Genomic DNA, 104718 nt, shown 5'->3' with positions numbered 1-104718 from the left:
GTGCGCCGACAAGTAGGTGGTGCCGCTCGAGTCAGCCATCGCGGACGAGGCGGTCGAGAGGGGAATCGCCACACAAGCTGCTCCGGCAGCAGCCAAAGCGAGGGACTTCTTAACAGTCGACATGCGTAAACCCTTCCGTGATGCTCGATCGATGCCGGGATGGCATCGCCCATTCGAGGCATTCACAATGAAACCGTTCAGTTTTCTGCAGAGAACGTCGAAACCTCGCAAGGAGCTTCCAACCACGGTGCGGTACGAAGACCGCTTGCTTCGATCCTCATGCTCATCCGCCGCTGGCGGTGGATGCGTACGAGGTCGAAATTCGAGAGGTCGGCTGCGCCCGGTGGCGCAGGCCGACGATGGCTGCCACCACGACGACGGTCTCGGTGATCACCGAGACGACGCCCAGCGGCTCCAGCCAGTTGCCGACGTCGTCGGCGAGCATGGGGAAGGCGATCAAGCGGGTGGCCGCGTAGCCCACCACCGCGAGGCCGCAGGTGAGCACGCCGAGCGCGTAGACCGCCGAGCTGTCCCGCGCGAGCGCAGCAGCGGCGATGACGACGCAGCCCACGGTCAGCAGCACGAATAGCCACCCCATGTACGGCGCTTCGCGCAGATGCTCGCCGGTGACCGGGATGTGCGCCACGGCGGCGACGACGGCGAAAGCAGCGACGACCCACCGTGCTCGTGAGGCATGAGGTGAGGTGAGGAAGTGCTTCATGACGTTGCTTCCTTCCGGGTCGCTGTGCAAGGTGTTCGGAGCCGTCCCCGGGAGGGATTGGTCTACGTCACATATGAAGGCTGATGAGGCTGCGGTTGTCGGCGTCGAACAGGGTGAGCGCGGCGAGTCGTTGCCGGGGAACGTCGGTGGACGAGGTGAAGACCGCGTGACCGGAGTAGTTCGAGGACCACCAGCCGGCGGTGTGCTGAGATCCGTCGTCCGTGGTGACCACGAGACGACACCGCACGTTCTGCGGCACGCCGTCGACGCTGACGCGCAGGGAGGTGCCGGACCCGGCGTCCGTCGCGGTCACATGCATGATGACGGCACCCGATGTGGCCACCGCATTCACCGAGTCGGGGTGCTGCAACCGTTGCGCGGTGACGACCGCGCCACCGGCGAGCAGGACCACGAGCGCCGCCGCTGCGGCAAGCCACCAGCGAGCACCCCGCCGCGAGCGGCGCGCCCTCGTCGAGCCTGACACCGACGTCTCGTGGTCGTCGACCTGCTGCTGTTCGGTCGAGGCATCGACAGCCGCGGCGACCCGGTCGAAGAGGGCTGCGGGCGGCTGCGGCAGCGTGAGATCGCCTTCTGCCACGGCTGCGAGCCGGGGCACGATCGCTACGAACTCGGCGAGCTCGGCACGACACTCCTCACAGGTCTCCAGGTGCGTCTGCACGGCGATGTGATCGGCCGGCTCCAAGGCGCCGAGCGCGTACGCGGCCAGGTCGGCGCGTACCGGGTCGTAGGACCATCCGGTCATTGGGTCATCCCCCGTTCCATCAATGCCAGGTGCAAGGCCTTGAGGGCGTAGAAGGCACGGGACTTCACCGTGCCGACGGGGATCTGCAGGACGCGGGCCGCCTCGGCGACGGTGTGGCCCGCGTAGTACGTCTGCATGAGGACCTCCCGGTGTTCCGCGGAGAGCGCCGCGAGTGCGTCGAGGATGACGATCCGGTTCAGGCTCTCCTCGAGGTCGGTGTCGTCGGGCGTCGACATGAGGATCTGGTCGGCCCCCACGCCCGCTACCTCGTCCGGCCGAGCCTGCGACCTGCGGTGCTGGTCGATCGCGATACGGCGGGCGACGGTGAACAACCACGGTCGGATGCCCTGCCGCCCAGGCGGTTGCTCGGGCAGGTGCTGCCACGCCCGGACCAGCGTCTCCTGGACGATGTCCTCCGCGCGGCCGCGGTCGCCGGAGCACAGCTGGACGGCGAAGCCGAACAACGCCGACGCGTGCTGGTCGTAGAGCGCGCGCAGATCCGTGCGCTCCTTCGCCTGCACCGCGGGCCTCACCACCGTCGCGTTGCCGTCCTCGTTCGTAACCGGGACACGGTGTACCCGACCAGCAGCAGCAGGACCAGCGCACCGATGCTCTCCACCCAGACCGACTCCCAGTAGTCCGGCGCCTTGGTCGACTCGGTGAATCCGAACAGACCCCGCTTCGTCGTGATGACGAGGGCGGCGATCGTGCCCACCTGCATCAGGAACCCGACCAGCGCGGCCAGCGGCAGGATGCGGCGGGGTGCCACCAGCACCAGGAGAGCGAGCACGACGGCCGCGATGGCGTCGAGGAGGAAGAGCGGGCCGATCGTCTTGATGTCCCGGTATCCCTGATCCCACAGGTGGTAGTGCACCCAGCCGTTGCCGAGCAGGCCGGCCGCACCGAGGACCCGCAGGACGACGACGGTCAGGAACGAACCCGACCTTTCGCTCGCGCGATCGTGGCCGGCCGTGTCACCGGCGCCCGCGTGCACTCCCGGGGTGGCGCCCATCTCAGGCGACCTTGATCTTGACGTCCATACCGAGCATCTTGTGGTTGGCGACGGGACAGTTCACGTCGTACGTGCCGGATTTGAGGGTCACCGTGAGCGTGGCGGATTTGCCGGCGGCGATGTCCGAGGTGCTCTTGTCGACGCCCGGTCCGACGATCTTCAGAGCGTGGGTGGCGGAGCCGCCGTTCTTCACGTCGAACGTGTAGGTGCCTGGCGTGAAGGTCATGGTGCTGAGCTGGATCTTGAACTCGACCTCGTTGGCGGTGACCGTCTTGGTCGGACCCGCGGCAGCGGGCGCGCTCGACGACGACGAACCGGCCGCAGACGACGAGCCGGCGGACGACGAGCTCGACGATGGTGCCGAGGACGACGACGATGCCGACGACGAACTGGACGGCGAGCTGGAGGACGAGCTCGAACCGCCACCGCAGGCGGCGAGCGTCAGAGCCAGACCGGCGCCGGCGATCGCGACCATCGGGAAACGGGTAAAGGACTGGGACATGGGGCACTCCTACGATCGATGCGGTCTCTTCCGGACATCGGGCGAATCGGTGCCCGCACCTTCAGGTGCCGCTGCATCGCACGTCCGCTTGGTAGTACGGAGCGGACAGCGAAGTGGTTCACTTCACAGCCTCATTCTTTTCCCACGGCACCCATCCGCGCGACCTGAGAAGACCTCGGCACGCCGTACGAGTTCGCGCCCGGGAACGTGGTGTCATCGGAAGGTGACGATTCACGGGTTGTCCCGACGGGGGCTTGTAGGGGGTGCGTTGGGGGCGTTCGGCGCGGTCACCGCGACGGCGTGCGGCGCCCCGACCGCTGTCAGTCCTGCCGCCAGGGTGGTCAGCACTTCCCGGCCCGAGACCCCCAGCCCGAGCACCGCTGCGATGATCGAGCTGCCGGGCGGGGGTCGAACGATCTTCCCGTCGCGGTTCCTCTTCGGCTGGTGCGGGTCCCCCGGTGCACCGGCGCTGGGGCAGCTCGGCATCGGCGATCTGGACGTGCAGCTGGACCGGATGATGAGCGTCTGCCCCGAGTGGACCGTCGGCGGCCGAATCCTTCCGGTCGTCGAGCTCATCGCGACCGTCGTCCAGGCCGCACCCGGCCGGGACGGTCTCTTCCGCACCCGGGTGAGCGACGAGGTGATCCAGACCTGGCTGACGGCGGCGCGCACGCGGGGGGCCCTCTTACTGCTGAACATCCAACCCGGACGTGCGAGCTTCCTCGACGAGGCCATGGCGTACGAGCGCTGGTTGACCGAGCCGGACGTCGGACTCGCTCTCGACCCGGAGTGGTCGATCCGGCCGGGCCAGAAGCCCGGGGAGGTCTTCGGTTCCACGACCGGTGAGGTCGTGAACCAGGTCGCGGCCTACCTGTCCGGGCTGGTCAGCGCGCACCGGCTGCCGGAGAAGGCGCTGATCGTGCACGTGCTGCGGCCCTCGATCCTGCGCGACCCGCTCGCGCTACGACCGCACCTCGGCGTCGCGCTGGTGAAGTCGGTCGACGGGATCGGCGCCGCGGCCGACAAGACCGACACCTACCACCTGGTCATGAAAGGCACCCCGGCGTTCTTCCGGCCCGGTTTCAAGCTGTTCTTCGACGAGGACGCGAGGGAAGGGCCACTGATGACACCCGCACAGGTGCTGGCGCTCACTCCCCGACCGGACTACGTCCTGTACGAGTGACGAGCGCGGGCCCGAAGGACCCGCGCTCGTTACCTGTCGGCTGTTCGTCGGTGCCGGCTCAGACGTTGAAGCCGAGCGCCCGCAACTGCTCGCGGCCGTCGTCGGTGATCTTGTCCGGTCCCCACGGCGGCATCCAGACCCAGTTGATCCGGAAACTGTTCGTCAGGCCCTCCAGCGCGGCGCCGGTCTGGTCCTCGATCACGTCGGTGAGCGGGCAGGCGGCGCTGGTCAGCGTCATGTCGATGACCGCGTTCGCCTCGCCGTCGACGGTGATGCCGTAGACCAGACCGAGGTCGACGACGTTGATGCCCAGCTCGGGGTCGACCACGTCGCGCATGGCCTCCTCGAGATCGGCCACATTGGTCGGGCTGGCGGTGGGGGCTGGCGTGGTGTCCGTCATGAGTTACCTCCGGATGCGGGGACGGTCTGTAGGTCGGTGGTGCCGAGAACCTCGGCCTCGGTCAGTGCGGCGGTGTAGGCGCTCCACGGCAACAGCGCGCACTTCACCCGGGCCGGGTACTTCGCGACCCCGGACAGGGCGACGCCGTCGCCGATGACGTCCTCGTCGCCGGGGTCGGTCCCGCGGCTGGTCAGCATGGCCTTCATGGCCTCGTAGGTGCGCAGTGACTCCGAGACCGTCTCGCCGGTGACCTCCTCGGCCAGGATCGACGCGGCAGCCACCGAGATCGAGCAGCCGATCGCGTCGTACGACACGTCGCGCACCCGGCCGTCCTGCACGCTGACCCGCAGGGTGACCTCATCACCGCAGGTGGTGTTGACGTGGTGCACCTGGGCATCGAACGGCTCGCGCAGACCGGCGTTCACCGGTCGCTTGGAGTGCTCGAGGATCAGTTCCTGATACAGGTCCATCAGGCGGCTCCCGTCTCGAGGCCGAAGATCTGCGGCACCCGGTCGAGCGCGGTCGCGAAGGCGGCGACGTCGTCGAGCGTGGTGTAGACCGAGAAGCTCACCCGGGTGGACGCGGTGATCCGGTGGGCCCGGTGCAGCGGCCACGCGCAGTGGTGCCCGGTGCGGACGGCAACGCCGTCGTCGTCGAGGATCTGGCCGACATCGTGCGGGTGCACGCCGTCCACACTGAAAGCCACTGCGCCGCAGCGCTTCTGCGGATCTGTGGGACCGAGCACCGTGACCCAGGGACGCGTGGCGAGCTCCTGCAGCACGGCGGTGGTGATGACCCGGTCGTGCTCCAGCACGTCGGCCATCCCGAGGGCGCTCAGGTAGTCGCACGCTGCGCCCAGCCCAACGGCCTGGGCCGCGACCGGCACCCCGGCCTCGAACCGCTGCGGCGGCGCGGCGTACGTCGAGCCCTCCATCGTCACCAGCTCGATCATCGAACCGCCGGTCAGGAACGGCGGCATCGCCGCGAGCAGCTCGGCCCGGCCCCACAGCACGCCGATGCCCAGCGGGCCCAGCATCTTGTGGCCGCTGAAGGCGAGGAAGTCGACCCCGAGCGCCGCGACGTCGACCGGCAGGTGCGGCACCGACTGGCAGGCGTCCAGCACCACCAGGGCGCCCACCTCGCGTGCTGCCGCGACGAGCGTCTCGACGGGATTGATCACGCCGGTGACGTTGGAGACGTGCGCGAACGCGAGCACCTTGGTGCGCTCGGTCACGATCGTGCCCAGGTCGCTCAGGTCGAGCTCGCCGGTGCCGGTGACGGGGATCCAGCGCAGCGTCGCGCCGGTGCGACGGCACAGCTCCTGCCACGGCACCAGGTTGGCGTGGTGCTCCATCTCGGTGACCACGATCTCGTCGCCGGGACCGATCTTCAACCGGTCGGCGACCTGCGGGTCGGCGCCGTCGAGGGCACCGGCCGCGCCGGCATTGCTGAATGCGTACGCCACCAGGTTGAGCGCCTCGGTGGCGTTCTTGGTGAAGACGACCTCGTCCGGCTGCGCGCCGATGAACGACGCGATCGTGGCGCGCGCACCTTCGTAGGCGTCGGTGGCCTCCTCGGCGAGCTGGTGGGCCCCACGGTGCACGGCGGCGTTGTGGTGCTCGTAGAAGTCCCGCTCGGCGTCCAGCACCGCCGTGGGCTTCTGCGAGGTGGCGCCGGAGTCGAGGTAGACCAGCGGCTTGCCGTCGCGCACCGTGCGGGACAGCAACGGGAAGTCCTCCCGCACCTCGGTCGCGTCGAACGGCATGTCGATCAGGCCTTCGCTGCCGCGAGGTAGCGGTCGTAGCCCTCGTTCTCGAGGCGCTCGGCGAGCTCCGGGCCGCCCTCTTCGGCGACCTTGCCGTCGACGAAGACGTGCACGTGGTCGGGCTTGATGTACCGCAGGATCCGCGTGTAGTGGGTGATCAGCAGCACGCCGATGTCCGAGCCGGCCTTGGCCCGGTTGACGCCCTCGGAGACGATCCGCAGCGCGTCCACGTCGAGGCCGGAGTCGGTCTCGTCGAGGATGGCGATCTTCGGCTGCAGCAACTCCATCTGCAGGATCTCGTGGCGCTTCTTCTCACCGCCGGAGAAACCCTCGTTGACGTTGCGCTCGGCGAACGAGGAGTCCATCCGCAGGTTGTCCATGGCGCCCTTGACGTCCTTGACCCAGGTACGCAGCTTCGGCGCCTCACCGGACACCGCGGTCTTCGCGGTGCGCAGGAAGTTGGACACGGTCACGCCAGGCACCTCCACGGGGTACTGCATGGCGAGGAAGAGGCCGGCGCGGGCCCGCTCGTCGACGGTCATCGACAGCACGTCCTCGCCGTCCAGGGTCACGGTGCCCTGGGTCACGGTGTATTTCGGGTGACCGGCGATGCTGTAGGCCAGCGTGGACTTGCCGGAGCCGTTCGGGCCCATGATCGCGTGCGTGGCACCCGACTCGATCCGCAGGTCGACGCCCTTGAGGATCTCCTTGGCGCCCTGTTCGGTCTCGACCGTCACGTGCAGGTCGCGAATCTCAAGCGTTGACATATGTGTTCGGTGTCCTTCGATAGATCAGCTGGTGGGGACGGCCACGAACACGTCGTCGCCGTCGATCTTCACGGGGTAGGTGGCGATCGGTGCGATCGCCGGGAGGCTGTCGGGGTGGCCGGTACGCAGGTCGAATCGGGAGCCGTGCAGCCAGCACTCGATGGTGCAGCCGTCGACCTCCCCTTCCGAGAGCGACACGTTGGCATGCGAGCAGGTGTCGTCGACCGCGAAGACCTCACCGGTCTCGGTGCGCACCAGGGCCACCTCGTAGCCGCCGATGTCCGCGCGGGCAGGTTCGCCCTCGGCCAGCTCCCCCAGGGAGCAGACCCGCACGAAGTCCGCGGTCACGGCGTCACCGGTCATTCGCCGGCCTGCCTCAACTCGTCCTCGATCGCGGTCATCACGGTGTCGACGACCTCGGGAACGCCGATCTTGGCGACGATGTCGGCGAAGAAGCCGCGAACGACCAGGCGGCGCGCCTGCTCCTCGGGGATGCCGCGGGCCTGCAGGTAGAAGAGCTGCTCGTCGTCGAACCGGCCCGTCGAGGAGGCGTGGCCCGCGCCCTCGATGTCACCGGTCTCGATCTCGAGGTTGGGCACCGAATCGGCGCGGGCGCCGTCGGTGAGCACCAGGTTGCGGTTCAGCTCGTAGGTCTGGGTGCCCTGCGCCTCGGCGCGGATCAGCACGTCGCCGACCCACACCGTGTGGGCCGAATCCCCCTGCAGCGCGCCCTTGTACGTCACCAGGGACGTGCACCGGGGGGCGGTGTGGTCGATGAACGAGCGGTGCTCCAGGTGCTGGCCCTTGTCAGCGAAGTAGACGCCGAGCAGGGTCGCTTCGGCGCCCGGGCCGGCGTACCGCACGCCGGCGTTCATCCGGACGATGCCGCCGCCGAGGCTGACCGCGATGTGCCGGTACGACGCGTCGCGACCGACGAGCGCGTCGTGCTGGGACAGGTGGTTGGCCTCGTCGTCCCAGCGCTGCAGGCTGACGACCGTCAGGTTCGCGCCGTCACCGACGATCACCTCCACGTTGGCGTTGACGTCGGCGGCACCGGTGTGGTCGAGGATGACCATGCCCTTGCTCTGCGCACCGGCCTCGATGACCACGTGGCCGTTGGAGCGGGCGCCCGCGGCGGTGCCGTGGATGCCCAGCCGCAGCGGCTCGGCGTACTCCTGCTCGGCGGCGAGCTTCAGGTAGAGCGCCTTCGGGCTGTGCGCGTGTGCCACGGCGGCCGAGCGGTCGCCGGGGACGAGCGCCGTACCGCGCGGCGCCTCACCGGGCGCGAGCGGCTCGGCGAGCACGGAGCGGACCCCGTCCAGGTCGAGCTGCAGCGCGCCGCGGTCGCTGTCCTTGTCGGCGAAGAGGGCGGACAGCCGGTCCACCGGGGTGAAGCGCCACTCCTCCTCGCGGCCGTTCGGCACCGGGAAGTCGGCGACGTCGAAGGACGTCGTCCGCTCGGCGCGCGAGGTGTCCGGGATGACGGCGCCGCTGGCGACGGCCGCGGGGTCGGTGTGTGTAGTGGCTTCCGGGGTGAGCAGGGATGTCATCCAACGGCCCCTTCCATCTGGAGTTCGATCAGGCGGTTGAGTTCGAGCGCGTACTCCATGGGCAGTTCGCGGGCGATCGGCTCGACGAAGCCGCGCACGATCATCGCCATGGCCTCCTGCTCGGTCATGCCGCGGGACTGCAGGTAGAACAACTGCTCCTCGCTGACCTTGGAGACCGTCGCCTCGTGGCCCATCTGCACGTCGTCCTCGCGGACGTCGACGTACGGGTAGGTGTCCGAGCGGCTGATCTGATCGACCAGCAGGGCGTCGCAGACCACGCTGGACTTGGAGTGCTCGGCGCCCTCGAGGATCTGCACGAGCCCGCGGTACGACGTGCGCCCGCCACCGCGCGCGACCGACTTGCTGACGATCGAGCTGGAGGTGTGCGGCGCGGCGTGCACCATCTTGGAGCCGGCGTCCTGGTGCTGGCCCTCACCGGCGAACGCGATCGACAGCGTCTCGCCCCGGGCGTACTCCCCCATCAGGAAGACGGCCGGGTACTTCATGGTGACCTTCGAGCCGATGTTGCCGTCGATCCACTCCATGGTGGCGCCGGCCTCGCAGGTCGCGCGCTTGGTGACGAGGTTGTAGACGTTGTTCGACCAGTTCTGGATGGTCGTGTAACGAACCCGGGCGTTCTTCTTCACCACGATCTCGACCACGGCGGAGTGCAGGGAGTCCGACTTGTAGATCGGCGCGGTGCAGCCCTCGACGTAGTGCACGGACGAACCCTCGTCGGCGATGATCAGGGTCCGCTCGAACTGGCCCATGTTCTCGGTGTTGATCCGGAAGTAGGCCTGCAGCGGGATGTCGACGTGCACGCCCTTGGGGACGTAGATGAACGAACCGCCCGACCACACGGCGGTGTTCAGCGACGCGAACTTGTTGTCGCCGGCGGGGATCACGGTGGCGAAGTACTCCCGGAAGAGCTCCTCGTGCTCACGCAGCGCCGTGTCGGTGTCGACGAAGATGACGCCCTTCTCCTCCAGGTCCTCGCGGATCTGGTGGTAGACGACCTCCGACTCGTACTGCGCGGCGACGCCGGCGACCAGGCGTTGCTTCTCCGCCTCGGGGATGCCGAGCTTGTCGTAGGTGGCCTTGATGTCCTCGGGCAGGTCCTCCCAGCTGGTGGCCTGCTTCTCGGTGGACTTCACGAAGTACTTGATGTTCTGGAAGTCGATGCCGGTGAGGTCGCTGCCCCAGGTCGGCATCGGCTTCTTGTCGAACAGACGCAGCGACTTCATCCGCAGCTTGAGCATCCACTCCGGCTCGGACTTGCGACCGGAGATGTCGGCGACGACGTCGGTGGACAGTCCGCGCTTGGCGGTGGCACCGGCGGTGTCGCTGTCGGCCCAACCGAACTGGTAGCGCCCGATGTCCGCCAGACCCGGGTTCAGCTCCTCGATGGTGCTCATGATCGATTCCTCTCGCCGGTCGTGCGGGTGGTGGTGCCGTGTGTGTCGGTGGCGCCGCTCAGCGTGAACGCGGTAGGCGGCGGCGTGCTGGTCGGTACGAAGGTGGTGCAGACGTGCTCGCCGTGCGCCAGGGACGCGAGGCGCTGCACGTGCACCCCGAGCAGGTCGGAGAACATCTCGGCCTCCGTCTCGCAGAATTGCGGGTATCGGGTGGCGACGTGCTGCACCGGGCAGTGCCCTTGGCACAACTGCATGCCGGCGCGCGATGTTCCATCGCCCACGGGTCGGGTGCTCGCGGCGTACCCCTGCGTGGTCAGCGCCGCGGCCAGCGCCTCGACGCGGGCTTCCGGATCGGACCCTGCGGCCTCGATCGCCGGGCGGGCCACGGCGGCGAGCCGGTCGGCGCGCTCGGTAGCGAAGGTGCGGACCGCCTCGGGTCCGGCGGAGCGGGCGAGGAAGTCCAGTGCGGAGACGGCGAGTTCGTCGTACGCGCCGCGCAGGTGGGCGTGGCCGCCCTCGGACAGCACGTACGCGCGTGCCGGCCGGCCCCGGCCGCGGCTGCCCCGCAGCGGGGAGACGGCCTCGTCGACCAGGCCCTGTTCGGCGAGTACGTCGAGGTGGCGGCGTACGGCGGCCGGGGTCAGACCCAGCCGCACCCCGAGGTCGGCCGCGGTCAGGGGTCCGTGCTCGGAGATCTCCCCCAGCACCCGGTCACGAGTGCGCGCGTGATCGTGCGCGGGCTCGACGGCGTCCGTCGACGGGCAACTCTCGGCACCACCGGCCGGGCCGACGGAGCCGGCCCCGCGCATGGTGTCGAGCTCGGTATCGAGCTCGCCGGAGATAATCACCACACAAGTGTGACCTAATTGTCCCCGCCCTTCCTAGCCAGGGGGACCTAACCGATCTCAGGCGGTGCAGCCGTTCGCCAGCAGCCCCCGCTGCGACTTGCCCATGAGCACGTGCCACGCCGCGCTCTCGACGCGCGACTCCCACCACGGATCGGTCTGCGCGCGCTGCAGGATCGCGTCGTACATGGTGGGCAGCACCGACGGATTCACGGTCAGCACCAGGTCGACGCCGGCGTAGAGCGAGTTCACCGCGCGATTGGCCGCCGGCCACCGCCCCGGCTGCACCGCGTTGCCCACGTCGTCGGTCATGATCGGCCCGGCGAAGCCCGTGGCGGTCACGAGGCGGACCGCCTTGGTGGAGAAGACCGCGAGCGTGCTGGGGTCGATCTTGTCGTAGATGGCCGACGACATCATCACCGCCGTGACGCCCTGCTTGATGTCGGCCTTGAACGGATTGAGGTAGGGGCTGCTGGCGGTCGTGATGCGGTCGTGCACGCCGTACGACGTGTCGGTGTTCGCGGTCACCAGACCCAGTCCGGGGAAGTGCTTGGTGGTCGAGCCGACGTTGCCGGCGGTCATCCCCCGAAGGAAAGCCGTCGATCCGTCCGTCGTCTTGTACGACGTGTAGCCGTACTCGCGCTGGTAGACGCCGATCGGCGGGTTGTTGCGGGCAGCGGCCGCACTGGGCACCGTGTCGGCGACCGGCGCCAGGTTGAGGTTGACGCCGACGCCGGCCAGTTGCCGGGCCCAGGTGGTCGCGGAACTCTGCAGAGTCGAGGGCGACCACGAACCCTGGGTCAGCGCCGCCGGGATCCTGCTGAACCCGCTGCCCTGCAGCACCTGCACCGCGCCACCCTCCTGGTCGGTGGCGATGAACAGCGGTGTCTTCGCCGTGCTGGCGGCGGTCACCCGACTGCGCAGCGCCGCCGTGGTGCGGGCGGGGGTCGCTGTGCCGGATGTGCTGCGACCGCTGAGGAAGACGTTGCCGACGTGGTAGTCGGTGATCTGGTCCAGGACCTGACTGCTCGCGCCCGTCGCGGGGGTGCCGACCATGAAGAGCTGGCCCACCCGCTGCTGGAGCGTCATCGACTTCATCAACGCGTACGGGCTGCACACGGTCGCCGCCTGGGTCGCCGCGGTGGGGGCCGCGTGCGCCCCGGGTGCCAGGACGGTACTTCCGGCTGCCAGCGACGCCACCCCAGCCAGGATCATCGTGCTCGACCTGCGCATCACACATCTCCCTCGTCGAAAGGAGACGTGAATGCCCCCCTCCGGGGTCTACCACACGACGCCCGGCGAGACCACCGTCGAAGACCCACCTAAACTCATTCGTTGTGACCGTCGACGCCCCCGTGCAGATCAGGGACGTCTCGCACCGGTACGCCGGTCGGCCGGCGCTGGACGGGATGTCCTGGGACGCCACGGCCGGTCAGATCACCTGCGTCCTCGGACCGAACGGCGCGGGGAAGACCACGGTCATCGAGATGGCCGAGGGTCTGCGCCGCCCGCAGCAGGGCGACATCAAGGTGCTCGGCGTCGACCCCTGGCGGGCGCCCGCAGCACACCGCGCCCGGGTCGGCGTGATGCTGCAGGACGGCGGCCTCCCCGGAAGCGTGCGACCGCTGCGGCTCCTGGCGCACCTCGCCTCTCTCTACACCGTGGACGACCGCGCCGATCTGGTCGACACACTCGGCATCGAGGAGTTCGGCCACACCGCCACGCGCCGGCTCTCCGGTGGTCAGCGCCAGCGACTGGCTCTGGCCGCCGCTCTGGTCGGCCGCCCCGAGGTCGTCTTCCTCGACGAGCCGAGTGCCGGACTGGATCCGCACAGCCGCCTCGACGTCTGGGATCTGGTGCGCTCAGCGCGGGACCGCGGGTGCGCCGTCGTGGTCACCACACACTCCTTCGAGGAGGCCGAGCGGCTCGCGGACCGGGTGGTCGTCGTCGCGGCCGGCAAGGTGGTCGCCGACGGCACGGTCTCCGCCGTCTGCGCCGGAAACAGCGCGGACGGCGACGGCACGCTCGAGTCGGCGTACTTCGCCCTCACCCGGACGGCGCGCACCGCATGACCGACGCCGCAGCCCCCGCCGCACGGATCCGCGCCCAGGCCGGGTTCGAGAGCCGCACCCTGCTCACCAACGGCGAGCAGCTGCTCGTCTCCCTGGTCTTGCCCGCCCTCGCCCTCATCGGCCTCGCCGTCTCCAGCGCGCCCCACCTCGGCGCCGGACGCCGGATCGACCTGGCCGTGCCGGGGGTGCTCGCGCTGGCCGTCGTCTCGACGGCATTCACCGGTCAGGCCATCGCCACCGGCTTCGACCGCCGGTACGGCGTGCTGCGGCTGCTCGGGACCACGCCGCTCGGCCGGTCCGGGCTGCTCTTCGCCAAGGCCATCGCGGTGCTCGCCATCGTCGCGGCGCAGACCGTCGTCCTGGCGATCCTGGGCGCGATCTTCGGTTGGCATCCGGACGCCGGTGGCATCGTGATCGGGGTCGTGCTCCTGCTGCTCGGCAGCTGGGTGTGGGTGTCGCTCGCGCTGGCGCTCGCCGGAGTGCTGCGGGCCGAGGCGACGCTGGCCGTCGCCAACCTCATCTGGGTGCTCCTCGCGGCATTCGGAGGTCTGCTCGTACCCACCGATCGGTTGCCCGGCGGTCTCGGGAGCGTCGTTCGGCTGCTGCCGTCCGGAGCGCTCGGCGACGGCATGCGGGCGGCCCTCACCGGCCATGACACGAGCCTGGTCGGACCGGTGCTCGTCCTTCTCGTCTGGGGTGCGATCGGCTCGGCGCTGGTCGCCCGATTCTTCCGCTGGAGCGACTGATGACCGTCACGGCACGCACTCACCACGTCCGCCGGGGGTGGGTGACGCTCACCGACCTGCTCGCCCGGGTGCTCACACCACTGGCGTGGATCAACCTCGCCGTGGAGATCCTGATCGTCGGCACCGGCGGCCTCGTGCGGTTGTCCGGCAGCGGACTCGGGTGCCCGCGCTGGCCCGAGTGCGTGAACGGCTCCCTGACCCCTGTGCGGCACCAGGCGCAGGAGTGGCACAAGTACGTCGAGTTCGGCAACCGAATGCTCACGTCCCTGGTCAGCATTGTCGCGGTCCTGCTGATCCTGGCGATCATCGGCCATCGCCGTTCGTCCGCCTCCGACCGCCGCGCTCTGCTCCCACCCGCGCTCGGCGTCCTCGGCGGGATCGCCCTGCAGGCCGTCGTCGGCGGCATCTCGGTGCTGACCGATCTCAACCCGGCGATCGTGGCGCTGCACTTCCTCATCTCGATGGTCCTGGTCGCGACATCGGCGTGGGTGGTCTGGCAGCTGCGCGAGCACCGGCTGGTGCCGGTGCGCCGCGAGGTCAGGCTGCTCGGCGCGGGAACGGCAGCGGTCGCGGGCCTCGTGCTGATGCTCGGCACCGCGGTGACCGGCGCCGGCCCGCACTCGGGCGATGCCACCCACCCGGCTCGGTTCGGGTTCAGCCCGCGGTCGGCGGCCTGGCTGCACGCCGACATGGTGATGCTCTTCAGCGGGCTGGTCGTTGCGATGCTGGTCGCCACGTCGCTGGTCGGAGCGCGGACGGCGTTGCGTCGCTGGCGCCTGGTCGCCGTGATCACCGTCCTGCAGGGCATCGTCGGCTACACCCAGTACTTCCTCGGTGTCCCGGGCGCACTGGTGCTGGTGCATATGTTGATGGCATGTCTCCTGGTCGTCGCCCTGACCTGGGGGGTGCTGGCCCTGCACGCACCGACGTCGACGGCCCGTCCGACCCCGGCACCGAAAGCGTCGCGCACCAGCGCCCACCTGCCCGGCTGACCATCTCAGCCGATGGCGAGCACGCAGAGCAGTTGCTGCTGATCAAGGCGTGAGAGCCACGATGCTCAGTCCGTTAGTGGCCTCCGCGCGGGCCAGGACCGCGTCGGGGTCCTCGAGGTCTGCGGTGGCGACGTCGAGGGCGGTGAGGTCGATCGAGCCCGCTCGGACCTGGCGCCAGACCGAATAGGCGACCTCGTTGGAGGCCATCCAGGAGCCGCGCAAGGTGATCCGGCGATGCATCAGTTCGTCATAGGGAATCGGCAGGGTCTGTCGAACGCCGCCGAGGAGGACCATCGTGCCGTCGAGGCGCAGGACGTCGAAGCCCGCCATCGTGAGGTCCACGGTCGGGGCAGCGCCGAGTGCGTCGATGGTCACATCGGCATCCCCTCCCAGCGCATCCGCGATGGCCTCGCCGTCAGCCGCGCGATCGGCGACGGAACGGACAGTGCGTACCCGCGGGTCGAGTGCCGCGAGACGTTCCAGGCTCGCGGGGTTCCGACCGACGGCGACGATCGTGCCGGCCCCGCGGGCGAGTGCGAGCAGGACCACCGCTCCACCGAGCTGCCCGCTCGCCCCGGTCACCACGAGCCGGCCCCCAGGGCGCAGAGCACTGCGTTCCACGGCTCCGGCCGCGATGGTCAGCCAGGGCAGGAACGCCAGGCTCGCCGGGTGCGGATAGTGCTCGGCACCGGGCAGAGCCACCAGCGTCGACGCCGGCATCAGCGCGCGTTCGGCGAAGGTGCCCGTGCGCCATACCCGGCGCATCGCATCCGTGGCCGCCGAGGCCGCGCCCCGGCCTGCGATCCCGGTCCAGCCGAGGAGCACCTCCTCGGGATCGGCGAGCCGGCCGGTCTCCAGGAAGCCGGTGCAGAGGGCGATATCGCCGGGCCGCACCGTCTGGACGTCGTCGCCCACGTCCAGGACGCGACCGATGCCACCGATGCCGAGCACGGTCGGGGTCGCAATCCCGCCACGTCCGCCCATCGTGAGCACCCGGGTGTACGCCGGCACCTGCACGGCGCGCATCTGCAGCACCGCACCGCCGTCGCGAACCTTCGGATCCGGCACCTCCTGCAGGCGGAGACCGGCGTCGGTCGAATCGAGGATCCATGCCTTCATGCCCCGATTCTGAACGACCACCACCCTGGTATCCAGATCTGCTTCATACTGGTACTGCACGTACCAGTGACGAGGTGGAGATGGACGACTTGACCGACTCGTCCCGACGGCGGCACGAACTGGGTTCGTTCCTGCGCGCACGACGAGAGCGCACCTCACCGTCGGACGTGGGTCTTCCGCACTCACCACGGCGACGCACACCGGGACTGCGCCGTGAGGAACTAGCGAACCTCGCCGGGATCAGCACCACCTGGTACACGTTCTTGGAACAGGGCAGAGACGTGCGCCCCTCCACCCAGGTGGTGACATCGATCGCGAACGCCCTGAATCTGGGAGAGGCCGAACGGGCACACCTCCTCGCCATCGCCACCGACGAGAGTCGCCCGGCCGAGGATCTGGAGTATCTGGCGCCCGAGGTGGCCGACATACCGATGATGGTCGACCCGAACCCTGCCTACGTCACCGGGAGCAGCTACGACCTGCTGGCCTGGAACGACGCCGCGGCCCGGCTGTTCCCGGGCGCCACCGACACCGCCACCCCCAACCTCGCGCGGTGGATGTTCACCGACCCGGCCGCCCGCGAGGCGCTGCCCGATTGGACCCACGTCGCGCGGGGGCTGTTGGCGCGCCTGCGGGCCAACGCCGGCCGACACCCCGGCTCACCGCGGTTCCAGCGCCTCCACCGAGAGTTGTGCGCCGCGAGCCCTGAGGCGAAGGCCTGGTGGGTCCGGTACGACATCGCCACCAGCGGGGCGGGCGTCAAGCGGGTGCGCTCCCGCGACGGGCAGGAGAGACTCCTGACCTACGCCTCGTTCCAGGTGTCCGAGCAGCCCGAGCAGATCCTCACCATCTACCGGCCCGCCTGACAGTCACTGCTCTGCAGACGGCGTGGGTGGAAGGCCGCTCAGTGCCAGGGCAGGTGCAGCAGCGGGTCGATCGCGACCCCGAGGAAGACCAGCGTCAGATAGCTGATCGAGAAGTGGAAGACCCGCATCGGACGCAGCACGTCGTACGACGCCTCGGCCCGTGCGGCGCGGAGCAGGCGGTGCGCCTCGGCGAGGAAGAGCGCCCCGGACGCAGCAGCGACGACCGTGTAGAGCACGCCCATCCCGGCGACCGGGACGAGCACCAGGGAGGTGACCACGGTCGCCCACGCGTACCGCACCACCTGCACCGCGACGGCGCTGTCCCGCGCCACCACGGGGAGCATGGGCACGCCGGCGCTGGCGTAGTCGTCCTTGTACCGCATCGAGAGCGGCCAGTAGTGCGGCGGCGTCCAGAAGAAGACGACGAGGAAGAGCACGAGGGCCGGCCAGGCCAGGGAGTCGGTGACCGCCGACCAGCCGATGAGCACCGGCATGCAGCCCGCGACCCCGCCCCAGACGATGTTCTGGGAGGTGCGCCGCTTCAGGAGCAGCGTGTAGAAGCCGACGTAGAGGACGATCGCCCCGAGTGACAGGGCCGCCGACAGCCAATTGACCAGGAGACCCAGCCACAGCACGGAGGCGACGCCGAGCACGGAGGCGAAGACCAGGCCGGCACGGGGGCTGATCGCACCCGTGGCCATCGGGCGCCCCTCGGTGCGGTGCATCAACCGGTCGATGTCCCGGTCCAGGTAGCAGTTGAACGCGTTCGCGGACCCGGCCGACAAGGTGCCGCCGACGAGCGTCGCGAGGATCAGCCCGACACCCGGCACCCCGTGGTCCGCGAGGAACATCACCGGGAAGGTCGTCACCAGCAGCAACTCGATGATCCGCGGCTTGGTGAGCGAGACGTAGTCGGCGACAACGGCTCGCGTCGACCGGCGCGATCCCCCACCGTCCGGCACGGGCCCGCCGGCCGGTGCGTCCGATCCACCGACGGGGTGGACGTCCCGCGTGCGCTGCGTCGCTGCGTGCGGCGAGGTGGCGGTCACGGTGTCCTTCGCGGGGGTGCGGGTGGGAGTGGTCGGGCCGGGCGTCCTTCGGGGCCCGGTAGAGGTCTACGCAGGCCCACGCAGGTGCGCAGTGTCCCGGGTTCGATGGTAGACCCCGGGCCTTCGTGCCCGATCGGGCACCACTCCCCCTGAGTGTCCCCTGGGCAGCGCGATCGAGTTCGTGTCACCATTCCGACATAAATCAACATGATTCATCGTTATCGAACACAACGGGGTGGTTCGGCGAGGTGCGCAGGCAGCACCGCCCGGGTCTAGGCTCGCTGGCAGGAACGCCTCCGCACCCGTGTACGCACATCGAATCGAAGGAGCTGTTTTTTCGTGAGTACGGACACCGACACCCGCCGCGACCCCAGCCTGCCCCTGCCGAAGGCGGACACCGCCGGCTGGAGCGACATCGACGTACGCGCGGTCGACACCGTGCGCGTGCTCGCCGCCGACGCCGTGCAGAAGACCGGCAACGGGCACCCCGGCACCGCCATGAGCCTCGCTCCCCTGGCCTACCTGCTCTACCAGCAGGTGATGCGCGTGGACCCGAGCGACCCGGAGTGGATCGGCCGCGACCGGTTCGTCCTGTCCTGCGGGCACTCCAGCCTGACCCAGTACATCCAGCTCTACTACTCCGGCTACGGCCTGGAGCTCGACGACCTCAAGAAGCTGCGCACCTGGGGATCGAAGGTGCCGGGGCACCCCGAGTACCACCACACCGACGGCGTCGACATCACGACGGGTCCGCTCGGCTCGGGCATCGCGTCCGCGGTCGGCATGGCGATGGCCCAGCGCCGCCAGCGCGGCATGCTGGACCCGGACGCCGCCCCCGGCACCAGCCCGTTCGACCACCACATCTGGACCGTCGCCTCCGACGGCGACATGATGGAGGGCGTCTCCGGTGAGTCCGCGTCCCTCGCGGGCACCCAGGAGCTCGGCAACCTCATCGCCTTCTACGACCAGAACCAGATCTCCATCGAGGACGACACCGACGTGTCGTTCGGCGAGGACGTCGCGGCCCGCTACGAGGCGTACGGCTGGCACGTGCAGACCGTCGACTGGCGACTGGGCGCCTCCAGCAAGGGCGACGGCGACTACGTGGAGGACGTCGACGCGCTGCTGGCCGCCATCGAGGCCGCCAAAGCCGTCACCGACCGGCCCTCCTTCATCGCGTTGAAGACGATCCTGGCCTGGCCCGCTCCGAACAAGAAGGGCACCGGCAAGGCGCACGGCTCCGCGCTCGGCGACGAGGAGGTCGCGGGCACGAAGAAGCTGCTCGGCTTCGACCCGGAGCAGACCTTCGAGGTCTCCGACGAGGTCATCTCCCACGTGCGCAAGGCCAAGGACCGCGGCGCGCAGGCGCACGCGGAGTGGCAGAAGGGCTTCGAGTCCTGGCGCTCGGCCAACCCCGACGGCGCCAAACTGCTCGACCGTCTGGTCGCCCACGAGCTCCCCGAGGGCTTCGACGCGGCGTTCCCGACCTTCGACGCGGACGCCAAGGGCATCGCCAGCCGTGCGGCGTCCGGCAAGGTGCTCACCGCCCTCGCCGACGTGATGCCCGAGCTGTGGGGCGGCTCCGCCGACCTCGCCGAGTCCAACAACACCACGATGGACGGCCAGCCGAGCTTCATCCCGGCCAACCGCCAGACCGAGGCCTGGAAGGGCAACCCGTACGGGCGCACCCTGCACTTCGGCATCCGCGAGAACGCCATGGGCATGGCGCTCAACGGCATCGCGCTGGAGGGCCTGACCCGCCCGTACGGCGGCACCTTCCTCACCTTCTCCGACTACATGCGTCCTGCCGTCCGGCTCGCCGCGCTGCAGCGGATCCCGGTGACCTTCGTCTGGACCCACGACTCCGTCGGCCTCGGCGAGGACGGACCCACCCACCAGCCGATCGAGCACCTGGCCGCGCTGCGCGCCATCCCCGACCTCGCTGTCGTACGCCCCGGCGACGCCAACGAGACCGCGGCGGCGTGGAAGGCGATCCTGACCCGACGCGGCCCGGCCGCGCTGGCCCTGTCCCGCCAGGCGCTGCCGACGCTGGACCGGTCCGAGTACGCCTCGGCCGACGGCGTCGACCGCGGCGGCTACATCCTCGCGGACTCCGAGAAGGCCACCCCCGACGTCGTCCTGATCGCCACGGGCTCCGAGGTGAGTGTGGCGGTGGCAGCGCGGAAGACCCTGAAGGAGAAGGGCATCGACGCCCGCGTCGTATCCCTGCCGTGCCGCGAGTGGTTCTTCGACCAGGACAAGGCCTACCGCGACCAGGTGCTACCGCCGAGCGTGAAGGCCCGTGTCTCGATCGAGGCCGCGACCACCTTCGGGTGGCACGACCTCGTCGGTGACAACGGCGTCGCGATCGGCATCGACCACTACGGCGAGAGCGCCGACGGCGCGCTGCTCATGGAGAAGTTCGGCTTCACCAGCGAGCACGTCGTGCAGGCGGCCCAGGACGTTCTCAACTCACTCTGATCCGATTTTTCAGGAGGCATTTCGATGGCTGACACGAACGCACGAACCCAGGCACTGTCCGATGTGGGGGTCTCCATCTGGCTGGACGACCTGTCCCGCGGTCTGATCCAGTCCGGCGACCTGCAGAAGCTGATCGACGAGAAGAACGTCGTCGGCGTGACCACCAACCCGACGATCTTCGCCGGCGCGCTGTCGAACGGTGAGGACTACAACGAGCAGGTTCGCGAGCTGGCGGGTAACGCCGCCACGCTCGAGGACGCCACCTTCGACATCACCACCAGCGACGTGCGGCACGCCTGCGACATCATGAAGCCGGTGTACGACGCGACGGACGGCCAGGACGGCCGCGTCTCGATCGAGGTCGACCCGCGGATGGCGCACGACACCGAGGCGACCACCGCGATGGCCGACAAGCTCTGGAAGAGCGTCGACCGGCAGAACGTGATGATCAAGATCCCGGCGACCGTCGAGGGTCTGCCGGCGATCACGACCGCCATCGCGGCGGGCATCAGCGTCAACGTGACGCTCATCTTCTCCCTCGAGCGCTACCGCGGCGTGATGAACGCCTACCTCAGCGGGCTGGAGCAGGCCAAGGAGAACGGCCACGACCTGTCCAAGATCCGCTCGGTCGCCTCGTTCTTCGTCTCCCGCGTCGACACCGAGATCGACAAGCGGCTCGACGCGGCCGGCTCGGCCGAGGCCAAGGGTCTGAAGGGCAAGGCCGGCATCGCGAACGCGCGCCTGGCCTACCAGGCCTTCGAGGAGGTCTTCTCGACCTCGCGCTGGGAGACCCTGAAGAGTGCCGGTGCGCGCGTGCAGCGGCCGCTGTGGGCCTCCACGGGCGTGAAGGACCCGGCGTACAAGGACACGATGTACGTCGTGGACCTCGCCGTGAACGACGTCGTCAACACGATGCCGCCCAAGACCCTCGACGCGGTCGCGGACCACGCGGAGGTCGACGGCGACCAGGTCACCCCGCACTACGCCGACGCCAAGGCGATGCTTGATGCGCTCGAAGGCGTGGGCGTGAGCTACAGCGACGTCGTGAAGGTGCTCGAGGACGAGGGCGTCGACAAGTTCGAGAAGTCGTGGGCTGAGTTGCTGGACTCGGTGCAGGGTGAGCTGGACGCGGCGAACAAGGCCGGGGCCGCCTCGTGATGCAGAGCAGTTCCGCAGTCACTGTCGCCGCCGCGGGTGCCGCTGCCGACGCGGTGAGCGCCCATGTGCCGCAGCTGGTCGCCGACCAGGTCGCGAGCAAGCTCTTCGCGCAGGACAAGACCCTCTGGGGCAGCGCGGCCGAGGACGAGGCCGGGAAGCGGCTCTCCTGGGTCGGTCTGCCGCACTCCTCCCGGCCGCTCGTCGGGCAGATCGAGGGCCTGCGCAGCGAGTTCCAGGCGAAGGGCCTCACCCATGTCGTGCTCTGCGGGATGGGCGGCTCGTCGCTGGCGCCCGAGGTCATCTGCGAGACGGCCGGAGTGCCGCTGACGGTGCTCGACTCCTCCCAGCCCGACATGGTCCGCGCCGCGCTGCAGGACCGGCTCGAGCAGACCGTCGTCGTGGTGTCCTCCAAGTCGGGCTCGACCGTCGAGACCGACTCGCAGCGACGCGTCTACGAGAAGGCGTTCAACGACGCGGGCATTGACCCGACCGAACGCATCGTCGTCGTCACCGACCCGGGCAGCCCGCTCGACAAGGACGCGCGCGGCGCCGGCTACACCGTGGTCAATGCCGATCCCGATGTGGGCGGCCGGTATTCGGCGCTCACCGCGTTCGGCCTGGTGCCGAGCGGGCTCGCGGGAGCCGACGTGGGCGGTCTTCTGGACGACGCGGAGGCCGTGGCCGACCTGTTCGCCACGGACGACGAGGACAACCCGGCGCTGCGCCTCGGCGCCGTCCTCGGTGGCACCTCCCCGCTGCGCGACAAGGTGATACTGATCGACGCCGGCACCAAGAACGTCGGGTTCGGCGACTGGGCCGAGCAGCTGATCGCCGAGAGCACGGGCAAGGACGGCAAGGGCCTGCTGCCGGTCGTCGTCGGCACCACGTCCGTCGGCGGGCTGCTGGACGACGAGCTGGGCGTGCACCTCGTCGCCGGAGACGACGACTCCACGCCCCAGGGCGCGGCGGACGTCGCCGTCGGCGGATCGCTGGGTGCGTCCATGCTGCTCTGGGAGGCCGCCGTCGCGGTGGCCGGGCGCCTGATCGGGATCAACCCGTTCGACCAGCCCGACGTCGAGAGCGCCAAGGCCGCGTCCCGGGAGTTGCTCAGTGCGGGCACCGGAGGCGGTGACGCCCCGGCGTTCACGGACGGCTCCATCGAGGTCCGCGCGCTGGGCGGTGACTGGCTCGGCGATGCGACGGAGGTGTCCGCCGCGATCGACGCCCTGCTGGCGCAGCTGCCGCATCACGGCTACCTCGCCGTGATGGCCTACCTGGACCGGATCGCGGACAAGTCGCTGGCCGACGTACGCGTGGCCTTCGCTGCGAAGCTCGACCGCCCGGTCACCTTCGGCTGGGCGCCGCGCTTCCTGCACTCGACGGGTCAGTACCACAAGGGCGGCCCCGCGATCGGGGTCTACCTGCAGATCACGACCACCCCGCGGGAGGACCTCGCGGTCCCTGGGCGCGACTTCACCCTGGGTGAGTTCATCACCTCCCAGTCCGGTGGCGACGCCAAGGTGCTCGCCGACCACGGCCGGCCGGTGCTGCAGTTGCACCTGACCGACCACGACCAGGGCCTGACCCAGCTGACCCAGGCGATCTCACGGGCGACGGGCGCTCCGCAGGGAGGGTCTGCTTCGTGAGTCCCGCCCGCGTCGCACGCGGGATCAATCCACTGCGCGGCCCCGACGATCGGCGTCTTCCGCGGATCGCCGGGCCGTGCAGCATGGTGATGTTCGGCATCACCGGAGACCTCGCGCAGAAGAAGCTGCTGCCCGCCCTCTACGACCTCACCAACCGGGGTCTGCTGCCGCCGAACTTCACGTTGATCGGGTTCGCCCGGCGCGACTGGAGCCTCGCGGAGTTCACCGACGTCGTACGCCGCGCGGTGCAGGCAGGCGCCCGCACGCCCTTCCGCGAGGAGTCGTGGCAGGCGCTGGCGGACGGACTGCGTTTCGTCTCAGGCAGTTTCGACGACGAAGCCGGCTTCGACCGGCTCGCCGTCGAGGTGGCCAGGGCCGACACCGAGCGTGGGACCGACGGCAACCACGCGTTCTACCTGTCCATCCCCCCTGCCGCGTTCGGCGACGTCTGCAAGCAACTGGAGCGCAGCGGTCTGACGCGCCAGGACCCGAGCAGCTGGCGCCGGGTCATCATCGAGAAGCCGTTCGGTCACGACCTGGCCAGCGCCCGCGCCCTGAACGAGATCGTCGAGAGCGTCTTCCCTGCGGAGTCGGTCTTCCGCATCGACCACTACCTGGGCAAGGAGACGGTGCAGAACATCCTGGCGCTGCGCTTCGCGAACGGGATGTTCGAGCCGGTCTGGAACGCCAACTACGTCGACCACGTGCAGATCACGATGGCCGAGGACATCGGGATCTCCGGTCGGGCCGGCTACTACGACGGCATCGGCGCGGCGCGCGACGTCATCCAGAACCACCTGCTGCAGCTGCTCGCGCTCACCACGATGGAGGAGCCCAACTCCTTCGACGCGGACGCGCTGCGCGCCGAGAAGGAGAAGGTGCTGGCCGCCGTCCACAGCCCGGACGACCTGGGCCTCGCCACGGCCCGTGGGCAGTACGCCGCGGGATGGCAGGGCAGTCAGAAGGTGACCGGCTTCCTGCAGGAGGACGGCATCGACCCGGAGTCCACCACCGAGACGTACGCGGCCGTGAAGCTGCTCGTCGACTCGCGGCGGTGGGCCGGGGTGCCGTTCTACCTGCGCACCGGCAAACGACTCGGCAAGCGGGTCACCGAGGTCGCCGTCGTCTTCAAGCGGGCACCGCACCTGCCGTTCGCGGACACCGCCACGTCCGAGCTCGGCGAGAACGCGATCGTCATCCGGGTGCAGCCCGACGAGGGCATCACCATCCGCTTCGGCTCCAAGGTGCCCGGTGCCGGCTCCATGGAGGTGCGCGACGTGACGATGGACTTCGGGTACGGCAGCGCCTTCACCCAGGCCAGCCCCGAGGCGTACGAACGCCTCATCCTCGACGTGCTGCTGGGCGAGCCACCGCTCTTCCCACGCCATGCCGAGGTCGAGACGTCGTGGCGGATCCTGGACCCGATCGAACGCTTCTGGTCCCGAAAGGGCCGGCCGCAGTCGTACGACGCGGGCACCTGGGGACCGCCCGACGCCGACGCCCTGCTGCGCCGCGACGGCCGGGAATGGAGGATGCCGTGATCGTCACCCTGGAGGACACCGACACCCGCGCGGTGAGCAAGCGCCTTGTCGCCCTTCGCAACTCGGTGGGCGCGGTCGCGCTCGGCCGGGTGATGACGCTGCTGATCGTCACCGACGAGGACGGCGCCGAGAAGGCCCTGGACGCCGCGGCCGAGGCCAGCCGACAGCACCCGAGCCGGATCATCACCTTGATCCGGTCCGGCGGTCGCGGTGCGGCACGGATGGACGCGCAGATCCGCGTGGGCGGGGACGCCGGGGCGAGCGAGATCGTCGTCTGCCGACTCTATGGCGAGCTGGCCTCGCACAGCGAGAGTGTGGCTGTGCCGTTGATGCTCGCCGACTCCCCCGTCGTCGCGTGGTGGCCCGGCGTCTGCGACACCGACGTCGCCGGTTCGCCGATCGGGCGGATGGCGATCCGCCGGATCACCGACGTGTCCCAGTCGGGCAACCCCCCACGGGCGCTGCTCGCACGGCAGGAGCACTACGCCGCCGGGGACACCGACATGGCCTGGTCGCGAACCACGCGCTGGCGGGGTCTGCTCGCCACGGCACTGGACCAGCCGCCGTACGAGTCGGTGGAGTCGGTGACCGTCTGCGGCGCCCACGACTCGGCCAGCACGGACCTGCTCGCCGGGTGGCTCGCGGCGCGACTGCGCTGCCCCGTGCAGCGCACGAAGAGCGACGGCGGCTCGGGGATCCACAGCGTGCAGTTGGACCGCGCCAGTGGGCCGCTGCTGCTGACCCGCGCGTCGAAGCGCACGGCGCGCCTGACGCTGCGTGACCAGCCGGACCAGGTGGTCAGCCTGCACCGCTACGACACGGCGGAGTGCCTGGCCGAGGAGTTGCGTCGCCTGGACGCCGACGCCGTCTACCGCGAGGCCCTCGTCGTCGGCATGCCGCAGGTCGCCGGTGCCGCCGGCGGCCGTCGACCCTCCCGATCGAAAGGGTGACCGATGAGTGAACCGCAGTTCGTCGTCCACGACACCAAGCAGGACCTGAGTGCCGCCGTCGCCCGACGCCTCGCCGAGGAGATCGTCGCGGCGCAACGGGCGCGCGGCGTCGCGCACCTGGTGCTCACCGGCGGGTCGATGGGCGGCGGCACCCTCGCCGGCCTGCGCGACCAGCACGGACCCGAGATCGACTGGTCGAGCGTGCACTTCTGGTGGGGCGACGAGCGGTTCGTCCCGCTCGGCGACAAGGACCGCAACGACGTCGAGGCCCGGGACGCCCTGCTGGACCACATCGACGTACCGGACGGCAACGTGCACGTGATGGCGCCCTCCGGCGGGCCCGTCGGTGACGATCTCGACGCGGGCGCCGCGGCGTACGCGCAGGAGCTCGCCCGGTACGCCGCACCGAGCGCCGACGTGCCCGCCTTCGACGTGCTGATGCTCGGCGTCGGGCCCGATGCCCACATCGCCTCGCTCTTCCCGCAGCACCCGGCGCAGCGGGACACCGGCGCCTCCGCGATCCCGGTGCGTGAGTCGCCCAAGCCGCCGCCGCTACGGATCAGCCTCAGCTACCCGGCGATCAACGCTGCCCGGCAGGTGTGGTTCCTGGTGTCCGGCGAGGAGAAGGCGCAGGCCGTCGCGCACGCCACGTCCTCCGGCGCCGACCCGTGGGACTACCCGGCGAGCGGAGCCCACGGCAGCGACGCCACCATCTGGTGGCTCGACACGGCCGCGGCGTCGCAACTGCCCTCCTGAGACCAGTGTGGGGTCGTAGCGCGCTCTGTACGGCGCGCCACGACACCACACTCTGAGCTGCGAGGGGTCCGCGTGCGAAGGATCACCGCACGGTCGCGCCGCCGTGCGCTCGTCCGGCGCCACCACCTCGCCGGGGACGCGGCCGGCCCGGAGGACGTGACACGGGCGCTCGTCGCGCTGCACGCCACCGATCCGGCGTCCGTCTACCTGTCCGTCCTCGCGCGCAGCGCCGGGACGACGCTCGCGGAGGTGTCCGACGCGATGTACGAACGGCGCAGCCTGGTGCGCTGGATGGGGATGCGTCGCACCCTGTTCGTCGTGGCGCGCGACGACGTGCCGATGATCCAGGCCGCAGTGACCGCGTCGGTGGCGGCGACGCTGCGTCGTCGACTGATCTCGCGGATGGTCCGCAACGGCACAGAACCGCCCGCCCCGAACGAGCCGGACGCCCTCGGCGTCTGGATCCGCGACCTGGAGGCCGACGTCGAGGACGCGCTCGTCGGGCGCGGTGCGGCCACCGGGTCGGAGCTCGCGTCCGACGTGCCGTCGCTGCGGACGCTCATACCGGCCCGGACGGCATCCGAGACCCCACAGCGCCTCACCACGTCCGTCCTCACGCTGATGGGCGCGGACGGACGGCTCGTGCGCAGCACCCCGACCGGACCGTGGACCAGCCGCCAGCATCTGTGGGAACCGGCCACGGCCTGGTGGCCGCACGGTCTGCCGCCGGTCGACGAAGCGGACGCACAGGGCGACCTCGCCCGTCGGTGGCTGGCCCGGTTCGGACCCGCCACCGCCGAGGACCTGCAGTGGTGGACCGGCTGGACCAAGACCACCACCGCGCGCGTTCTCCAAGGACTTCCGATCGAGGAGGTCGACCTGCACGGGCAACCCGGCATCGCCCTCTGCGACCCCGGTGAGGACCCGGACGACCCGGACGACACCGACCCCCCGCCGCCGACGGCGGCGCTGCTACCCGCCCTCGACCCCACGCCCATGGGATGGAAACACCGCGACTGGTTCCTCGGCATCGATCCGCGAGGCATCTTCGACCGCGCCGGCAACATCGGCCCCACCCTCTGGTGGGACGGGGAGATCATCGGATCTTGGGCCGTCGCGCCGTCCGGTGAGATCCGCACCGTGATCGTGGCCGAGCGCGGCGAGGACGCGCGTACGGCCGTCGACGATGCCGCAGCCCGACTGCACGCCAGGCTCGACGGCGCCGCCGTCACCCCTGCCGCCCGCACACCCCTCGAACAGTCGCTCTGAGACGAGCGTGGGGTCGTAGCGCGCTCTATACAGCGCGCTACGACCCCAGACTCGGTGGTGCAGAGATCACATCAGCGGATCAGACCGCGGCCCCTCAGGGTGCCGAGCGCCTCGTCGAGGATGACGGCGCCCTCCTCGTCGCTACGACGTTCCTTCACGTAGGCCAGGTGGGTCTTGTACGGCTCGGCGCGCGGAGCCGTCGGCGGGTTCTCCTTGTCCTGCCCGGCGGGCAGGCCGCAGCGCGGGCAGTCCCAAGTCTCGGGGACGGTCATCCCCGGCTCCTCGGCGAAGCTCGGCCGTGTCTCGTGCCCGTTGGCGCAGTAGAACGCCACCGTCACGCGCGGAGCGGAGTCGCCGCGCTCCGCCTCCCCCATGGGGCCGGCGCCGACTCGACTGCCTCGAATTGCATTACCACCGGCCACGTGGGGCTCCCTAGCTGAATCGAGCGACGAGACCCAGGCCGATCACGGCCAGGATCCACAACGTACCGCCGACGACGGTGAGGCGGTTGAGGTTGCGCTCCGCGACCGAGGACCCGCCGAGGCTGGAGGAGACCCCGCCACCGAACATGTCCGACAGTCCACTGCCCTGCCCCTTGTGCAGCAGGATCAGGAGCACCAGCAGGACACTGGTCAGCAGGACGATCACCTGCAGGGCGATACGGATGACATCCACGTGCCTGGAACTCACCTTCGATGGAGCGGAGACCCACCCGGTACGGGCGGCCGTGGGAAATTTTACACAGTCGGCGGCGGGCCACCCGCACGCCGGCTGAGACAGGCGAGGCTCAGGTCGCTCCGACGTGCGCCTGGTAGCGGCAGATCGTGGCGAACTCCTCCACATCGATCGAGGCCCCGCCGACCAGCGCGCCGTCGACGTCGTCCTTGGCCATGATGGCCGCGACGTTGCCGGACTTCACCGAACCGCCGTAGAGCACCCGGACCGCCGAGGCGACCTGGTCGGAGTACAGCTGCGCCAGGCGGGCACGGATCGCCGCGCACACCTCCTGGGCATCCTCGGGGGTGGCGACCTCGCCCGTGCCGATGGCCCACACCGGCTCGTACGCGATCACGATGCTCTGGACCTGCTCGGCGGACAGACCGTGCAGCGCGACGTCCAGTTGGCCGAGCACGAAGGCGACCTGCTCGCCGGCGCGGCGTACCTCGAGGGACTCCCCCACGCACAGCAGCGGCGTCACGCCGTTCTGGTACGCGGCGGCCACCTTCGCAGCGACGAGCGAGTCGTCCTCGTGGTGGTACTCGCGGCGTTCGCTGTGCCCGACCACGACGTAACTGCAGCCGAGCTTGGCCAGGAAGCGGCCGGAGATCTCACCGGTGTAAGCACCCGACTCGTGCGCGGACAGGTCCTGCGCGCCGAACTTCAGCTTCAGCTTGTCGCCGTCGATCAGCGTCTGCACGGAACGGATGTCGGTGAACGGCGGGATCACCGCCACCTCGACCGCGGCGAAGTCGTGCCGCTTGTCGCGCAGCATCCAGTCCAGCTTCTGCACCAGCACGGTCGCCTGCTGGTGGTCCAGGTTCATCTTCCAGTTGCCGGCGATCAGCGGGACGCGGGTGGGGGGAGCATCGGCCACGGGTCAGTCCTCCAGGACGGCGAGACCGGGCAGGGTCTTGCCCTCGAGGTACTCCAGGCTCGCCCCACCACCGGTCGAGATGTGCGAGAAGTCGTCGTCGGCGAAACCGCCCTGCCGTACGGCGGCCGCGGAGTCGCCGCCGCCCACGACGGTGAACGTGCCGGCAGCCGTCGCGTCGACCAGCGCCTGCGCGACGGTCTGGGTGCCGGGGGCGTACGGCGCCATCTCGAACGCGCCCATCGGGCCGTTCCAGAAGACCGTCTTGGCACCGGCGACCTTGCGCGCGAAGAGCTGCGCCGACTCGGGTCCGATGTCCAGGCCCATCCGGTCGGCCGGGATCGCGTCCGCGGCGACCAGGTCGTGGTCGGCATCCGCGGAGAAGGCGGTGGCGGCGACGACGTCCACGGGCAGGACGATGTCCACTCCCCTGTTCTCGGCGTCCGCGAGATAGCCCTTCACCCGGTCGATCTGGTCCTTCTCCAGCAACGAGGTGCCCACCTCGTGGCCCTGCGCGGCCAGGAAGGTGAAGACCATGCCGCCGCCGATGAGCAGCATGTCGGCGTGCTGCAGCAGGTTTTCGATGACGCCGAGTTTGTCGGAGACCTTGGCGCCACCGAGCACCACGGCGTACGGACGCGCGGGCCGGGTGAGGCGCTGCAACACCGCGACCTCCTGCTCGACCAGTCCGCCGGCGGCCTGCGGGAGCCGCTCGGCCACGTCGTAGACGCTGGCCTGCTCGCGGTGGACGACGCCGAACCCGTCACTGACGAAGACGTCTGCCAGAGAAGCCAACTGGTCTGCGAACTCGGCGCGGTCCGCCGCCTGCTTCGCCGTCTCGCCGGGATTGAACCGCAGGTTCTCCAGCATGGCGACGTCGCCATCGCCCAGGGCGTCCACCGTGGCGTGCGCCGAGGGTCCGACCGTGTCCTGCGCGAGCGGCACCGGCGCATCGAGCAGCTCGGAGAGCCGCTTCGCCGCGGGCGCCAGGGAGTACTTCGCCTCGGGCGCGCCCTTCGGTCGACCGAGGTGCGCGCACACGATGACCCGCGCACCCGCCTCCGTCAGCCGCTGGATGGTCGGGACCGACGCCCGGACCCGACCGTCGTCGGTGATGACACCGTCCTTGTCGAGCGGGACGTTCAGGTCGCTGCGCAGCAACACCTTCTTGCCGCGCAGATCACCCACATCCTTGATCGTGCGCATCGGGCTCAGAGGCCCTTGCCCACGAGCGCCGTGAGGTCCACGAGACGGTTGGAGTAACCCCACTCGTTGTCGTACCAGCCGACGACCTTGACCTGGTTACCGATGACCTTGGTCAGCCCGGAGTCGAAGATGCACGAGCTGGGGTCGGTGACGATGTCGCTGGAGACGATGGGGGCGTCGGTGTACTTCAGGTAGCGACCGTCGGCCACCTTCTTGACCGCGTCGTTGACCTCCTGGACCGACGTCTCGCGACCGGCCTCGAAGGTGAGGTCGGTGGCCGAGCCGGTCGGGGTCGGCACCCGCAGCGCGTACCCGTCGAGCTTGCCCTTCAACTCCGGCAGCACTAGGCCGATGGCCTTTGCGGCACCGGTGGAGGTCGGCACGATGTTGATCGCGGCGGCGCGTGCGCGGCGCAGATCCTTGTGCGGACCGTCCTGCAGGTTCTGGTCGGCGGTGTAGGCATGGATGGTCGTCATCAGGCCCTTGACGATGGTGAACTCGTCGTTCAGGGCCTTCGCCATCGGCGCCAGGCAGTTGGTGGTGCAGGACGCGTTGGAGATGACGTGGTGCTTCGCCGGGTCGTAGTCGCCGTCGTTGACACCCATGACGATGGTGATGTCCTCGTTGGACGCCGGTGCAGACACGATGACCTTCTTGGCGCCGCCGTCGATGTGCACCCGTGCCTTGGTCGCGTCGGTGAACAGACCGGTCGACTCGATGACGACGTCGGCCCCGAGGTCGCCCCACGGCAGCGCGGAGGGGTCACGCTCGGCGAAGGCCTTGAAGGTCTTGCCGTTCGCGGTGATCTCGTCCTCGGAGGAGGTGACGTCGCCGTCGAAGATGCCGAGGATCGAGTCGTATTTCAACAGGTGCGCGAGCGTCGCGTTGCTGGTCAGGTCGTTGACGCCGACGATCTCGATGTCGGCGCCGGAGGCGACGGCGGCGCGGAAGAAGTTGCGGCCGATGCGGCCAAAACCATTGATACCTACCCGGACAGTCACGATCGGCTCATTCCTTCTGGTTGGAGGACTTCGGCAGGCCTCGACCCTATGGGACAACTCGCCGGTACGCCGAACGGCCCGGACCGATCGTCGTACCCCGCGCCAGGTGGTCGCGGACGGGTCAGCCGTCCAGCATGTCGGGCGTCAGGTTGGCGTCGGTGCCGGGGATGTCCCGGTCGCCGGCCAGCTTGTCGGCCATCGCGAGCAGCCGACGGATCCGCCCCGCGACGGCGTCCTTGGTCATCGGCGGCTGGGCCAGCTGACCCAGCTCCTCCAGGCTGGCCTGCTTGTGCTCCACCCGCAGCCGCCCGGCCTGTGCCAGGTGGTCGGGCACCTCCGGGCCGAGGATCTCCAGGGCCCGCTCCACCCGGGAGCCGGCCGCGACGGCGGCCCGTGCGGAGCGACGCAGGTTGGCGTCGTCGAAGTTCGCGAGCCGGTTGGCGGTGGCGCGCACCTCGCGGCGCATCCGTCGTTCCTCCCAGGCCAGGACGGCGTCGTGGGCGCCGAGCCGCGTCAGCATCGCGCCGATGGCGTCGCCGTCGCGGATCACCACGCGGTCGATCCCGCGGACCTCGCGGGCCTTGGCGGAGATGCCCATCCGGCGGGCGGCGCCGATGAGTGCAAGGGCTGCCTCCGGACCGGGGCAGGTCACCTCCATCGCGGAGGAACGGCCCGGTTCGGTCAGCGAACCGTGCGCGAGGAAGGCACCGCGCCACGCGGCTTCGGCGTCGCACACCGCGCCGTTGACGACCCGCGGGGGCAGCCCGCGCACCGGACGGCCCTTCGTGTCGATGAGACCGGTCTGCCGGGCCAGCGCCTCGCCGTCGCCGACGACACGGACGACGTAGCGGCTGCCCCGCTTGAGGCCGCTGCCGCTCATCACCACCAACTCGGACTTCTGCCCGTACACGGCGGCGATGTCCTGCCGCAGCCGACGGGCGGTCGCGGCGGTGTCGAGTTCGGCCTCGATCACCACCTTGCCGCCGATGATGTGCAGCCCGCCGGCGAAGCGCAGCACCGCGGAGATCTCCGCTTTGCGGCAACACGTTTTCGTGACCGCGAACCTGCTCAACTCGTCTTTGACGGTGGCAGTCATCGCAGGCATGAGGGACATTCTCGCACCGGCCACGGGCTGTTCGGTCCGTCGCGGGCCCCACTTTTTCGCTCGGAAGTCCCACTGTCGTACGGCGTGTCGCGTTTGTGCAGGTGAGGGCCTTACGCGTCGAGAACGTCGCGGTACGCCGCCGCGAGACGCAACGGGTCGTGGGTGCCCGGGATGTCGGTGTCGGCCACCGGGGCGCGGACGACCCGGGCGCCGAGTCGCTCGGCGGCCGTGGCGAGCAGGTCGGCCTCCTCACCGTCGACCGTCACGTCGGCGAGTACGACATCCAGGCGCAGCTCGGGAGCGTGCGCGGTCAGCACGTCGAGGTAGTCGGAGGCGGAGAAATCCTGGGTCTCGCCGTCGTGCCGCATCATGTTGAGCGTCAACATCTTTCGCGCGTCGGTGTGCACGAGCGCCTGGCACAGGTCCGGCACCAGCAGGTGCGGCATCACCGAGCTGTACCAGGAGCCGGGACCGAGGATCACCCAGTCCGCGCGCTGGACCGCTTCGACGGCCGGCAGGCAGGGGGCGGGCGGGTCGGGGTGTAGCCGCACGCTCTGCACCCGGCCGCGGGCGGTGGCCACCTCGACCTGACCGATGACGTCCACGACCTCGTGGGGCCGGCTCGGATCGGCACCGAGCACGCTCGCTTCGATACGCAGCGGCTCGCCGGCCATCGGCAGCACCCTGCCGCGGGCGCCGAGCAGTCGCCCGACGAGGTCCAGACCTGCCACGGGGTCACCGAGCAGATCCCACAGCGAGGCGATGATCAGGTTGCCCAGCGCGTGCCCGCCGAGCGGGCCGTCGCCGGCGAACCGGTGCTGCAGCGCGTCCCGCCACTGCAGTCCCCACTCGGAGGTGTCGCACAATGCGGCCAGCGCCATCCGCAGGTCGCCGGGCGGCAGGATGTCGAACTCGTCGCGCAACCGGCCGCTCGAACCGCCGTCATCGGCGACGGTGACGATCGCGGTGATCTTGTCGGTGACGAGCTGCAGCGCCTGCAGCGACGCGGCCAGTCCGTGCCCACCCCCCAGGGCGGCGACGGCGGGCCTGGCGATCGCGGGATAGGAGCTGCGTGGGGTGGCGTCCTGCCGGGGTCCCCGCGAAGCATCCGAGCCGCTGGGCGAGGAGCTTCGTGGGGTACTCATTCCCGGCCCAGATCGCGGTGCACGGTGACGGCGTGGGTGCGGCCCGTGCCGAGACGCTCGGCGAGCGCCTCGGTGATCGCGACGGAGCGGTGCTTGCCCCCGGTGCACCCGACGGCCAGCGTGACGTAACTGCGCCCCTCCCGGCGGTACCCGGCGAAGACCGGTTCGAGCATGGCCAGGGCGCGCTCGAGGAACTCCGTGGCGCCGGACTGCGCTAGGACGAAGTCGGACACCACCCGGTCCTGCCCGGTGAACGGGCGCAGGTCGGGGTTCCAGAAGGGGTTGGGCAGAAAGCGCATGTCGAAGACGATGTCCGCGTCGAGCGGGATGCCGTACTTGAAGCCGAACGACATCACCGCCACCCGCAGGTCGGGCGAGTTGTCGTCGCCGAGCATCTCGCGGACCTTCGTGCTCAGTTGATGCACGTTGAGGCCGCTGGTGTCGATGAGGACGTCGGCCGCCGCGCGCAGGTCGCGCAGCGCGACCCGCTCGTCCACGATGCCGTCGAGCAGCCGGCCCTCCCCCTGCAACGGGTGCGGTCGTCGTACCGACTCGAACCGGCGCACCAGGGCCTCGTCGGTCGCGTCCATGAAGACGACGATGGGCCGGTAGTTGCCGGCCCGCAGCCGGTCGAGGCCGTCACGGAAGTCGGTGAAGAACGTCCGGGACCGGACGTCGACCACGGCGCACAGCCGGCGTACGTCGGAGCCGTCGTCGTCACCGTCGCCGCCGTGATCCAGGAGCGACGCCATCGAGACCAGCAACTGCGGGGGCAGGTTGTCGATCACGTACCACCCGCGGTCCTCCAGCACGTTCGCCGCGGTGCTGCGGCCCGCGCCGGACATGCCGGTGATGATCACGAGCTGGGATGCGGCGGAGCTGAGCGGGTCGGCCTGGTCGTTCATCGGGGCTCCTTGCTGGTCGCGGGCCCCATCAGTCGAGGACCTCACCGGTGGAGAGGTTGACGGCCGGGGTGGTGTCACCATCCTCGCGCAGACGCTCGTGGATCGTCGCCGCCAGCGCCGGACCGATGCCCTGGACGGTGGCGAGCTCCTCCGGCCCCGCGGCACGCATCTTCTTGACCGAGCCGAACTGCTTCAGCAGCGCCTTGCGGCGGGCGTCGCCAAGACCGGGGATGCCGTCCAGCGCGGACGTGGTCATCGCCTTGGACCGGCGCTGGCGGTGGAAGGTGATCGCGAAGCGGTGCGCCTCGTCGCGCACCCGCTGAAGCAGGTAGAGGCCCTCGCTGGTGCGCGGCAGGATCACCGGGAAGTCGTCTTCGGCGACCCACACCTCCTCCAGCCGCTTGGCCAGTCCCACGACCTCGACGTCGTCGATCCCGAGCGCCTCCAACGCCCGTGCCGCCGCGTTGACCTGGGGTTTGCCACCGTCGACGACCACCAACTGCGGCGGGTAGGCGAAGCGCTTGGGTTTGCCCGTGGTCTCGTCGATCGGCCCGGATACCGGCGGCGTACGCGCCCCCCGCCCGGTCCCCGCGACCTCCACGATCTCGGGGCCGTCGCCGGCGTCCAGCTCCACGTCGTCCGCGTCGTCGCGATCGGCGAGGTAGCGCCGGAACCGGCGGGTCAGCACCTCGTCCATCGCCGCCGTGTCGTCCAGCCGCACGGTGCCGTCGGGTGCCGGCGTGCCCCGCACGATGAAGCGGCGGTACTCCGCCTTGCGCGGCAGGCCGTCCTCGAAGACGACCATCGACGCCACGACGTTGGTGCCCTGGATGTGGCTGATGTCGAAGCACTCGATCCGCAGCGGTGCCTGACCGAGGTCGAGGCCCTCCTGCAGGTCCTGAAGTGCCTGACTGCGCGCGGTCAGGTCACCGGCGCGGGCCACCTTGTGCCGGGCCAACGACTGGGTGGCGTTGCGCTGCACCGTCTCCATCAGGGTGCGCTTGTCGCCCCGTTGGGGGACGCGCAGATCGACGTTCGCGCCGCGCAGCCCCTGCAGCCACTGCGCCATCGGCTCGGGGTCGGGCGGCAGCACGGGCACCAGCACCTCGCGGGGCACCCCGTCGCCGGACTCCCCGCCGTACACCTGACCGAGCAGCCGCTCGATGACCTCGGCCAGCCCCAGGTCGCCCTCGGACTGCTTGTCGACGACCCAGCCGCGCTGGCCGCGGATCCGGCCGCCCCGCACGTGGAAGACCTGCACGGCCGCCTCGAGCTCGTCGTCGCTGACCCCGAAGACGTCGGCGTCGGTGGCGTCGCCCAGCACCACCGCGGAGCGTTCGAGGGCCTTCTCCAGCGCGCCGAGGTCGTCGCGGCGACGGGCCGCGGTCTCGAAGTCCAGGTCGGCGCTGGCGTCGCGCATCTCCTGAGCCAGCCGTTTCTGGAAACGCGCGGTGTTGCCGGCCATGAAGTCGCAGAAATCCGCGGCGATCTCGCGGTGCTCGTCCTCGGTCACACGCCCGACGCACGGCGCCGAGCACTTGTCGATGTAGCCGAGCAGACAGGGGCGACCGACCTGGCCGGCCCGCTTGAAGACGCCGCTGCTGCAGGTGCGTACCGGGAAGACCCGCAGCAGCTGGTCGAGGGTCTCGCGGATGGCCCAGGCGTGCGCGTACGGGCCGAAGTAGCGGGTGCCCTTGCGCTTGGCGCCCCGCATCACCTGCGCGCGGGGGTAGGTCTCCCCCATCGTCACCGCGAGGTAGGGATAGGACTTGTCGTCGCGGTACTTGACGTTGAAGCGCGGGTCGAACTCCTTGATCCAGGAGTACTCCAGCTGCAGCGCCTCGACCTCGTTGCGGACGACGGTCCATTCGACGCTCGCGCCGGTGGTGACCATGGTGCGGGTGCGGGGGTGCAGCGCCGCGATGTCCTGGAAGTACGACGAGAGCCGGCTGCGCAGCGACTTGGCCTTGCCGACGTAGATGACCCGCCCGTCCTTGTCGCGGAAGCGGTAGACGCCCGGATCGACCGGGATCTCCCCCGGTTTCGGACGGTACGACGACGGGTCTGCCACCGGGTCAGCCTACGAACCGGCACCGACACCGCAGGAATGCGCTCCCCCGTCCCGGCCGTTGCCGCCCGTGGCCGGGCCGTTCAGGTCCGCGTCCGTCGTCGATCGCGAGGAGTCCCCGCATGCGTGCCATCGGTTTCGAGAAGCCCGGAAGCCCCGACGTCCTGCAGGAGTTCGACCTGCCCACCCCCGAGGCGGGGCCCGGCGAGGTGCGGGTGCACGTCGCGGCGTTCGCGGTGAACCCCTCCGACACCTCGACGCGCGCCGGAGGTTTCGCCGATCGGTACCGCGACGTGCCCACGCCCCACCTCCCGGGCTGGGACTTCGCCGGCACGGTCGATCAGGTGGGTGAGGGGTCCCCGCACGAGGTCGGGCAGCTCGTGATGGGTGCCACCCTGCCGGTCTTCAACGGGGCGTACGCCGAGTACCTGGTGGTCCCGGCGGCGAACGTCGTCGCCGTCCCCGACGGGATCGATGCGGTGGCTGCCTCGACCGTGCCGATGAACGGGCTCACCGCCCTGCTCACCCTCGAGACGTTCGACCTCGAGCCCGGCGCCTGGATCGCGGTCACCGGCGCCGCCGGCGCGTACGGCGGGAGCCTGATCCAGATCGCCCGGGCCCGCGGGCTGCACGTGACGGCGGATGCCTCCGAGGCCGATGAGCGGCTCGTGCGCGACCTGGGGGCCGAGGAGGTCGTACGCCGCGGCGACGACGTGGCGCAACGGTTCCGCGGTGTCCGCCCCGAGGGTGTGGACGCGCTCGCCGACGGCGCGGTGCAGGGGTCCATCGTGCTGCCGGCAGTGCGTGACGCCGGCGCGTACGTCGCCGTACGTGCGGGTGACATCCCCTCCGAGCGGGGCATCGTCGTCACCGGCGTCATGGTGGGCGACGTCGTGAGCGATGCCGACCGCGTCGCCGCCGGACTGACGACGCTGGTGGATCTGCTGCACTCAGGGCAGCTGACGCCGCGGGTCGCGCGTTCTCTGCCCGCCTCGCGGGCGGCCGAGGCGCACCGCGCGCTGGAGGCGGGCGGGACCCGCGGGCGTCAGGTGCTCACCTTCTGAGCCGTCGCCCTGTCACTCAGCTGATCTTGAGCGAAGACCCTTCCGCTGTCACGGTCTTCGCGGGTAGGGGCGCGGGGGCCGGGCCGCTCTCGACGGACCCGTCCTTGATGCTGAAGTGGCTCTGGTGACAGGGGCAGACGATCGCGCCACTCTCGATCGAACCGACGGTGCAGCCGGCGTGCGTGCAGACCGCAGAGAACGCCTTGAAGCTGCCCGCGGTGGGCTGCGTGACGACGACCTTCGCATCGCTGAGGATCTTGCCGCCGCCGACGGGGACGTCGGCCTTGGCGACCGTGGTGCCGCCCGCGCTACCGCCCCCGGAGGCCGAGCCGGACGAACCGGAGCCCGACGAGCCCCCGCACGCCGCCAGTCCGAGGCCCGCCACGCCTACGCCGGTGACTGCGGTCGCCCGGACCACGGTGCGTCTGCTCGGGCTGGCGGGTGTGTCGGTGGCGTCGATGGTCGGCGTCTGGTCGTCGTTGCTCATCATTGAACGATCATCCGTCGTGGATCTGATCACGTCGACACCGGTGCCCTGTGGTTCGGCTGTGGATCTCCTGCGGTTGTCAGCAGCGGTGTGGCGCCGGCACCGGAAACCCGCTGACAATCGCGCCGGCCGCGTCTGTTTGTCAGCGCTTTTCTGGCGCCGGCACCAGAGAAGCGCTGACAACCGAAGGGGTCGACGTCAGCTGGCCGCCTTGGCGCTGGCCTTGCGGGGCGAGCGGGTGCCGGCCCGGCGGGTGGACGGGCGAGCAGCCGCGCTCTGCTTCGCCAGCAGGGGCTTGAGGAACCGACCGGTGTGACTGGCCCGCACCTCGGCGATCTGCTCCGGTGTGCCCTCGGCGACCACCTCGCCCCCACGGTTGCCGCCCTCGGGCCCCATGTCGACGATCCAGTCGGCCGACTTGATGACGTCGAGGTTGTGCTCGATCACGATGACGGTGTTGCCCTTGTCGACCAGACCCTGGAGCACATCGAGCAGCTTGCGGATGTCCTCGAAGTGCAGACCGGTCGTCGGCTCGTCCAGCACGTAGATGGTCCGGCCGGTCGATCGCTTCTGCAGCTCCGAGGCCAGCTTCACCCGCTGGGCCTCGCCACCGGACAGGGTCGGCGCGGGCTGCCCGAGCCGGACGTAGCCGAGACCCACGTCGACCAGCGTCGTCATGTGCCGCGCGATCGCCGGCACCGACGCGAAGAACTCCTTGGCCTCCTCGATCGACATGTCGAGCACCTCGGCGATCGACTTGCCCTTGAAGTGCACCTCGAGCGTCTCGCGGTTGTAGCGCGCCCCGTGGCACACCTCGCACGGCACATAGACGTCGGGCAGGAAGTTCATCTCGATCTTCAGCGTGCCGTCGCCGGTGCACGCCTCGCAGCGCCCGCCCTTGACGTTGAAGGAGAACCGGCCCGGCAGATAGCCGCGCACCTTCGCCTGCTGGGTCTGCGCGAAGAGTCGCCGCACGTGGTCGAAGACCCCGGTGTACGTCGCCGCGTTGCTGCGCGGCGTACGCCCGATCGGGCTCTGGTCGACGTGCACCACCTTGTCGAGCTGGTCCAGCCCCTCGACCGTGCGGTGCCGACCGGGCACGTGACGCGCGCCGTTCAACTGGTTGGCCAGCACGTTGTAGAGGATGCCGTTGACCAGCGAGGACTTGCCCGACCCGGACACCCCGGTCACCGCGACCAGGTTGCCGAGCGGGATCGCGACGTCGACGTTCTTCAGGTTGTGCTCGCGCGCCCCTCGTACGACGATCTCCCGACCGTCGTGCGGACGGCGGACCTGCGGCAGCGGGATCTCCCGACGGCCGGAGAGGTAGTCGCCGGTGATCGAGTCCTTGTTGGCCAGCAACCCCGCCACCGATCCGGCGTGCACCACGTGCCCGCCGTGCTCGCCGGCACCTGGCCCGATGTCGACGACGTAATCGGCCGTGGAGATGGTGTCCTCGTCGTGCTCGACGACGATGAGGGTGTTGCCGAGGTCGCGCAGCCGGGTGAGCGTCTCGATCAACCGGTGGTTGTCGCGCTGGTGCAGACCGATGGACGGCTCGTCGAGGACGTAGAGCACACCGACCAGGCCGGACCCGATCTGGGTCGCCAGCCGGATGCGTTGCGCCTCACCACCGGAGAGCGTGGCGGCCGGCCGGTCCAGCGAGAGGTAGTCCAGCCCGACGTCGAGCAGGAAGCCCAGCCGCGCATCGACCTCCTTGATGATGCCCTCGGCGATCTGCCGCTCCCGGGGCGAGAAGTCGACGCCCGGCAGGAAGTTCGCCGCGTCCGAGATGGGCAGCGCGCAGACGTCGGCGATGGACTGGCCGCCCACGGTGACCGCGAGCGACTCGGGCTTGAGCCGGGCGCCCTTGCAGACCGGGCACGGCACCTCGCGCATGTAGCCCTCGTAGCGCTCGCGGCTCCAGTCCGAGTCGGTCTCGGAGTGCCGGCGCTTCACGAACGGGATGACGCCCTCGAAACCGGTGGAGTAGCTGCGTTCGCGGCCGTACCGGTTGCGGTACTTCACGTGCACCTCGTGGTTCTGGCCCTCCAGGAGTGCGGTACGCGCCCGCTCCGGCAGGGCGTGCCACGGGGTGTCGAGCGAGAACTTCAGATCCTCGGCGAGCGCGCCGATGACCCGCAGGAAGTAGTCGGCGGAGCTGGAGCCCTGCGCCCACGGCAGGATCGCGCCCTCACGGACCGACTTGTCCTCGTCGGGCACGAGCAGCTCGGGGTCGACCTCCAGCTCGGTGCCGATGCCGGTGCACGCCGGGCACGCCCCGAACGGGCTGTTGAAGGAGAACGAGCGCGGCTCGATCTCGTCCATCGACAGGGGGTGCTCGTTGGGGCACGCCATCCGCTCGGAGAACCGGCGCTCGCGCTGCGGGTCGCCCTCGTCGAGGTCGACCATCTCCACGATGAGCACGCCGTCGGCGAGGATCAGCGCCGTCTCGACGGAATCGGTGAGCCGCTGCTTCGCGGACGGGTCGCCACCGCGGGAGACCAGCCGGTCGACGACCACGTCGATGCTGTGCTTCTTCTGCTTGGCCAGCTTCGGCGGCTCGGACAGCGAGACCACCACGCCGTCGACCCGGGCGCGCGAATAGCCCTTGCCCTGCAGGTCGCTGAACAGGTCGACGTACTCGCCCTTGCGGGACCGCACCACCGGCGCCAGCATCTGGAAACGCGTGCGGTCGGGCAGTTCCAGGAGCTGGTCGACGATCGCCTGCGGCGTCTGGCGCCCCACCGGCTCGCCGCAGACCGGGCAGTGCGGGCGACCGGCGCGCGCGAAGAGGAGCCGCAGGTAGTCGTAGACCTCGGTGATGGTGCCGACCGTGGACCGCGGGTTGCGGTTGGTCGACTTCTGGTCGATCGAGACCGCCGGGGACAGCCCCTCGATGAAGTCGACGTCGGGTTTGTCCATCTGCCCCAGGAACTGGCGCGCGTACGCCGAGAGCGACTCGACGTAGCGGCGCTGTCCCTCCGCGAAGATCGTGTCGAACGCCAGCGAGGACTTCCCCGAACCGGACAGGCCGGTGAAGACCACGAGGGAGTCACGCGGGATGTCGACCGAGATGTTGCGCAGGTTGTGCTCCCGGGCGCCCTTCACCCGCAGGTGGTCGTGGCCACGCGCCGGTGAGGCGGATGCGGGACCGGGCGTTTCCGGGGAGGTCGGGGTCGTTGAAGACATGGAACGGCTCTGTCGGGAGGACGCACTGGGCACGACTCAATGCTAGGGGCCGGGTCCGACAGACCCGACCTGGATACGCTGTGCGCCGGTCCCGTCCCGAAGGAGAACACGCCCGATGGCTTACGACGGCAGGACGACACCCGGCAGACCCGCCCTGGTGCGCGAGCTCGACGGGGTGACGATCCGCAAGCTCGCGGTCTCCTCGATGGACAACAACGTGTACCTGGTGACGGCGACCGGATCCGGAGCGTCCGTGCTCATCGACGCCGCGGCCGACTGGCCGGCCATCGAGGCGATGGTCCGGGAGAGCGGCGCCCGGGTCGAGGCGATCGTGACCACCCACCGGCACGGTGACCACACCAGCGCGCTCCCCGACGCGGCGCGCGCCCTGCGTGCCCGCACGTACGCCGGTGACCCCGACGCCGACCACCTCCCGATCCCGGTCGACGTACGGCTCGAGGACGGAGACACGGTGCAGGTCGACGGCCTCTCCCTCGAGGTGGCCCTGTTGCGCGGGCACACCTCCGGCTCGGTGGTGCTGACCTACGCGGACCCGCACGGCCACGACCACGTCTTCACCGGCGACACGCTCTTCCCCGGAGGGGTCGGCGCGACGAGGAACAACGACGATCAGTCGTTCCCGCAGCTCATCGACGACGTCGAGCAGCGCATCTTCGCCCGGCACGGCGATGCGGCCTGGGTCTACCCGGGCCACGGCGACGACACCACGCTCGGTGCCGAGCGGCCCCACCTGCCGCAGTGGCGGGAGCGCGGATGGTGAGTGGCCTGGGCGACTCGCTCCGGCCTGTCACCGCACCGGGTCGCCCGGCCCTCGTGCGTACGCCGATCAGCGGGCTCTGGCTCACGGCGACCTCCCCGCGGGTGATCGACGCCCCCGTCCTCGACACCTCCCCCGACCACGACCGGTGGCTCGCGGCCATGGACGACCAGGCCGAGCCGATGGCCGGCCGACTCGGACTCGAGGGCCGTCTGGAGACCGAGGTGCTGCAGGGCGAGGCCGTCGAGGTGCACGACCTGCACGGCGACTGGGCGTTCGTGACCTGCCCGGAGCAGCCGTCACACAAGAACCCGCGCGGCTACCCGGGGTATCTGCGGGCGGACCACCTGGACCTCGACGGCGCCGACGATGCCGTCGTCGTCACCGATCGCGCGCCCACCACCGGCGCGACCTCGGTCGATCGGGCCGCGTTCCTTGATGCCGTGCGGGCCCACGTGGGCGTGACCTACCTGTGGGCCGGGTTGTCCCCGCTCGGGCTGGACTCCTCGGGCCTCGTGCACCTGCCCCTTCGCGGGCTGGGGGTGCTGTTCCCGAGGGACTGCTCCGACCAGGCCCGGCAGTGCGCCCCGATCGACCCCGCCGACGTGGCTCCCGGCGACCTGCTCTTCTTCGCGCGTCCCGGCGCCGAACCGGACCATGTCGGGATCGTGTCCGCCCCCGGACGGATGCTGCACGCGCCGCAGGCCGGACGTGTCGTCGAGGAGGACGTCCCGCCGGACCTGGTCGAGACCCTGGCCGGAGCCGGCCGGATCAGCGCGCTGGAGTGAGGGCCCTCGCCGGGTACCGACCGCCCCCGCCTGCCCTCGTCCTCACCGCGGTGGTGTCGGTGCAGTTCGGCGGAGCGCTCGCCTCCACCCTCGTCCCGACGATCGGCGCCTTCGGATCGGTGGGCCTGCGACTCGGATTCGCCGCGGTGCTGCTGTGCGCCCTCGGCCGGCCGACGTTGCGGGGCCGTAGCCGCGCCGACTGGCGGGTGGTCACGGCGTACGCCGCGACGCTTGCCACGATGAACGTCTGCTTCTACGCAGCCATCGCGCATCTGCCCCTCGGTGTCGCGGTGACGTGCGAGTTCGTGGGCCCGCTCAGCCTGTCCGCCGTGCTGTCGAGGCGCTGGCAGGACGCGGCCGCGGTGCTGTGCGCCGTCGGCGGCGTGCTCCTGGTGTCCGGTGCCCTGACCACGCCGTGGTCGCGGCTGCCGGTGACCGGTGTGCTGCTGGCGCTGGCCGCGGGCGCCTGCTGGGCGGCGTACATCGTCGCCTCGGGCGCGACCGGGGCGCGCTTCGCCTCCCTCGACGGACTGGCGATCGCACTGGCGATGGGCACCGTGGTCGTGCTGCCGATCGGGGTATGGCGGGCCGGTGACGCCCTCTACTCGGGCGAGTCACTGCTGAAGGGCTTCGGGATCGCCCTGCTCTCCTCGGTGCTGCCGTACTCGCTGGAGCTGCTCGCCCTGCGCCGGCTCGCGGCGCACGTGTTCGGGGTCCTGATGAGCCTGGAGCCCGCCGCCGGCGCCCTCGCAGGGCTGCTCGTGCTGGGTCAGCGGTTGAGCGTGCTCGAGCTGGTGGGCATGGCGCTCGTCGTGCTCGCGAGCGTGATCGTGCTCGGTGCCGCCCGCCGTCCGGGGTCGAGCGCTCCGGACGGTGGCTCGGGGGTGCCCGAGGGCCTCACGCCGGCCTGAGCCTCTCGGGCTCAGCGACGCCGACCGTGGCACAGGTATGACCGAGAGACACACGTCGACCTGTGGCTCTCGGACGCACCTGTGTCACGGTGAGAAACGACTCAGCGTGGTCCGGCCCAGGCGGATGCACCCGCCGCGTCGACCAGATCGTGCACCAGCCGCTCGTGCCCGTCCCGCACGAGCCCGGTGGTGATGCGCAGGTGGGCGTGGTCGTCGGCAAGCACATGGAACGGGCTGCCGGCCGCCGCCGCGATCCCCCGCCCGGCCAGGTGCACCAGCGCCGCGGCCTCGTCCTGCACGGGCAACCAGATGTTGAGGCCGTCGGTACCCGTCACAGGTACGCCGGCTTCGGCCAGTCCCCCGACGAGGGCGGACCGCCGACGTGCGTACTCCCGACGTGCGGCGTCGACCTGCCACACCGCCGCGTCGTCGTTCAGGAGCTCCACGAGCACCGCCTGCAGCAGCCTGCTGGTCCACCCCTGGCCGAGCAGGCGACGCTCGGAGATCGGGTCGATCCGGGCGGCGGGTCCGCTCATCGCCGCGAGGCGCAGGTCCGGGCCGTGCGATTTGGAGAAACTGCGGATGTGCAGCACCCGTTCGGGCAGCCACCGGCCGAGGCTGAGGGGTGCGGCACTCGCTATGGCACCGGCCGAATCGTCCTCCACCACCAGCACGTCGAACCCGGCCAATGCGGCGGCGATCGCTGCCGCACGCTCCGCGGTCAGGCACACGCCGGTCGGGTTGTGAGCACGGGGCTGCAGGAAGATCGCGGTGACGCGACGGCGTACGGCGGCCCGGACCGACTCGACCGTGGGGCCGTGGGCGTCCATCGCCAACCCGAAGGACCGCATCCCGTACGCGTCGAGCAGGTCGAGCATCGGCGGGAAGCAGGGATGCTCCACGGCGACGGTGTCCCCCGGTTCGAGATGCACCGCCACGATCAGATCCAGCGCGTCCATCGCCCCGTCGGTGACGGTCAGCTGCTCGGCGTCGTACGGCCAGTCCCCGCGCAGCACCTCCCGCAGCTGCGGCAGCACCGGGTCGTCGAGGTAGCTGCCCCGGCTCCCCGAGTGCGGCACTGCGCGCAGCGCCGCGTCGAGCAACGGCAGCAGCTGCGGATCCGGCACTCCGGTCGACACATCGAGGGAGAACGTCGCCCGACCGCGCAGCGCACGGCGGTACCTGGTGGGGCCCGGGGCTCCGAGCGCGGTCACCGTGGTCCCCCGTCGGCCATCGGTGCGGATCACCCCGCGCCGCGCCAGCATCGACCACGCCGCGCTGACCGTTGTCGGTGACAGCTGCAGGTCAGAGGCGACCGTGCGGATGGGCGGCAGCCGGTCGCCCTTGCGCAGCCGCCCGTCGCCCACTGCTTCGGACAGGGCCAGCGCCAGACCCCGGCTGGAGTAATCCTGTAGATCCACCACAGCACGGAAGCTCACGTTTTGTAACGTAACAGTGGAGGGTTTGTACGACGCGCCTAACGACCTATCGTCGCCGGTATGACGACGCGCATCTCACACTGGATCGACGGCTCCGTCACTGAGGGGACATCCGCCCGGGTCGGGCCGGTCTACAACCCCGCGAGCGGTGAGCAGACCGGCGAGGTGGAGCTGGCGAGCGCGGACGACGTACGCACCGCCGTCGCCTCCGCGGCACGGGCGGCTGCGGAGTGGCGGCATGCGTCGCTGTCCACCCGCGCCGCGGTGCTCTTCGCGTTCCGCGAACTGCTGCACGACAGCCTGGACGAACTGGCCGACATCGTGACCTCGGAGCACGGCAAGGTGCACAGCGACGCCGTCGGCGAGATCTCCCGCGGCCTGGAGAACGTCGAGTACGCCACTGGGGTGCCCAACCTGCTCAAGGGCGGGTTCTCCGAGCAGGCCTCCTCCGGAGTCGACGTCTACTCGATCCGCCAGCCGCTCGGCGTCGTCGCGGGCATCACGCCGTTCAACTTCCCGGTGATGGTGCCGCTGTGGATGTGCGCGGGCGCCATCGCGGCCGGCAACGCGTTCGTGCTGAAGCCGAGCGAGAAGGACCCGTCGGCGTCGCTCTTCCTGGCCCGGCTGTGGCAGCGGGCGGGGCTGCCCGACGGCGTCTTCACCGTCGTCCACGGTGACAAGGAGGCCGTCGACACCCTCCTCACCCACCCGGACGTCAGCGCGCTGAGCTTCGTGGGGTCCACGCCGATCGCGCGGTACATCTACGAGACCGGCACCGCCGCCGGCAAGCGGGTGCAGGCGCTCGGCGGCGCGAAGAACCACATGGTCGTGCTGCCCGACGCCGACCTCGAGGTGGCTGCGGATGCGGCGGTCTCCGCGGCGTACGGCGCCGCCGGCGAACGCTGCATGTCGATCTCCGTGGTGGTCGCCGTGGGCGACTCGGCCGATCCGCTGGTCGAGGCGATCGCACAGCGACTGCCCGACGTGACCGTCGGCGACGGCGCGAAACCGGACACCCAGATGGGTCCGCTCATCACGGCGGCCCACCGCGACAAGGTGGCCTCGTACATCGCGGCCGGTGCCGACGAGGGCGCCACCCTCGTCGTCGACGGCCGCGAGGCGGAACTGCCCGCCGACGGGTTCTTCCTCGGTACGACGCTGCTGGACCACGTGAGCCCGACCATGTCGGTCTACACCGACGAGATCTTCGGGCCGGTGCTCTCCGTGGTGCGCGTCGACACCTACGACGACGCGCTCGAGCTGGTCAACAGCCACGAGTTCGGCAACGGCACGGCCATCTTCACCCGCGACGGCGGCGCGGCGCGCCGCTTCCAGTACGACGTGCAGGTCGGGATGGTCGGCATCAACGTCCCGATCCCGGTGCCTGTCGCGTCGTACTCCTTCGGCGGCTGGAAGGCGTCGCTCTTCGGCGACAACCACATGTACGGCCCCGAGGGGCTCGCGTTCTACACCCGCGGCAAGGTGGTCACCTCGCGGTGGCCCGACCCGGCCACCTCCACCGTCGATCTGGGATTCCCGAGGACACGATGACCGACAGCATCCTGCGCGACACCGCCACGTCCACCGACCCCACGAGTCTGCTCGGCCGGGGCGACGAGGCGCAGGTCCGCGCCGACGACCGCCACGTCTTCCACTCCTGGTCGGCGCAGGCGGCGATCGACCCGCTGCCCATCGAGCACGCCCAGGGGTCCTACTTCTGGGACTACACGGGCAAGCGCTACCTCGACTTCTCCAGCCAGCTGGTCAACATGAACATCGGCTACCAGCACCCGCGACTGGTCGCGGCGATCGTGGAGCAGGCACAGCGGCTGTGCTCGATCCAGCCCGCGTTCGCCAACGACGTACGCGGCGAGGCGGCCCGGTTGATCGCCGAGCGCGCGCCCGACGGCCTGAACACCGTCTTCTTCACCAACGGCGGCGCCGACGCCAACGAGAACGCCGTCCGGATGGCGCGGCTGCACACCGGGCGGCAGAAGGTGCTCGCCGCCTACCGCAGCTACCACGGCTCGACCGCCGGTGCGATCTCACTCACCGGCGACCCGCGTCGCTGGCCCTCCGAGCCCGCCGTCCCCGGCACGGTCCGCTACTTCGGGCCCTACCTCTACCGGTCGGCGTTCCACGCCACGACCGAGCAGGAGGAGTGCGACCGCGCCCTGGCCCACCTGCGGGAACTGGTCATGCTCGAAGGACCGCACACCATCGCAGCCCTCGTCCTGGAGACGGTCGTCGGCACGAACGGGATCCTCGTCCCGCCCGCGGGTTACCTCGACGGCGTGCGCGCGCTGTGCGACGAGCACGGCATCCTGCTGATCGCCGACGAGGTGATGTGCGGTTTCGGCCGGTGCGGTGAGTGGTTCGCCGTCGACCACTGGAAGGTCACTCCCGACCTCATCACCTTCGCCAAGGGCGTCAACTCCGGCTACGTCCCCATCGGCGGGGTGCTCATCAGCGATGCCGTCGCCGGCACCTTCGCCGACCGCCCGTTCCCCGGCGGCCTCACCTACTCCGGACACCCCCTGGCCTGCGCGTCCGCGGTCGCGTCGATCCGGATCTTCGAGGACGAGGGCATCCTGGCCAACGCGCGGATGCTCGGCCAGGACGTCATCGCACCCGGTCTGGCCGAGCTGGCCGCGAGGCACCCGAGCATCGGCGAGGTCCGCGGCCTCGGGGTCTTCTGGGCGATCGAGCTGGTCCGGGACCGCGAGACCCGTGAGCCCCTGGTGCCGTTCAACGCCGCCGGCGCGGACGCGGCGCCGATGACACAGTTCGCGGCGGCCTGCAAGAGCGAAGGGCTCTGGCCGTTCACCCACTTCAACCGCACCCACGTCGTGCCGCCGTGCACGAGCACGCCGGAGGAGGTGCGCGAGGGCCTGGAGATGCTGGACGTCGCGCTCGAGGTGGCCGACCGGCATACGACGGGCGCCTGACCGGTGGACGTCTCCGCCACCTGGCGCGACGCGTCGACCACGCCCTACTGGCTGGACACTCCCGATCGCCCGGCCGCACGGTCCGCTCTGACCGCCGACACCCACACAGACCTCCTCGTCGTCGGAGGCGGGTTCTCCGGGCTGTGGACCGCGCTGCTGGCCAAGGAGCGCGACCCCGACCGCGACGTGCTGTTGGTCGAGGGCGACCGGATCGGATGGGCCGCGTCGGGGCGCAACGGCGGGTTCTGCTCGGCGAGCCTCACCCACGGGCGGGACAACGGCGCACAGCGCTTCCCCGACGAGATCGAGACCCTGGAGCGGTTGGGCCGGGAGAATCTGGCGGCGATCGGCGAGACGGTGCAGCGTTACGGCATCGACTGCGACTACCACCTGCGTGATTCCCTGACGGTGGCCACCGAGCCCTACCAGGTGCGCGAGATGCGGGATGCGGCAACGGGTTTCCTCGACCAGGACGCTGTACGAGCCCGCTTGGACTCCCCCACGTTCCTCGGCGGGTACGTCGAGGAGGGTGACCTCGCGCTCGTCGATCCGGCGCGCCTCGCGTGGGGCCTGGCGGACGCCGCGGAGCGGCTGGGGGTGCGGATCGCGGAGCACACGAGGGTCAGCGATCTGGCGAAGGACGGCGACCGGATGAGGCTGCGGACCGACGGCGGGCGGACGATCACCGCGGCGCATGTCGCGCTCGGCACCAACGCCTTCCCGTCGCTCGTCAAACGGGTGCGGCTGCACACCGTGCCGGTCTACGACTATGTGCTGATGACCGAGCCGCTCTCCGACGCTCAACTGGCCTCGATCGGCTGGGCCGGGCGCGAGGGTGTCGACGACGCCGGCAACCAGTTCCACTACTACCGGATGACCGCCGACCGGCGGATCCTCTGGGGCGGGTACGACGCGATCTACCACTTCGGGCGGGCGGTGCGCCCGGCGTACGACCAGCGCACCGACACGTTCGAGATCCTGGCGCGGCAGTTCTTCGCCACTTTCCCGCAGCTGGAGGGGTTGCGCTTCAGCCACCGCTGGGGCGGCGCGATCGACACCTGCACCCGGTTCTTCGCGTTCTTCGGCACGGCGTACGACGCCCGGGTGTCCTACGCGCTCGGGTACACCGGGCTCGGCGTCGGGGCGACCCGGTTCGGCGCCCGGGTGATGCTCGACCTGTTGAGCGGCGCCCATACCGAGCTCACCGAGTTGGCGATGGTGCGGACGAAGCCGCTGCCCTTCCCGCCGGAGCCCTTGGCGTACGCCGGCATCCAGGCCACCCGTGTCGCGCTGGCCGCGGCGGACCGCCACGAGGGCAAGCGCAACCTCTGGCTCCGTGGTCTGGACAAGGTCGGTCTCGGCTTCGACTCCTGATCTCTCCGTCGAGCGGAGGGGTCCGCGCCCGAGCGGAGGGGTCGTAACCCCTCCGCTCGTTGCCGGACCCCTCCGCTCGACGAGAAGGAACCGGTGGGTCAGCGGGTCGCGGCCGTCATCTGCCGCAGCTCCTTCTTCAGGTCACCGAGCTCGTCGCGCAACCGTGCGGCCAGTTCGAAGTGCAGGTCGGTCGCGGCCTGGTGCATCTGGTCGGTCAGGTCCTGGATGAGCGTGGCCAGCTCCCCGGCGGGGACACCGGTCACCGTGGCCACGCCGCCCTCGGCCTTCGCGCCGCCGATCCGCTTGCTGGACTTCCCCTGCTTGGCGCTCTTGCCGCGCGACTGCACCCGCCCGCTGCCCATCAGCGCGTCGGTGTCGGCATCCTCGCGCTGCAGCAGATCGGTGATGTCCGCGATCTTCTTACGCAGCGGCTGCGGGTCGACGCCCGCCGCCAGGTTGTAGGCCACCTGCTTCTCCCGGCGCCGGCTGGTCTCGTCGATGGCGTCGCGCATCGACGGGGTGACCTTGTCGGCGTACATGTGCACCTGGCCCGACACGTTGCGCGCCGCACGGCCGATGGTCTGGATGAGCGAGCGGGCCGACCGCAGGAAGCCCTCCTTGTCGGCGTCCAGGATGCTCACGAGCGACACCTCGGGCAGGTCGAGACCCTCGCGCAGCAGGTTGATGCCGACCAGCACGTCGTACTCGCCCATCCGCAGCTCGCGCAGCAACTCCACCCGGCGCAGGGTGTCGACCTCGGAGTGCAGGTAGCGCACCCGCACGTCCTTCTCCAGCAGGTAGTCGGTGAGGTCCTCGGCCATCTTCTTGGTCAAGGTGGTGACCAGGATCCGCTCGTCGCGCGCGGACCGCTCACGGATCTCGTGCAGCAGGTCGTCGATCTGGCCCTTCGTCGGCTTCAGCACGATCTCGGGGTCGATCAGCCCGGTGGGGCGGATCACCTGCTCGACCACGCCGTTCGCCTTCGCGACCTCGTAGTCGCCCGGCGTCGCCGACAGGTATACCGTCTGACCGGTGCGCTCCAGGAACTCCTCCCACTTCAGCGGCCGGTTGTCCATCGCGCTCGGCAACCGGAACCCGTGGTCGACCAGCTGCCGCTTGCGGGACATGTCGCCCTCGTACATCGCGCCGATCTGCGGCACGGTCTGGTGGGACTCGTCGATGACCAGCAGGAAGTCCTCGGGGAAGTAGTCGAGCAGGCAGTTGGGCGCCGACCCCGGCCCGCGCCCGTCGATGTGCCGGGAGTAGTTCTCGATGCCCGAGCACGACCCGACCTGGCGCATCATCTCGATGTCGTACGTCGTGCGCATCCGCAGCCGCTGCGCCTCCAGCAGCTTGCCCTGCTTCTCGAACGACTCCAGCTGGGACTCCAGCTCCGCCTCGATGCTGGAGATCGCGCGCTCCATCCGCTGCGGGCCGGCGACGTAGTGAGAGGCCGGGAAGACGTACATCTCCTCCTCCTCGTGCACCACCTCGCCGGTGAGCGGATGCAGGGTGTAGATGCGCTCGATCTCGTCACCGAAGAACTCGATCCGGATCGCCAGCTCCTCGTAGACCGGGATGATCTCCACCGTGTCGCCGCGCACCCGGAAGGTGCCGCGGGTGAAGGCCAGGTCGTTGCGGGTGTACTGCATCTGCACGAACCGGCGCAGCAGGTCGTCGCGGTCGATGACCTGCCCGATCTTCAGCCGGGCCATCCGGTCGACGTACTCCTGCGGAGTGCCCAGGCCGTAGATGCACGACACCGACGCCACCACGATCGCGTCGCGCCGGGTCAGCAGCGAGTTGGTCGCGCTATGCCGCAGTCGCTCCACCTCCTCGTTGACCGAGGAGTCCTTCTCGATGTAGGTGTCCGTCTGGGCGATGTACGCCTCGGGCTGGTAGTAGTCGTAGTAGGACACGAAGTACTCGACGGCGTTGTTGGGCAACAGCTCCCGGAACTCGTTCGCCAGCTGCGCCGCCAGGGTCTTGTTGGGCGCCATCACCAGCGTCGGGCGCTGCACCTGCTCGATCATCCACGCCGTGGTGGCCGACTTGCCGGTGCCGGTGGCGCCCAGCAGCACCACGTCCTGCTCGCCGGCCTTGACCCGTTTGGTCAGGTCGGCGATCGCCGTCGGCTGGTCGCCGCTCGGGCTGAACTCGGAGACGACCTCGAAGGGCGCGACGCGGCGCTTGAGGTCGGTGACGGGACGCATGCGTCAACCGTACGACGCCCCACCGACAAGACCTCCCCACACGGCATTTGGGAGACTGTCACCCGTGATCATCCCCGTCGTCTACCTCATCGTCGGGGTGGCCCTGCTGCTCGGCGTCCTGCTGCCGGCCTTCACGACGGGCCGCGCGATCTCGGCTCCGGTCATCCTGGTGGCGGCGGGCGCCCTGGTCGGCCTTTTGCCCTTCCCCGCGGGCCTGTCCCTTGACCCCGTGAACCACCCCGCGGTCACCGAGCACCTGACCGAGATCACCATCCTGATGGCCCTGACCGGGGTGGGCCTGGCGCTGGACCGGCCGCTCACCCACCTGCGTTCCACCTGGCGCCGCTGGGGGACGACGTGGCGGCTGCTCCTCATCGCGATGCCCCTTGCGATCGCAGGGACGGCGCTGCTGGGCTGGTGGCTGCTCGGGCTGATCCCGGCCGCAGCCGTCCTTCTCGGCTCCGTGCTCGCGCCGACCGATCCGGTCCTGGCCGCCGAGGTCCAGGTCGAAGGCCCCACGACGCTGTCGGGATCGGATCCCGACGACGGGGAGGGCTTCGCCGAGGCCGACATCGACGAGAAGGACGAGGTGCGCTTCGCGCTGACGTCCGAGGCCGGCCTCAACGACGGGGCGGCGTTCCCGTTCGTCTACGCCTCGATCTTCCTGCTCACCATGGGGTCGGCCGGCCACTGGTGGGTGCGTTGGATCGGTTGGGAGGTCGTCGGCAAGACCGTCGTCGGCATCGCGGCCGGGTGGGCCGTCGGACGGCTGCTGTCCCTGGTGGCGTTCCGGATCCGCGAGTCCGTGCAGATCTCCCGCATCGGCGATCCACTGCTGATCGTGGCGGCACCGCTGATCGCGTACGGCGTGGGCGAGCTGGTGCACGGATGGGGCTTCCTGTCGGTCTTCGTCTCCGCGATCACCCTGCGCAGCTGCGACCGGTCCAACCAGTACCACGACGCGATGCACGGAGTCATCGAGCGCCTCGAGCGGCTCTTCACCCTCGTCGTGCTGCTCCTCCTCGGCGCATCGCTGACGAACGGGTTGTTGACGTCCTTGACCTGGCAGGGCGCCGCGGTCGCGTTCATGCTCATCTTCGTGATCCGTCCGGTGACCGCCTGGATCGCGCTGTGGCACCCCCGCGGGGAGGACTTCGACGACGAATCGGTCCTCGGCCCACGCGAACGACTCGTGACCGCCTTCTTCGGCGTGCGCGGTGTCGGCAGCATCTACTACCTTGCGTACGCCACCGGTCACCACGCGTTCCCCGAGGCCGAGGACCTGTGGTCGATCGTCGCGTTCACCATCGTGCTCTCGGTGGTCGTCCACGGGGTGTCGGCCAGCCCGATCATCGGTCGGCTCGAGCGCCGGCGTGAGGCCGTCCTCGCCTGACGCCTGCTGTTGCGACGCGTTACGCCTGCGAACCACGCCGGTCGTCGTACGCTCACCGGCATGTCGACATCCGCATCGCCGAGCACCCGGGGTCGGTCCGTGCTGCTGGCGGCGGTCCTCGTGGTCGCGCTCGTGGTGGGCGTCGGCGGTTACGTCGGGTGGCGGGCGCTCCACCCCGGGAGGGGCACCTTCCCGACCGTCGCCTCCGATCTGACGCCCCGGCAGCGCTCGATCCTGACGGTGGCGCGCACCGAGTGGGAGCACCCCGGCCCGGCCACGAAGTACTCGAACGGCATCGAGGAGAACTGGTGTGCCGACTTCGTCAGCTGGGTGCTGCGACGTGCGGGCTATCCGATGAGCAATCCCAACTCCGGGTCGTGGCGGATCCCCGGCGTGCTCACGCTGCAGTCCTACCTGACGAAGGCGGGCCGGTTCCGAGCCGTCGGTGACGGATACACACCGCGGCCCGGCGACATCGTGATCTACGACGGCGGCGGATTCGGCCAGCACACCAATCTGGTGGTGGCAGTCCGTGGCGACACCGTCGCGACGGTCGGCGGCAACCAGAGCGTCGGCATGGCCCGGTCCGGTATCACGGTGCGCGAGTCCCCGTTGGACGGCGCCGGCGTCGTCGGGTACGGCGTCGCCTGACCGCAGTGCTGCGGGTCGCTCGGGGCCGGGCGATCTCAGATCGAGTCGAGGATCGCGGTGCGACGGATCTGGTACTCCTCTGGCGAGATCGCGCCCTCATCGAGCAGCTCCTGCAGGGTGCCCAACCGGTCGGACGCCGTGGGTGGGGCCGCGGACCGCTGCGCCTTCGCGACACTGCTCGCGACGTACGCCGCCGAGAGGGCGCTGTTGTCGATCAGCGCGACCGCGGTGGCCGTGTCGGGGTCCAGGCCGGCGTCGCGAGCAGACCGCCTCACCCAGATCACGGTGAACACCGCGGCGATGAGGCCGAACATGATCACCGCCACCATCACGCCGACGAACGTGCCGGCGATCCCACTCCCGCTGCTTGCGTCCGGGTAGCTCACGGTCCAGTTCGTTCCGTCGGCGCTGTCGCAGGTCGGCAGGTCACCATTCGCGTTGGCCTCGAAACACGATGCCGGCGGATCGGACGGGCCCGCCGCGAGAGCGGTCGAGCCGGGCCCGGCGAGCACCAGAAGGAGAAGAAGGACCAGTCCCCCGATGAAAGCCGCACCCCGTCGCCGCATGGCGGTGAGCATAGGGCTCGCCGCACCTGAACGGGCCGAATACGGCGTATCCGCGCTCGAATTCAGACGGTGGCGGCCTCGTACGACGTACGGCGGGCCCGCTCCCCCGTCGTGACGAACGCCATCGCAAACAACGCCACACCGCAGCCGGCCATCACCCACCACCCCGCGTGGCTCGCCGACGCCAGCGAGACCCGCAGCGGACCGGTCAGCCGTGCCGACGCCAGAGCGCCGAACACGGCCACTCCGAGCGCGGATCCGACCTGCCGGCTCGTCGAGGCGATCGCGGCCGCGACGCCGGACTGCTCCCTCGGCATGCCCGAGACGGCGGCGTTCGTGATGGGCGCGTTGAGGAACCCGAAACCGATGCCGAATCCGAGATAGGCCGCCCCCAGCACCAGCAACGAGGTGTCGGTGCGCAACGTGGTGAGGATCAACGCACTGACGGTGAACCCGACACCCGCCACGATCATCGACACCCGGGGTCCGATCCGCCCGACGAGTCGTCCGGACAGCGGTGCGCAGACTGCGATCATCCCGGCCATCGGCAGCGTCATCAGCCCGGCATGCACCGGAGACATCCCCCGCGCCTGTTGTAGATAGAGGGTGTTGACGAAGAGGAACCCGCCGAGCGACGCGAAGCCGAGGATCGCGCAGACGACGGCCCCGGTGAACGGGACGCTGCGGAAGAAGCCGAGCTCGATCAGCGGCTGCTTGCGGCGCGGCTCCACGACACCGATCGCGACCGCACAGCCGACCGCGACCGCCGCGCACAGGAGCACCCGCCCCGACGTCCAGCCGAGATCGCGGCCCTCGATGATGCCGTAGGTGAGGCTCGCGAGCAGCCCGATCACCAGCACCTGGCCCACCGGATCGAGCCGGCGCGCCGTGGCGGCCCGTGACTCGGGGACGAAGCGCGCGGCGAGCACGGCGGCCAGCGCCACGATCGGCACGTTGATCCAGAAGATCGCCTTCCAGCCCACCGCGTCCACCAGCCCGCCGCCCACCACGGGGCCGAGCGCCATGCTGAGACCGACCGTGCCGCCCCATACCCCGATGGCCTGAGCACGTTCGCGGGCTTGGGTGAACGTGTTGGTGATGATCGACATCGCGACCGGGTTGAGCATCGAACCGCCGACGGCCTGCACGCCGCGCGCGCCGATGAGCATCGGGGCGCTCACCGACAGCGAGCAGAGCAGGGAGCCGGCTCCGAACAGCACCAGACCGACCTGGAAGACCTTGCGTCGGCCGATCCGGTCGGCGACCGACCCGGACAGCATCAGGAGACTCGCGAGGACCAGGGTGTAGGCGTCGAGCACCCACTGCAGCTGCGAGAACGACGCATGCAGGTCGTTGCTGATGGACGGCAGCGCAAGGTTCACCGCGGTGACGTCGATGCCCACGACGAACAGGCTCATGCAGCAGATGCCGAGCACCAGGATCCGACGGCGCCGACTCATCTCCACGTCGGCCACCGTATGCCCGTGGCCTGACAGCGGCGCCGCGGGTCAGCTCGGCGACCACCCCGTCGACCGTGCCCACTCCCGCGCCCGCGGCAGGGCTCGCGCGTACCAGCGCTCGATCGCGGCGGGGTAGTCGTGCGACGAGAACTGGTGCGCGACCGTCGACTTCAGCTCGGAGTACGCCGCCCGCTCCCCTGCGTCGGCGCGCAGCCAGTCGCGGAACGACAGCACCGCCCGGGCTCCGGGGGATCCGTCCTCGCGCACGTGCACGCGCACGACGTCGCACGGATCGGCGCCGCCGGCCCGCAGCGTGCGCCAGTCGGCCGGACGCGGCGCCCAGTCGTGCGGTCGATCCTGGTCGGCCCGCAGTCCGACGACCGCGGCGGCCCGCAGCGCACCCGGCAGCGCGTCGGCCCGGTCCTGCAGGTGGTGCATCCGCACCTGGACGTCGACCACGTCCCGGGCGACCAGCCCGGGGACGGCCGTCGAGCCGACGTGCTCGAGACCCGCGTACGGGATGTCGGCAGCGTCCAGTTGGTGGCGGATGCGCGCGATGACCCGTGCCGCCCGGGCGGCCCACTCGGGCCGGTGTTCGTGCAGCACCACCGTGGCACAGGTCTCCCGCAGCACCGGACGGTCCGCGCGTAGGTTGCCGTCGAACGGCGCCAGTCGCTCGTCCCAGAGCGCGGCGACCCGGTCGGCCAACTGCTCCTGCGTGCCGTCGTTGTCGATCCAGGAGTCCGCCACCGCGTGCCGCGCGGCGTCGTCGGCCTGCGCCTCGATCCGGGCGCGCGCATCCTGTTCGCTCATCCCGCGGTCGCGCACGACGCGCTGCACCCGGGTCTGTTCACTCGCCCCGACCACGACGGTCAGATGGTTCATCGGCGCCAGCCCCATCTCCACCAGCAGCGGCTGGTCGTGGATCACGATGGCGTCGGGGCCGGCCTGTTCGATCAGCTCGCGGGTGCGGACCCCGATCAGAGGATGGGTGATCTGCTCCAGGTCGCGTCGCGCGGCGGGATCGGCGAAGACGATCGCACCCAGCGCCGGGCGGTCCAGGGACCCGTCCGAGGCGAGCACCGCCCGCCCGAAACGGTGCTCGATCTGCGCCAGACCTGGCGTGCCCGGCTCGACCACCTCCCGGGCGACCCGGTCGGCGTCCACGACGACCGCACCGCGCTCGGCCAAGAGACCGGAGACCGAGGACTTCCCCGATCCGATCCCACCCGTCAGACCCACCCGCAGCACACCCAAAGCGTATAGGCGGCTGGAAGGGCCCTGATTGGATGCAGGGATGACCCGACGCATCATCGTGACCGGCGGTGGCACCGGCATCGGCCTGGCCATCGCGCGACGACTCCTTCCCGAACACCCCGAGCTCATCCTGGTCGGCCGTCGCGAGCAGCCGCTCGCCAAGGCCGCCACGGCGCTGCAGGACGCCGACGCGCACAGCCGCGTGACGACCTACTCCTGCGATCTCACCGACCCGGACGCGGTCAGCGACCTCGCCGGCCGCATCGCGGGCGGCGGCGTCGTCGACGTCCTCGTCGCGAACGCCGGCGGCAACCTCGGGCTGGCCACCGGCGATCTGCACCAGGTGGCCGCCAGCTGGCGCGCCGACTTCGACGGCAACGTGCTGCCGACGGTGCTGCTCACCGAGGCCCTCCTCGACGCGTTCGCCCGGCCCGGTGGCCGCATCGTGGCGATGAGTTCGGTCGCGGCGCTGCGCGGCAGCAGCTCGTACGGCGCGGCCAAGGCAGCCGTGAACGCCTGGGTGCTGTGGATGGCCGGCCGACTCGCGAAGGACGGAATCACCGTCAACGCGGTCGCACCGGGCTTCGTGCCGGACACCGACTTCTGGCGCCCGCGCATCGAGGCCGACCCCGGCATCGTGGCCAACCGGGTCGCCCCGATCCCGATGGGACGTCCCGGCACCCCCGAGGAGGTCGCCGAAGCCGTCGCCTATCTGGCGGCACCGGACGCCGGCTGGACGACCGGGCAGATCCTGCAGGTCAACGGCGGCACCGTGCTCGGCCGAGGTTGACCCGCTACTTCTGCAGGAAGTCCGCCCGCGACGCACCGTGCGTGCCCGAGGAGCTGCCGAGCCGTTCCCCGGACTCGCTGTCGAAGAGCAGCACCTCCTGCGGGAGCGGGACCACGTGCAGCACGTCGCCCACGGAGGGTCGGTGCTCACGTCCGAGCCGCACCGTCAGCCCCGCGCTTTCGGCACCGGCAGCCCCGGGTGTCTGGTCGCCGCCGTCGACCGGGTCCACGGCCGGCACCGCGGTGCCGGTCGGGTGATCGGGGTGCCCGTATACGAACGACTCCGATCCCAGCGACTCGACGATGTCGACCGTGAGGCGCAGCGCACCCGGAGCGCCCGCCGACGCGACGGTCCAGGACTCCGGGCGCACACCCACCTGCACGCTGTCCGCATCGCCCACCGCGGAGCGCTCGAGCGGCACCGACGCTCCGTACAGGTCGGCAGCACCACCGCGGACGTCGCAGCGCACCAGGTTGATCGCCGGCGACCCGATGAAACCGGCCACGAACGTGTTGACCGGCCGGCGGTAGAGCTCCTCCGGTGTGGCCACCTGCTGCAGCACGCCGTCGCGCAGCACGGCGACCCGGTGGCCCATCGTCATGGCCTCGACCTGGTCGTGCGTCACGTAGACGGTCGTGACCTCCAGGCGGCGCTGCAGCGCGGCGATCTGCGCGCGGGTGGACACCCGCAGCTTGGCGTCCAGGTTGGACAGCGGCTCGTCCATGCAGAAGACCTTCGGGTCACGCACGATCGCGCGTCCCATCGCGACCCGCTGACGCTGACCGCCGGACATCTGCCCCGGGCGGCGGTTCAGCATCTGCTCCAGCTCCAGGATCTTCGCCGCCTCGTGCACCCGCCGGGCCGTCTCGTCCTTGCTCACCCCGGAGTTGCGCAGCGCGAAACCCATGTTGTCCGCGGCCGACATGTTCGGGTAGAGCGCGTAGCTCTGGAACACCATGGCGATGTCCCGGTCCCGTGGGCGTACGCCGGCCTGGTCGTGCCCGTTGATCAGGATCCGGCCGCGGTCGACCGGTTCCAGGCCCGCGAGCATCCGCAGGGTCGTGGACTTGCCGCACCCCGACGGACCCACCAGGACGAGGAACTCCCCGTCCTGGATGTCCAGCGTCAGCGCATCGACCGACGGGTGGTCGTTGCCCTTGTGCAGACGGCTCGCTTCGTCGAAGTAGACACTCGCCATCTGATCAGGCCTTCAACAGGGGTTTGACCTGGGTGTTGTACGCAGCGGTCGTCGACGCGTCCAGCTCCTTGAACGTCGAGGTGACATCCGAACCCGCGACGATCTTGTCCAGCGCCTGACCGATGCGCGCGCCGCCACCGGGCACGAACACGCGCGCGTACGCTTGCGGCCGGGTCTTGGGCAGCTGGGTCACCGCGAGCGCGTACTCCGGGTTCTTGGCGAGGTACGCCTTCTCGGCCGAGTCGTCCAGCGCCGACTTGCGCACCGGCATGTAGCCCGTCGCCTGGCTGAAGGTGATGGTGCTCTGCGCGTTGGTCATGAACTCGATGAACTTGATCGCGTTCTTCTTACGCGCATCGGAAATGCCCTGCGGGATCGCGAGCCCGGCGCCACCGGTCGGACACGTCTTGATGCCGTTCGGGGCCGGCACGAACGCCACGCCGAGCCCGAACTTGCCGTCCTTCTGGATGCCGGAGATGTCACCGGTGGACTCCAGCAGCACCGCACCGAGGCCTGCGGAGAAGTCGCTCTGGGAATCGGCCGACGTCTTGAGGTACTTCTTCTTGGCCCAGCCCTGCAGCACCTGGCCGGCCTTGACGGTGCCCGCCTCGGAGAAGGTGGGGGTCCACTTGTCGGAGTAGCCGCCGCCGTAGGACCAGGCGATGCACTGGAAGGTCCAGTCCAGGTAGTCCGACCCGTCGTCGAGGATGATCGGCGCCTTGCCGGAGCCCAGCGCCTTCTGCAGGGCGGGGCACCACGAGGTGAACTCGTCCCAGTCCTTCGGGCCACGGTCGGGCAGGCCGGCCTTCTTCCAGACGTCCTTGTTGTAGTAGAAGAGCGGCGTGGAGCGGGAGTAGGGCAGCGCGTAGTGCTCGCTGCCCTGGAAGTTGTAGTCGGCGTAGAGCGAGTCCACGTAGTCGGAGGAGCTGAGGCCGTTGGCCGCCAAGAGCGCAGCGACGTCCGCGAGTCGCTTGTTCAACGCGAAGTTGAACCAGGTGACGTCGGAGACCACGACGACGTCCGGTTGGTTGCCTCCGCCCAGCGCGGCGTTGAACTTCTGGCCGACCTCCTCGTAGTTCTTCCCGGCGTCGACGAGTTTGACCTTCAAGCTGGGGTTCTTCTTCTCGAAGCCGGCGATCAGCTTCTGTTCGGTGGCCTTCGACATGGCGGGGTGGTTGCTCCAGAACTCGATCTGGCTGCTGTTCCCGCCACCCCCGCCGCCCGAGCTGCCGCTGTTGGTGCTCGTGCTGCCGCCCGTCCCGGCACAGGCCGCCAGTCCGCCTGCCACCGCGATTCCGCCGGCCGCGGTCAACAGTCCACGGCGAGTCATGTCAGTCATGGGGTGTCTCTCTTTCTGAGGGATCTTCAGGTCAGCCTTTGACCGCACCGGCGGTCAGGCCCTTGATCATGTGGCGCTGCAGGACGAGGAAGACGATCAGGACGGGCAGCATCGCGAGCACGGTCGCGGCCATGACGGGGCCCCAGTTGGTGATCCCGTCAGTGGTCTGCAGGAGGGTCAGGCCGACCGGCAGAGTGCCGGTGCGTGAATCGTCAGACATCAGGAACGGCCAGAGGTACTCGTTCCATTCGTTGACGATGGTGATGATCGAGAACGCGACCAGGGTGGGCCAGGACATCGGCAGGGCCACCCGCCAGAGCAGCTTGAGAGGCCCGGCGCCGTCCAGCCGCGCGGCCTCGATGATCTCGGTGGGGATGGACAGGAACTGGTTGCGCATCAGGAACGTCCCGAACGCCACGCCCGCCAGCGGGATGATGATCCCTTGGAAGGTGTTGCGCCAGCCCAGCTGGCTGACCAACGCGTAGTTGGAGATGACGGTGATCTGGTTGGGCACCATCAGGGCGGCGATCACCACGATGAAGACGAGGTTGCGGCCCGGGAAACGCAACAGCGACAGCGCGTATGCGGAGAGCACGCCGAGGACGATCTTGGTCGCCGACAGGACACCCGTGATGATCAGCGAGTTGCGCAGGTAGCTCCCGAACGGGATGCCGAACACGGCGTTGTGATAGCCGTCCGTCGTCGGATGTTTCGGCCACCACTCGGCCGGCTGCGTGAAGATGTCCGGCCGTTGCTTGAAGGACGTCACCACGACCCAGAAGAGGGGCACCGCGACCACCAGGAGCGTGATGACCATCGCGAGGTAGCCGAACGTCTTCAGCGCCGGGCCGCTGTGGCTCATCGCCTCGGCGTTGTGGACCTCGGTACGTCGGGCGCGGATGCGCTTGGTCATCGTGCTCATGTCTGCCGCCCCCGGTCCATCAACCGCACCTGCACCAGCGTGACCACCAGCAGGAACACGAACATGATCGTCGCGATAGTCGCGCCGTACCCGGCCTGGCTGTTGACGAAGGTCTCCTTGTAGACCTGGTAGACCATGGTCGCCGTGCCGTAGCCCTGCGGCCCGCCCCGCGTCATCACGTTGATGATGTCGAAGACCTGCACCGAGTTCAGCAGCACGGTGATCGACAGGAAGTACGTCGTGGGCCGCAGCTGCGGCAGCAGCACCTTCGTGAATCGGCGCCAGGGCGATGCCCCGTCGATCTCGGCCGCCTCGTCCAGGTCGGCCCGGCGGCCCTGCAGGGCGGCGAGGTAGATGACGAAGGTGTAGCCGAGGTTCTTCCAGATGTAGGTGACGGTCACCATGAACAGCGCCCAGTGCGGCTGCTGGTAGAAGTCCGGCACCGTGACGCCGACCCGTTGGGCGAGGTCGCGGATCAGGCCGAAGTTGGGGTCGAAGACGAACTGGAAGGCGATGCCCACGGCCGCACCGGAGATCACGAACGGCGCGAACAGCACCGAGCGGACGATGTTGCGCCCGCGCAGTTTCTGGTCCAGCAGCATCGCCAGCGCGAGGCCGAGCACCATCGACACGCCGACCGTCGCCACGGTGAAGACCACGGTGTTGATCAACACCTGGTGGGAATTCGGGTCGTGCCACCAGCGCACGTAGTTGGCGGTCCCGATGTAGTGCGCGACCGGTGCGGAGATGTTCCAGCTGGTGAACGACAGCCGCACGTTGTCGATGAGCGGCCGGTAGGTGAAGACCACCAGCAGGACCAGGTTCGGCAGCAGGAGCAACCCTGCGAGGGTCCATTCGCCGATCGGGCGCCCACGCCGACGTGGCGGGTCGCCGACCGGGGCGGGCGGAACCGCGGCGCTCGTCACGATGAGCCAGTCTTCAGCGACCTGGTGACCACGAAGCGAACACTAGTGGACGGGCGCGCGGCACCTGGGGAAATCGTGAGTGGCGCGCGAAGGGCCCCGCCGGATGATCCGACGGGGCCCTTCACCTCGGGCCGGTGGCCCGAGAACTGCTATCAGTTGCCGGTCAACTTCTCCCGCAACGCGGCCAGAGCCTCGTCCGAGGCCAGCGTGCCCTCGGCCGGGACCGGTGCGCTGCTACCGCTGCTCGACGGGGTGGCCGAGCCGCCCTCGTCGTCGGAGGAGTCGTCAGCGCTGTCCGAGGAGTACGACGTGCCGGTCGCGGCACCCGCGGCGGCATCGGCGTCGTCCTTGCGAGCCTGCTCGATCTGCGCCTGGTGCGCCTCGTAGCGGGCGTGCGCCTCGGCGTACTGCTTCTCCCACTTCTCACGCTGCGCGTCGAAGCCCTCGAGCCACTCGTTGGTCTCGGAGTCGAAGCCCTCGGGGTACTTGTAGTTGCCCTGGTCGTCGTACTCCGCGGCCATGCCGTAGAGGGTCGGGTCGAACTCGGCGGCGCCGGCGGCGTCGTCGTTCGCCTGCTTCAGCGACAGCGAGATGCGGCGACGCTCCAGGTCGATGTCGATGACCTTGACGAAGACGTCGCGGCCGACGGTGACGACCTGCTCCGGGAACTCCACGTGACGCTCGGCGAGCTCGGAGATGTGCACCAGGCCCTCGATGCCGTCCTCGACCCGCACGAACGCACCGAAGGGCACCAGCTTGGTGACCTTGCCCGGCACGATCTGACCGATCGAGTGGGTCCGGGCGAAGTGCTGCCACGGGTCTTCCTGGGTCGCCTTCAGCGACAGGGAGACGCGCTCGCGCTCCATGTCGACGTCCAGCACCTCGACGGTGACCTCCTGGCCCACCTCGACAACCTCGCTCGGGTGGTCGATGTGCTTCCAGGACAGCTCGGAGACGTGCACCAGACCGTCGACGCCACCCAGGTCGACGAACGCGCCGAAGTTGACGATGCTGGAGACGACACCGGAGCGGACCTGGCCCTTCTGCAGCTCCTTGAGGAAGGAGGTGCGGACCTCGGACTGGGTCTGCTCGAGCCACGCACGGCGGGACAGGACCACGTTGTTGCGGTTCTTGTCCAGCTCGATGATCTTGGCCTCGATCTCCTTGCCGACGTACGGCTGCAGATCGCGCACGCGACGCATCTCCACCAGCGACGCGGGCAGGAAGCCCCGCAGGCCGACGTCCATGATGAGACCGCCCTTGACGACCTCGATGACCGTGCCGGTGACGACACCGTCCTCTTCCTTGATCTTCTCGATCGTGCCCCACGCGCGCTCGTACTGCGCACGCTTCTTGGACAGGATCAGACGGCCTTCCTTGTCCTCCTTCTGGAGGACGAGGGCCTCGATCTCGTCGCCCACGGAAACGACCTCGCCGGGGTCGACATCGTGCTTGATGGACAGCTCACGCGAGGGAATGACGCCCTCGGTCTTGTAACCGATATCGAGCAGGACCTCGTCCCGGTCGACCTTGACGATGACACCCTCGACGATGTCTCCGTCATTGAAGTGCTTGATCGTCGCGTCGATCGCGGCGAGCAGCTCCTCTTCCGATCCGATGTCGTTGATCGCGATCGGGGAGGTGGTGGTGGCAGTCATGTAGTAGGAAACCTTCGGGTGGGTGATAGTCGGAGTGTGCGGACGAACGGTGAAGACACGAACACGAACGGACGCGAGACGCCTGGGTCAGAAGGAGATCCGGTGACTTCCGGGATCGCTCCCGGCGACGCGATGGATCGGTCTGGCGAAGGTACGGCGCGCGGCACAGTCATGCGCTCTAACACTCTATCGAGCAGCGCACAGACCGGTCAAAACGGGGGGCCTGCCGACTCCGAGGTCGCGGACCACAATCGCGCCAACCGCGGATGGTGGGACGACGAGGCCGAGGCCTACTACGCGGAGCACGGCGCGTTCCTCGGCGACACCGACCTGGTGTGGGGGCCGGAGGGCTGGAGCGAGAGCGACCTGCGGATCTTCGGCGACCCCGCTGCGCTCGCGGACGCCGACCTGCTCGAGATCGGCGCAGGCGCCGCGCAGGGCGCGCGCTGGGCCAACCGGTACGCCGCGCGCGTGGTCGCGTCCGACCTGTCCGCCGGGATGCTGGCACGGGCCGCCACCCTGAACGAAGAGCACGGTGTGCCGCTCCCGCTGGTGCTGTGCGACGGCACCGCGCTCCCCTTCGCCGACGCGTCGTTCGATCTGGTCTTCACGGCGTACGGGGTGGTGCCGTTCGTGGCCGACTCCCAGGCGGTGATGCACGAGGCGGCGCGGGTGGTGCGACCAGGCGGCCGGTTCGTCTTCTCGACCACCCACCCGGTGCGCTGGGCCTTCCCGGACGTGCCCGGCCCCGAGGGCCTGCGGGCGGATCGCTCCTACTTCGACCGCACGCCGTACGTCGAGATGTCCGAGGACGGCACGGCGACGTACGCCGAGCACCACCGCACGCTGGGTGACCGGGTGCGCGAACTGCACGCCGCCGGTCTGGTGCTCGAGGACCTGATCGAGCCGGAATGGCCGGAGGACAACCGGCAGGTGTGGGGCGGGTGGAGCCCGACCCGCGGGGCCATCCTTCCGGGCACGGCGATCTTCGTGGCGCGTCTCCCACGGGCGTGAGTCCTGTGGCCGGGTCGAAGGCTCGTGCCGTGTCGATGGCCGCTGTTCGGTCTGGTCCTCAGGCGCCTGGAAGGGACTCGCTCGCTTCGGCCACCGCCCCCCGTCACCTCCCGCGTCGGAAAGTGACCGCAGCGCCGACAACCCACCCGGCAGCGAACGATGAGGGCACCGCGCGGGCCCTTGTGCGGCGGTGCCGTCGCGCGGACCAGCGGGAGGGCACCGCGCGGGCCCTTGTGCGGGCGGTGCCATAACTTGCGCAAGCCGACGGGAGCGCCCCTCGTCCAGGCCGCCTGAAAACCGGCATCCGCCGCGGGAAAGTGACCGCAGCGCCGACAACCCACTTGGCCGCCGTACGCCACCGCAGGAAAGTGACCGCAGCGCCGACAACCGACGCCGGGGTCAGGTGGTGGGGTGCTCCGGCCCGGCGAGGATCTCCTGGGTGGCCTCGGCCGACAGAGGCGGAGTGGCGGTCGCGTGAGCGCGGAACCAGGCGATGGTGCGCTGCAGGGCGTCCTCGATCGGCACCTGCGGCGACCAGCCCAGGATCTCCTCGGCCATCGTGGTGTCCGGACGACGCACCGTCGGGTCGTCGACCGGTCGCGCGATGTGCACCACCTGGGACTCGGACTCCGCGAGCTTCACGATCCAGTTCGCCAGGTCCACCATGGAGATCTCGTGCGGGTTGCCGATGTTAATCGGCCCCGAGTGGTCGCTGCGGGCCATCGCCAGGATGCCGGCGACCAGGTCGTCGACGTAGCAGATCGACCGGGTCTGCAACCCGTCACCGGAGACGGTCACCGGCTCGCCGGCCAACGACTGGCGGACGAAGTTGGGAATCGCGCGCCCGTCGTCGGGCCGCATCCGCGGGCCGAAGGTGTTGAAGATGCGCACGATCCCGGTGTTGACGCCGTAGGTCTGCCGGTAGGCGAGGGTGAGCGCCTCCCCGAACCGCTTCGCCTCGTCGTACACGCCGCGCGGACCGACCGGGTTGACGTGCCCCCAGTAGTCCTCGCGCTGCGGATGCACCAACGGGTCGCCGTACACCTCTGAGGTGGAGGCGAGGATCAGCCGCGCCGACTTGTCCCGGGCCAGCTCAAGGGCGTGCTGAGTGCCGTGCGAACCGACCAGCAGCGTCTCGATCGGCATCCGCAGGTAGTCGATCGGCGACGCCGGGCTGGCGAAGTGCAGCACCAGGTCGACCGGACCGTCGACCTCGAACCCGTGGCTGACGTCCCGCTCCAGCAGGGTGAACCGGCCGGTCGCGTGCAGGTGCTCGACGTTCGCCGCGCGCCCGGTGCAGAGGTTGTCGACCGCGACGACCTCGGCGCCGTCGGCCAGGAGGGCCTCACAGAGGTGTGATCCCAGGAAGCCGGCTCCGCCGGTGACGACAGCCCGCATCGGTGCGATCAGGCCCTCGCGTAGTCGTCGCCGTCGCCCTCGGCGTGCCGAGCGCCGCGGCGGGTGTCGTTGTCGACATCGGTGTCGTCCGCCCGCCCCGTGCGGTCACGGCGGCCGGCGGCCAGCAGCAGCACGACCCCCACGACCAGCAGGATCAGACCGAGGATTCCCAGCACGTACGGCATGAGCTTCAGCAGCTTCAGCTGGCTGGCCTTGCCCTTGTACTCATCGACGTTGGCCTTGACCGTGGCGTCGTTCATCACCTGGTCGGTGTCGATGCCCTTGACGGACTTGCCGTTCGCGGGGTCGGTGAGCGTCACGACCTCCTTCTCCTCCACCTTGATGAAGGCGCCGGTCTGCGGCTCGACCCAGATGGTGCGGTCGTTGGCGTAGGCACGGTCCGCGGTCACACCGGGGCTGTCCTTGGCACCGCCGAAGACGAAGCCGGGGATGGCCTGCTTGGTGTACGTCGTCTGGGGCACCACACCGTGGTAGCGGTAGACCGACAATCCACGGATCTTGTCGGTGCCGGCGAACTTCATCGTCATCGGCTTCTGCAGCGTGTTGTCCCAGTACGGGTAGCTGCCCTTGCCGGCGCCGAACGGGAACTTCACCGTGTAGCCCTGGTGCTGCACGGGCTTGCCGTTCATGTTGTCGTTGCAGCAGTCGATGACCTTGCCGGTGTGGCGGTCCAGCGCGAGGTGCGCGGTGAACGCGTCGATCGGAGGCGCCTGGTTGTTGTTGTCCGTCGACTGGTTGATGTTGAGGACGATGGAGTTCTTGCCCTCCGCATCGGAGGCCTTCTTGTCGGCCACGACCGTCTGCCGGGTGGTCACCAGACCCTGCTTGAAGCTCAGGGTGTCCGCGTCGAAGAACTTGGCGTTGTTGTCCGAGAGGACCTGCTGGGTGTTGGTGTCCGCCGGGATGACGGTCAACTTCTCGAACGCGTAGAACTGCAAGAGCAGCGCCAGGGTCAGGAAGAACGCTCCGAAACCGATGACAATGGCGGACTTCCGCACGAGGACCTCCGTGGCAGGGGCTGACAAAACTTACCGGAGAGTAGCAGGAAAAATGCGAGGTGTGTCACACGTTCCGCCATCGCGCGGCGGGTGCCCGTGAGTCAGTGTGCCGACTGCGGATTCGCCAGCACGTCGACCGCTTCGCACCAGGCGTGGGTCCACAGCATGTGCACTTCTTGGATACGCGGCGTGTCCGCGGACGGTACGACGAGCACATGGTCGGCCGCTCCCCGCAGGCCCTCGCCCTTGGCGCCGGTGAGGGCCACCGTGAGCAGGCCCCGCTCGCGCGCCAGAAGCAACGCCTGCAGCACGTTCGGGCTCGTGCCGCTGGTGCTCATCGCGAGCAGTACGTCGCCGCGCCGGCCGAGGGCCGCGACCCCGCGACGGAAGATCTGGTCGAAGCCGTAGTCGTTGCCGACGGCGGTGACAGAGGACAGGGACTCCGCCAGGTTCACCGCCGGGAGCGGCTCTCGGTCGTGGATGCACTTGCCGATGAACTCCGCGGCGACGTGGCTGGCGATCGCGGCGCTGCCGCCGTTGCCGGCCACCAGCAGCGTGCCGCCGGCGACGAGGGCCTGTACGAGCGCTGTACCCGCCGCCTGCACCTCCGTCTCCAGCGCCGGGTCCCGCAGCGCGACGGCCAGCGCCGCCCACGCGTCGGTGCCTTCGCCGAGGCGGCGTTGCACGGCGGCCCGTACGTCGTGCTCGCTCGCCTCGTGCAGCGGGTGCGCCGCGCGATGCTGTCCGTCGTCCATCAGTGCTGGCCTCTCCACGTCGTCACGCCGTCCTTGCTGAAGGTGATCTCCGAGAGGGTCAGACCCATCTCGAGGAGCGTGTCCGCGACCACGTGCTTGCGCTCGAACTCGCAGACGAAGATGAGGTGGCCGCCGCCGCCGGCGCCGGTGACCTTGCCGCCGAGCGCACCGCATCCCAACGCGGCGGTGACGGCCTCGTCGATGAGCGGGGTGCTGATCCGCGACGACATCTTGCGCTTCTCCTGCCAGGCCTGGCCGAGCAGCCGCCCGAACCGGTCGACCTCGCCGCGCACCAGGGCGACCTTCATCCGCTCGGCCAGCTCCTTCTGCGCCCGCAGACCCTCGAGCGCGTCGGCGTTCCCGGTCTCGTAGCGGCTGCGCTGGTCGGCGATGATGTGGTCGCTGACCCGGGTGCGACCGGTGAACGCCAGCAGCATGTTGTGCTCCAGCTCGTGCACCGTGGCGTCGCGCACCCGCAGCGGGTTGACGATCACTTCGTCGGGCCGGAACTCGATGTAGTTGAACCCCCCGAACGACGCGGCGTACTGGTCCTGCGACCCGCCCGGGATGGCGAGGTCCTCGCGTTCGAGCCGATAGGCCAGCTCGGCGATCTCGTACGGCGTGAGGTCCACCCCGCAGTGCTGGGCGACCAGATCGATCACTGCGACCATCACCGCGCTGGAGGAGCCGAGGCCGGACCCCGGCGGCGCCTGGGTGTGCAGGAAGAGGTCGAAGCCCCCGGTGGGCATCGCGCCGCCCATCGATCGGACCCGCGCGATGGCCGCCTTCGGCAGGTCCAGCTCACCGTCGAACTCCACGGGATCGTCGACGTCGAAGCCGATCGAGGTGCCGAAGTCCAGCGACTGCACGGTGATCCGGCCGTCCCGGCGTGGTCGCAACGTCGCGTAGGCGAAGCTGGAGATCGTGGCGGAGAGGACGGCGCCGCCCTCGCGCTCGGGGAACGGCGAGACGTCGGTGCCACCCCCGGCGAAGGAGATCCGCAGAGGGGCGCGCGCCCGCAACACCGGTCGGGTCGCGTCGAGCACCGACGGATCGGTGGGGGCGACCCCCTCGGCAGTCATCGGCGGCTAGCCTCCTGAACGTGGTGGACCCCGGGCCCGAGGTAGGAGCGGGGACGCGCCCGGCGGATCAGGGATCTCGTGCGACGTCGTCCACCGCAGGCGTCCGTGCAGACTACTGGAGAGTAACGGGGGTCACAGAACGCGTGCGCCGCTACTCCATGCTCGATCTGCTCCGCGCGCTCGCTGCCACCCTCGTGCTCCTCACCCATGTCGCGTTCTGGACCGGCGCCGACCACCTGGACGTCTCCGGGCCGCTGCTCGCACGCGGTGACGCAGGGGTCGCGGTGTTCTTCGCCATCTCGGCGTTCCTGCTGCTGCGCCCCTTCCTGCGTGCCGGGCTGGCGGGCCGACCCAGGCCCGACCTGCGCCGCTACGCCGTACGCCGCGCGGCGCGCATCCTGCCCGCCTACTGGGTCGCGCTGGCCGCCGTGCTCGCGGTCGCGGCGCTCGCACCGGTGCGCACCGGTGGGGTCGGGTCGCCCGTCGACATCGCCCTGCACGTGGTGGTGCTGCAGGGGTATTCCGGCCACTCGTACCAGTCGTTCTCGCAGACCTGGAGTCTCACGACCGAGGTGACGTTCTACGTGCTGGTGCCCGTCATCGGCACAGCTCTCGGACGCCTGGCCCAGCGCCCGCGCAGGGTGTGGCCGGTCCTCGGCGGCGCGCTGCTGCTCGGGCTGGTCGCCCAGGGTGCCTCGGCTGCTTGGACCGGGGTGGATCCGCACTCCGGCGCCGGGGTGCTGGCGACCTCGGTGCTCGGTCACGCGGGATGGTTCGCGGCGGGCGCCGCGCTCGCCGTCCTCTCCGAGACCGGGTCGATTGCGGTGTCGACGACGGCGGGCCGGTGGCTGGACTTCGCGCGCACCAACCCCGGCGTCGTCGTGCTTGGCGCCGCGCTGCTCTATCTGCTCGCCGCCACTCCCCTGGCCGGCCCGGTCGACCTGCAGTCGCCGACGCCCGCGCAGGCCGTCGTGAAGGAACTCCTCTACACGGCCATCGCCGGGCTCCTGGTGCTGGCGGCGACCAGCCCGGTGCGCGGCGCCGTGGCGCGGGCTGCCGCCGGATCGCCGGCCGCGCGCTGGCTGGGCGACGCGTCGTACCCGGTCTTCCTCTGGCACGTGCTGGCCCTGCAGGTGGTCTACCTGGTGACCTCGCGCGGACTCTTCACCGGAGCGTTCACGACGACGCTGGTCGCGGTGACGGCGCTGTCGGTGGTGGTGGCGAGGATGTCGGTGAGCCTGGTGGAGCGTCCGGTGCTGGCGCGGGCCCATCAGCGGACCCGGTCCGCCGCCGCGGAGGACACCGTGCCAGCAGGCACGCGGTGACCGTCCCGGCGAGCTGACCGAGGATCGCCCCGGCCGACCGCTGGTCGACCACACCGAGCCCGGCGAGCAGCACCCCGGCGAGCGCCATCGACCCGCCGATCCCCCAGCCCAGCAGCCGCCGCGGCACCAGCATGCAGAGCACGCCGACGACCGCACCGGCCGGGCCGCTCATCAACACCCCCACGCCGACGGACAGCACCGCGGCGACGACGACGCCCCCACCGGTCTCGTTCTCGACGTCCGTCGGGTCGATCTCATGCGCGGGGACCCGTCGCGTGCGTCGGCGGGTCGCGACGGCCAGCGCGGCGAGCGCCAGGACTGCCAGCGCGCCCACCAGCAGGCCCGCGCGCTGCCACCGCGTGGGCCCGAACGTCACGTGCACCGTCGCCGCCGGTCCGGGTGGCACCACGAACCCCTGTCGCCAGCCGTCCACCCGCACCGTCGGGAGCGAGCGGCCCGCGAGCGAGGCGTGCCACCCGCGGTTGTAGCCCTCGGTCAGTGCCACGACCCGGGTGCCTCCCCCATCGACACGGACGGTTCCGTCTCCTGACCGCAGCGCCCCGGACGCGCGCGCGGACACGGAGGTCCGATCGGTCGCCGTGCCAACGCCCGCCGCCGACCGAGGCTGCAGGTAGACCAGTTCGGCGCGCACCCCGCTGCCGGGGGTGACCGACACCGTCTGGGGGCCGGCAGCGACGGCCGCCGATGTCGTGCACGGCGCCGCGTGCAGGAGCGCTCCCTGCGCGATCTGCGCTGCGGAGGCGGTCAGCCGCAACGGCACCGACGTCGTCCCGACGTGCAGCACACCGGCCGCGCCGCAGGCGAGCTGCAGTCCACCGGCGTGCCCGCCTTCGGATCGCACCCAGACGCTCGGCGCGACCGGACCCGACCGGGAGAACGTGACCCGGCGAGCCAGCAGCGCGGGGTCCTCGCCCTGGGCGGCCGCGGTGCTGCGCTCGCGCGGATCGCGCCGCAACAGGACCGACGTCCGGGTCGGGTCGACGCGGCCCGGAAGTGCGATCACGCTGCCGAGGCGCTGCCCGGGCACGGACACCCCCGTCAGACCCATGACCGGGTCGGTGGGGACGCCGGCGACGTGCAGTTCGACGCGGACGGTGCCGGTCGCGGCGCGCGGTAGCTGCAGGCGCACGGCCGTCTGCCCCCGCGCCACCTGCACCGTCGGACCGCGCACCGCGCCCACTGACAGGCGCAGGGAACCGATCCGGTCCAGCCCGGGGCCGGAGGCGAGGTCGACGTCGACCTCGCGCAGCGGCGTTCGCGCGCTGGGGGTGAACGACAGGCTCGCGGTCGCCTCGTGATCGCCGGTGCGCCAGGCGGTCGCCGGGTCGTCGTCGAAGGCGGCCGCGATGCCGGCTCCGGGCCCGGCGTACGTCGCAGCGGTCGGGTCCGCGCCGGAGGACGAGGCCGACCACGAGGTCATCCCGATCAGCGCGCGCACCGGCTGGCTCGCGGGGTCGCCGCCGGGCGGCAGGTCGCGGGCGCCGATGTGGTCCGGCGTGGTGTCGTCACGGGTCAGCGTCGGGCTGTAGCCGTCGGTCGCGGAGACACCGTTGTTGTACGAGCGCCACCGCAGGGAGTCGGTCACGACGTCCGGAACGGCGCCGCCCGCGCCCGTCGTACCTCCCACCACCTGCGTCCAGTCGTTCGGGGAGAGCGCGCCCACGGTCGACAGGTCGAAGACGGACTCCGGGCCGCCGACGACCCGCAGGTCGTGGCCCTGCGGGTACGCCGCGACGGTCTGCGATCCGCCGACCGTCCACAGCGTGAGGCGGTCGGTGCCGGTGCCGGTGCCGGTGGATCCGGCGTACGCGAATCCGGGCGACCGGCGCAGGGTGGCCTCGACCAGCGACCACGGCTGCGCCCCCACGGTGGAGGCGATGGAGTGGCGCACCACGACGCGCGCGATGCCCATCCGTGCCAGACCCGCCGCGAGGCCCGGCTGCACCTGGCCGGAGGCGGCGAGCTGGTCGGCGGTGTCGAGCATCCGGGTCGCACCCGGCTCGCCGAGCGGCGCTGCGGCCCGGAACACCAGCGGGGAGGCCGCGAGCGCGCTCATCGGGTCGTCGCTCGTGGTGCCCCAGTCGTAGGTCGCGGTGCGCGCGTTGGGGAAGAGCAGGGTGCTCCCACCGGCTCGCTCGGCCGCCGCGTCGATGCGGTGTGCCATCGCCGACCACGAGGCGGGGACAGCGCGGTAGCCGCCGGAATCAGCCAGCCGGCCCTGCCAGATCGGGGTCATGGCCGCTGCGACGAGGACGACGAGAGCGGCGGCCACGAGGCGCGCGGCCACCTCACGCGAGCGGCGCAACCGGTCCAGCACCACGGCCAGTCCGAGCACCACGGGCAGCCGGATGAGCGCGTCGGCCTTGTGGACGTTGCGCAGCGGCGCCAGTGATCCGTCCAGCAGCGCGCGCACCTGCACCGCGACCGGACTACCGACGACCCCGTGGTGCCCGACCGTCATGAACACGGTGCCGACGAGGACGCTCAGCACCGCGAACCGGCCGAGGTGCGAGCGCAGCCGGGCGACGCCGACGAGCCCGACGCCCGCCACCGCACTGGTCGCGAGGATCGACACCAGCGACTGCGCGCTGGTCCAGCCCGCCTGCCAGGTGGGGTGCCCGGCGGAGTCCAGGATGTAGGCGATCCAGTCGGAGTCGCCCCGCAGCACGTTCGGCGTGGACGTGACCGCCGTGGTCATCGACGCGGTCTCGATGAAGTCCAGGAACGGGTACCCGTACCCGCCGAGCACCAGCAGCGGCAGCAGCCACCACGACGCACCGGCCAGGACGCCGACCGCCCACCACCCGATGCGGCGACGCCCCCGCGGGTGGGTGATCAGGAACAGGAACGGCACGACCAGCATCAGCCCGGACGCGGCGGCGTTGACCCCACCCAGCGCCGCGGCCAGCAATCCGCCGACCGCGACCGCGCGCAGCACGCCGCGCCGGTCGAGGTCTGCGCGCACGAGCGGCCTGGCGGCGAGCACCAGCCACGGCGCCACCGCCATCGGCCACGCCTCGCTGGAGTTCTCGGCGAGGAGCGTGAGCACCCGGGGACACAGCGCGTACGCCGCAGCCGCCAGCAGCGCGACGGACGGTCCGGCGAGCCGCAGCTCGCGCACCAGCCGGGCGACGCCCAGGAAGGCGACCAGCAGCAGGATCGTCCACCAGACGCGCTGGCACGCCCACGCCGGCAGACCCAGGGAATGGCCGATGCCGAAGACGGGGCCCATCGGGAAGAGGTAGCCGTACGCCTGGTTCTGCAGCTCGCCCAGGCCCGCGTGGCCGTTCCAGGCGTCGACCGAGCGGGCCAGATACGTCCATGGGGAGAGCGTCAGGTCGATCTTGGTGTCGGGCTGCACCTGTCCCGGCGCGACGAGCCACGGCAGCAGGGCCATGGCGAGGACGGCCAGGACGCGGACGACGCGTGCCCGGTCCGGCAGAGCGCCGTCCGGCTGCTCGCGAGTGACCCGGTCCACGACGCGGAGGGTCCGCGCGTCGCCGGACATCACCGTCGACGCAGCACGAGCAGGAGGTTCCACGTCAGCAGCTCCCGCAGCCCGGGCACCTTCAGCAGATGCCGGGCCACGTCGGGCAGGTACCGCGGGCGGGCCACCAGCACCTCGACCTCGGGGTGACGCTGCGCCCATCGCAGGCCCTGCGCGACGCTGATCCGGTAGAGCGTGTGGTCGACCGTGTTCTTCGGCGGGTGCCCGTGCTTGCGGGTGTACCGGCGCGCGGCGCGCTCACCGCCCAGCCAGTGCCACGGCGACGTCTCGTGCCCGCCCCACGGCGAGAGCCAGTTGGTGTAGGAGAGGAAGACCAACCCGCCCGGGCGCACGACCCGCACCATCTCGTCGGCGACCTGCTCGGGGTGCTGGACGTGCTCCCACAGGTTGCTGCTGAAGACCAGGTCGACGCTGCGGTCGGCCACCGGCAGGGCCGCCGCGGTCGCGACCAGCCCCCCGTCGTGCACCGAGGAGACGGCTGGGTCGTGGTCGACCGGCACGTAGCGCGCACCGGCTGCCCGGAACGCGCTGGCGAACTCGGCCGGGCCCGCGCCCACGTCGAGCACGGACGCACCCCGCAGGTCGGTGAGCTCCTGCAGCAGCTCGATCGAGTCGGCCGCCAGCGCGCCGTAGAACACATCGGGCCGAGTCTGCTCCAGGGTGAACGCGTGGAAGAGACGGGCGGACCGCGCGAGACCGCGACGCTGCGCGCTCATGCCGGCCGCCGGGCGATCAGGTGCAGAGTCGGTCGCAGGCCCGGCCGGACCGCACGGGCCGCCAGCACCAGTGGCGCCGAAGCGAGCCCGGTCGCGATGACACCCCGGGAGGCGAGGACGCCGCGCGGGCGAGACGCCGGGCGCCAGCGGCGTACGGCGCTCGCGGCGTCGGTCGTCAGACTGTCCAGGACCGGTCGCCGGACCTCGACGTCGACGAACCCGGCGTCCGTCGCGGCGCGCGCGAGGCTGTCGGCCGTGAAGAACCGCACATGGGTGGGGTCCTCGAGCATCCACCAGGCCGCTCCGTAGAGGCGTACGCCGTCGCTGTCACCCGCCGGGGTGAAGAACTGCACCGTCCCCCCGGGACGCACCAACTCGAACGCGACGGCCAGGGTCGCCACCGGATCCACCACGTGTTCGAGCACGTGGATCCCGTAGACGAGATCGACCGGGTCCGCACCGTCGCGCGGCACGTCCTCCACGGCCCCACCGGACAACCTGCCCTGGGCCACCACGCGCGGGTCCACGTCGATCCGCAGCTGGTCGGGGTCGGCCCCCGCGATCGAGGCACCGCCGTCGAGGAAGCGCCGCAGCATCGACCCGCTCCCGTACCCCACCTCGAACACCGACCGCGGCGTCCCGCCCGGCGCGGCCCGCCGCATCGCCCGGTAGGTCAGGTCGAGACGGATCCGATCGAGGGTGGGCTCACCGCCGTACGCCAGGTCGCGATGCGCACCGGGTGCCTCGTCCAGATCGCGCAGGAGATGGCCGCATCGCTCACAGCGGGCGAGCTCCCCGCCACCACGCAGCGCGAACGGTCGCATCCGGGCACGGCAGATCTCGCAGTCCTCGCGGATCGCGGCGACCCCGGTGGCGGCCATCTCGGCTGATGTTCCTTCCCGTTCTTACCTACAAGTTCTACCTAGGAGTAACTTCGGCGTTACCCTATCCGTCGGTGCGCGCACGACCCGGTGGACGGCACGGCGCACCAGGCCGCCGGCATCGCCTGCCGACGCGGACGCCCGATTCCACGAGGAGTACACGAGTGCAGGTGAGCGGCAACGCTGACACGACATCGGCCAGCAACGTGCCGATGCGCATTCTCTACCTCTCGTGGCGCGACCGGGAGAACCCTGAGGCGGGCGGCGCGGAGACCTTCACCGAGCGGACCGCGCAGATCCTCACCGAACGCGGTCACCGCGTCACCATCTTCACCAGCCGATTCCCCGGTGCCCGCGCCGTCGATCGGCACGGCGACGTCGACGTCGTACGCCGCGGAGGACGGTTCACCTGCTACCTACGGGGACTGCTGTACGCCGCCCGGCACCGCGGCGACTACGACGTGGTCCTCGACGTGCAGAACGGGGTGCCGTTCTGGGCGCCGCTGCTCGCGCGGAACCCGGTCGTCAACATCACCCACCACGTGCACCGCGACCAGTGGCGCTCGCTCTTCCCGGGCCCCATCGCCGCGGTGGGGTGGTTCCTGGAGAGCAAGGTCGCGCCGCGGGTCTACCGGCACTCGCGCTACGTCACCGTCTCCCAGGCCACCCGCGCCGATCTGGCCTCCCTGGGCATCGAGCCCGAGCGGGTCGACCTGGTCTACTCCGGCAACGACCACCCGGCCGATCTGGACTCCTACCGCTCCGTGGCCCGGTCGGCCGAGCCGTCGATGACCGTGCTCGGCCGTCTGGTCCCGCACAAGCAGGTCGAGCTGGCGATCGACGTGGTCGCCGACCTGACCGACGTGCTGCCCACGCTGTCGCTGGACATCGTCGGATCGGGCTACTGGGAACCGCAGTTGCGCGAGCACGCCGCGCAGCGGGGTGTCGCCGACCGGGTGCACTTCCACGGGTTCGTGGAAGAAACGACCAAGCACACCCTGCTGGCTCGGTCCTGGTTGATGCTGGTGCCCTCGCACAAGGAGGGCTGGGGGCTGATCATCGTCGAGGCCGGCCTGCACGCCACCCCGAGCATCGCCTTCGCCGAGGCCGGCGGCCCGAGCGAGTCGATCCTGCACGGGCTGACCGGTCTGCTGTCCAAGGACTACGCCGACATGCGCGCCCAGGCGCGCCGGATCCTGCAGGACGACGGTCTGCGCGGTCAGTTGGGCGCCGCGGCCCGCGACCACGCGCACAGCTTCAGCTGGTGGTCGGCCGCCGAACGCCTCGAGCACACCTTGCACTCCGTGCTCGGTCACCGGGCGCGGCCCGATCAGCCGGCCACCCTGGGCCCGGCGTCGGTGGACCTGCAGCAGGTGCACGGCATGCACGGCTCAGCGCCCGTCACGGTCGCTGCGCTCATCTCCGGTGATAGCCGACTCGACGACACCGATCGCGCGTGTGTGCCGACCGTGGACGTAGACGTGGACGCGGACCCCGTCGACGAGCCGGCCACCGTCCCCCGCTGACGGCGGCGTACCGCTCGCCGACCTCCACGGTGACGCAGCTGTGCCCGAGTGACGCAGGCCTACCTGTGTCACTCGGCCATAGGTGCGCCATCGTCGAGCGTGCGAGCTGAGCATGCAGAAAGCGGCCGACCCCTGGAGGGATCGGCCGCTCTCGCGTGAGAACTGTGGGGCTCGGGTCAGTTCGAACTGTCGTAGTTGATCTGCGAGCTGTACTTCTGCGGCTGGGTCACCGAGTTCTGCTGGGCGACGAGTCCGAAGATGGCGAGCAACGCCAGGATCACGCCGAGCAGTCCGCCGCCGATGTTGTAGGCGAGCTTCAGGTTCGTCGGGTCCATGTCGTGTGTCATTCCTTCTGACGTCTCGGTCCTGCACCAGTGCCTCGCAGGAAGTCTGCGCTCATCATAACCACAGACCGCTCACGCAGGTAACTCTTCGGTAACCACGTTTCGGCGCGTCGCGGTCACCTCCCTCACCAGCAGCAACGGCGTCACCGCGAGTCCCACCAGGCCGAGGTAGCGCCACGGACCGGGGCCGGCAGGCAGCCGAGGCGCCGGGCCGAGGTCGTACAGCGTCAGCCCGGCTTCGCGAGCGACCGGATTCGCGCGCAGCGCCGACGGCAACGCGGTCGCCGGGTCGCTCGGCTGGTCGGTCTCGACCAGGACGTACCGCACCCCCGCGGCCTGCAGCGCCGCGCGTACGTCGGTGCGTCTCTCCAGCGCCGTGGTGATGCGGGCGGCGTCGGTGCTCTCGCCGCGCACCACCTGCGAGGACAGCGGCAGGTCGTCGTTGACCACCACCCGCCGGTCCAGCAGCCGCTGCCACGGATCGAGCACCACCTGGTCGTGGTCGAACGCGTACCGCCGGTAGAGCGTCCAGGGGAAGACGGCGACCGCGCCGGGCGGCAGCGCCGCGACCCGGTCCCGCACGGCGGTGTACGACGTCGGGTACGTCACGGCGGACCACCGCCCGCCCTCACCCCAGGCCAGACCGGTGAGCACCACCAGCGGCCACAGCGCCACCAGCAGCCCGACCCCGACCGCAGCCGTGCGATCCGCGCCGACCTTCCGCCCGAGGTCGCGGACCTTCTCCACGAGCAGGCCCGCGCACACGGCCACGAGGAGCACCCACACCGCCACGAACTTCTGCGAGTCGCGCAGCAGGCCGCCACCGGGCAGGTCCGTGACCACGGCGGTCACCAGCTGCCGACCGCCCGGCACCGCACTGGCACCGGCGATGATCAGGCTGACGACACCGGCGACGGCGAGCCCGGCGTACGCCGGCGAACGTCGCCACGCGCGGGCCCACCCGGCGTACCCGACACAACCCAGCACCACGAGGAGCGCGACACCACTGACCACCGCCGAGGAACGGCCGGGGGTCCAGGTGCCGGCGTTCCAGATGCCGCCACCGGTGAGCAGCGAACCGAGCACCCCCCACGACGTGTCCGCGCGCGACATGAACGCCGTCACTCCCGCCGAGTCCCCGGCGCCCGTGGAGGCCGAGGGGGCGACGAACAGGAAGGGGAACCACCACGGCGCGTTCGCGAACACGAAGACGAGCAGAGCCCAGCCGATCTCACGCCCGAGACGAACACGACGCAGACCCGACGGCTGAGACCGCGTGGGCACCAGGAGCACCGCCAGCGTCACGATCAGACCGAGGATCGCGCCGGTCGATCCGGTCAGGGCGGTGACGACGGTCCAGACGCCGAGCCGCAGCCGACCGCGAGCGCGGCCGAGGTGCACGTCCGAGGCCGCCGCCACCAGGAACGGCAGAGCGGCGTACCCGAGCAGGAAGCCCCAGTGACCGATGGCGAGACGCTCGGCGAGGTAGGCGTTCCAGCTCGCGAAGAGCGCGGCGGCGCCCGCACCGAGCCGCGAGGACATCAGACCGCCGACGCCCGCGCCGACCCCCACGAAGACCAGCAGCAGCAACGCCTTCTGCACGACCCAGCCGGGCACGACGTGGGAGGCGAGCGCGACGACCAGGTCGTTGGGGACGGCGCGCGGGACGCTGCCGTCGACGCCCAGGGTGCGGTCGGACAGGTCCAGCCGCGGCACGAAGACCATGTCGTAGAAGAGGAGGTAGCCCGGTCGCAGCGCGGGGCCCAGCGCGAGGACGCCGCTCAGCAGGCCGACGAGCGCACCGACACCGCGAACGCCGAGGCGTGGGCGCGTCGCCATCGCGGTCGTGGTCACCGGTGCTGCGCCTCGACCGAGGCGAACGCCTCCCCCATCCGGGCACACTGCGTCGGCAGGTCGTGCTCGGCCAGCATCCGGGCCCGGTTGGCGGCTCCGACCTCGCGGGCGTGCGGCAGGTCGGTGAGGAAGTGCAGCAGACCCTGCGCGAGCTGCTCCACGTCGTCGTCGACCAGCAGGTTCGGCGGCTGCACCGCCTCGTCGTTGGTGCCGCACCGGGTGGTCACGACCGGCAGCCCGCAGGACTGCGCCTCCAGATAGGCGAGCCCCAACTGCTCGGTCCACTTCCAGGTCGCGCGAGGCGCGGTGCAGAAGACCGCGGCCGAGCGCAGCAGGTCCGCGACGCCGGCGGCGTCCAGGCTGCCGCGCAGCTCGACCTGTCCGGGGTGCTCGCGTGCCTCCCGCTCGACGCGGTCGCGCAGCGGTCCGTTGCCCGCCACGACCAGCCGTGCCTCGGGGACGCTGCGGCGTACGAGCGCCATCGCGTCGAGGACCCGGTCGATGCCCTTGTTCTGCGCGAGCGGTGAGGTGAAGACCACCACCGGTTCGGTCGCCGGGGTCGGCGCCGGGGTGAAGAGCGCGGTGTCGACGCCGGGCTTCACCACGCGGATGCGCTGCTCGTCGAAACCGTTCTCCAGCAGGTGATCTCGCGCGGCGTCGACCATGCACAGCAGCAGGTCGGCGCCCCGGCTGGCGTGCACGGCCTGGCGGTACGGCGGGATCTTGTAGAGCGGCTGATTCGGCAGGTTCTCCCACGTGATGACGGCCTGTAGCGGGCGCCGCGTGCCGCGTGAGCGCCATCGTGCGGCCTGCCCGGTGACGAGGGAGCACAGTTCCAGGCTCGCCACCCAGTCGTACGCCGCGGGGTCCTGGTCGCCCAGCCCCTGCACCCAGGCCAGCGCGCCCGCCTCCACGAAGCGTTTCACCGGACGCCGGTACGCGCTGGGCACCCACTCGATGTCCCCGACCGGCTGCTGTGCGGCGAGCGCGGTGACCTGCGTCTGCGGCATCCGGGACATCCAGTACAGCTCACGCCGTGCCCGCTGGTCGGGCAGCGAGACCCACAGCAGCCGACGGCTCACGTGGTCGCCTTCGCGGGGCCCTCGGTGGACGCCGTACGCCGGTCGCGGCGCCCCCGGCGCGCGCCGAGGGTGTAGCCGACGACCTCCAGCCCGCGCAGCAGGACCATCCCGGCTGCATGCGCGGGGTCGCGGGCGAGCAGGCCGCGGGCGTCGACGTACGACTTGACCAACGCCCGTCCCTGGGCACCGACGGCGCCGCCGTGCTGGCCCTGCAGTGCGGGGATGCTGCGCCCGTAGTAGTAGCGCTTGCGCAGCACGTCCGGCACGGTGAGGTGGCCCTCGTCGTGGTCGACCAGGATGTCCGCCAGCTCGATACGGGCACCCGCGGCGTGCATCCGCAACCGCAGGTCGGCGTCCTCCGGGCCGGACATGTCGAGCCGGAAACCGCCGTCACCGACCAGGAAGTCGCGCCGCACCAGCCGCGGGTTGTGCAGCCAGGGCTGGGTCAGGTAGCACTCGCGCTCCAGGGCCCGGCACGCGGTCCAGAAGCCGTCGCCGATGGTGCGTTCGGGCAGCGCGACCCCGACCGCTCCGGTGTCGCGGGCCGTCCGCAGGGCTGCCGCGATGCTGGCCGGGGGCAGGATCATGTCGCTGTCCAGCCACAGCACCCACTCCCCTCGGGCCGCCGCGATGCCGGTGTTGCGCTGCGCGGACCGCTCCGGGCCCGCGGTGATGACGCGATCGGCGTACCGGCCGGCGATCCGAGGGGTGGCGTCGGTGCTGTGGTTGTCGACGACGATCAGCTCGAGGTCGCCGTGGGTCTGCGACCGCACCGACGCCAGGCAGGCGTCGATGGTGCGCTCGTTGTCGCGGGTGGGGACGACGACGGAGACGAGTCCGTCGTCGTGCTCAGTGGTGGTGTTCACCGGCGTACTCCGGTTCCTTGTCCTGGGCTGGGTCGTGGGGCGTCTGGGCAGGCGTCGGTGCCGGCGGCAGGTAGTCGCGCAGCGCCCCGACGAGCGCGACCAGCAGCCCGGCCGCGCCGAGGTAGTGCGGCCACAGACTGGCTGCCACGGAGTCCGCGCTGACCTGTCCGGTGAGGCCGTTGGCCCACAGCACGATCAGATAGACCACCACGGAGGCGCCGATCAGGCACACCCCGGCGGTGATGAGCCACTCCGACGGCAACGGCGCCCAGCGCAGCAGGGCGACCAGGAGCAGTGCGGTGACCAGCCCGGCATACCCCAGGAAGAAGGTCGCGGCCAGCACGAGGGCGATCTCGACGGCGATCCTGCGCATCGGACCGGGCCACGGTCCGGCATCGCCGTGCGGCACGGCAGCCGAGGCCTCGGAGTGGGTCGGTGCGTCCGCCTGCTCGGGCTCCGGCTCCGGCTCGGACAGATGCTTCGGCCGCCGGCGGAGCAACGGCCGACCCCGGCGGGCCGGCAGCACGGTCTCGCGGCCGGCCCCTGGGGTGGCGTCGTCGTCGACACGGTCATCGTCATGGTCGTCGTCGCGACCGGTCCGGCTCGCGGCGATGCGACGCCGCACGGGACGCCACACTCCGGTGCCGAGCGCGATCGCGATCAAGAGCACGATCCCGGAGACTGCCAGCGCGATGTCCGAGGCACGCTGCGGCCCGTACCGGATCTCGATGTCGTAGCTGCCGCCGGCCGGCAGCTCCCACCCGACCGAGTACCCGTCGAGCACCACGGGCGCCCCGAGGTCCTTGCCGTTGGCGGTCGCGTGCCACCGGGGGTCGAAGCTCTGGCTGATCACCACGGCGAACGCCCCGCCGGAACGCACCTTCAGCGATTTGGCGGGGGCCGAGTTGTGGACGTCGGTGACCACCGGCGCGGCCGGAACCGCGCCCGTGACGGTGCGGGTGTCGGTGAGGGCGACCGAGTCGAGGGTGAACCCGGGCGCCTGCTCGATGCGCCGGGACCCGGCCTGCAGCGACGTCCGCGCGCACCCGGTCCACCGGGTCCCCTCGTCGGAGGCGCCGGCGAGGGTGGAGGTCGTGGGGCGCATCCGGATCGGCTGGCCGTCGATGGTGGCGACGGTGAGGCACCGGGCACCCTCGCCACCGACCTGGTCCAACGGTCCGGCGCTGGCGGTGCGCATCGAGATCCCCGTGTCGATGCTGGGGAAACGGGCCGGCAGGCCCCGCACCGGCGTCGTGGCACCGGTGAAGGTGACCCGGACAGTGCGGCCGGTGACCTGCGGGAAGGTCAGATTCGTGGTGCCGTTCCGGGTCAGCTTCGTGGTCGCGACCCGCTTGCCGTCCACAGTGACGACCGCGCTGGTGGCCCACTGGGTGCGTGCCGCGCCCTCGGTGTGGTCGTCGGCCGCCGGGCTCTGCCGGACCGAGACGCTGTCGATCGAGCGGGTGGGTCCGGCGATCTGCCACCAGGAGTTGCGGACGCCGTCGCCCGGCACCCAGGCCGTGCTGCCTGCCTTCGCACCGGTGTCGGCCGCCATCGACGCCCGCTGCGCCGGGTTGTCGAAGTAGAAGGCCGACGACCTCGCCTGCACCGCGGTGGAGTAGCCCGCCACCCGGTCGTACACCGGCTCGATCGGTCCATCCACCCGCACGTCGGCGGCGCTGGTGAAGGTGCGCGCGTCGGGCAGGGTGACGATGCGCCGCAGGCCGGTCTCCTCGTCGTCGGCCGTCGACGGGGTGCCCTGCAGGCGGGTGAGCAGCACCGACATCGGCGTCTTGTCGAATGCCGCGCGCCCGGCCGCGTCGAGCTTCGCGTACTCGTTCAAGAACGTCGTGGGCGTGCGAGCGGTGCGGACGGCGAGCGGCCCCGGCATCCGGATGTCGGCGATGCCGACAAGGTTGTATCCACCACCGCGCTGGGAGTCGGCCGTGACCTTCACGCTGCTGACCGGGACGTTGCCCATCGGGAAGGACGCGTACCCGGTATCGGGCATCCGCCGGGTCACCGAGCGACCGCCCGCGGTCACGGTCAGCCGGTCGATCTTGGAACGGCCGACCGAGGCCTGCTCGATCCGGACGGTGCCGAGCGCCACCGGGGTGGGCTCGGTGATGGTCAGGCTCTGACCCTTCGCGCGCCCGAAGTCGCCGAACAGCCATGCGGTCGAGGGGTCGCCATCCAGGGCGTTCTGCGGGCTGGCGTACGGCAGGTCGAAGAACGCCCCGCCCTCCGACGTCGCGCTCACCTGGGCACCCGAGGGCACCATCACGGTCTGGTCGTCGGGGTCGGTGCCGAGGGCGTGGGTGCTCTTCGGCGTCTGCGCGGCCGTGAGCAGGGGCCCTTCGCCGTTGCTCAGCCGGTTGGTGATGGCCGCCCGGCGCGCGTTGGTGTCGGTGAGGACGAGTCGGTGGGCGCCCCCGAGGAGCGAGGTCAGGGCGTGGGTGTCGACATCCTGCGCGTACTGGAACGACGGCGACGTGCGCAGCAGCCCGGCCGCGGACATCTGCGCGACCCCGGACCCGTCACCTGCGACGAGCAGCGAGTTGTCGGTGCGTTCGGCCCGCACCGAGTTGAGCGGGTCGGTGACGTCGTACCGCTGCAGCGGCGGCAGCTGGTCCTCGCCGTACGCCTCCGGGTTGGTGCCCGTGCCCAGCGTGTACTCACCGTCGAAGCCGAAGTTCCCTGCGCCGAACAGCCCGGGATCGCTCGCCAGGATCCTGGCGGTGACCGCGGGACGGGCGCCACCGGCGTCCTCCCAGTCGATGTCGTGGCGCAGCAGGATCGTGTCGGCGCCCAGGTACCGCGCGTACGCCGACATCGCCGCGGGCGGCACCACGCCGTTCTGCAGGGTGTCGTTCAGCGCGGTGAGGTAGTTGGCGCCGGGTGCCGAGGCGTTCGGGGTCGTCTCGGGGATGATCACGTCACGACGGAAGAGGGAGTTGGCGACGTCGTCGGGTCGCTGCACCGTCCAGCGGTACGACGGCCGCGTCTGGCCGGGCAGGAACAGCACCGAGGCGTTCGAGTCGCCCTTGTCGATCGCGGCCGCGGCCTGATGCCAGTAGTCGGGGATGTCCATCGGTGACAGATAGAGCCGGTTGGTGAGAGCCGGCGAGATCCAGCCGGTGACCAGGATCACGGCCAGCACCGCCGCGAGCGGTGCCCAGAAGTCCAGGTGGGCGATCTTGCGCCACACCGTCCGCGCCGCGAAACCGAGCGCGAGCGCGAAGCCCAGCGCCAGCAGGGCGCCGATCTTGTTCGTCGTGCGGAACGCCGACATACCGGGCAGTTGCAGGAAACCGACGACGACATGCCCGAACGGCGAGGCGGGAGCAGCCTGCGCCGGGAACGCCCCGACCTCGATGATCGCGGCGACGGCCGCGAGACCGATCACCAGTCCGCGCAGCAGACCGCGGCACCAGCGCAGCGCGAGCAGGCCGAGCACCGGCCAGAGTGCTGTCAACACGATGATGTACGGGCTGGTGAGGTACGACGCGTACTGGCCCTCCCACGGCCCGTTCGCGTCGTGCCCGTAGAGCGGCCACAGGCCGAGACCGCGCAGGACCTCCGGGAACGACCCGACCTTGGCGATGCCGGTGATGGTCTCGGAACTGTCGACGATCTGCGACCCGGTCGACAGGGCGGCGGCGGCCGGCACCAGCCAGTAGACGGACAGGCCCACGACGAAGAGCGCGCACTTGGCGAGCACCCGCAGGATGTCGCGCCAGCCGATCTGCCAGCTGCGGCGGGCGAACACCATCAGCGGCAGCAGCGCGAACAGCTGCAGGATCGGCACGACAGCGACGTTCATGCCGCTCATCGCGAAGAAGATCAGCCCGAAGACCGCCGGCCAGCGCCACCCGCGAGGCGCCCGCAGCGCACGGACGAAAGCCAGCATCATCCAGGGCAGCAAAGCCATGGGAAGCGCGATCGCCAGGGTCGAACCGGCCTGGACCGTATAGGGATTCGCGACGTACAGGACACCCGCGGCGAGCCCGGCCCAGCGATCGGCACGGGGCGACAGGGAGCGCAGCAGTCGACTGGCGCCCCACGCCGTGAGCGCCCAGAGCGCGAAGTGGAAGATCCGGAACGTCGTGCCCGCGCTGAGACCGATCGCCCGCAGCGGGGCGAGCACACCCAGCACCGGGACGAGCCCGACGTTGAAGTTCGGTGCGCCGAGGTACGGCGTGCCGGTCCAGGAGGACAGGTACTGGTGCACCATCGACCACGGCGCGAGATAGACCTCGGGCTTGATGTCGGTGTAGAAGTGGCCGTACCCGTTGAGGAAGACCACGACCGCGAGGACCAGCAGGAGCGCCGCGACCGAGACGGCGTACTTCACGTCCGACCGTTCGGCGGTGCGCAACATGACGGGCACAGCGGGTCGGCGCACGGGGTGGGAACTTTCGCGGACGAGGGGCGAGCTTCGGATCTGGCCGGGCGCACCGGACTTCACGGGGTGCGGCGGTGCGCGGCCGTTCGGGCTGCGAGCAAATATAACCCGTGGGTAACCTGGGTCACGTGCGCTGCGGCGCGCCGCACGCCACTCCCCCGCCCGAAGGCCCCCACTTGTGACAATCGATGCCAGTACGTCCGACGCGCGCGACGGTCGCGACGGGCAGGGCGCGCTGGGGACCCAGCAGCCGGCCGCCGGGGCGGGCGCGGTGCTCGGTGCGCTGCTCGGGGTGGCGATGGGTGTCTCCAACGCGCTGGGCTACCTGCTGGTCCTCATGCTCTCGCGCACCCTCGGCCCGGAGGACTTCGGCGGATACTCCGCGCTCAGCACGTTCGGCGTGCTGCTCGCGATCCCCGCGGGCGCCTTCCAGGTCGTCATCGCGCGTCGCGTCGCGGCTAGCGCGCGGCACGAGGTCACGACCGGGCTGCGCCTCGCGTCCGGGGTGTCCGTGGTGCTCTTCGCCGCAACCGCGCTCGGCTCGGCAGGCCTGCGCGACGCGTTCCACCTCAGCTCGGCGTGGTCCCCGGTGCTGATGGGGGCGACGCTCCTTCCGATGACACTGACGGGTTGCTTCCAGGGTGTCCTGCTCGGCGCCCACCGGTTGCGCGCGCTGTCGCTGCTCTATGTGGTGACCGCGTTGACGCGGCTGGCCGCCGCGGTGGTCGCGACCGTCGCCGGCTTCTCCGTCGTGGAGGTGTTCGCGGTGATGCTGCTGGCCGCGATCGCGACCGCGCTCGTCGGCGCCGCGCTCTGCCGCACCGAGGTACGCCGCATCGCCGGTGGCGGCCACGGCCTGGCAGCGGAGATGCTGCGCTCCAATTCCACCCTGGCCGCGCTCATCGCGCTCACCAGCATCGACGTGCTCCTGGCCCGGCACTACCTGTCACCGCACAACTCCGGCGGGTACGCGCTGGCCTCCACCTTCGGGCGGGCGATCTGCTGGGGCACCCAGTTCATCGCGCTCATCGTGGTGCCACGGATGCGCGGCGCAGGCGCCACCCGCACGCTGCTGAAAGCCAGCGGGCTCGTGCTCGGCATCGGCCTGGTCGGCCTGGGGGTGGTGAGCATCAGCCCGTCGTTCTGGGTGCGGGTCGCCGGCGGCGGCGAGTACGCCGACTACGGGCACGTCGCGCAGGCCTGCGTGGTGCTCGGCATCGCGTGGGCCCTCGCGCAGATCTGGCTCTTCTCCGAGATGGGTGCCGGCGAGCACCTGCTCGGCGCGCTCACCTGGGGCGCCGTGGTCGTCGAGGCCTTGGCCATCGCCCTGCTGTGGCACGGCAGCGCCGTACAGATCGTCACGGTGTGCACGGTGTGTGCGGCGGCCATCGCCGTTGCAGGACTCGTGCGCGTGCTGGCGCGACACCAGCGGCGACTACCGCCCCTCGACGAGGGCTCGGCTGTGCTCGTCGCCGACGGCACGCGCGCCTGACACCGCGACCTCGACCGGCCTCTCAGCCGAGCGGACGTCGGGAGGCAGCCACCACCGGCGGAAGGCTCAGTCGTTCTTGCCGCCGATCGCGCGGGAGCGTGAGAGCACGACCTTCGCCACGGCCTTGAGCGGCCCCGGGAAGACTCCCGCCGCCTTCCACAGGGTCGCGTTGAGCTTCTCCTGCACCTGCGTCTGGTAGGTGCGCAACGTCTCGTCGGACCGGGAGAGACCGTGGGCCGCAACGGTGCGTTTGAAGACCAGCGCGTGCAGCCCGTTGGACCACCGCGGATCGTCGGCGTGCGCCGCATCCCAGGTCGCGGCGATGCTCCAACCGGGGTGCCGCCGCAGGAAGAGCCGGTGCGCCCGCTGGACCACCGGCCAGCTCGCGTCGTCCACGAGCACGAGGGCTTCGTCGGCCAGCAGCGGCTCGACCACCGCGAGGGCGAGATAGTGCGCGAGGAGGGTGTGCTCGCCGTCGTAGAAGTACACGCCGACCGGCTTGGTGACGGTGCCGAGCTGCGCCATGAGTTTGAAGCAGTCGCCCTCCAGCAGGTGCACCGCCGCGTCCCCGGCGTACCGACGCAGGTTGTCCTCCAGCTCGGTGCGAGCCTCCTGACCGGCCATCCCGAACTCCATGAAGTTCTCCATCACGAAGAAGTCCTTGGAACCGTTGTCCTGCACGGCCGCGCACAGCGACCTGCCCTTGAAGGTGCCGACCTCGAGGTAGGCCTCGTCCTGCGGCAGGACGGACGCCGCGACGTTGAGCACCGCCAGCTCGTTCGGCCCGGTGAACCCGGTGACGTCCTGCGCGATCTGCGCCCACCGCGGGTCGATCGGGTCGGTGTCCTGGGGGTCACCGGGGAAGGCGTGCTCGAGCTGGGTGAAGAACGCGGTGGTATCCATCGACTGCTTTCGACTGAGAGCGACGCTGGCGCCGCAGGCTGTGAGGGCGCTCACTGTACTGGTGGGTAGGAAGATAACCCGGAGCAGCAGGATCTGGCGCCTTGTCCGGCCCGACTCCCGCGTGTCCGCGCGGCGGTGCGGCTCACGCGATCAGCAGGAGCTGCACCGTCACCTGCGACCCGCCGGGGTGAGGGACCACAGTGGTCGTGGCCACGGTCCTCCCCGGGACCACGGGAAGCGACCAGGGACCCGTGCCCGTGCGCTCGCGCAGGACGAGCCGCCACGAGGAGCGGGGTGCATTGCGGGAGCGCCGGAAGTCGTCATCCTGAGGCAGCGGCCAGACAGAGTCGAAGTAGACCTTCTCGCCGCCGGCGACGAGCGCTGCGCAGACCGCGGGACTCAGACTGCTGTAGGAGGTGAGTCCGTATCCCTGGACGACGATGGGTCGGCGCAGCCCACCGTGAGCGCCGAGCAGGTTGCCGGCGGCAGCGACCACCCGACCCGCCAGCCGCTGATCGTCCTGCGACTGCCGAGTCACGTTGTGAACGGCGGGGAGGAGGGCGATCGTGACCGCTACCGCGACGGCCACCACGGCGACGACCGCGCCCGCGGTCCCGCGCCACGCCGGTAGCCGTCTCGTCCTCACCAGCAGCCGCACCACACGTCGGCACACCGCCCATATCGCGATCATCGAGGCGAACAGGGCCGCGGGCTGCACGAGGTCCAGGTAGAGCAGTTGCAGGGGGTAGACCGCGTGGGACCCGGTCCACACCAGAGCGCCGGTGAGGACGAGGCCGACGGCCGCCGCCGAGGCCACCGCCCCGTCGCGACCACTGCCCTGTCGAAAGACGCCCCGACCGGTCCAGATCGCGTGGAACAGCACCGCGACGACGAGAAGTGCCGCCACCGCGCCCGCCGCACCGGGGGTCGACGCCCCCGTATGGCGCAGATGGCCCCCGACGGGCACGACGAGAGCGGCGACGTCCTGCATCGAGGTCCAGACACCGACCATGGGCCCGCTGTGCGCACCGCTGAAGGTGCTGATGAGCTCGGACAGATTGTTCGGATGGTCGACGACGACATCGACCATCGGGGGAAACCACAGCACGACGAGCAGGCCGACACTGATCCAGCCCGGCCGGCGCCACCACAGCGCACGGGACCTGTCCTGGCCCGGGCCCGGGATGGGCCAGACAGCGCCTCGACGATCCCACCAGCGCAGCAGTCCGAGCATCGCGAGGAACGCCGAAAGCACCGCGACGACCGAGAAGTCGATGACCTGGGCCTGCGCGGCGTAGGTGGCGCACCCGACGTACCAGGGCATGGCCTTGTACTGCCCGAGCACCAGACGCCAGGCCAGCACGAGCGCTGCCACCAGGGCGAGCACGGCAGGCCAGGTGTTGAGCGGCTGGACCAGCACGTGACCGAACGATCGTTCGGTCAGCAACACCAGCGCGCCGGCGATCCAGGCGCCGTTGAGCCCGACGGCCCGGTACGCGTGCCAGACCGCGATCGCGACGAAGGAACACGCGACGATCGCGTCGCCCACGATGATCGACCACCCGGCGAAGCCGGTCACGGCGTAAGGGACGGCGAGGAGATAGAACTCCATCGGACCCGGGTGATGGGCGTACACGCCCGGACTGCTCACGTTGCTCGTCGAGCGCATCCCGACCAGCGGCGGGTGGGCGGACCAGACGTCGTGGATCCGCACCGCCACGAGCGCTTCATCGCCCTGGGGTACCCATCCGTGCGCCAGCACGGTCACCACGAAGTACAGGAGCGGAAGACAGAGCAGGGCTATGCCGACGATGACCCGGCGACCTTCGTTCTCGCGGGAGAGGAGAGCCGCGCGTCGTATCCCGGACCGTCGCGGACGCGGAGCCGATGAGTCGGTCACACCGTCGCCCACGTCGGCGCGAGGGCCCCCCATGCTCGCCACCGGTGCAGCGTACGACGACCACGCGTGTCTGAGCCGCACCCGCGGCGTGGAGCCATGCGGGTCGTGATGCGCGAGGTCAGCGCAGGTCGTCGACGATGGCCGGAGCCAGCCAGCTCCAGATCAGTTGCGCACCGCCCTGGGTGAAGTGGACGCCGTCCTGGTAGAGCGCGGTCCCGTTCATCACGGGGTGGTAGCCGGTGGCGCACAGCCGGGAGTCCAGGTCCAGCAGGTGCACACCCTGGGCTGCGTGCTGGGCGACCCATCCGGAGATGACGCCGTTGATCCACGTCGTGTCCAGCACGATCGGCGTGCTGCCGAGGTTCTGTTGCGCCGCGACGGGCAGCGTCTCCAGGTGCAGCACGCGACACGGGACGTTCATCAGGTCCAGCTCCCTCGCGCCCGTCCGCTCGTACGAAGCGAGCAGCGCGTCGAGGCTGCCCAGCACGGCGCGTCGTAGCTGCGGCGAACGGGGTGGAGCCTTCCGGCCGTCGATCTGCAGCGGCAGGGTGAACGCGAGCCCGGCGGGGGCCAGCACGACATCGGCTCCCGCGGACCGGACCTGCCCCGGCCATTGCCGACGCCACGCCGGACAGTGCGGATCCTCGGCGATGACACGGCTGCCGAACACGACCGTCGCCGCCGTGAAGTCGCAGCCGCCGTACGCGGCGTAGCGCAGCAGGTCGAAGCCGGCGTATCGGGCGCTGTCGAAACCGTCCGCAATCGAGGCCGGGATGGAGTCCCCGACGATGGCCACCTTGACCGGTCGCGGCGGCGCGACGTAGGTCACCTGCCGGTCCAGTGGTCTGCCGTTCCAGGTGGAGGCGTCGGCCGGGGGCAGGACGAACTGGGCGACCAGGGCGAGGACCGCGACCGAGCCGACGACCGCCGGCCCCGCCCAGCTGCGGCCGCGGCGGATCAGCGCGCCGAACCCGTCCTGCATCACCGGGATCTCCAGCAGCCGGTAGGAGGCGACCGAGACGCACCAGGTCACCAGGAACTGCACCGCACCCTGCACGACGACGGGGGCGTGCGGGACGTGCAGCCACAGGCTGATGGGCCAGTGGTAGAGGTACATGCCGTAGGAGATCTGACCGAAGTGCACGAGGACCCGGTTGCCCACGATGCGGTTGATCAGCAGGTCGCGGCTGTCCAGCGCGCTGACGCCCATCAGTGCCGCGAGGATCGCGAAGACAAGCAGACCGCCGTCGCGGAACACCCACACGCTCGCGTCGCCCAGCACGAAGAACGCCGACACCGAGGCGATCGTGCCGATGATCCCGAAGGTGTTGGCGACCGCGAGAGGGATCTCGCGACGTCGTACGCCGCGCACCTTGGTGTGCAGGAACGCGACGGCGACGCCGACCAGCAGCGCCTGGGATCGCACGTCGGTGCCGTAGTAGAGCCTGCTGAAGGTGGCCGTCGACGTGCCGACCAGATACGCCGTCCACCCGGCGCCGAGGACCGCCAGGGCGGCGACGACGGCGGCCCGCACCATCTTGCGGCGCGAGATCAGATACAGGAGCCCGATCAGGGCCGGGACGAACAGATAGAACTGCTCCTCCACCGCCAGCGTCCAGACGTGCCGCAGCGGCGACGGTGCGTCGAAGAGGTCGAAGTACTGGTCGTTGCGGGCGATCAGGCGCCAGTTCAGCCAGAACGTCGCGGTCGCGAACGCGTCACCTGCGGTCCTCGCCCGGTGGGTCTCGCTCCCGTCGAGCGCAGCGTGCACGAGCACCGCCAGAACCAGGACGGTCATGGCCGGCACGATCCGTCGCGCGCGACGCACGTAGAAGGTCCACGCATCGAGCGCGCCCGTCCGCTCCCGCTCCTTGATGAGCATCGTGGCGATCAGGAAGCCGGAGAAGACGAAGAAGTGGTTGATGCCGATCCAACCGCCGACCAGCCCGGTGACGCCGAAGTGGTAGGCGACGACGAGCAGGATGAACAGACCGCGGTACCCGTCGATCGCCCGCCGGTAGCCGCGGCCGCGCCGGTCGAGATCCGTGCTCAGGGCGGCGCGGACGGTGCGCATCACCCGGGAGTCGGTCAGAGCGACCATCCCTATCCCCCGCTCCCGGAGGCACCGGCTGCCGCGCGGATCTGCGGCGCGAGCCAGGTCCAGATCATCGGCGCCGCCGCCGCGGTGAAGTGCACCTGGTCCCGATAGAGCGTCGTGCCGTTCAGTTCCGGCTGGAAGCCGTCCCCGCACAACGCGCCGTACAGGTCGATGACGTGGGCCCCGTTGCGCGCGGCCCACGCTGTGATCAGCGCGTTGAGCGCGACGGGTCGCGTCACCTGCCGGGCGGTCTGCTGGGAGTGCTCGAACCACGGCTCGAAGTCGGTGGGCCACCGGCTCACGTCCGGTTGCCGGCACGGGACCGTCACGACGCTGACGCTGCGCACACCCGCCGCGAGCGCGGCGGCCCGGTAGGCGGACAGCGCCGCATCGACGGATGCACGGTAGGACGCGTCGTTCAGGTCGACCGCGGCCCCGGACGGCCCGCTGTGCGGCAGGGCCAGCGTCAGGCCGCCGAAGATGACCAGCTCGGAGGACCCCGAGCGCTTCAGCAGCGTCGCCAGGTCGCGTTTGGTGGAGGTGCACTGCGCAGGCTGCACCGAGACGGCCCGATCGGCATACCGCGCATCGACCAGGTCACACCCCGGCGAGGCGAGGTTGGTGAGCTGCAGGTCCGGATAGGTGCCCGGGCGCTTCTGCTGCACCAGCAGATCGGGCACCGAGTCGCCGAAGATCGCCACTCTCGTGGTCGTGGCGGCCGGCCGGTACGTCGGGGTGCCCGCCACGAGCATCGGCACCGGCCCGTTGCCGGAGGCAGGTGCAGCGCCCGCGGTGAACGCGAGCACGACGACCGCGGCCAGCGCACCGGCGACCACCGCGCGCGAGGTCCGCAGCGACGGGACGAGGGCGCGCACCCCGCCGCGGAGGACGGGGCGTTCGACGAAGCGGTACGACGTCGCGGCCAGCGCAAGCGTCAGGCTCATCCCGAACAGCAGGGTCGGCGCGGCGCCGATCCCGGGGCGGGCCCGCTGCAACCACAGCAGCACCGGCCAGTGCCACAGGTAGAGCCCGTAGGAGATGCGTCCGAGGTAGGCGAACGGCCGCCAGCCGAGCACGGTACGCAACAGGGACCGCCTGCCGTCCGCGCAGGCCAGGACCAGTGCGGCGGACGCGAGCGCGAACAGGAGGATGCCGCCGTCGTCATACATGAAGGGCTGGAAGGAGGAGACGCCGAGGTAGGCGTAGACCATCGCCGCGAGGCCGCCCCACCCGAGCACCGCGACGAGAGGGGCGGGCAAGCGCACCTCCTCGGCCCGGCGACGACGCAGACCGGTCGCGAACGCGAGGGCGGCTCCGACGCACAGCGCCTGAGCGCGGGTGTCGGTGCCGTAGTAGGCGTGGGTCTGAGCCGCCTCGGTGGCGACGCCGATATGTGCGGTCCACACCGCGCTCACCGACGCCAGCGCGAGCAGCACGCCCGCCTGCACCTCGCGGCTGCGTACCCATCGCACCAGCAGGAGCACCACCAAGGGCACGAAGAAGTAGAACTGCTCCTCGACCGACAGGGTCCAGGCGTGCCGCAGGAAGGAGGGGTTGAACACCCCGAAGTACTGGTCCTGACGCAGGATCAGGTGCCAGTTCTGGACGTAGAACAAGGTGGCCAGGATGTCGCTGCGCAACGGCGTGCGCACCTCGTCCGGCGCGATGAAGGTGCCGTAGGCGCCCAGTGCGACCAGCAGCAGGAACAGGCCGGGCAGCAACCGCCGCGCCCTGCGCCGGTAAAAGCCCAGCACGTCCAGCCGCCCCGACCGTGCGTGCTCCTCGATGAGCAGCCGGGTGATCAGGTAGGCCGAGAGGACGAAGAAGAGGTTGATGCCCACCCAGGCGCCCTGCAGGAACGTCGCACCGAAGTGGAACGCCATGAAGAGCACCATCGCGGTGCCGCGGACGCCGTCGAGGGCGGGCGAATAGCGATAGAGCGTGCGACGGGGCATCAGGAGGCAGAGGCCATGAGGGTGGGTGCGGCGGACACAGGCCCGCAGCCGGCAGCGTCAGCGACGGCTGCGCGGACCCTCCGGTTCGTCGTACTCACCGTCGAAGACGTCGTCGTCGACGCGGGGCCGGGCGCGCTGGCTGAGACGGTCGCCGAAGGGACGCCGCAGCGAACTGCGCGGCTCCTCCTCGGCCGAACCGTCGTCGGCCGCGTCTTCGTGCGCAGCGTGGGCGGGTGCGGTGTCGACCGCCGACCGGCCTTCACCGGCGGATTCCGCCCGCCGGGGAGCGGGCGACGCCCCGCCGACACGAGCGGGTGAGGTGCGGGCGGGCGCCGCGCGCACCGGGGTCCGTTCGCCGCCGACCCCGGCGGGATCGGCTTGCGCTTCGTGGTCCGAAGCACCGCTGTCAGTTCGGCGACCGCCCCGACTGCCCCGCGACGGCAGGTCGTCGGCGTCGTCGTCGTACCCGTCGTCGAACCCGGGGCGGGGTGTGCGCGTACGGGTCGAGGTGTCGAAGCCGAAGAGGGCGGCGCCCACGCCGGCCAGCACCAGGCCGCCGGCTCCGAGGGCAACGGCCCGGTACCGGGCGCCGCTGTCGACCGCGGAGCAGTAGGTCTTGCCGAATGAGTCGTTGTTGGGACTGACGGCCGTGCCGCAGCCGAAGTTCGGGCCCGACTTCGACGTCACGCTGAGCGGCACGACGGCGACGTAGATGGCGGCGATGATCAGCGCGAGCCCCACCAGCAGCGTCACCTTCGTGCCGGTGCGGGGGACGTACACGGTGCGGGTCTGACCGGACTCGGATGGCATGTCGGGAATAGTAGCTGTGCTGCACGTCACCTGGTTACCAACGGGTATCTATACTCGACGGCGCATTCGATGACCGTCGATTTCCAAGGGAGCGCGTGTGCCGCAGGAGCTGAACGACGGGGATGTGACGCCGAGCGCGATGCCCTGGATCCAGCCTGGTTCGCACAGCCTGCAGACGTCGCCCAGCCGATGAGCGGTCCGGCCGTGGCTGCCGTCTCTTCACCGGCCCGCACCTCCGCCGTCGTCCTGGCGGGCGGTCTCGGCACCCGGCTCGCGCCGCTCACCGACAACACCCCCAAACCGCTGCTGCCCGTCGCCGGTGAGCCGGTGGTGGCCCACCAGCTGCGGTGGCTCGCCGCCGCCGGGGTCACCCGGGTCGTGCTCACCACGTCCTACCGGGCGGAGCAGTTCGCGCCCACGCTCGGCGACGGGTCGGCGTACGGCGTGCACCTCACCTACTGTCACGAGGAGCACCCGCTCGGCACCGGCGGTGCGCTGGTGGCGGCGGTCGACCGGCTGGCGCCCGCGCCGGGTGAGACGCTGCTGGTGCTCAACGGCGACCAGCTCACCGGTCACGACGTACGGCGTCAGCTCTTTCTCTTCCAGGACGCGCGGTCCGCGCAGGGGTGTGTCGCCAGCATCCACGCGCGGCCGGTCGACGACGCACGCGCGTACGGCCTGCTCTCGCTGGATGCGCACGACCGGGTGCTCGCGTTCGAGGAGAAGCCCCTCGGTCCGGACCCGGTCGCCGGCATCGTCAACGCTGGCACCTACGTGCTCGACCCCGCCTGCCTGCGCGACGTGCCGCGCGGCGAGGTGGTCAGTTTCGAGCGTGACGTGATGCCGGCGCTGCTGCGCAACGGCGCCATGGTGACGGCGTACGTGCAGGACGCGTACGGCGTGGACGTCGGCACCCCGGAGACCCTGGTGGCGGCCTCGCGGGACGCGGTGCTGCGCTCCGGGCCGGCACTGATCGACCCCGGCGCGTCGGTCGACCCGACGGCCTCCGTGCTCGGCGGCTCCTACGTCGGGCCGGGCGCGCAGATCGGAGCCGCCGCCGTGGTCGACGGGAGCATCGTGATGGCCGACGCCCACGTCGGCGCGGGAGTCGTGGTGCAGCAGTCGGTGGTCGGGCAGCGCGCGCAGGTTGAGAGCCCGATCATCCTGCAGGACAACGTGATCGGCGACGACGCTCTGGTCGAAGCGGGCCACGGCCCCGAACCGGGCGAACGGGTCCCCACGGGCGTCGTACTCCCCCGGCCCTGACCGTTCCTTACATCGAGCGGAGGGGTCCGGCGTCGAGCGGAGGGGTTGTTTCCCCTCCGCTCGCGCGCGGACCCCTCCGCTCGGTGGGGATGTGAGCGGTTACCAGCCGCGTTCGGCCAGCCGGTGCGGCTCGGGGATCTCGTCGACGTTGATGCCGACCATGGCCTCGCCGAGACCGCGGGAGACCTTGGCGATCATGTCGGGGTCGTCGTAGAAGGTGGTGGCCTTCACGATGGCCTCCGCGCGCTGGACCGGGTTGCCCGACTTGAAGATGCCCGAGCCGACGAAGACACCCTCGGCGCCCAGCTGCATCATCATGGCGGCGTCCGCGGGGGTCGCGATGCCACCGGCGGTGAAGAGGACGACGGGCAGCTTGCCGAGGCCCGCGACCTCCTTGACCAGCTCGTACGGCGCCTGCAGCTCCTTCGCGGCGACGTAGAGCTCGTCGTCGGCCAACGTGGTCAGGCGGCGGATCTCGGCGCGGATGGTGCGCATGTGCGTGGTGGCGTTGGAGACGTCACCGGTGCCGGCCTCACCCTTGGAGCGGATCATCGCCGCGCCCTCGGTGATGCGGCGCAGTGCCTCGCCCAGGTTGGTCGCACCGCAGACGAACGGCGCGGTGAACTCCCACTTGTCGATGTGGTTCGCGTAGTCGGCCGGGGTCAGCACCTCGGACTCGTCGATGTAGTCCACGCCGAGGCTCTGCAACACCTGCGCCTCGACGAAGTGGCCGATCCGCGCCTTGGCCATCACCGGGATCGACACGGTCTCGATGATGCTGTCGATCATGTCCGGGTCGGACGCACGGGACACCCCGCCCTGCGCGCGGATGTCGGCGGGCACCCGCTCCAGCGCCATCACCGCGACGGCACCGGCGTCCTCGGCGATCTTCGCCTGCTCGGCGGTGACCACGTCCATGATCACGCCGCCCTTGAGCATCTCGGCCATCCCGCGCTTGACGTGGGCGGTGCCGGTGCGGCCGCCACCCTGGGGCTGGGCGTCGGTGGTCTGCGAGGTCATGGCGGGCTCCTTGAACGGGTACGACGAACGGTCTCCGACCAGCGTACAAGCGCCGCACGGCCGCAAAGTGCCACGCCGGCGTTGTTGGCCTCTATCGGTCACGACAGGTTGCGGTCAGCACGGTGGCTGCACACAACGGGAGTATCTGCGCGCTCCATCGAGCACGCGCGTACTCCCGATGCGCGTGGGCTCAGTCGGCCTGTGGGATGCGGTCGTCGAACTGGACCATCTGCGGCAGGTGGGTGCGCCCGGCGAGCCGGAAGAGTCGCACGACGGGCTTGCCGCGTACCCGGCGCACGTCGCGCACGGCGTCGTCGTGGAAGCGGCGGGCGAGCTTAACCCGGGCACCGGCCTGCTGCACCAGATGCGCGTACTCCGCAACACCCTCTTGCGCAACGGTTTCGGGTGTCAGTACGGCGAGCAGCGTCGTCGTGAGATCCGACTCGATGGCGGCACGCTCGTGGTCGACTCCGTGCTCCTGCACCTCCGAGCGCACCTCGGTCGCGTCCGACGCGTCGAGCGACGAGCCCGCGGCGTCCGCCAGCAGCATCGAGCTCGCCGGGTCGAGCAGACCGGAGTTGGCCAGCTCCATGCTGGTCTCGGCGCGGCGTACGAGCTGGGCGTCCAAGGCCGAGAGCGACCCCTCCACCCGGCCGTGCAGCCGGTCCAATCGTGCCGCGCTGTAGGACAGGTACCACGAGACCAGCGCGAGCACGGCGACCGCGAACGCGACCCAGCCCCACGGATACATCAACGCACTCCTCGACGGCGGGCGACCAGGCGTCGCGGGGCACTGACCGGGACCCCGGCCGACACGACGGTCTCGTAGACGTTCATCACCTGAGACGCCACCCGCGACCAGTCGAACTCCTGCGCGCGCGCCATCCCCGCGGTGCGGTAGGCGTGGCGCGCGTCGGTGTCGGCGAGCAGCGAGAGCGCCTGTCGTGCCAGGTCTTCGGGGTCCGCGGACCGGAAGAGCCGGCCGTCGGCCCCGTCGCGGAGCACCGCGCGGAACGCCTCGAGGTCGCTGGCGAGGACGGGGGCGCCGGCACTCATCGCCTCGATCAGGATGATCCCGAAGCTCTCGCCGCCGGTGTTCGGCGCGACGTAGGCGTCGGCCGAGGCGAGCAGGCTCGCCTTCTCCTGGTCGGTGACGGCACCGAGCATCTCGACGGCGGTGGCGACCCGGTCCGGTACGCCGTGCAGCGCCTCGCGGGCATCGCCCGGCCCGGCGATCAGCAGCCGCAGCCCCGGGCGCGCGTCCAGCAGCCGCGGCATCGCGTCGAGCAGTACCGGCAGGCCCTTGCGGGGTTCGTTGATCCGGCCGAGGAAGGCCAGCGTCGGGCGCTCCGGCGTGCCCTGCCACCAGGGTGCACGTGCCGCGGCGGCGAACGGCTCGACGTACACGCCGTTCGGGATGACGACCGCATCACCGCCCAGGTGGCGGCGCACGGTGTCGCGGGCCTCCTGCGACACCGCGATCCGGCCGACCACCTTCTCCAGCCCGGGCTGGAGGATCGGTTGGGCGGCATGCATGACGCGCGAACGCATGGTGGCGGTGTGGAACGTCGCCACGAGGGGTTGCTCGGCCGCCCACATCGTCAGCATCGAGAGACTGGGGCTGACCGGTTCGTGCACGTGGATCACGTCGAACTCCCCCCGCTCGACCCACTTCGCGACCCGGGAGGCGGTCACCGGGCCGAAGAGCAGGCGGGCGACCGACCCGTTGTAGGGCACCGGCACCGCGCGCCCGGCCCCGGTGACGTACGCCGGCAGCGGGGTGTCCTCGTCGGCCGGCGCCAGCACGCTCACCCCGTGCCCCTGGGCCAGGTAGAACTCCGCCAGGTCGCGGATGTGCAGCTGCACTCCCCCGGGCACGTCGAAGGAGTAGGGGCTGACCATCCCGATCCTCACGACGACGCCGCCGTGCCCAGGTCCTCCACGAAGACCCGCTGCATCATGTGCCAGTCCTGCGTGTGGGTGCGGATCGTGTCGCCCAAGGCGTCCGCGCACTGCTGGGTCATGGCGGCGATCTTCTCGCGATCGGTGCCCTCGGCGGGGACGATCACGCGGGGTCCGAAGTCGGCGACCACGCGCTGGATGGCGCGGCCGGGCAGCTTCTCGTAGGTCACGCTCAACGGGTAGAGCGCGGCACCGGTCTCCAAGGCCAGCCGTGCGGGCCCGGCCGCCATGCGCGCGGGATGCCCGCACAACTGCACCTGCACGCCACGCGAGGTGAGGTCGCGGTCGGACAGCAGCGGCACGAACCCGCCCGCGCGTACGGCGGCGACCAGCTCCGGGTAGGGCTCGGCACCGCCGGTCAGCGGCAGGATCCGGATGCCGAGGCTGGCGCGGTAGTCCACGAACTGCTGGAAGAGCGCCTCCGGCTTGAGGCGCTCGGCAACAGTGGTGACCCGGGCGAAGTTGCGGGTGGCCCAGGCCCCGCACATGTCCCAGTTGCCCAGATGGCCGAGGAAGAGGATCACCGCGTCGCCGCCGTCGAGGAGCTCCTTGGCCTCCGGGCCGTTTCCCGCCAGCCGCAGCATCTGGTCGATGTCGTCGCTGCCGGCGACCTGCTCGAGGCGGAACGCGTCGCACCAGTAGCGCAGGTAGGACCGCATGCCCTGCCGCACGAGCTCGTCGAGCTGGACGTCGTCCAGCTCGGGGCGGACCCGGGCGTAGTTGGCGCGCATCCGCTGCACGTCCTTGCCGCCACGGGCGGTGAGACGGTCGGCGATGCGCTCGAACATGGCGTACGCCGCCCGCTCGGGCAGCCGTCGTACGAGCGCCCACCCGGTGCGGAACCCCGCCAGGGTGAGCTGGTCGGCGAGGTTCACTCCACGCCCGGGGTGCTGCTCTCCCCGGTGGCGCGGGCGGCGGCCGCGTCGCGCGTGCCCTCGGCGGAGAGCGCCTGGGTGCGCACCGTCAGCATCCGCTGCAGCACCGTGACGAAGCTGAGCACGGCGAGCACCGCGAGTGTGATGCCCTCGACCCAGTTTCCGACGGCGTTGCCGTCCTTGATCAGGTTGCCGATGCCGACCAGGCCGGTGACCACCAGGATTGCGACCAGCCGGTCGGCGCGTTCGGCGATGCCGACGTTCGCGGTCATCCCGAGTCCCTCGGCGCGGGCCTTGGAATAGGACACGACACTGCCGAGGATCAGACAGGCCAGTGCCAGCGTCGCGATGAGGATGTTGTCTCCGCGATCGGCGTAGTAGAGCACCAGTCCGCCAAAGATCGCGGCGTCGCCGAAGCGGTCGAGCGTGGAGTCGAGGTAGGCGCCCCAGTTGCTCGACCGGCCGAGCTGGCGGGCCATGTTGCCGTCGATCAGATCCGAGAACACGAACGCCGTGATGAACAGCGTGCCCCAGAAGAACTGCCCGATCGGGTAGAAGACGAGCGCACCGACCATGACGCCGAGCGTGCCGACGATGGTGATGACGTCCGGGCTGATGCCGCACTTGATGAAGAAGCGTGCGGTGGGAGTGAGGAGTTTGGTGAAGAAGGCGCGCGCGAATCGGTTGAGCATGGTGGCGCCGAGACTACCGGGGGTCGGCGCCCTGCTCCTGCCCCCACGCGGCGGCGAGCCGACTGCGGGTGTCCTCCAGCAACTCCGGAAGGGCCTTCGTCTGCCCGATGATCGGCAGGAAGTTCGCATCACCGCCCCACCTGGGTACGACGTGCTGGTGCAGGTGCGCGGCCACGCCGGCACCGGCGACCGCGCCCTGGTTCATCCCGATGTTGAAGCCGTGCGGCTGCGAGACCTGCGTGATCGTCCGGATCGCGGCCTTGGTCAGCTCCCCGAACTCCAGGGTCTCCTCGGCGGTGAGGTCGACGTAGAGCGGCACGTGCCGGTAGGGGCATACGAGCAGGTGCCCGGGGTTGTACGGGAAGAGGTTCATCACGACGTAGCAGGTGCGGCCGCGGTGCACGATCAGCCCGTCGGCGTCGCTCTTGCCGGGGGCTGAGCAGAACGGGCAGCCGGCGTCGTCGTCGTCCGCCGGCTTGTCCTCTCGGATGTAGGCCATCCGGTGGGGCGTCCAGAGCCGCTCGAAACCGTCCGGCACGCGGGCGAATTCGCGCTGGTCCTCCACCTCTGGCATGCGCTCGATCCTAGGCGGCGCGGGTGGGTGACGGTCGCGCGGTCGATTGTCAGCGTCCTCGTGATGCCGACACCAGGAATCCGCTGACAACCGCGGGACTCGATAGCCTCGCCTCGTGCTCCCCACCGCCCGTGCCATCCGGTACGTCGTCCCGCTGCGGGAGGGCGGGTCACTGCCGGGCGTCGTCGAGGCCGACGACGAGGGCACCTGGGTGCTGAAGTTCCGCGGTGCCGGACAGGGCGTGAAGGCGCTGGTCGCCGAGGTCGTCGTCGGTGAGTTGGGCCGCACCCTCGGGATCCGGGTCCCCATGCTGAAGGCCGTCGAGCTCCCCGCCCAGATCGCCCGGTACGAGGCGGACGAGGAGGTGCAGGACCTGCTCACCGCGAGCGTGGGCCTCAACCTGGGCGTCGATCTGCTGCCCGGAGCGTTCAACTACGACCCGGCATACCCGCCGTCGGCCGACGAAGCCGCTGCGATCCTGTGGCTGGACGCGTACACCGCGAACATCGATCGCACGCCGCACAACCCCAATCTGCTGCGGTGGCACCGCAACACCTGGTGCATCGACCACGGCGCGGCGCTCTACTTCCACCATTCCTGGCCCTCCCGCGGCGCTGATGCGGCGCGCTTCGCGGCGCAGCCCTTCGACGCCTCGACGCACGTGCTGCGGCCGGTCGCGCGCGACCTGGCGCAGACGCACGAGCGCCTGGCCGCGCACGTCACCGCCCCGGCGCTGCACGCCGTCCTCGACCTCGTGCCCGACGAGTGGCTCGAACCCGCGCCCGGGTTGCTCGATCCCGCAGCGGTGCGATCGGCGTACGTCGAGCACCTGCTCGCTCGTCTCGCGTCGCCCGGGCCGTGGCTGCCGCAGGATCCGTCGTGAGTGCACTGCTCGGCTACCAGTACGTCGTGCTGCGCTGCGTCCCGTCGGCGGTGCGCGAGGAGTTCCTCAACGTCGGCGTCGTCCTCTACTGCCAGCAGGCTGCGTTCCTGCACGTCGCCTGGTCGGTGGACGACGCGCGCCTGCGGGCGTTCTCGCCGACCCTCGACCCGGCGGAGGTGCGCGCTGCCCTGGCGACAGTCGAGGCCACCTGCCGCGACGGCGCCGTCGAGGGGCGCCCTGACCTCGCCGGGCTCGGGCCTCGCTTCGGTTGGCTGGCGGCTCCGCGCTCCACGGTGCTGCGCCCCGGCCCCGGCCACGGTGGCCTCACGACCGACCCCGCAGCCGAGCTGGCCCGGCTGCTTGCGGTATTGGTGGAGGTATGACGAGCGAATTCCTGATCTGGGAACCGGCCACCGACCACCCGGAGCTGATGGCCGACCCCACACGGCTGGCCCTGGTCGACCTCGCCGACCGTGACGCCGTCCGCGCGTGCTCGATCGACCCCGACATCGCCGACACCGCAACGCTAGTCGCGACGTCCGGGTACCCGTTGGAGCAGTGCGCCAACTGCGTCATCGTCGCCGGCAAGCGGGATGGCATGGAGCGGATCGCCGCGCTCGTGGTCCTGGCGCACACCCGCGCCGACGTCAACGGCGTCGTGCGCCGCACCCTCGACGTGCGCAAGCTGTCGTTCATGTCCCAGGACGCCGCGGTCGAACGCACCGGGATGGAGTACGGCGGCATCACCCCGCTGGGCCTGCCGCCGGAGTGGCCGATCTACGTCGACGCGGCCGTTGCGCACACCGACCCGGTGATGATCGGATCGGGCCTACGTCGCGGCAAACTGGAGCTGCCCGGCGCCGTCCTCGCGGCGCTGCCGGGCGCTCAGATCGTCGAAGGGCTCGCACGCATCGCGGAATGATGCCCGACCCTTCCGCTGTTGAAGGTCATACACGTCCACGAACGAGGAGAAACGCATGCCCCTCACGGGTGAGTACGCCGAAGAGAAGACCGAGTGGGTCAGGGATCAGCTGGCCAAGATCGACGACGCCGGCACCACCGAGGTCGTCGGGGTGCAGGGCATGGCGGTCGTCGTCTACACGGTGCGCAGCGCCAAGACCGGCAAGCTGCGCCGAGTGCCGCTGATGCGGGTCGAGCACGACGGTGCGTACGCCGCGGTGGCGTCATACGGCGGCGCGCCGAAGCACCCCGCCTGGTACTACAACTTCGTGGCCAACCCGCAGGTCGAGGTCTTCGACGGCACCGCGCACCACGACGGCGTCGCGCGTCGCATCGAGGGTGCGGAGCGAGCCGAGTGGTGGGAGCGCGCGGTCGCCGCCTACCCGCCGTACGCCGAATACCAGACCAAGACCGACCGGGAGATCCCCGTCTTCATCGTCGAGCCCGCCTGATCCTCCCTCGTTTTGGACATGCACGGCGGGGCAGATATGCCCCGCCGTGCATGGTCACATCGCCGGAGCCTGGCGGTAGGCCCGGACCACCTGGCGCATGAACCGCGCCGGCTCGGTCCGTAGCCCCATCAGCGGGATGCGCAGCACCCGCTCGCGGCCCAGCACGAGGTCGTTCTGCCGCAGCGCGTCGTCCATGACCGCGTCCTCGTCGAGATGGTGCACACCGTCGATCTCGACGAGGAGCCCGACCGACTCCCAGCCTGCATCGACGTACGCCACTCCACTCGGTCGCACTCGCCGGATCTGCCGGTTCGGTCGAGGCAGACCGTACGCCGCGCACAGCGCGCCGAAATCGAGTTCGCCAAGAGATTCGGCGCCATCGCAGACGTCCCGGATCACCTGATCGAGCAGGCTGCGCTTCGCCGAATACGTGATCCCGTCCCAGGTCGCGATGAGTCGTCCGCGATCGACGATCCGCTGCTGCACGCTCATCGACACGAGCAGGGCAGCCGTGCGATCCGTGCGTGCCCAGGCGGCGGCGCGCAGGCAGGCGAGTTCCGGTCGGACCCGCGGCACCGATGAATAGATCACCGGTCCCACGGTGTTCGGTCGGTGCACGGTGACCCCGGGCGACCGATGCACCCGGTTCGACGACGGGACGCTGACGTGCACCGTCTCCTCCTCGAACTTCCGCAGCCCGGCCGCGGTGAGAGCGGTGACACCGTCGAGCACGGCACCTGGTCCGCTCTCCCACACCGCGCTCCACCATCGGCACTCGTCTGCGAGTTCGGCTCCGGCCAGCAGCACCGTATGACGTCCGACGAGCCGCCACCGGCCGGCCCGGATCTCGGTGCGCAGGTCCGCGCGGGTCACTCCTTCGCGCAGCAGGACCGCTCGATGAGCGACCCCTGCGTGATCAGCGGCGACTCGTGCGAACGCGGCCGCCCGCAGGCTGCGCCGACTCGGCGTACCAGCGGCGGACTGCCTCGACGCGAGGCCCTCGTCGGTGGCGGTCATAGACCCATCGCACGTCGACGGACGCCTCCGCGAGCGGTCCGAGCACCTCGCTGTGGACAAGGCCCTCGTCAATCAAGGGGTGTGGACGGGGCCAAAGAATTGGACATGCACACCGGGGCA

Annotated in this window: 91 protein-coding genes and 1 pseudogene; 31 read left to right on the top strand and 61 right to left on the bottom strand. The window is 70.6% G+C overall.

What is annotated here, in order from left to right:
* Positions 1 to 283 precede the first annotated feature (283 nt).
* From J4030_RS03335 to J4030_RS03315, 5 genes are all read right to left on the bottom strand, one after another.
* Entirely contained in the window at positions 284 to 721 is a 438-nt protein-coding gene (locus tag J4030_RS03335) for a hypothetical protein (protein WP_208047786.1), read from the bottom strand.
* 67 nt (positions 722 to 788) lie between these two features.
* Positions 789 to 1484 carry an anti-sigma factor gene (locus J4030_RS03330; protein ID WP_208047785.1) on the bottom strand — a complete coding sequence of 232 codons (696 nt, stop codon included), beginning with the start codon at positions 1482 to 1484 and terminating at the stop codon, positions 789 to 791.
* Positions 1481 to 2005 carry a sigma-70 family RNA polymerase sigma factor gene (locus J4030_RS03325; RefSeq protein WP_307864537.1) on the bottom strand — a complete coding sequence of 175 codons (525 nt, stop codon included), beginning with the start codon at positions 2003 to 2005 and terminating at the stop codon, positions 1481 to 1483. Before J4030_RS03325 ends, J4030_RS03330 begins: the two co-directional genes overlap by 4 nt.
* 8 nt (positions 2006 to 2013) lie before the next feature.
* The gene (locus J4030_RS03320; RefSeq protein ID WP_208047783.1) at positions 2014 to 2496 is read right to left on the bottom strand and encodes a hypothetical protein; all 483 of its coding nucleotides are present in this window, start codon (positions 2494 to 2496) and stop codon (positions 2014 to 2016) included.
* A 1-nt stretch (position 2497) separates the two neighbouring features.
* Entirely contained in the window at positions 2498 to 2998 is a 501-nt protein-coding gene (locus J4030_RS03315; RefSeq protein ID WP_208047782.1) for a hypothetical protein, read from the bottom strand.
* Positions 2999 to 3236: 238 nt separating this feature from the next.
* Between J4030_RS03315 and J4030_RS03310 the strand changes: the two genes are divergently transcribed.
* On the top strand, positions 3237 to 4181 hold the full coding sequence (locus tag J4030_RS03310) for a hypothetical protein (RefSeq protein ID WP_208047781.1): 945 nt from the start codon (positions 3237 to 3239) through the stop codon (positions 4179 to 4181).
* A 58-nt stretch (positions 4182 to 4239) separates the two neighbouring features.
* Here the strand turns inward: J4030_RS03310 and J4030_RS03305 are convergent, their stop codons facing one another.
* From J4030_RS03305 to J4030_RS03265, 9 genes are read right to left on the bottom strand one after another with little or no spacing between them, the layout of a single operon-like run.
* Positions 4240 to 4581 carry a metal-sulfur cluster assembly factor gene (locus J4030_RS03305; protein ID WP_208047780.1) on the bottom strand — a complete coding sequence of 114 codons (342 nt, stop codon included), beginning with the start codon at positions 4579 to 4581 and terminating at the stop codon, positions 4240 to 4242.
* Positions 4578 to 5051, bottom strand: coding sequence for a Fe-S cluster assembly sulfur transfer protein SufU (gene sufU / locus J4030_RS03300; RefSeq protein ID WP_208047779.1), 474 nt, complete (start codon positions 5049 to 5051; stop codon positions 4578 to 4580). Before sufU ends, J4030_RS03305 begins: the two co-directional genes overlap by 4 nt.
* Entirely contained in the window at positions 5051 to 6346 is a 1296-nt protein-coding gene (locus J4030_RS03295; RefSeq protein ID WP_208047778.1) for an aminotransferase class V-fold PLP-dependent enzyme, read from the bottom strand. The genes sufU and J4030_RS03295 overlap by 1 nt, the downstream gene beginning before the upstream one ends.
* A 5-nt stretch (positions 6347 to 6351) precedes the next feature.
* Positions 6352 to 7113: a Fe-S cluster assembly ATPase SufC gene (gene sufC, locus J4030_RS03290; RefSeq protein ID WP_208047777.1), complete on the bottom strand. Its 762-nt coding sequence runs from the start codon at positions 7111 to 7113 to the stop codon at positions 6352 to 6354.
* Between the two features lie 24 nt (positions 7114 to 7137).
* On the bottom strand, positions 7138 to 7476 hold the full coding sequence (locus tag J4030_RS03285; protein ID WP_208047776.1) for a non-heme iron oxygenase ferredoxin subunit: 339 nt from the start codon (positions 7474 to 7476) through the stop codon (positions 7138 to 7140).
* Positions 7473 to 8663, bottom strand: a complete 1191-nt coding sequence (sufD, locus tag J4030_RS03280; protein WP_208047775.1) for a Fe-S cluster assembly protein SufD — start codon at positions 8661 to 8663, stop codon at positions 7473 to 7475. Before sufD ends, J4030_RS03285 begins: the two co-directional genes overlap by 4 nt.
* Entirely contained in the window at positions 8660 to 10078 is a 1419-nt protein-coding gene (gene sufB / locus J4030_RS03275) for a Fe-S cluster assembly protein SufB (protein ID WP_208047774.1), read from the bottom strand. Before sufB ends, sufD begins: the two co-directional genes overlap by 4 nt.
* Entirely contained in the window at positions 10075 to 10926 is an 852-nt protein-coding gene (locus tag J4030_RS03270; RefSeq protein ID WP_307864536.1) for a transcriptional regulator, read from the bottom strand. The genes sufB and J4030_RS03270 overlap by 4 nt, the downstream gene beginning before the upstream one ends.
* A gap of 57 nt (positions 10927 to 10983) precedes the next feature.
* Positions 10984 to 12156 (bottom strand): glycoside hydrolase family 3 protein, encoded by a 1173-nt coding sequence (locus J4030_RS03265; RefSeq protein ID WP_208047773.1) that lies wholly within the window; start codon positions 12154 to 12156, stop codon positions 10984 to 10986.
* Between the two features lie 176 nt (positions 12157 to 12332).
* Here J4030_RS03265 and J4030_RS03260 point away from each other — a divergent pair, with 176 nt between their 5' ends.
* From J4030_RS03260 to J4030_RS03250, 3 genes are read left to right on the top strand one after another with little or no spacing between them, the layout of a single operon-like run.
* A complete protein-coding gene (locus tag J4030_RS03260) occupies positions 12333 to 12995 on the top strand; it encodes an ABC transporter ATP-binding protein (protein ID WP_208047795.1) in 663 nt (220 codons plus the stop codon).
* A complete protein-coding gene (locus tag J4030_RS03255) occupies positions 12992 to 13741 on the top strand; it encodes an ABC transporter permease (protein ID WP_208047772.1) in 750 nt (249 codons plus the stop codon). Before J4030_RS03260 ends, J4030_RS03255 begins: the two co-directional genes overlap by 4 nt.
* Positions 13741 to 14733 carry a heme A synthase gene (locus J4030_RS03250; protein WP_208047771.1) on the top strand — a complete coding sequence of 331 codons (993 nt, stop codon included), beginning with the start codon at positions 13741 to 13743 and terminating at the stop codon, positions 14731 to 14733. Before J4030_RS03255 ends, J4030_RS03250 begins: the two co-directional genes overlap by 1 nt.
* 42 nt (positions 14734 to 14775) lie before the next feature.
* Here the strand turns inward: J4030_RS03250 and J4030_RS03245 are convergent, their stop codons facing one another.
* Complete coding sequence (locus J4030_RS03245; protein WP_208047770.1) at positions 14776 to 15852, bottom strand: zinc-binding dehydrogenase; 1077 nt, start codon at positions 15850 to 15852, stop codon at positions 14776 to 14778.
* An 80-nt stretch (positions 15853 to 15932) separates the two neighbouring features.
* Between J4030_RS03245 and J4030_RS03240 the strand changes: the two genes are divergently transcribed.
* Complete coding sequence (locus J4030_RS03240) at positions 15933 to 16718, top strand: helix-turn-helix transcriptional regulator (RefSeq protein WP_208047769.1); 786 nt, start codon at positions 15933 to 15935, stop codon at positions 16716 to 16718.
* Positions 16719 to 16756: 38 nt separating this feature from the next.
* Here the strand turns inward: J4030_RS03240 and J4030_RS03235 are convergent, their stop codons facing one another.
* Complete coding sequence (locus J4030_RS03235; RefSeq protein WP_208047794.1) at positions 16757 to 17680, bottom strand: heme o synthase; 924 nt, start codon at positions 17678 to 17680, stop codon at positions 16757 to 16759.
* 426 nt (positions 17681 to 18106) lie between these two features.
* Here J4030_RS03235 and tkt point away from each other — a divergent pair, with 426 nt between their 5' ends.
* From tkt to J4030_RS03200, 7 genes are all read left to right on the top strand, one after another.
* Positions 18107 to 20248 (top strand): transketolase, encoded by a 2142-nt coding sequence (gene tkt / locus J4030_RS03230; RefSeq protein ID WP_208047768.1) that lies wholly within the window; start codon positions 18107 to 18109, stop codon positions 20246 to 20248.
* A gap of 24 nt (positions 20249 to 20272) precedes the next feature.
* Entirely contained in the window at positions 20273 to 21406 is a 1134-nt protein-coding gene (gene tal / locus J4030_RS03225; RefSeq protein WP_208047767.1) for a transaldolase, read from the top strand.
* A complete protein-coding gene (locus J4030_RS03220; RefSeq protein ID WP_208047766.1) occupies positions 21406 to 23052 on the top strand; it encodes a glucose-6-phosphate isomerase in 1647 nt (548 codons plus the stop codon). Before tal ends, J4030_RS03220 begins: the two co-directional genes overlap by 1 nt.
* Positions 23049 to 24593: a glucose-6-phosphate dehydrogenase gene (gene zwf, locus J4030_RS03215; RefSeq protein WP_208047765.1), complete on the top strand. Its 1545-nt coding sequence runs from the start codon at positions 23049 to 23051 to the stop codon at positions 24591 to 24593. The genes J4030_RS03220 and zwf overlap by 4 nt, the downstream gene beginning before the upstream one ends.
* On the top strand, positions 24590 to 25543 hold the full coding sequence (locus tag J4030_RS03210; protein WP_208047764.1) for a glucose-6-phosphate dehydrogenase assembly protein OpcA: 954 nt from the start codon (positions 24590 to 24592) through the stop codon (positions 25541 to 25543). Before zwf ends, J4030_RS03210 begins: the two co-directional genes overlap by 4 nt.
* A gap of 3 nt (positions 25544 to 25546) precedes the next feature.
* Positions 25547 to 26299: a 6-phosphogluconolactonase gene (gene pgl, locus J4030_RS03205; protein ID WP_208047763.1), complete on the top strand. Its 753-nt coding sequence runs from the start codon at positions 25547 to 25549 to the stop codon at positions 26297 to 26299.
* 72 nt (positions 26300 to 26371) lie between these two features.
* Positions 26372 to 27568, top strand: coding sequence for a winged helix DNA-binding domain-containing protein (locus J4030_RS03200; RefSeq protein WP_208047762.1), 1197 nt, complete (start codon positions 26372 to 26374; stop codon positions 27566 to 27568).
* Positions 27569 to 27639: 71 nt separating this feature from the next.
* Here the strand turns inward: J4030_RS03200 and J4030_RS03195 are convergent, their stop codons facing one another.
* From J4030_RS03195 to uvrC, 9 genes are all read right to left on the bottom strand, one after another.
* Entirely contained in the window at positions 27640 to 27990 is a 351-nt protein-coding gene (locus tag J4030_RS03195; RefSeq protein WP_208047761.1) for an RNA polymerase-binding protein RbpA, read from the bottom strand.
* Between the two features lie 10 nt (positions 27991 to 28000).
* On the bottom strand, positions 28001 to 28243 hold the full coding sequence (gene secG / locus J4030_RS03190) for a preprotein translocase subunit SecG (protein WP_208047760.1): 243 nt from the start codon (positions 28241 to 28243) through the stop codon (positions 28001 to 28003).
* Between the two features lie 112 nt (positions 28244 to 28355).
* Entirely contained in the window at positions 28356 to 29162 is an 807-nt protein-coding gene (gene tpiA, locus J4030_RS03185) for a triose-phosphate isomerase (RefSeq protein WP_307864535.1), read from the bottom strand.
* 3 nt (positions 29163 to 29165) lie between these two features.
* Entirely contained in the window at positions 29166 to 30365 is a 1200-nt protein-coding gene (gene pgk, locus J4030_RS03180; RefSeq protein WP_208047759.1) for a phosphoglycerate kinase, read from the bottom strand.
* A gap of 5 nt (positions 30366 to 30370) precedes the next feature.
* Positions 30371 to 31366 carry a type I glyceraldehyde-3-phosphate dehydrogenase gene (gap, locus tag J4030_RS03175; protein WP_208047758.1) on the bottom strand — a complete coding sequence of 332 codons (996 nt, stop codon included), beginning with the start codon at positions 31364 to 31366 and terminating at the stop codon, positions 30371 to 30373.
* A gap of 121 nt (positions 31367 to 31487) precedes the next feature.
* Complete coding sequence (gene whiA / locus J4030_RS03170; RefSeq protein ID WP_208047757.1) at positions 31488 to 32471, bottom strand: DNA-binding protein WhiA; 984 nt, start codon at positions 32469 to 32471, stop codon at positions 31488 to 31490.
* Positions 32472 to 32581: 110 nt separating this feature from the next.
* Positions 32582 to 33616, bottom strand: coding sequence for a uridine diphosphate-N-acetylglucosamine-binding protein YvcK (yvcK, locus tag J4030_RS03165; protein WP_208047756.1), 1035 nt, complete (start codon positions 33614 to 33616; stop codon positions 32582 to 32584).
* The gene (gene rapZ, locus J4030_RS03160; protein WP_208047755.1) at positions 33613 to 34521 is read right to left on the bottom strand and encodes an RNase adapter RapZ; all 909 of its coding nucleotides are present in this window, start codon (positions 34519 to 34521) and stop codon (positions 33613 to 33615) included. The genes yvcK and rapZ overlap by 4 nt, the downstream gene beginning before the upstream one ends.
* A gap of 28 nt (positions 34522 to 34549) precedes the next feature.
* Positions 34550 to 36592 carry an excinuclease ABC subunit UvrC gene (uvrC, locus tag J4030_RS03155; protein ID WP_208047754.1) on the bottom strand — a complete coding sequence of 681 codons (2043 nt, stop codon included), beginning with the start codon at positions 36590 to 36592 and terminating at the stop codon, positions 34550 to 34552.
* A 119-nt stretch (positions 36593 to 36711) separates the two neighbouring features.
* Between uvrC and J4030_RS03150 the strand changes: the two genes are divergently transcribed.
* Positions 36712 to 37653 carry an NADP-dependent oxidoreductase gene (locus J4030_RS03150; protein ID WP_208047753.1) on the top strand — a complete coding sequence of 314 codons (942 nt, stop codon included), beginning with the start codon at positions 36712 to 36714 and terminating at the stop codon, positions 37651 to 37653.
* A 16-nt stretch (positions 37654 to 37669) separates the two neighbouring features.
* Here J4030_RS03150 and J4030_RS03145 read toward each other — a convergent pair whose 3' ends face one another.
* Positions 37670 to 38140 (bottom strand): Rieske (2Fe-2S) protein, encoded by a 471-nt coding sequence (locus J4030_RS03145; RefSeq protein ID WP_208047752.1) that lies wholly within the window; start codon positions 38138 to 38140, stop codon positions 37670 to 37672.
* Positions 38141 to 38338: 198 nt separating this feature from the next.
* Positions 38339 to 41332, bottom strand: coding sequence for an excinuclease ABC subunit UvrA (gene uvrA, locus J4030_RS03140; protein ID WP_208047751.1), 2994 nt, complete (start codon positions 41330 to 41332; stop codon positions 38339 to 38341).
* 115 nt (positions 41333 to 41447) lie between these two features.
* On the opposite strand from uvrA, the gene J4030_RS03135 reads away from it, so the two are divergent.
* From J4030_RS03135 to J4030_RS03125, 3 genes are read left to right on the top strand one after another with little or no spacing between them, the layout of a single operon-like run.
* Positions 41448 to 42113, top strand: a complete 666-nt coding sequence (locus J4030_RS03135; protein ID WP_208047750.1) for an MBL fold metallo-hydrolase — start codon at positions 41448 to 41450, stop codon at positions 42111 to 42113.
* Positions 42107 to 42898 carry an NlpC/P60 family protein gene (locus J4030_RS03130; RefSeq protein ID WP_208047749.1) on the top strand — a complete coding sequence of 264 codons (792 nt, stop codon included), beginning with the start codon at positions 42107 to 42109 and terminating at the stop codon, positions 42896 to 42898. The genes J4030_RS03135 and J4030_RS03130 overlap by 7 nt, the downstream gene beginning before the upstream one ends.
* Complete coding sequence (locus J4030_RS03125) at positions 42895 to 43809, top strand: DMT family transporter (protein WP_208047748.1); 915 nt, start codon at positions 42895 to 42897, stop codon at positions 43807 to 43809. The genes J4030_RS03130 and J4030_RS03125 overlap by 4 nt, the downstream gene beginning before the upstream one ends.
* 101 nt (positions 43810 to 43910) lie before the next feature.
* Here J4030_RS03125 and J4030_RS03120 read toward each other — a convergent pair whose 3' ends face one another.
* Positions 43911 to 45248: a PLP-dependent aminotransferase family protein gene (locus J4030_RS03120; RefSeq protein ID WP_208047747.1), complete on the bottom strand. Its 1338-nt coding sequence runs from the start codon at positions 45246 to 45248 to the stop codon at positions 43911 to 43913.
* A 60-nt stretch (positions 45249 to 45308) separates the two neighbouring features.
* On the opposite strand from J4030_RS03120, the gene J4030_RS03115 reads away from it, so the two are divergent.
* Genes J4030_RS03115 through J4030_RS03105 form a run of 3 tightly spaced genes read left to right on the top strand, consistent with a single transcriptional unit; the run spans position 45309 to position 49570 of the window.
* Positions 45309 to 46799: a CoA-acylating methylmalonate-semialdehyde dehydrogenase gene (locus J4030_RS03115; protein ID WP_208047746.1), complete on the top strand. Its 1491-nt coding sequence runs from the start codon at positions 45309 to 45311 to the stop codon at positions 46797 to 46799.
* Positions 46796 to 48196: an aspartate aminotransferase family protein gene (locus J4030_RS03110; RefSeq protein WP_208047745.1), complete on the top strand. Its 1401-nt coding sequence runs from the start codon at positions 46796 to 46798 to the stop codon at positions 48194 to 48196. Before J4030_RS03115 ends, J4030_RS03110 begins: the two co-directional genes overlap by 4 nt.
* 3 nt (positions 48197 to 48199) lie before the next feature.
* A complete protein-coding gene (locus J4030_RS03105; protein ID WP_208047744.1) occupies positions 48200 to 49570 on the top strand; it encodes an FAD-binding oxidoreductase in 1371 nt (456 codons plus the stop codon).
* Positions 49571 to 49668: 98 nt separating this feature from the next.
* Here J4030_RS03105 and uvrB read toward each other — a convergent pair whose 3' ends face one another.
* On the bottom strand, positions 49669 to 51783 hold the full coding sequence (gene uvrB / locus J4030_RS03100; protein ID WP_208047743.1) for an excinuclease ABC subunit UvrB: 2115 nt from the start codon (positions 51781 to 51783) through the stop codon (positions 49669 to 49671).
* 64 nt (positions 51784 to 51847) lie between these two features.
* Here uvrB and J4030_RS03095 point away from each other — a divergent pair, with 64 nt between their 5' ends.
* Together J4030_RS03095 and J4030_RS03090 are read left to right on the top strand one after the other, a co-directional pair.
* Entirely contained in the window at positions 51848 to 53176 is a 1329-nt protein-coding gene (locus tag J4030_RS03095; RefSeq protein WP_208047742.1) for a sodium:proton antiporter, read from the top strand.
* A gap of 60 nt (positions 53177 to 53236) precedes the next feature.
* Positions 53237 to 53827, top strand: coding sequence for a CHAP domain-containing protein (locus tag J4030_RS03090; protein ID WP_208047741.1), 591 nt, complete (start codon positions 53237 to 53239; stop codon positions 53825 to 53827).
* A gap of 35 nt (positions 53828 to 53862) precedes the next feature.
* Here J4030_RS03090 and J4030_RS03085 read toward each other — a convergent pair whose 3' ends face one another.
* From J4030_RS03085 to coaE, 3 genes are all read right to left on the bottom strand, one after another.
* Positions 53863 to 54393, bottom strand: a complete 531-nt coding sequence (locus tag J4030_RS03085) for an SHOCT domain-containing protein (RefSeq protein WP_208047740.1) — start codon at positions 54391 to 54393, stop codon at positions 53863 to 53865.
* 62 nt (positions 54394 to 54455) lie between these two features.
* The gene (locus tag J4030_RS03080; protein ID WP_208047792.1) at positions 54456 to 55853 is read right to left on the bottom strand and encodes an MFS transporter; all 1398 of its coding nucleotides are present in this window, start codon (positions 55851 to 55853) and stop codon (positions 54456 to 54458) included.
* Positions 55854 to 55901: 48 nt separating this feature from the next.
* Positions 55902 to 57104, bottom strand: a complete 1203-nt coding sequence (coaE, locus tag J4030_RS03075; protein ID WP_208047739.1) for a dephospho-CoA kinase — start codon at positions 57102 to 57104, stop codon at positions 55902 to 55904.
* 46 nt (positions 57105 to 57150) lie between these two features.
* Here coaE and J4030_RS03070 point away from each other — a divergent pair, with 46 nt between their 5' ends.
* Positions 57151 to 57900 carry an SDR family NAD(P)-dependent oxidoreductase gene (locus J4030_RS03070; protein WP_208047738.1) on the top strand — a complete coding sequence of 250 codons (750 nt, stop codon included), beginning with the start codon at positions 57151 to 57153 and terminating at the stop codon, positions 57898 to 57900.
* Between the two features lie 4 nt (positions 57901 to 57904).
* On the opposite strand, the gene J4030_RS03065 is transcribed toward J4030_RS03070, so the two are convergent.
* From J4030_RS03065 to rpsA, 5 genes are all read right to left on the bottom strand, one after another.
* Entirely contained in the window at positions 57905 to 59098 is a 1194-nt protein-coding gene (locus tag J4030_RS03065; RefSeq protein ID WP_208047737.1) for an ABC transporter ATP-binding protein, read from the bottom strand.
* Positions 59099 to 59102: 4 nt separating this feature from the next.
* Positions 59103 to 60437, bottom strand: a complete 1335-nt coding sequence (locus J4030_RS03060; RefSeq protein ID WP_208047736.1) for an ABC transporter substrate-binding protein — start codon at positions 60435 to 60437, stop codon at positions 59103 to 59105.
* Between the two features lie 31 nt (positions 60438 to 60468).
* A complete protein-coding gene (locus J4030_RS03055) occupies positions 60469 to 61359 on the bottom strand; it encodes a carbohydrate ABC transporter permease (RefSeq protein WP_208047735.1) in 891 nt (296 codons plus the stop codon).
* Positions 61356 to 62285 carry a carbohydrate ABC transporter permease gene (locus J4030_RS03050; protein ID WP_208047734.1) on the bottom strand — a complete coding sequence of 310 codons (930 nt, stop codon included), beginning with the start codon at positions 62283 to 62285 and terminating at the stop codon, positions 61356 to 61358. Before J4030_RS03050 ends, J4030_RS03055 begins: the two co-directional genes overlap by 4 nt.
* Before the next feature lie 152 nt (positions 62286 to 62437).
* Positions 62438 to 63943: a 30S ribosomal protein S1 gene (gene rpsA, locus J4030_RS03045; RefSeq protein WP_208047733.1), complete on the bottom strand. Its 1506-nt coding sequence runs from the start codon at positions 63941 to 63943 to the stop codon at positions 62438 to 62440.
* A gap of 171 nt (positions 63944 to 64114) precedes the next feature.
* On the opposite strand from rpsA, the gene J4030_RS03040 reads away from it, so the two are divergent.
* Positions 64115 to 64957 (top strand): class I SAM-dependent methyltransferase, encoded by an 843-nt coding sequence (locus J4030_RS03040; protein WP_208047791.1) that lies wholly within the window; start codon positions 64115 to 64117, stop codon positions 64955 to 64957.
* A gap of 399 nt (positions 64958 to 65356) precedes the next feature.
* On the opposite strand, the gene J4030_RS03035 is transcribed toward J4030_RS03040, so the two are convergent.
* The 4 genes from J4030_RS03035 to J4030_RS03020 form a co-directional block, all read right to left on the bottom strand.
* The gene (locus J4030_RS03035) at positions 65357 to 66355 is read right to left on the bottom strand and encodes a UDP-glucuronic acid decarboxylase family protein (RefSeq protein ID WP_208047732.1); all 999 of its coding nucleotides are present in this window, start codon (positions 66353 to 66355) and stop codon (positions 65357 to 65359) included.
* Positions 66356 to 66363: 8 nt separating this feature from the next.
* Complete coding sequence (locus J4030_RS03030) at positions 66364 to 67374, bottom strand: DUF3068 domain-containing protein (protein WP_208047731.1); 1011 nt, start codon at positions 67372 to 67374, stop codon at positions 66364 to 66366.
* A gap of 101 nt (positions 67375 to 67475) precedes the next feature.
* Positions 67476 to 68147 carry an SIS domain-containing protein gene (locus J4030_RS03025; protein ID WP_307864533.1) on the bottom strand — a complete coding sequence of 224 codons (672 nt, stop codon included), beginning with the start codon at positions 68145 to 68147 and terminating at the stop codon, positions 67476 to 67478.
* Positions 68129 to 69211 carry a GHMP kinase gene (locus J4030_RS03020; protein WP_208047730.1) on the bottom strand — a complete coding sequence of 361 codons (1083 nt, stop codon included), beginning with the start codon at positions 69209 to 69211 and terminating at the stop codon, positions 68129 to 68131. The genes J4030_RS03025 and J4030_RS03020 overlap by 19 nt, the downstream gene beginning before the upstream one ends.
* A gap of 143 nt (positions 69212 to 69354) precedes the next feature.
* On the opposite strand from J4030_RS03020, the gene J4030_RS17810 reads away from it, so the two are divergent.
* Positions 69355 to 70536: an acyltransferase gene (locus J4030_RS17810; protein ID WP_307864532.1), complete on the top strand. Its 1182-nt coding sequence runs from the start codon at positions 69355 to 69357 to the stop codon at positions 70534 to 70536.
* A gap of 1528 nt (positions 70537 to 72064) precedes the next feature.
* Here the strand turns inward: J4030_RS17810 and J4030_RS18440 are convergent.
* The 3 genes and pseudogenes from J4030_RS18440 to J4030_RS03005 form a co-directional block, all read right to left on the bottom strand.
* Positions 72065 to 73954, bottom strand: a pseudogene (locus tag J4030_RS18440) (alpha-(1->3)-arabinofuranosyltransferase family protein); the annotation flags it as partial.
* Positions 73955 to 74064: 110 nt separating this feature from the next.
* Positions 74065 to 74781 (bottom strand): class I SAM-dependent methyltransferase, encoded by a 717-nt coding sequence (locus tag J4030_RS03010; protein WP_208047728.1) that lies wholly within the window; start codon positions 74779 to 74781, stop codon positions 74065 to 74067.
* Complete coding sequence (locus J4030_RS03005; RefSeq protein WP_208047727.1) at positions 74778 to 75662, bottom strand: methyltransferase domain-containing protein; 885 nt, start codon at positions 75660 to 75662, stop codon at positions 74778 to 74780. The genes J4030_RS03010 and J4030_RS03005 overlap by 4 nt, the downstream gene beginning before the upstream one ends.
* A 170-nt stretch (positions 75663 to 75832) precedes the next feature.
* Between J4030_RS03005 and J4030_RS03000 the strand changes: the two genes are divergently transcribed.
* Complete coding sequence (locus tag J4030_RS03000; protein ID WP_307864531.1) at positions 75833 to 77188, top strand: glycosyltransferase family 4 protein; 1356 nt, start codon at positions 75833 to 75835, stop codon at positions 77186 to 77188.
* 176 nt (positions 77189 to 77364) lie between these two features.
* Here the strand turns inward: J4030_RS03000 and J4030_RS02995 are convergent, their stop codons facing one another.
* From J4030_RS02995 to J4030_RS02975, 5 genes are all read right to left on the bottom strand, one after another.
* Positions 77365 to 77523: a hypothetical protein gene (locus J4030_RS02995; RefSeq protein ID WP_208047726.1), complete on the bottom strand. Its 159-nt coding sequence runs from the start codon at positions 77521 to 77523 to the stop codon at positions 77365 to 77367.
* 81 nt (positions 77524 to 77604) lie between these two features.
* The gene (locus tag J4030_RS02990; protein WP_208047725.1) at positions 77605 to 79386 is read right to left on the bottom strand and encodes a hypothetical protein; all 1782 of its coding nucleotides are present in this window, start codon (positions 79384 to 79386) and stop codon (positions 77605 to 77607) included.
* On the bottom strand, positions 79383 to 80468 hold the full coding sequence (locus J4030_RS02985; RefSeq protein ID WP_307864530.1) for a glycosyltransferase family 4 protein: 1086 nt from the start codon (positions 80466 to 80468) through the stop codon (positions 79383 to 79385). The genes J4030_RS02990 and J4030_RS02985 overlap by 4 nt, the downstream gene beginning before the upstream one ends.
* Positions 80465 to 81334 (bottom strand): glycosyltransferase, encoded by an 870-nt coding sequence (locus tag J4030_RS02980; RefSeq protein ID WP_208047724.1) that lies wholly within the window; start codon positions 81332 to 81334, stop codon positions 80465 to 80467. Before J4030_RS02980 ends, J4030_RS02985 begins: the two co-directional genes overlap by 4 nt.
* Complete coding sequence (locus J4030_RS02975; protein WP_208047723.1) at positions 81318 to 85715, bottom strand: alpha-(1->3)-arabinofuranosyltransferase family protein; 4398 nt, start codon at positions 85713 to 85715, stop codon at positions 81318 to 81320. Before J4030_RS02975 ends, J4030_RS02980 begins: the two co-directional genes overlap by 17 nt.
* A 202-nt stretch (positions 85716 to 85917) precedes the next feature.
* Between J4030_RS02975 and J4030_RS02970 the strand changes: the two genes are divergently transcribed.
* Positions 85918 to 87231, top strand: a complete 1314-nt coding sequence (locus tag J4030_RS02970) for an oligosaccharide flippase family protein (RefSeq protein ID WP_208047722.1) — start codon at positions 85918 to 85920, stop codon at positions 87229 to 87231.
* 66 nt (positions 87232 to 87297) lie between these two features.
* On the opposite strand, the gene J4030_RS02965 is transcribed toward J4030_RS02970, so the two are convergent.
* The 5 genes from J4030_RS02965 to J4030_RS02945 form a co-directional block, all read right to left on the bottom strand.
* The gene (locus tag J4030_RS02965) at positions 87298 to 88134 is read right to left on the bottom strand and encodes a class I SAM-dependent methyltransferase (protein ID WP_208047721.1); all 837 of its coding nucleotides are present in this window, start codon (positions 88132 to 88134) and stop codon (positions 87298 to 87300) included.
* Positions 88135 to 88276: 142 nt separating this feature from the next.
* Entirely contained in the window at positions 88277 to 90076 is a 1800-nt protein-coding gene (locus J4030_RS02960; RefSeq protein WP_208047720.1) for a hypothetical protein, read from the bottom strand.
* 76 nt (positions 90077 to 90152) lie between these two features.
* Entirely contained in the window at positions 90153 to 92135 is a 1983-nt protein-coding gene (locus tag J4030_RS02955; protein ID WP_208047719.1) for an acyltransferase family protein, read from the bottom strand.
* A 2-nt stretch (positions 92136 to 92137) separates the two neighbouring features.
* Positions 92138 to 94087: an acyltransferase gene (locus J4030_RS02950; protein ID WP_208047718.1), complete on the bottom strand. Its 1950-nt coding sequence runs from the start codon at positions 94085 to 94087 to the stop codon at positions 92138 to 92140.
* Between the two features lie 57 nt (positions 94088 to 94144).
* Positions 94145 to 94897, bottom strand: a complete 753-nt coding sequence (locus J4030_RS02945; protein WP_208047717.1) for a hypothetical protein — start codon at positions 94895 to 94897, stop codon at positions 94145 to 94147.
* Between the two features lie 204 nt (positions 94898 to 95101).
* On the opposite strand from J4030_RS02945, the gene J4030_RS02940 reads away from it, so the two are divergent.
* On the top strand, positions 95102 to 96163 hold the full coding sequence (locus J4030_RS02940) for an NDP-sugar synthase (protein WP_208047716.1): 1062 nt from the start codon (positions 95102 to 95104) through the stop codon (positions 96161 to 96163).
* A gap of 99 nt (positions 96164 to 96262) precedes the next feature.
* On the opposite strand, the gene pdxS is transcribed toward J4030_RS02940, so the two are convergent.
* From pdxS to J4030_RS02910, 6 genes are all read right to left on the bottom strand, one after another.
* Complete coding sequence (gene pdxS, locus J4030_RS02935) at positions 96263 to 97183, bottom strand: pyridoxal 5'-phosphate synthase lyase subunit PdxS (protein ID WP_208047715.1); 921 nt, start codon at positions 97181 to 97183, stop codon at positions 96263 to 96265.
* Positions 97184 to 97373: 190 nt separating this feature from the next.
* Complete coding sequence (locus tag J4030_RS02930; RefSeq protein WP_208047714.1) at positions 97374 to 97934, bottom strand: hypothetical protein; 561 nt, start codon at positions 97932 to 97934, stop codon at positions 97374 to 97376.
* Positions 97934 to 99085 carry a glycosyltransferase family 4 protein gene (locus J4030_RS02925; protein WP_243762790.1) on the bottom strand — a complete coding sequence of 384 codons (1152 nt, stop codon included), beginning with the start codon at positions 99083 to 99085 and terminating at the stop codon, positions 97934 to 97936. Before J4030_RS02925 ends, J4030_RS02930 begins: the two co-directional genes overlap by 1 nt.
* Before the next feature lie 8 nt (positions 99086 to 99093).
* On the bottom strand, positions 99094 to 100020 hold the full coding sequence (locus tag J4030_RS02920) for a phosphatidylinositol mannoside acyltransferase (RefSeq protein ID WP_208047712.1): 927 nt from the start codon (positions 100018 to 100020) through the stop codon (positions 99094 to 99096).
* On the bottom strand, positions 100017 to 100712 hold the full coding sequence (pgsA, locus tag J4030_RS02915; RefSeq protein ID WP_208047711.1) for a phosphatidylinositol phosphate synthase: 696 nt from the start codon (positions 100710 to 100712) through the stop codon (positions 100017 to 100019). The genes J4030_RS02920 and pgsA overlap by 4 nt, the downstream gene beginning before the upstream one ends.
* Positions 100713 to 100725: 13 nt before the next feature.
* Positions 100726 to 101286, bottom strand: a complete 561-nt coding sequence (locus J4030_RS02910) for an HIT domain-containing protein (protein ID WP_208047710.1) — start codon at positions 101284 to 101286, stop codon at positions 100726 to 100728.
* Between the two features lie 115 nt (positions 101287 to 101401).
* Here J4030_RS02910 and J4030_RS02905 point away from each other — a divergent pair, with 115 nt between their 5' ends.
* The 4 genes from J4030_RS02905 to J4030_RS02890 are packed head-to-tail and all read left to right on the top strand — an operon-like array spanning position 101402 to position 103581.
* The gene (locus tag J4030_RS02905; RefSeq protein ID WP_208047709.1) at positions 101402 to 102169 is read left to right on the top strand and encodes a HipA family kinase; all 768 of its coding nucleotides are present in this window, start codon (positions 101402 to 101404) and stop codon (positions 102167 to 102169) included.
* Positions 102166 to 102552 carry a DUF3037 domain-containing protein gene (locus J4030_RS02900; RefSeq protein ID WP_307864529.1) on the top strand — a complete coding sequence of 129 codons (387 nt, stop codon included), beginning with the start codon at positions 102166 to 102168 and terminating at the stop codon, positions 102550 to 102552. Before J4030_RS02905 ends, J4030_RS02900 begins: the two co-directional genes overlap by 4 nt.
* Positions 102549 to 103091 carry a YbaK/EbsC family protein gene (locus tag J4030_RS02895; RefSeq protein ID WP_208047708.1) on the top strand — a complete coding sequence of 181 codons (543 nt, stop codon included), beginning with the start codon at positions 102549 to 102551 and terminating at the stop codon, positions 103089 to 103091. Before J4030_RS02900 ends, J4030_RS02895 begins: the two co-directional genes overlap by 4 nt.
* 55 nt (positions 103092 to 103146) lie before the next feature.
* Complete coding sequence (locus J4030_RS02890) at positions 103147 to 103581, top strand: nitroreductase family deazaflavin-dependent oxidoreductase (protein ID WP_208047707.1); 435 nt, start codon at positions 103147 to 103149, stop codon at positions 103579 to 103581.
* 54 nt (positions 103582 to 103635) lie between these two features.
* On the opposite strand, the gene J4030_RS02885 is transcribed toward J4030_RS02890, so the two are convergent.
* Positions 103636 to 104598: a hypothetical protein gene (locus J4030_RS02885; protein ID WP_208047706.1), complete on the bottom strand. Its 963-nt coding sequence runs from the start codon at positions 104596 to 104598 to the stop codon at positions 103636 to 103638.
* Between the last annotated feature and the right edge of the window lie 120 nt (positions 104599 to 104718).

This window comes from Allobranchiibius sp. CTAmp26, assembly GCF_017565405.1.
Classification (GTDB): Bacteria; Actinomycetota; Actinomycetes; order Actinomycetales; family Dermatophilaceae; genus Allobranchiibius.
Note: the sequence above shows the minus strand (reverse complement) of the source record. Positions and strands in the feature narration are given on the sequence as shown.

Excerpts from the sequence above, each read along its gene's own strand:
- J4030_RS03335 (WP_208047786.1), bottom strand. The coding sequence starts at position 721 with ATGAAGCACTTCCTCACCTCACCTCATGCCTCACGAGCACGGTGGGTC.
- J4030_RS03330 (WP_208047785.1), bottom strand. The coding sequence starts at position 1,484 with ATGACCGGATGGTCCTACGACCCGGTACGCGCCGACCTGGCCGCGTAC.
- J4030_RS03320 (WP_208047783.1), bottom strand. The coding sequence starts at position 2,496 with ATGGGCGCCACCCCGGGAGTGCACGCGGGCGCCGGTGACACGGCCGGC.
- J4030_RS03315 (WP_208047782.1), bottom strand. The coding sequence starts at position 2,998 with ATGTCCCAGTCCTTTACCCGTTTCCCGATGGTCGCGATCGCCGGCGCC.
- J4030_RS03305 (WP_208047780.1), bottom strand. The coding sequence starts at position 4,581 with ATGACGGACACCACGCCAGCCCCCACCGCCAGCCCGACCAATGTGGCC.
- sufU (WP_208047779.1), bottom strand. The coding sequence starts at position 5,051 with ATGGACCTGTATCAGGAACTGATCCTCGAGCACTCCAAGCGACCGGTG.
- J4030_RS03295 (WP_208047778.1), bottom strand. The coding sequence starts at position 6,346 with ATGCCGTTCGACGCGACCGAGGTGCGGGAGGACTTCCCGTTGCTGTCC.
- sufC (WP_208047777.1), bottom strand. The coding sequence starts at position 7,113 with ATGTCAACGCTTGAGATTCGCGACCTGCACGTGACGGTCGAGACCGAA.
- J4030_RS03285 (WP_208047776.1), bottom strand. The coding sequence starts at position 7,476 with ATGACCGGTGACGCCGTGACCGCGGACTTCGTGCGGGTCTGCTCCCTG.
- sufD (WP_208047775.1), bottom strand. The coding sequence starts at position 8,663 with ATGACATCCCTGCTCACCCCGGAAGCCACTACACACACCGACCCCGCG.
- sufB (WP_208047774.1), bottom strand. The coding sequence starts at position 10,078 with ATGAGCACCATCGAGGAGCTGAACCCGGGTCTGGCGGACATCGGGCGC.
- J4030_RS03265 (WP_208047773.1), bottom strand. The coding sequence starts at position 12,156 with ATGCGCAGGTCGAGCACGATGATCCTGGCTGGGGTGGCGTCGCTGGCA.
- J4030_RS03260 (WP_208047795.1), top strand. The coding sequence starts at position 12,333 with ATGTCCTGGGACGCCACGGCCGGTCAGATCACCTGCGTCCTCGGACCG.
- J4030_RS03255 (WP_208047772.1), top strand. The coding sequence starts at position 12,992 with ATGACCGACGCCGCAGCCCCCGCCGCACGGATCCGCGCCCAGGCCGGG.
- J4030_RS03250 (WP_208047771.1), top strand. The coding sequence starts at position 13,741 with ATGACCGTCACGGCACGCACTCACCACGTCCGCCGGGGGTGGGTGACG.
- J4030_RS03245 (WP_208047770.1), bottom strand. The coding sequence starts at position 15,852 with ATGAAGGCATGGATCCTCGATTCGACCGACGCCGGTCTCCGCCTGCAG.
- J4030_RS03240 (WP_208047769.1), top strand. The coding sequence starts at position 15,933 with ATGGACGACTTGACCGACTCGTCCCGACGGCGGCACGAACTGGGTTCG.
- tal (WP_208047767.1), top strand. The coding sequence starts at position 20,273 with ATGGCTGACACGAACGCACGAACCCAGGCACTGTCCGATGTGGGGGTC.
- J4030_RS03220 (WP_208047766.1), top strand. The coding sequence starts at position 21,406 with ATGCAGAGCAGTTCCGCAGTCACTGTCGCCGCCGCGGGTGCCGCTGCC.
- pgl (WP_208047763.1), top strand. The coding sequence starts at position 25,547 with ATGAGTGAACCGCAGTTCGTCGTCCACGACACCAAGCAGGACCTGAGT.
- pgk (WP_208047759.1), bottom strand. The coding sequence starts at position 30,365 with ATGCGCACGATCAAGGATGTGGGTGATCTGCGCGGCAAGAAGGTGTTG.
- whiA (WP_208047757.1), bottom strand. The coding sequence starts at position 32,471 with ATGCCTGCGATGACTGCCACCGTCAAAGACGAGTTGAGCAGGTTCGCG.
- yvcK (WP_208047756.1), bottom strand. The coding sequence starts at position 33,616 with ATGAGTACCCCACGAAGCTCCTCGCCCAGCGGCTCGGATGCTTCGCGG.
- rapZ (WP_208047755.1), bottom strand. The coding sequence starts at position 34,521 with ATGAACGACCAGGCCGACCCGCTCAGCTCCGCCGCATCCCAGCTCGTG.
- J4030_RS03150 (WP_208047753.1), top strand. The coding sequence starts at position 36,712 with ATGCGTGCCATCGGTTTCGAGAAGCCCGGAAGCCCCGACGTCCTGCAG.
- J4030_RS03145 (WP_208047752.1), bottom strand. The coding sequence starts at position 38,140 with ATGAGCAACGACGACCAGACGCCGACCATCGACGCCACCGACACACCC.
- uvrA (WP_208047751.1), bottom strand. The coding sequence starts at position 41,332 with ATGTCTTCAACGACCCCGACCTCCCCGGAAACGCCCGGTCCCGCATCC.
- J4030_RS03135 (WP_208047750.1), top strand. The coding sequence starts at position 41,448 with ATGGCTTACGACGGCAGGACGACACCCGGCAGACCCGCCCTGGTGCGC.
- J4030_RS03130 (WP_208047749.1), top strand. The coding sequence starts at position 42,107 with ATGGTGAGTGGCCTGGGCGACTCGCTCCGGCCTGTCACCGCACCGGGT.
- J4030_RS03115 (WP_208047746.1), top strand. The coding sequence starts at position 45,309 with ATGACGACGCGCATCTCACACTGGATCGACGGCTCCGTCACTGAGGGG.
- J4030_RS03110 (WP_208047745.1), top strand. The coding sequence starts at position 46,796 with ATGACCGACAGCATCCTGCGCGACACCGCCACGTCCACCGACCCCACG.
- uvrB (WP_208047743.1), bottom strand. The coding sequence starts at position 51,783 with ATGCGTCCCGTCACCGACCTCAAGCGCCGCGTCGCGCCCTTCGAGGTC.
- J4030_RS03090 (WP_208047741.1), top strand. The coding sequence starts at position 53,237 with ATGTCGACATCCGCATCGCCGAGCACCCGGGGTCGGTCCGTGCTGCTG.
- J4030_RS03085 (WP_208047740.1), bottom strand. The coding sequence starts at position 54,393 with ATGCGGCGACGGGGTGCGGCTTTCATCGGGGGACTGGTCCTTCTTCTC.
- J4030_RS03080 (WP_208047792.1), bottom strand. The coding sequence starts at position 55,853 with ATGAGTCGGCGCCGTCGGATCCTGGTGCTCGGCATCTGCTGCATGAGC.
- J4030_RS03070 (WP_208047738.1), top strand. The coding sequence starts at position 57,151 with ATGACCCGACGCATCATCGTGACCGGCGGTGGCACCGGCATCGGCCTG.
- J4030_RS03065 (WP_208047737.1), bottom strand. The coding sequence starts at position 59,098 with ATGGCGAGTGTCTACTTCGACGAAGCGAGCCGTCTGCACAAGGGCAAC.
- J4030_RS03060 (WP_208047736.1), bottom strand. The coding sequence starts at position 60,437 with ATGACTGACATGACTCGCCGTGGACTGTTGACCGCGGCCGGCGGAATC.
- J4030_RS03055 (WP_208047735.1), bottom strand. The coding sequence starts at position 61,359 with ATGAGCACGATGACCAAGCGCATCCGCGCCCGACGTACCGAGGTCCAC.
- rpsA (WP_208047733.1), bottom strand. The coding sequence starts at position 63,943 with ATGACTGCCACCACCACCTCCCCGATCGCGATCAACGACATCGGATCG.
- J4030_RS03040 (WP_208047791.1), top strand. The coding sequence starts at position 64,115 with ATGCGCTCTAACACTCTATCGAGCAGCGCACAGACCGGTCAAAACGGG.
- J4030_RS03035 (WP_208047732.1), bottom strand. The coding sequence starts at position 66,355 with ATGCGGGCTGTCGTCACCGGCGGAGCCGGCTTCCTGGGATCACACCTC.
- J4030_RS03020 (WP_208047730.1), bottom strand. The coding sequence starts at position 69,211 with ATGACTGCCGAGGGGGTCGCCCCCACCGATCCGTCGGTGCTCGACGCG.
- J4030_RS03010 (WP_208047728.1), bottom strand. The coding sequence starts at position 74,781 with ATGAGCGCGCAGCGTCGCGGTCTCGCGCGGTCCGCCCGTCTCTTCCAC.
- J4030_RS03005 (WP_208047727.1), bottom strand. The coding sequence starts at position 75,662 with ATGGCCGCCACCGGGGTCGCCGCGATCCGCGAGGACTGCGAGATCTGC.
- J4030_RS02995 (WP_208047726.1), bottom strand. The coding sequence starts at position 77,523 with ATGGACCCGACGAACCTGAAGCTCGCCTACAACATCGGCGGCGGACTG.
- J4030_RS02975 (WP_208047723.1), bottom strand. The coding sequence starts at position 85,715 with ATGTTGCGCACCGCCGAACGGTCGGACGTGAAGTACGCCGTCTCGGTC.
- J4030_RS02965 (WP_208047721.1), bottom strand. The coding sequence starts at position 88,134 with ATGGATACCACCGCGTTCTTCACCCAGCTCGAGCACGCCTTCCCCGGT.
- J4030_RS02955 (WP_208047719.1), bottom strand. The coding sequence starts at position 92,135 with ATGGTCGCTCTGACCGACTCCCGGGTGATGCGCACCGTCCGCGCCGCC.
- J4030_RS02950 (WP_208047718.1), bottom strand. The coding sequence starts at position 94,087 with ATGCCCCGTCGCACGCTCTATCGCTATTCGCCCGCCCTCGACGGCGTC.
- J4030_RS02945 (WP_208047717.1), bottom strand. The coding sequence starts at position 94,897 with ATGCCATCCGAGTCCGGTCAGACCCGCACCGTGTACGTCCCCCGCACC.
- pdxS (WP_208047715.1), bottom strand. The coding sequence starts at position 97,183 with ATGACCTCGCAGACCACCGACGCCCAGCCCCAGGGTGGCGGCCGCACC.
- J4030_RS02930 (WP_208047714.1), bottom strand. The coding sequence starts at position 97,934 with ATGTATCCGTGGGGCTGGGTCGCGTTCGCGGTCGCCGTGCTCGCGCTG.
- J4030_RS02925 (WP_243762790.1), bottom strand. The coding sequence starts at position 99,085 with ATGGTCAGCCCCTACTCCTTCGACGTGCCCGGGGGAGTGCAGCTGCAC.
- pgsA (WP_208047711.1), bottom strand. The coding sequence starts at position 100,712 with ATGCTCAACCGATTCGCGCGCGCCTTCTTCACCAAACTCCTCACTCCC.
- J4030_RS02910 (WP_208047710.1), bottom strand. The coding sequence starts at position 101,286 with ATGCCAGAGGTGGAGGACCAGCGCGAATTCGCCCGCGTGCCGGACGGT.
- J4030_RS02895 (WP_208047708.1), top strand. The coding sequence starts at position 102,549 with ATGACGAGCGAATTCCTGATCTGGGAACCGGCCACCGACCACCCGGAG.
- J4030_RS02890 (WP_208047707.1), top strand. The coding sequence starts at position 103,147 with ATGCCCCTCACGGGTGAGTACGCCGAAGAGAAGACCGAGTGGGTCAGG.
- J4030_RS02885 (WP_208047706.1), bottom strand. The coding sequence starts at position 104,598 with ATGACCGCCACCGACGAGGGCCTCGCGTCGAGGCAGTCCGCCGCTGGT.